This window comes from Acinetobacter sp. 231_lipA (assembly GCF_058243005.1).
The window spans coordinates 3,632,608-3,718,035 of record NZ_JBZAYU010000001.1 but is presented as its reverse complement, the minus strand read 5'-3'; the positions used below and the strand labels follow the sequence as shown (position 1 = coordinate 3,718,035).

83 protein-coding genes and 1 other RNA gene are annotated in these 85,428 nt (G+C 41.1%); 46 read left to right on the top strand and 38 right to left on the bottom strand.

What is annotated here, in order from left to right:
- The coding region (locus AC4CUX_RS18325) for a hypothetical protein (RefSeq protein ID WP_490792610.1) at nucleotides 1-354 on the top strand (354 nt) is incomplete at its 5' end.
- A gap of 441 nt (nucleotides 355-795) precedes the next feature.
- On the opposite strand, the gene AC4CUX_RS18320 is transcribed toward AC4CUX_RS18325, so the two are convergent.
- From AC4CUX_RS18320 to AC4CUX_RS18310, 3 genes are all read right to left on the bottom strand, one after another.
- A complete protein-coding gene (locus AC4CUX_RS18320) occupies nucleotides 796-1,281 on the bottom strand; it encodes an Lrp/AsnC family transcriptional regulator (protein WP_004696532.1) in 486 nt (161 codons plus the stop codon).
- Nucleotides 1,282-1,497: 216 nt separating this feature from the next.
- Nucleotides 1,498-2,862, bottom strand: coding sequence for an amino acid permease (locus tag AC4CUX_RS18315; RefSeq protein WP_078388760.1), 1,365 nt, complete (start codon nucleotides 2,860-2,862; stop codon nucleotides 1,498-1,500).
- Between the two features lie 216 nt (nucleotides 2,863-3,078).
- Nucleotides 3,079-3,936 carry an alpha/beta hydrolase family protein gene (locus AC4CUX_RS18310; RefSeq protein ID WP_078388761.1) on the bottom strand — a complete coding sequence of 286 codons (858 nt, stop codon included), beginning with the start codon at nucleotides 3,934-3,936 and terminating at the stop codon, nucleotides 3,079-3,081.
- Between the two features lie 122 nt (nucleotides 3,937-4,058).
- On the opposite strand from AC4CUX_RS18310, the gene AC4CUX_RS18305 reads away from it, so the two are divergent.
- Nucleotides 4,059-4,517 carry a hypothetical protein gene (locus tag AC4CUX_RS18305; protein WP_078388762.1) on the top strand — a complete coding sequence of 153 codons (459 nt, stop codon included), beginning with the start codon at nucleotides 4,059-4,061 and terminating at the stop codon, nucleotides 4,515-4,517.
- 68 nt (nucleotides 4,518-4,585) lie between these two features.
- Here AC4CUX_RS18305 and AC4CUX_RS18300 read toward each other — a convergent pair whose 3' ends face one another.
- Together AC4CUX_RS18300 and brnQ are read right to left on the bottom strand one after the other, a co-directional pair.
- On the bottom strand, nucleotides 4,586-4,822 hold the full coding sequence (locus tag AC4CUX_RS18300) for a hypothetical protein (RefSeq protein ID WP_004696541.1): 237 nt from the start codon (nucleotides 4,820-4,822) through the stop codon (nucleotides 4,586-4,588).
- 492 nt (nucleotides 4,823-5,314) lie between these two features.
- Nucleotides 5,315-6,601, bottom strand: coding sequence for a branched-chain amino acid transport system II carrier protein (gene brnQ / locus AC4CUX_RS18295; protein ID WP_004981952.1), 1,287 nt, complete (start codon nucleotides 6,599-6,601; stop codon nucleotides 5,315-5,317).
- A gap of 350 nt (nucleotides 6,602-6,951) precedes the next feature.
- Here brnQ and map point away from each other — a divergent pair, with 350 nt between their 5' ends.
- Nucleotides 6,952-7,746, top strand: a complete 795-nt coding sequence (map, locus tag AC4CUX_RS18290; RefSeq protein ID WP_005400725.1) for a type I methionyl aminopeptidase — start codon at nucleotides 6,952-6,954, stop codon at nucleotides 7,744-7,746.
- Between the two features lie 302 nt (nucleotides 7,747-8,048).
- Here map and AC4CUX_RS18285 read toward each other — a convergent pair whose 3' ends face one another.
- A complete protein-coding gene (locus AC4CUX_RS18285; protein WP_078388763.1) occupies nucleotides 8,049-8,957 on the bottom strand; it encodes a LysR family transcriptional regulator in 909 nt (302 codons plus the stop codon).
- A gap of 102 nt (nucleotides 8,958-9,059) precedes the next feature.
- Nucleotides 9,060-9,500, bottom strand: a complete 441-nt coding sequence (locus tag AC4CUX_RS18280) for a phosphohydrolase (protein ID WP_078388764.1) — start codon at nucleotides 9,498-9,500, stop codon at nucleotides 9,060-9,062.
- A gap of 62 nt (nucleotides 9,501-9,562) precedes the next feature.
- Here AC4CUX_RS18280 and AC4CUX_RS18275 point away from each other — a divergent pair, with 62 nt between their 5' ends.
- Nucleotides 9,563-9,889, top strand: a complete 327-nt coding sequence (locus AC4CUX_RS18275) for a hypothetical protein (protein ID WP_004696551.1) — start codon at nucleotides 9,563-9,565, stop codon at nucleotides 9,887-9,889.
- 41 nt (nucleotides 9,890-9,930) lie between these two features.
- Here the strand turns inward: AC4CUX_RS18275 and glnG are convergent, their stop codons facing one another.
- Nucleotides 9,931-11,412 carry a nitrogen regulation protein NR(I) gene (gene glnG, locus AC4CUX_RS18270; protein ID WP_004696552.1) on the bottom strand — a complete coding sequence of 494 codons (1,482 nt, stop codon included), beginning with the start codon at nucleotides 11,410-11,412 and terminating at the stop codon, nucleotides 9,931-9,933.
- Nucleotides 11,399-12,508, bottom strand: coding sequence for a nitrogen regulation protein NR(II) (gene glnL / locus AC4CUX_RS18265; RefSeq protein WP_004696555.1), 1,110 nt, complete (start codon nucleotides 12,506-12,508; stop codon nucleotides 11,399-11,401). Before glnL ends, glnG begins: the two co-directional genes overlap by 14 nt.
- A 351-nt stretch (nucleotides 12,509-12,859) precedes the next feature.
- On the opposite strand from glnL, the gene rimO reads away from it, so the two are divergent.
- From rimO to lpxA, 12 genes are all read left to right on the top strand, one after another.
- Nucleotides 12,860-14,203, top strand: coding sequence for a 30S ribosomal protein S12 methylthiotransferase RimO (gene rimO, locus AC4CUX_RS18260; protein WP_004696556.1), 1,344 nt, complete (start codon nucleotides 12,860-12,862; stop codon nucleotides 14,201-14,203).
- 43 nt (nucleotides 14,204-14,246) lie between these two features.
- Nucleotides 14,247-14,975: a UMP kinase gene (pyrH, locus tag AC4CUX_RS18255; protein WP_010326991.1), complete on the top strand. Its 729-nt coding sequence runs from the start codon at nucleotides 14,247-14,249 to the stop codon at nucleotides 14,973-14,975.
- Between the two features lie 79 nt (nucleotides 14,976-15,054).
- Entirely contained in the window at nucleotides 15,055-15,609 is a 555-nt protein-coding gene (gene frr / locus AC4CUX_RS18250) for a ribosome recycling factor (protein WP_010326990.1), read from the top strand.
- 8 nt (nucleotides 15,610-15,617) lie between these two features.
- Nucleotides 15,618-16,370, top strand: a complete 753-nt coding sequence (gene uppS, locus AC4CUX_RS18245) for a polyprenyl diphosphate synthase (protein ID WP_205667926.1) — start codon at nucleotides 15,618-15,620, stop codon at nucleotides 16,368-16,370.
- A gap of 3 nt (nucleotides 16,371-16,373) precedes the next feature.
- Entirely contained in the window at nucleotides 16,374-17,198 is an 825-nt protein-coding gene (locus AC4CUX_RS18240) for a phosphatidate cytidylyltransferase (protein ID WP_205667927.1), read from the top strand.
- Entirely contained in the window at nucleotides 17,199-18,395 is a 1,197-nt protein-coding gene (gene ispC / locus AC4CUX_RS18235) for a 1-deoxy-D-xylulose-5-phosphate reductoisomerase (protein WP_490792609.1), read from the top strand.
- Nucleotides 18,396-18,397: 2 nt separating this feature from the next.
- Entirely contained in the window at nucleotides 18,398-19,753 is a 1,356-nt protein-coding gene (gene rseP, locus AC4CUX_RS18230) for an RIP metalloprotease RseP (protein WP_490792608.1), read from the top strand.
- 45 nt (nucleotides 19,754-19,798) lie between these two features.
- Nucleotides 19,799-22,288 carry an outer membrane protein assembly factor BamA gene (gene bamA, locus AC4CUX_RS18225; RefSeq protein WP_490792607.1) on the top strand — a complete coding sequence of 830 codons (2,490 nt, stop codon included), beginning with the start codon at nucleotides 19,799-19,801 and terminating at the stop codon, nucleotides 22,286-22,288.
- 33 nt (nucleotides 22,289-22,321) lie between these two features.
- The gene (locus AC4CUX_RS18220) at nucleotides 22,322-22,816 is read left to right on the top strand and encodes an OmpH/Skp family outer membrane protein (RefSeq protein ID WP_490792606.1); all 495 of its coding nucleotides are present in this window, start codon (nucleotides 22,322-22,324) and stop codon (nucleotides 22,814-22,816) included.
- A gap of 3 nt (nucleotides 22,817-22,819) precedes the next feature.
- On the top strand, nucleotides 22,820-23,887 hold the full coding sequence (lpxD, locus tag AC4CUX_RS18215) for a UDP-3-O-(3-hydroxymyristoyl)glucosamine N-acyltransferase (protein WP_490792605.1): 1,068 nt from the start codon (nucleotides 22,820-22,822) through the stop codon (nucleotides 23,885-23,887).
- A gap of 7 nt (nucleotides 23,888-23,894) precedes the next feature.
- Nucleotides 23,895-24,380 carry a 3-hydroxyacyl-ACP dehydratase FabZ gene (fabZ, locus tag AC4CUX_RS18210; RefSeq protein WP_010326983.1) on the top strand — a complete coding sequence of 162 codons (486 nt, stop codon included), beginning with the start codon at nucleotides 23,895-23,897 and terminating at the stop codon, nucleotides 24,378-24,380.
- Nucleotides 24,377-25,165: an acyl-ACP--UDP-N-acetylglucosamine O-acyltransferase gene (lpxA, locus tag AC4CUX_RS18205; protein ID WP_010326982.1), complete on the top strand. Its 789-nt coding sequence runs from the start codon at nucleotides 24,377-24,379 to the stop codon at nucleotides 25,163-25,165. Before fabZ ends, lpxA begins: the two co-directional genes overlap by 4 nt.
- A 59-nt stretch (nucleotides 25,166-25,224) precedes the next feature.
- Here lpxA and AC4CUX_RS18200 read toward each other — a convergent pair whose 3' ends face one another.
- On the bottom strand, nucleotides 25,225-26,070 hold the full coding sequence (locus AC4CUX_RS18200) for a YbgF trimerization domain-containing protein (RefSeq protein ID WP_490792604.1): 846 nt from the start codon (nucleotides 26,068-26,070) through the stop codon (nucleotides 25,225-25,227).
- A 274-nt stretch (nucleotides 26,071-26,344) separates the two neighbouring features.
- On the opposite strand from AC4CUX_RS18200, the gene ffs reads away from it, so the two are divergent.
- Together ffs and AC4CUX_RS18190 are read left to right on the top strand one after the other, a co-directional pair.
- Nucleotides 26,345-26,441: signal recognition particle sRNA small type (ffs, locus tag AC4CUX_RS18195), an RNA gene on the top strand.
- A gap of 292 nt (nucleotides 26,442-26,733) precedes the next feature.
- Nucleotides 26,734-27,666 carry an IS5-like element ISAba12 family transposase gene (locus AC4CUX_RS18190; protein ID WP_490792603.1) on the top strand — a complete coding sequence of 311 codons (933 nt, stop codon included), beginning with the start codon at nucleotides 26,734-26,736 and terminating at the stop codon, nucleotides 27,664-27,666.
- Between the two features lie 371 nt (nucleotides 27,667-28,037).
- Here AC4CUX_RS18190 and AC4CUX_RS18185 read toward each other — a convergent pair whose 3' ends face one another.
- The 4 genes from AC4CUX_RS18185 to AC4CUX_RS18170 all read right to left on the bottom strand — a co-directional run bounded on the left by AC4CUX_RS18185 (nucleotide 28,038) and on the right by AC4CUX_RS18170 (nucleotide 31,018).
- Entirely contained in the window at nucleotides 28,038-28,643 is a 606-nt protein-coding gene (locus AC4CUX_RS18185) for a regulatory protein RecX (protein ID WP_490792602.1), read from the bottom strand.
- A gap of 106 nt (nucleotides 28,644-28,749) precedes the next feature.
- Nucleotides 28,750-29,793 carry a recombinase RecA gene (gene recA, locus AC4CUX_RS18180; protein WP_005401034.1) on the bottom strand — a complete coding sequence of 348 codons (1,044 nt, stop codon included), beginning with the start codon at nucleotides 29,791-29,793 and terminating at the stop codon, nucleotides 28,750-28,752.
- Between the two features lie 114 nt (nucleotides 29,794-29,907).
- Nucleotides 29,908-30,351 (bottom strand): RNA-binding S4 domain-containing protein, encoded by a 444-nt coding sequence (locus AC4CUX_RS18175; RefSeq protein ID WP_004696588.1) that lies wholly within the window; start codon nucleotides 30,349-30,351, stop codon nucleotides 29,908-29,910.
- Nucleotides 30,344-31,018, bottom strand: coding sequence for an HAD-IA family hydrolase (locus AC4CUX_RS18170; RefSeq protein WP_004981908.1), 675 nt, complete (start codon nucleotides 31,016-31,018; stop codon nucleotides 30,344-30,346). The genes AC4CUX_RS18175 and AC4CUX_RS18170 overlap by 8 nt, the downstream gene beginning before the upstream one ends.
- 669 nt (nucleotides 31,019-31,687) lie before the next feature.
- On the opposite strand from AC4CUX_RS18170, the gene AC4CUX_RS18165 reads away from it, so the two are divergent.
- The 4 genes from AC4CUX_RS18165 (at nucleotide 31,688) to AC4CUX_RS18150 (ending at nucleotide 34,642) form a co-directional block, all read left to right on the top strand.
- The gene (locus AC4CUX_RS18165; protein WP_004696593.1) at nucleotides 31,688-31,933 is read left to right on the top strand and encodes a hypothetical protein; all 246 of its coding nucleotides are present in this window, start codon (nucleotides 31,688-31,690) and stop codon (nucleotides 31,931-31,933) included.
- A gap of 318 nt (nucleotides 31,934-32,251) precedes the next feature.
- Entirely contained in the window at nucleotides 32,252-32,503 is a 252-nt protein-coding gene (locus AC4CUX_RS18160) for a hypothetical protein (protein ID WP_005401037.1), read from the top strand.
- 498 nt (nucleotides 32,504-33,001) lie between these two features.
- On the top strand, nucleotides 33,002-33,856 hold the full coding sequence (locus tag AC4CUX_RS18155; protein WP_490792601.1) for a 3'(2'),5'-bisphosphate nucleotidase CysQ family protein: 855 nt from the start codon (nucleotides 33,002-33,004) through the stop codon (nucleotides 33,854-33,856).
- Nucleotides 33,857-33,910: 54 nt separating this feature from the next.
- Nucleotides 33,911-34,642, top strand: coding sequence for a histidine phosphatase family protein (locus AC4CUX_RS18150; protein WP_078388778.1), 732 nt, complete (start codon nucleotides 33,911-33,913; stop codon nucleotides 34,640-34,642).
- Nucleotides 34,643-34,782: 140 nt separating this feature from the next.
- Here AC4CUX_RS18150 and AC4CUX_RS18145 read toward each other — a convergent pair whose 3' ends face one another.
- A complete protein-coding gene (locus AC4CUX_RS18145; RefSeq protein WP_010326978.1) occupies nucleotides 34,783-35,223 on the bottom strand; it encodes a hypothetical protein in 441 nt (146 codons plus the stop codon).
- A gap of 143 nt (nucleotides 35,224-35,366) precedes the next feature.
- Between AC4CUX_RS18145 and AC4CUX_RS18140 the strand changes: the two genes are divergently transcribed.
- Both AC4CUX_RS18140 and AC4CUX_RS18135 read left to right on the top strand, forming a co-directional pair.
- Nucleotides 35,367-36,299 (top strand): IS5-like element ISAha1 family transposase, encoded by a 933-nt coding sequence (locus tag AC4CUX_RS18140; protein ID WP_490792600.1) that lies wholly within the window; start codon nucleotides 35,367-35,369, stop codon nucleotides 36,297-36,299.
- Between the two features lie 313 nt (nucleotides 36,300-36,612).
- Complete coding sequence (locus AC4CUX_RS18135; RefSeq protein WP_201953753.1) at nucleotides 36,613-37,947, top strand: IS4 family transposase; 1,335 nt, start codon at nucleotides 36,613-36,615, stop codon at nucleotides 37,945-37,947.
- A gap of 199 nt (nucleotides 37,948-38,146) precedes the next feature.
- On the opposite strand, the gene rpsT is transcribed toward AC4CUX_RS18135, so the two are convergent.
- Nucleotides 38,147-38,413: a 30S ribosomal protein S20 gene (gene rpsT, locus AC4CUX_RS18130; protein ID WP_004696602.1), complete on the bottom strand. Its 267-nt coding sequence runs from the start codon at nucleotides 38,411-38,413 to the stop codon at nucleotides 38,147-38,149.
- Between the two features lie 213 nt (nucleotides 38,414-38,626).
- Between rpsT and AC4CUX_RS18125 the strand changes: the two genes are divergently transcribed.
- The 4 genes from AC4CUX_RS18125 (at nucleotide 38,627) to AC4CUX_RS18110 (ending at nucleotide 41,846) form a co-directional block, all read left to right on the top strand.
- Nucleotides 38,627-39,292, top strand: a complete 666-nt coding sequence (locus tag AC4CUX_RS18125; protein WP_490792599.1) for a Rossmann-fold NAD(P)-binding domain-containing protein — start codon at nucleotides 38,627-38,629, stop codon at nucleotides 39,290-39,292.
- A gap of 8 nt (nucleotides 39,293-39,300) precedes the next feature.
- Complete coding sequence (gene rraA, locus AC4CUX_RS18120; protein ID WP_125281733.1) at nucleotides 39,301-39,813, top strand: ribonuclease E activity regulator RraA; 513 nt, start codon at nucleotides 39,301-39,303, stop codon at nucleotides 39,811-39,813.
- A 49-nt stretch (nucleotides 39,814-39,862) separates the two neighbouring features.
- Nucleotides 39,863-40,642: a glutathione S-transferase N-terminal domain-containing protein gene (locus AC4CUX_RS18115; RefSeq protein ID WP_287166143.1), complete on the top strand. Its 780-nt coding sequence runs from the start codon at nucleotides 39,863-39,865 to the stop codon at nucleotides 40,640-40,642.
- A gap of 113 nt (nucleotides 40,643-40,755) precedes the next feature.
- A protein-coding gene (locus AC4CUX_RS18110) for an IS4-like element ISAba1 family transposase (RefSeq protein WP_155118754.1) occupies nucleotides 40,756-41,846 on the top strand; the annotation gives its coding sequence in 2 pieces (ribosomal slippage) (nucleotides 40,756-41,296 and nucleotides 41,296-41,846; 1,092 coding nt in all).
- Between the two features lie 141 nt (nucleotides 41,847-41,987).
- On the opposite strand, the gene AC4CUX_RS18105 is transcribed toward AC4CUX_RS18110, so the two are convergent.
- Together AC4CUX_RS18105 and AC4CUX_RS18100 are read right to left on the bottom strand one after the other, a co-directional pair.
- Nucleotides 41,988-42,899 (bottom strand): alpha/beta fold hydrolase, encoded by a 912-nt coding sequence (locus AC4CUX_RS18105; RefSeq protein WP_490792598.1) that lies wholly within the window; start codon nucleotides 42,897-42,899, stop codon nucleotides 41,988-41,990.
- A gap of 22 nt (nucleotides 42,900-42,921) precedes the next feature.
- On the bottom strand, nucleotides 42,922-43,461 hold the full coding sequence (locus AC4CUX_RS18100) for a PadR family transcriptional regulator (protein WP_039890479.1): 540 nt from the start codon (nucleotides 43,459-43,461) through the stop codon (nucleotides 42,922-42,924).
- A gap of 169 nt (nucleotides 43,462-43,630) precedes the next feature.
- On the opposite strand from AC4CUX_RS18100, the gene AC4CUX_RS18095 reads away from it, so the two are divergent.
- The 3 genes from AC4CUX_RS18095 to AC4CUX_RS18085 all read left to right on the top strand — a co-directional run bounded on the left by AC4CUX_RS18095 (nucleotide 43,631) and on the right by AC4CUX_RS18085 (nucleotide 47,462).
- On the top strand, nucleotides 43,631-45,655 hold the full coding sequence (locus tag AC4CUX_RS18095) for an NADPH-dependent 2,4-dienoyl-CoA reductase (protein WP_490792597.1): 2,025 nt from the start codon (nucleotides 43,631-43,633) through the stop codon (nucleotides 45,653-45,655).
- Nucleotides 45,656-45,846: 191 nt separating this feature from the next.
- Nucleotides 45,847-46,260 (top strand): nuclear transport factor 2 family protein, encoded by a 414-nt coding sequence (locus tag AC4CUX_RS18090; RefSeq protein WP_004981883.1) that lies wholly within the window; start codon nucleotides 45,847-45,849, stop codon nucleotides 46,258-46,260.
- A gap of 80 nt (nucleotides 46,261-46,340) precedes the next feature.
- On the top strand, nucleotides 46,341-47,462 hold the full coding sequence (locus tag AC4CUX_RS18085) for a YheT family hydrolase (protein ID WP_490792596.1): 1,122 nt from the start codon (nucleotides 46,341-46,343) through the stop codon (nucleotides 47,460-47,462).
- A gap of 32 nt (nucleotides 47,463-47,494) precedes the next feature.
- Here the strand turns inward: AC4CUX_RS18085 and AC4CUX_RS18080 are convergent, their stop codons facing one another.
- Complete coding sequence (locus AC4CUX_RS18080) at nucleotides 47,495-48,664, bottom strand: MFS transporter (protein WP_490792595.1); 1,170 nt, start codon at nucleotides 48,662-48,664, stop codon at nucleotides 47,495-47,497.
- A gap of 8 nt (nucleotides 48,665-48,672) precedes the next feature.
- The gene (dkgB, locus tag AC4CUX_RS18075; protein ID WP_490792594.1) at nucleotides 48,673-49,479 is read right to left on the bottom strand and encodes a 2,5-didehydrogluconate reductase DkgB; all 807 of its coding nucleotides are present in this window, start codon (nucleotides 49,477-49,479) and stop codon (nucleotides 48,673-48,675) included.
- A gap of 110 nt (nucleotides 49,480-49,589) precedes the next feature.
- Here dkgB and AC4CUX_RS18070 point away from each other — a divergent pair, with 110 nt between their 5' ends.
- Nucleotides 49,590-50,480, top strand: coding sequence for a LysR substrate-binding domain-containing protein (locus AC4CUX_RS18070; RefSeq protein WP_490792593.1), 891 nt, complete (start codon nucleotides 49,590-49,592; stop codon nucleotides 50,478-50,480).
- 60 nt (nucleotides 50,481-50,540) lie between these two features.
- On the opposite strand, the gene AC4CUX_RS18065 is transcribed toward AC4CUX_RS18070, so the two are convergent.
- Entirely contained in the window at nucleotides 50,541-50,942 is a 402-nt protein-coding gene (locus AC4CUX_RS18065) for a hypothetical protein (RefSeq protein WP_004696625.1), read from the bottom strand.
- A 226-nt stretch (nucleotides 50,943-51,168) separates the two neighbouring features.
- Here AC4CUX_RS18065 and pyrG point away from each other — a divergent pair, with 226 nt between their 5' ends.
- The 6 genes from pyrG (at nucleotide 51,169) to rodA (ending at nucleotide 57,386) form a co-directional block, all read left to right on the top strand.
- Nucleotides 51,169-52,809: a CTP synthase gene (gene pyrG, locus AC4CUX_RS18060; RefSeq protein WP_490792592.1), complete on the top strand. Its 1,641-nt coding sequence runs from the start codon at nucleotides 51,169-51,171 to the stop codon at nucleotides 52,807-52,809.
- A gap of 31 nt (nucleotides 52,810-52,840) precedes the next feature.
- A complete protein-coding gene (gene kdsA / locus AC4CUX_RS18055) occupies nucleotides 52,841-53,698 on the top strand; it encodes a 3-deoxy-8-phosphooctulonate synthase (protein WP_005401052.1) in 858 nt (285 codons plus the stop codon).
- A 60-nt stretch (nucleotides 53,699-53,758) separates the two neighbouring features.
- On the top strand, nucleotides 53,759-55,048 hold the full coding sequence (gene eno, locus AC4CUX_RS18050) for a phosphopyruvate hydratase (RefSeq protein WP_490792591.1): 1,290 nt from the start codon (nucleotides 53,759-53,761) through the stop codon (nucleotides 55,046-55,048).
- Nucleotides 55,049-55,055: 7 nt separating this feature from the next.
- A complete protein-coding gene (locus AC4CUX_RS18045; protein WP_010326966.1) occupies nucleotides 55,056-55,457 on the top strand; it encodes a septum formation initiator family protein in 402 nt (133 codons plus the stop codon).
- The gene (ispD, locus tag AC4CUX_RS18040; RefSeq protein ID WP_490792590.1) at nucleotides 55,426-56,136 is read left to right on the top strand and encodes a 2-C-methyl-D-erythritol 4-phosphate cytidylyltransferase; all 711 of its coding nucleotides are present in this window, start codon (nucleotides 55,426-55,428) and stop codon (nucleotides 56,134-56,136) included. Before AC4CUX_RS18045 ends, ispD begins: the two co-directional genes overlap by 32 nt.
- Nucleotides 56,137-56,249: 113 nt before the next feature.
- Nucleotides 56,250-57,386 (top strand): rod shape-determining protein RodA, encoded by a 1,137-nt coding sequence (gene rodA, locus AC4CUX_RS18035; protein ID WP_004696637.1) that lies wholly within the window; start codon nucleotides 56,250-56,252, stop codon nucleotides 57,384-57,386.
- 81 nt (nucleotides 57,387-57,467) lie between these two features.
- Here rodA and AC4CUX_RS18030 read toward each other — a convergent pair whose 3' ends face one another.
- From AC4CUX_RS18030 to betI, 6 genes are all read right to left on the bottom strand, one after another.
- Nucleotides 57,468-57,953 (bottom strand): hypothetical protein, encoded by a 486-nt coding sequence (locus AC4CUX_RS18030; protein WP_490792589.1) that lies wholly within the window; start codon nucleotides 57,951-57,953, stop codon nucleotides 57,468-57,470.
- Nucleotides 57,954-58,009: 56 nt separating this feature from the next.
- The gene (locus tag AC4CUX_RS18025) at nucleotides 58,010-59,284 is read right to left on the bottom strand and encodes an MFS transporter (RefSeq protein ID WP_490792588.1); all 1,275 of its coding nucleotides are present in this window, start codon (nucleotides 59,282-59,284) and stop codon (nucleotides 58,010-58,012) included.
- Nucleotides 59,285-59,357: 73 nt separating this feature from the next.
- On the bottom strand, nucleotides 59,358-60,992 hold the full coding sequence (mqo, locus tag AC4CUX_RS18020) for a malate dehydrogenase (quinone) (protein ID WP_236770011.1): 1,635 nt from the start codon (nucleotides 60,990-60,992) through the stop codon (nucleotides 59,358-59,360).
- Between the two features lie 496 nt (nucleotides 60,993-61,488).
- Nucleotides 61,489-63,153, bottom strand: a complete 1,665-nt coding sequence (gene betA, locus AC4CUX_RS18015) for a choline dehydrogenase (protein WP_348959670.1) — start codon at nucleotides 63,151-63,153, stop codon at nucleotides 61,489-61,491.
- 120 nt (nucleotides 63,154-63,273) lie between these two features.
- Nucleotides 63,274-64,746, bottom strand: a complete 1,473-nt coding sequence (gene betB, locus AC4CUX_RS18010; RefSeq protein WP_348959669.1) for a betaine-aldehyde dehydrogenase — start codon at nucleotides 64,744-64,746, stop codon at nucleotides 63,274-63,276.
- Nucleotides 64,739-65,365: a transcriptional regulator BetI gene (gene betI, locus AC4CUX_RS18005; RefSeq protein WP_151836128.1), complete on the bottom strand. Its 627-nt coding sequence runs from the start codon at nucleotides 65,363-65,365 to the stop codon at nucleotides 64,739-64,741. Before betI ends, betB begins: the two co-directional genes overlap by 8 nt.
- A gap of 547 nt (nucleotides 65,366-65,912) precedes the next feature.
- On the opposite strand from betI, the gene AC4CUX_RS18000 reads away from it, so the two are divergent.
- Both AC4CUX_RS18000 and AC4CUX_RS17995 read left to right on the top strand, forming a co-directional pair.
- Nucleotides 65,913-67,973, top strand: coding sequence for a choline transporter (locus AC4CUX_RS18000; protein WP_067767122.1), 2,061 nt, complete (start codon nucleotides 65,913-65,915; stop codon nucleotides 67,971-67,973).
- 12 nt (nucleotides 67,974-67,985) lie between these two features.
- The gene (locus AC4CUX_RS17995; protein WP_004981851.1) at nucleotides 67,986-68,600 is read left to right on the top strand and encodes a MarC family protein; all 615 of its coding nucleotides are present in this window, start codon (nucleotides 67,986-67,988) and stop codon (nucleotides 68,598-68,600) included.
- 54 nt (nucleotides 68,601-68,654) lie between these two features.
- On the opposite strand, the gene AC4CUX_RS17990 is transcribed toward AC4CUX_RS17995, so the two are convergent.
- From AC4CUX_RS17990 to AC4CUX_RS17955, 8 genes are all read right to left on the bottom strand, one after another.
- Nucleotides 68,655-68,957 (bottom strand): cyd operon YbgE family protein, encoded by a 303-nt coding sequence (locus AC4CUX_RS17990; RefSeq protein ID WP_004696655.1) that lies wholly within the window; start codon nucleotides 68,955-68,957, stop codon nucleotides 68,655-68,657.
- Nucleotides 68,958-68,960: 3 nt separating this feature from the next.
- Nucleotides 68,961-69,062 carry a cytochrome bd-I oxidase subunit CydX gene (cydX, locus tag AC4CUX_RS17985; protein WP_002120988.1) on the bottom strand — a complete coding sequence of 34 codons (102 nt, stop codon included), beginning with the start codon at nucleotides 69,060-69,062 and terminating at the stop codon, nucleotides 68,961-68,963.
- 24 nt (nucleotides 69,063-69,086) lie between these two features.
- A complete protein-coding gene (cydB, locus tag AC4CUX_RS17980; RefSeq protein ID WP_004981849.1) occupies nucleotides 69,087-70,232 on the bottom strand; it encodes a cytochrome d ubiquinol oxidase subunit II in 1,146 nt (381 codons plus the stop codon).
- Nucleotides 70,229-71,809, bottom strand: a complete 1,581-nt coding sequence (locus AC4CUX_RS17975; RefSeq protein WP_004696658.1) for a cytochrome ubiquinol oxidase subunit I — start codon at nucleotides 71,807-71,809, stop codon at nucleotides 70,229-70,231. Before AC4CUX_RS17975 ends, cydB begins: the two co-directional genes overlap by 4 nt.
- Nucleotides 71,809-72,000: a cytochrome oxidase putative small subunit CydP gene (cydP, locus tag AC4CUX_RS17970; protein ID WP_004696660.1), complete on the bottom strand. Its 192-nt coding sequence runs from the start codon at nucleotides 71,998-72,000 to the stop codon at nucleotides 71,809-71,811. Before cydP ends, AC4CUX_RS17975 begins: the two co-directional genes overlap by 1 nt.
- 703 nt (nucleotides 72,001-72,703) lie before the next feature.
- Nucleotides 72,704-73,321 carry an OB-fold-containig protein gene (locus AC4CUX_RS17965; protein WP_010326962.1) on the bottom strand — a complete coding sequence of 206 codons (618 nt, stop codon included), beginning with the start codon at nucleotides 73,319-73,321 and terminating at the stop codon, nucleotides 72,704-72,706.
- 18 nt (nucleotides 73,322-73,339) lie between these two features.
- Complete coding sequence (locus tag AC4CUX_RS17960; protein ID WP_005401066.1) at nucleotides 73,340-73,651, bottom strand: Rieske (2Fe-2S) protein; 312 nt, start codon at nucleotides 73,649-73,651, stop codon at nucleotides 73,340-73,342.
- 14 nt (nucleotides 73,652-73,665) lie between these two features.
- Nucleotides 73,666-74,670, bottom strand: a complete 1,005-nt coding sequence (locus tag AC4CUX_RS17955) for an adenosine kinase (RefSeq protein WP_005401067.1) — start codon at nucleotides 74,668-74,670, stop codon at nucleotides 73,666-73,668.
- A 139-nt stretch (nucleotides 74,671-74,809) separates the two neighbouring features.
- Here AC4CUX_RS17955 and AC4CUX_RS17950 point away from each other — a divergent pair, with 139 nt between their 5' ends.
- The 3 genes from AC4CUX_RS17950 to AC4CUX_RS17940 all read left to right on the top strand — a co-directional run bounded on the left by AC4CUX_RS17950 (nucleotide 74,810) and on the right by AC4CUX_RS17940 (nucleotide 79,514).
- Nucleotides 74,810-75,259, top strand: coding sequence for a GNAT family N-acetyltransferase (locus AC4CUX_RS17950; protein ID WP_004696669.1), 450 nt, complete (start codon nucleotides 74,810-74,812; stop codon nucleotides 75,257-75,259).
- A 158-nt stretch (nucleotides 75,260-75,417) separates the two neighbouring features.
- Nucleotides 75,418-78,357, top strand: a complete 2,940-nt coding sequence (locus AC4CUX_RS17945; RefSeq protein WP_005401068.1) for an insulinase family protein — start codon at nucleotides 75,418-75,420, stop codon at nucleotides 78,355-78,357.
- 17 nt (nucleotides 78,358-78,374) lie between these two features.
- Entirely contained in the window at nucleotides 78,375-79,514 is a 1,140-nt protein-coding gene (locus AC4CUX_RS17940; protein ID WP_005401069.1) for a phospholipase A, read from the top strand.
- 62 nt (nucleotides 79,515-79,576) lie between these two features.
- On the opposite strand, the gene AC4CUX_RS17935 is transcribed toward AC4CUX_RS17940, so the two are convergent.
- Both AC4CUX_RS17935 and AC4CUX_RS17930 read right to left on the bottom strand, forming a co-directional pair.
- Nucleotides 79,577-80,926, bottom strand: coding sequence for a TrkH family potassium uptake protein (locus AC4CUX_RS17935; protein WP_005401070.1), 1,350 nt, complete (start codon nucleotides 80,924-80,926; stop codon nucleotides 79,577-79,579).
- Nucleotides 80,923-81,576 carry a potassium channel family protein gene (locus AC4CUX_RS17930; RefSeq protein ID WP_004981828.1) on the bottom strand — a complete coding sequence of 218 codons (654 nt, stop codon included), beginning with the start codon at nucleotides 81,574-81,576 and terminating at the stop codon, nucleotides 80,923-80,925. Before AC4CUX_RS17930 ends, AC4CUX_RS17935 begins: the two co-directional genes overlap by 4 nt.
- A 150-nt stretch (nucleotides 81,577-81,726) precedes the next feature.
- Here AC4CUX_RS17930 and AC4CUX_RS17925 point away from each other — a divergent pair, with 150 nt between their 5' ends.
- A complete protein-coding gene (locus tag AC4CUX_RS17925; RefSeq protein ID WP_005401071.1) occupies nucleotides 81,727-82,221 on the top strand; it encodes a hypothetical protein in 495 nt (164 codons plus the stop codon).
- A 40-nt stretch (nucleotides 82,222-82,261) separates the two neighbouring features.
- Here AC4CUX_RS17925 and ilvA read toward each other — a convergent pair whose 3' ends face one another.
- Nucleotides 82,262-83,800, bottom strand: coding sequence for a threonine ammonia-lyase, biosynthetic (gene ilvA / locus AC4CUX_RS17920; RefSeq protein WP_005401072.1), 1,539 nt, complete (start codon nucleotides 83,798-83,800; stop codon nucleotides 82,262-82,264).
- Nucleotides 83,801-83,907: 107 nt separating this feature from the next.
- Between ilvA and rpiA the strand changes: the two genes are divergently transcribed.
- Nucleotides 83,908-84,579 carry a ribose-5-phosphate isomerase RpiA gene (rpiA, locus tag AC4CUX_RS17915; protein ID WP_004696685.1) on the top strand — a complete coding sequence of 224 codons (672 nt, stop codon included), beginning with the start codon at nucleotides 83,908-83,910 and terminating at the stop codon, nucleotides 84,577-84,579.
- Nucleotides 84,580-84,706: 127 nt separating this feature from the next.
- Nucleotides 84,707-85,390, top strand: coding sequence for a M48 family metallopeptidase (locus tag AC4CUX_RS17910; RefSeq protein WP_005401073.1), 684 nt, complete (start codon nucleotides 84,707-84,709; stop codon nucleotides 85,388-85,390).
- The last annotated feature ends 38 nt before the right edge of the window (nucleotides 85,391-85,428 follow it).

Below are 85,428 nucleotides of genomic sequence, written 5' to 3'. Positions count from 1 at the left end.
GTTGCAATTTTTTGGAAGGAAGTATGGCCAAAAAATAAAGAGCGTATGTCTTTGAGTATTGCGAGGTCAGTAGCAGAGATATTAATTTTATATGGTGATGATTTTTCTAGCTCTTTTGAAACTCTAAAATATTGGTTAAGACCTATAAGCTATCCTTATCGTATTTTAGATGAGTTGGTAAAGAGTAAGATATGTGAAAAATATCCTTTGGAAACATTGGATTTTATTCATTTGATCATAAGCAAAGAAGACATCCATAGCCTAGATAAGTTGAAAGAATGTTTGAAACTTATTGCTCAGTCTAATCCAGAGTTAGTTAATAACCATGAATATATAGAATTAATGGACTTATAGGAATCCAAAAGTCCAATGAACTAAAGTTGATTGGACTTTATATTTCTCCAATTTATGTATAGATCTTTTAGCTAGATTCAATAAGAACACATCAAAACTTGGCGATGTATGACTAGGTTTATCTGGCTTATTCAGTTTGATGTGGATTGAAAAGCTCTATATTACGATGCTATAGCCTATATGAGGCAATATGGTTTAATATCTTTATAGGGTTTTACGAAGTATATAGTTTGGCAAAATTGAGATTTTTTGCACTTAAAAAATTATATTGAAATTAATATTTTACGCCTAATTTACGCCAATTAATTGTAAGTTGTTGTTTTTAGATATTAAAAAGCCCCATGGTTAGGGGCTAGTCGTATGCACATCTAAGGCACATACTGTAAGAGGCTCATCTCATACTGCGTGTATTAAACCACATTTACACAATATTTGCAGCAATCACTCAATCATAATGAGGTCGGATTTATTTTCGAGTTTCAAAGGGCGTAAGGCAAAAATGGAGCGTGTATGTCGTACGCCTTTCATTGAGTATAAATTTTTACGCAAAAAGCGTTCATAGTGTTCCGCATTTTTCACTGCGACTTTGAGTAAGTAGTCGTAATCGCCAGTTACTAAATGCGCTTCAACCACTTCAGGCATGTAAGCCAGTGCTTCACTAAATTGCTCTAAGATTTCATCATCATGGCGTTCAAGCGTAATTTCAATAAAAAACAGCTCATTAATACCAATGGCTTTTGAATTAATCTTTGCTGTATAGCCTTCAATGATGTTGAGATTTTCTAGGCGTTTTACACGTGTCCAGCAAGGAGAAGAGGACAGCCCAACTTTCTCAGCCAACTGGGTAACGGTCAGACGGCCATCTTGGCGAAGTTCAGACAAAATACGGCGGTCAATTTTATCTAAAACGTAGTGAGCGTCATTCATAACGTGTTCCTGCGTATAATTTTCTTTATAAACTATTTTATGTGAAAATATTTCTCAATAAATACTCAAAATAAGCAAATAAAAGAGAAATACTCTGCATCGGTCATGACTACAATCAAGTGATTCAATCAAAGTCATTTGAGAAATTGGCTTTGATTTGCAACCAGCGCCCTTAAATGGAAGGGTGCCTTTTATTGGCGCTGTTTGCTGACTTATTTATTGTATTTTTTGCGTTTTTGATCTTTGTTTAAACCAGTAAGTTAGAGTTAAGCAGCCAATCCAAAGTGGAATCAGCATTACTGCAATTCGCATATCAGGTGTGAGCCACATCACCACTAAAATACCAAGCATAAATACAATACAGATATAGTTGCTGATAGGGTAAATCAAAGTTGGAAACAAGGTTGATTTTTGCAATGCCAGCATACGTTGCTTGAATTTTAAATGGGTCAACGCCAACATCATCCAGTTAATCACAATGGCTGAAACCACAAGGCTCATTAGCAGTTTAAAGGCTTTTTCTGGGAAGATATAATTCAATACGACACACAGTAAGGTCACCAATGCAGAGCATAAAATGGCTGCATAAGGGATGCCACGGTGGTTAATTTTCTTTAAAAACTGTGGGGCATTGCCTTGTTCTGCCAGACCTAGCAGCATACGACTCGTGCCATAGCTGGTACCGTTATACACCGATATGGCTGCGGTTAAGACCACAAAATTCAGCACAGTTGCAACGCCTTGACTACCTAAGGAGTCAAAAATCAAAACAAAAGGGCTACCGCCTTCTGCGATTTGATTCCATGGAAACAACGAGAGCAGAACGATGATCGTAAGCACGTAAAACAGCAATACACGATAGACAATTTGATTGACTGCTTTAGGAATAGTCGTGGTCGGATTTTTGGTTTCCGCAGCTGCAATACCAACGAGTTCAATCCCGCCAAAGGAAAACATAATGATGGCCATCGCCATGATTAGGCCAGAAATACCATTGGGAAAGAAACCGCCTAGAGCCCATAGGTTAGAAATAAAGGCATGTGCACCACCGTGACCACTTGCCAGTAACCAAGCGCCATATCCAATCATGCCAATGATCGCGAGAATTTTAATCATGGAGAATAAAAATTCTGTTTCACCAAAGACTTTGACATGCAGCAGGTTGATGGCATTGATCAGTACAAAGAAACCAAGTGCTGAAATCCATGTGGGAATTTCAGGCCACCAATACTGGACATAGAGGCCTATGGCACTGAGTTCCGCCATGCAGACCAAGACATTGAGCACCCAATAGTTCCAACCCGACATAAAGCCAGCAAAAGGGCTCCAAAACTTATAGGCAAAATAACTAAAAGAGCCACTTACTGGTTCTTCAACCACCATTTCACCCAACTGGCGCATCATGAAAAATGCAATTAAGCCCGCCAGTGCGTAGCCTAAAATAACTGAAGGACCAGCCAGTTTAATGGTTTGCGAAATGCCTAAAAATAGACCTGTACCAATAGAGCCGCCTAAAGCAATCAGCTGAATATGGCGGTTGCTCAGCCCATGCTTAAGCTGGGGTTGCTGTTGTGCAGACATGATTCATCCATCTCTAGCACATGCGATAGACATCACATGAACTATGACTTAATAAAAATTCGTGGTGGAAATATAATATTTATTTATCGATTAATGAAATTAAATTTATCAATAGCGTTGGTTTTTATTTGAAAGCTGCAATTTTGCGGTGAAAATAAAGCCAGTCAAGCAAGTGCTGCTTGAACTGGCGACAGGCTTGGCTTGATATGTACCGCTTTAAGATGAAAGCTGTGCTGCAATTTCAGGCCATATGTTTTGATGGGAACGCTTAAACATCGCCATATGACCAATGGCTTTGTGGCCATAAGCCTGTGGTTTGAGTTCAATTTGATCTGTTTGTGCATTTGGGTAAAGGCTGAGTAAGCCTTTGACATTCACTTGCGTGGCAATTTCATCATCCGATGCCCAAATGGCTGTGATTGGACAGCGAATATCACGGTGGAAGTCATCTTGTACTGTTTTGCCTAAGGCATTAATTACATAACCTGGTTTGCTGCAAAACTGTGCCCAATCACGTGCCACATCTTTGGGTAGGTTTTCGCCCATGCCAATGGCATTGGTCGGTCCGTAACCTAAGGTATAACGTGCAATAGGAAAGATCAGTTTAAACATCACAGGAGCCAGCAATTTGGTACGACCTTTCAAATCTTTTACGTGGCCTGTTGATCCTGCAACAGCAACGACTTTTGCGACTTTTTCATAGTTTGGATTAATACCTAAAAGTTGCCCACCTGCACTATGACCGAGCAAGATCACTTGTGTCGCTTGGGTCTTATTCAATAACACCTCCATCGCCGCTGGGATATCCAATTGCCCCCATTGCACGATGCTGGCTTTCGACTTTTTAAGTGGTTCATGCAGAGACTCACCAATGCCGCGAAAATCAAAAACCAAAACGGCATAGCCTTGTTCTGCAAGCCATGATGCAAAATGGTGGTAAAACTGTTGAGTAATACCTGTGGCAGGGCAGATTAAAACAGGTAGGGCTTGTTGTGTACCTTGGGCTGCATAAAAGCGTCCACTGAGTGAATAATGGTCAGAGCAGGTAATAGCTAAAGTTTCGTAATTTTGCATAATCGGTTAAGCATAGAATTTTTTTCTACTCTACCTAAGTTCCAAAAAGAAACTTGTCTAATCTATGACTTTGAAGTCAAGTAGATCTGTATAGAATAGAGTGAAAATAAAAAGGAAAACACATGCAGTTTGTTGAAGTAGATATGTCGGTAAAATTTGCACTTTTGTTTAGTGGGATTTTTCTGTTTGTAGGGATGCTGACAGGGGTATGGAAATATGCACAAATACGCCATTCACCGCAGTTTCGCGCACACTATTATGTTGATATCGCGCACCGCAGTAGTTTGTTATATGCACCTGCAAGTTTAATTATTGCGGTAATGGCCGCAATTTCAGTCTGGCCCGAGCCTTTGAACATGCTGTTTGTGGGAATTAATTTATTCTTTTTTAGCTTTTCGATACTGAGCTATATTGTGCATGGGCTATTGCAAGACACCAATAACCAATTCCGTAGTCCACATGTTTTAGGCAAATGGACTTTACCCAAATCAATCATGCTGATGGCAATGATGGCATTGGTTGTGGGGGAAATTGTGGCGACGTTGGGCTTGTTGTGGGGAATGTTTTTCGGTTTATTTTAAGTTGTTCTTATATTTTTTAAAATTTTTATACTTTTACAAAGGTGGATGACTAATCATCCACCTGTTTGCTAGTCAATTGACTGTGTGGCCTTTCGGAATTTTTGATCGACGACTGCCCATAAATAAAAGGCAAATGATACGACGATAGCGTAAGCAAAATATTCAGCTTTAAGGTTACCTTGAATTAAGCCATGCATGATCATAATGACCATTAGGGCAATGGTGGTACTTAAATACGTCACCATATTCTTGTTTGCCTTCAGAGCGTTAATGAAGACTTGCTTGTTGAAATGTAATGATAACATCTCCATCCCTCCTTGAGTTTTTGACTAAAAACCAATGTGTTTAGTCGGATTAGTTCTTAATGTTGTACTGCTAAAACTTGCGTTGATCAAGAGCAAAAACAACTATTTTCAGAGAAATTATGCTATACCAATCAGAAAATATGTATGTAGCATTTTTTTAGTGAATAAATAGTATTTCGTTACGGTATAAGATGACAAATAAATGATGCATGTAAGCTTATACATAGATTGTATAAAGCAATATTGATGCCATGAATGGCTTGCTAGGACAGGCTTTAAAGAATTTTATATTTTCTAATATTAAATTTATAAGAGATATGAAGGTCTTGATATACGACTTTAGCGGTGTATATGAAATGTGTCAGTATGTACAAAAACTGATGTAGAAAGAAATGAAACAATATGTGTCCATTTGGATAAAATGTGACAAATATTGATCATGCTTAAAATCAGGTTTGGGTAAAACCAGACTTTAACAACATCAGCTTTTGCTTATTTTTTCACTTTGTCGATTACAACAGCAATTACAAAAACTACCAATGATGGGATAAGCCATGCAAGGTTTTGTTCTGCAAGAGGTAAGTGAGTCAGCGCATAAGGTAGTTCAAAATTCGCAACTTTTAAACCGTCTAGAAGACCAAAGACCAAAGACACTGCTGTAACAGGTGCAATCACTCGGCGAGGATGATTAAAGAATTTCCAGCCAAAGCTCAGCATAATCACCACAATTGCAGGTGGATAAATTGCACTTAAAACAGGCACAGAAAAGGCGATGAGTTTGGTTAAACCTAAGTTTGAAATAATGAAAGAGAAACCAATCAGAATGAAGACCCAAACTTTATAGCCAATTTTAGTGATTGAACTGAAATATTCAGCACACGCACAGGTCAGGCCAATCGCAGTGACCATACACGCAATAAAAATCATGGCAGAAAGGAAGATAGAACCTAAGTCACCAAATGCATGTTGAACATATGCATGCAGGATCACTGCACCATTGCTCGCATTTGCTGCGACTTCATGGCTTCCAAGGCCAAGTTTAAATAAGCTGAGGTAAACTACAGTTAAACCAATACCAGAAATGATACTCGCAATAACTGCATAACGCGTAATCAGTTTAGGGTTGCTGACACCACGTGAACGAATGGCTTGAATAATCACAATACCAAAAACCAAAGCACCTAAAGTGTCCATGGTTAAGTAACCATTTACAAAACCTTCAGAAACAGGGCTGTCAACATAATTATTGATGGCTGGCGGAACGAAACCCGTTGGAATCATCATCGCCGCAATGCCAAGGATGGCTAAAGATAAAATCTTCAGTGGCGAGAGTACATAGCCAACCGTGTCTAAAATCTTGTTTGGATACAGTGAAATGAGGGTGACTACACTAAAGTAGATTGCACTGTAGATCAGCAAGCTGCTGCTTGATGTTCCAAGATAAGATGAAAAACCAATTTCATAAGAAACGGTTGCAGTACGTGGTGTCGCAAAGAGTGGTCCGACAGTTAGGTAACACGTAATGGTTAAAATGAGACTGGCTATTTTACCCAAAGGTGAACTTAAAATTTGAATCGAACCTTCGACACGTGACAGCGCAATAATGGTGATTACAGGTAAGCCCACAGCAGTGATTAAGAAACCAAAAGCTGCTAGCCATACATGCTCACCCGCTTGCTGAGCCACAATCGGTGGAAAGATAATGTTGCCCGCACCAATGAAGAGTGCGAAAGTCATAAAACCCAAAGCAACAATATCCCGAGTACGCAGACTTGTCATAAAAGGGAGATCGAGTTGAACAAAGGGGACGATTTTAGTGCATAAGTGTTTTTTTGGCTAATTTATTTCATGGGTAGTATTAAATTTTTTTATAAGATGAAAAGTGAATATATCAACTTGTAAAAAATAGGTTGATATATGTGATTGATTATCCATTTTAAAATAGAAAAATTATAAATATTAAAAGCTTGAGGCGCTATTTTTCCTAAATTAAAAGTTGTAGTGCAAATGCTTTAAAATTACACAAATTTTTTAAAGGCTGGTTGTTGGAGGCTACCCTAAGATTTAAGTTTGAACAAAAATATTGAGAAAAGGTCTATACTTGCGACTTCATAATTGAGGATATTTCAATGCGTGGCTTAAATGTGAGCATAAAAACTGAACAAGATGTAGAAAAACTTCGTATATCTGGTCGTTTGGCTGCCGAAGTTTTAGCGATGATTGGTGAGCATGTAAAGCCGGGTGTCACGACTGAATATCTGGATGATATTTGTCATGACTTCATTGTAAATACCTTAAAAGTGACGCCTGCCAATATTGGTTATCATGGCTATACCAAAACCACCTGTATTTCTCCAAATGAAGTGGTCTGTCACGGTATTCCATCGCCGAATGTTGTACTCAAAGATGGCGATATTATTAATATTGATGTGGCGATTATTAAAGATGGCTACTTTGGTGATACCAGTCGTATGTACTATGTGGGTACAGTGAAACCGGAAGCCAAAAAGCTAGTCGATACGACTTATGAGGCGATGGTTGCAGGTATTCATGCTGTGAAGCAAGGTGCAACGCTTGGTGATATTGGTTATGCCATTCAAACTGTTGCGCACCGTGAAGGTTATAGTGTGGTACGCGAGTATTGTGGTCATGGTATCGGCAAGGTTTATCACGAACAGCCAAGCGTATTGCACTATGGTCAACCAGGTAAGGGGATGCAGCTTAAAGCGGGCATGGTGTTTACGATTGAGCCGATGATTAATATGGGCAAAGCGCATGTCAAAGAGCTCAAGGACGGTTGGACAGTCGTGACTGCTGATAAGTCTTTAACTGCGCAGTGGGAGCATATGGTACTCGTGACTGAAACCGGTTTTGAGTTACTATCACCTTGGCCTGAAGGTACGGGCAGTTATCCAGAAATTTAAGTTGATGTTTTGTCGTTGATTAAATTTTAGACTTTGGTCTAGCTTTGTGACTTAAAAGCTAAATTAAGTATTAAAAGCAATCACTGATATTTCTGAATCCCTTTATTTATCGCATTTTTGCTATTTTTTGATTAAAACTTATACATGCAAGCTATTGGTCTATACTTCATTTTGTCACTAAAATTGTTTCCAAGATACTCGCTGTAGTTTCTTATTTTGAAAGTTTATGAGCTTATCCACCTCGGTTAAGCTCTTTTTTTTGCCTCATGGATTGGCTCAATGTGATTGAGCATGTGTAGGGTTTAAAGTGATTTATTTGAGCTAAGGTGTTCAATTAAATAGTCAATAAACACACGGACAGCAGGTAGTAAACCACGGCGTGAAGGATACACCGCATGAAAAATACCGTGTGGTGCTTTCCAGTCGGGCAGGACACGAACCAGCTCACCACTTTTCACCATATCTTGTACGATGCTGTCTGGAAGTAGGGCAATGCCGCAGTTTTTACGGACCAGTTGAGCCAACATACTCAAATCAGAGCCCATCACCACAGGGTTGACGCGTATTTTCTTTTGTTGCTGTGCATCATTATCCACGATGATATGTTGATCTAAATGCTCATCAACCATACTTAGTATATGATGTTGGCTTAAATCTTCAGGTTGTTTCAGTTCGCCAAATTCATTTAAGTAAGCTTGGCTGGCAAATAAATGCTGCTCGATATTTTCAAATTTACGAATTACCAAACTTGGATCATCGTCTAGATTGGAGCGGACGCGAAGGGCAATATCAAAACCTTCGTTGATAATATCCACACGGCGATTGGTTACCATCATTTGCACTTTAATTTCGGGATAGGTTTTTAAGAAACTTGGTAAAATGCGTGCAATTTGGTTTTGTGCAATCGATACTGGCAGGCTGAGTTTAATGACGCCACGCGGTTGTAAACTGAGATGATCGACCAAATCGTGTGCGGCTTGTGCAGCATTCATCATCACTTGCGCATGACGGTAAATATTCATACCAATATCGGTCACTGCGAAATGGCGAGAGCTGCGTTGAATTAGGCGTACACCCAAGCGCTCTTCGAGGTTATACACGCGTCGACTGAGCTTGGATTTAGGAATATCTGTTGCGCGTTCGGCTGCGCTAAAACCACCATGTTCAACCACTTGAGCAAAACAATAAAAATCATCTAAATCGCTTAACATTCACGATGTCCATTTGTGCAACGATAGGCTTAATTAAAAAGTGATCGTTGCAGTTTGTCAATTTTGAAATTGTAGAGATTTAATTGAAAATACTCAGCTATTTTAAGGGTTTCGCTGAGTTTTCGCTTGTTTGAGTATTTCAAGCACCACTTTATATTCTTCAAGTCGTGCAAAGTCGTGTGCTGTTGGATTGTTTATGCGCGTAAGGTTCATATTATCGAGTACATCAACATATTTCACTTGGGTTGCAAGAGGGTTTAATACAGTGCGCTTAGCCGCTTCCAAACGTGATTCACCTGTTTGTTTGGTCAGTGCTTGTATGGATTGAATGATCTCGGCACTAAAGCCAAGCGCTTTTAAGTCTTCAGCAGTCGTTGCGGTGTCTTCCAAAATGTCATGCAACACCGCAATGATTTGTAGGGTGGGATTGGAAAATTGCAACATGAGGCGAAGTGGATGCAAGATGTAAGGTTGTCCGCCCTTATCGAGTTGCCCCGCATGTTGGGTTGCAGCCAGTGCAATGGCTTTTTCTAAAGTCGACATGATTATTCTAGGTACTTTATCCTATGCTAAACTTCGCAGCATCTTTGTTTAAAAACTAAATTATGACTTATCAATTGATCCCACTAGACTGTGAAGCGACAGATCCCGTAGCGTGTCCACACTGCCAACAACAGGTAATTGATTGGTCTCAGGAACAATACGTTCAGCCTTGTGAGCATACCTTATTTATTGCGATGGACATTGGTTTTGAATATATCACAGATGAATTTGAAGCGACCATGCAGCGCAGTGTTGATGATCTCCATGCACATGATGATCAAGTGATTATGTTTGAAGAGTTAACTCAAGCCAGTTACCCAAAATTTATCATGTTAAAAGCACCACTTGGTGTTGAAGGCTATTCACGCTATTTAGGCTTTACGGCTTAATAAATAAAAGCGCCATTGCGGCGCTTTTATTTGAATCTGTCTTAGTTTTCTAAAGCTTCTTCTTCACTTTCATCATCTGCGGTATCCATACCTAGCTCTTTAAGTTTACGCGTAAGGGTGTTACGCCCCCAACCGAGTAACTCAGCCGCATGCCGTTTACGGCCACGGGTTTGTTGCAGCGCAGCAATGATCAATGTACGTTCGAACATTGGGGTTGCGATATCGAGGATTTTCATCTCGCCATTTTTCAGCTTTTGCACAGCCCATTGACCCAACAACTCATCCCAATGGTGGACTGCAATCCGATCTAAGTTTTGCGCGGCTTGCGCATCTTCACCTGAGCGGGTAATTGGAATTTGCTTCAGCTCTGATGGTAAGTCTTCAGGATAAACTTCACGTCCTGTAATCATGACCGTTAACCAGCGGCAAGTGTTCTCGAGCTGACGTACGTTTCCTTGCCAAGGCAGCTGTTGCATATATTCTTGCGTTTCAGGACGAAGGATTTTAGGGCTTACACCTAATTCTTTGCCTGCACGTGCCAAGAAGTGTTGCGCCAACATCGGGATGTCTTCGCTACGATGCGCCAGTTTTGGAATGTGAATGCGAATCACGTTCAGACGGTGATATAAGTCTTCACGGAAGCGACCATCATGTACCAATTTTTCTAAGTCTTGGTGCGTTGCCGCGACAATACGTACATCTACTTTTACTGGGATATGCCCACCAACACGGTAAAACTCGCCATCAGCCAAGACACGCAGTAAACGCGTTTGTGTTTCAAAAGGCATATCGCCAATTTCATCTAAAAACAGCGTTCCACCATTGGCCTGTTCAAAGCGACCTTGGCGCTGGGTATTGGCGCCAGTAAATGCACCTTTCTCATGACCAAAAAGCTCTGTTTCAATTAGGTCTTTGGGAATCGCGGCCATGTTGAGTGCAATAAAAGGTTTGCTGCTCCGTGGTGAGTGGCGGTGTAGCGCATGCGCAACTAACTCTTTACCTGTACCAGATTCACCATTAATTAACACTGTAATGTGTGATTGAGACAAACGACCAATCGCGCGGAAAACTTCCTGCATAGCAGGAGACTCGCCAATGATTTCGGTCGATTGAATCGGTGGTACCGTTTTTGCCGATTCTTGCTGCTGCATTTTGGTGATGTGCAAAATCGCACGATTCACTAAAGCTAAGGCTTCATCAATATCAAAAGGCTTGGGTAAATACTCAAATGCGCCTGTTTGATAACTTGAAACAGCAGACTCTAGGTCAGAGTGAGCCGTCATAATAATGACAGGTAGATCAGGATAGTTGGCTTTAACTTTCGCTAAAAAAGTTAAGCCATCTATGCCGGGCATACGAATATCGGTCAAGATCACATCGGGTGCATCTAAACTGAGTTGGTCTAAAGCAGATTGAGCTTCTTCAAAACTTGTGACGTCAAAACCTTCTTCTTTGAACGTTTTTTCCAGCACCCAGCGCATGGCGCGATCGTCATCAATTACCCATATTTTATTTCGCGACATGGTTTAACTCCCAAGGTATATATAAGCTAAAAGTTGTTTTTCCGGGAACAGATTGGCATTCAATCATTCCGTTATGTTGATGCATAATATTTTGCGCAATACTTAAACCCAGTCCTGTGCCTTTAGCACGACCCGTGACCAGTGGGTAAAACACGGATTCTAAAATTTCTTCTGGAACGCCCGGACCATTGTCTTCGATATCAATCCGTACCACAGAGCGTTGCAGTACACCATTGATGGTCACTAAACGTTGAATACGGGTGCGTAACATTAGTTCAGGTTGGTGGTCGACAAAGAACTCTTTATTTTCAGTCATGGCTTGCACTGCATTGACGCTAATGTTCAGCATAACTTGTATCAGTTGATCACGATCGGCCATCACTTCAGGTAATGACAAATCATAATCACGGGTGATCTTAATTTTCTTTTTGGTTTGGTTGGTAATGAGTGAGCGAACACGCTCTAAAGGCTCATGTACATTGACCAACTCATAACTTGGGAGCTGACGTGAACCAAGCATGGTGTCTGCTAAATTACGTAAGCGATCGACTTCACTAATAATAATGTCGGTGAACTCGCTATATTGAGGATCATTGAGGCTACGTGCTAAAAGTTGTGTAGCACCGCGAATTCCGCCTAGCGGATTTTTAATTTCATGTGCAACACCGCGAATCAGTTGGCGTGCAACCTGATGTTGTTGTAAGAAGTTTTCTTCCTTGGAAATTTTGAGCATCCGATCAATCGGATTGATCTCAATTAAAAGCAAAGGATGATAGGGCTTATTTGAATTCAACTGTGACACGGTATAGTCAACATGAATATCTTTAAAGTTGACCTTAATGATGGCTTCACGGCGGGTGTAGTGTTGTCCCGAGTTTAAAGTATTGAGAAGAGCTTCTTCTGTATTGAACTCATCATTGGGTGCATGGAGTAAATTAAGCGCAGGTTGACCAGAGGCACGTAAAAGACTGATATCAAATAATGCTTCGCAAGAGGAATTTAAGTAAAAAATATTTAATTTACTGTCGACCAATAAAATCGCAGTGGTCAAATTGTCCACTAAAAGGCGATAGTCGATAGAAATAGGGTGATCCATTAGCGAATGTATCCTGTATTAAAATAGCGCAATGGCATCTTGATAAAGCATTAACCGTTCCAAATAGCGGACTGAATTGATGCAAATAAAGCAAAATGCACGCCAACTTTGATTTTGTATAGTGAAATGAGCACACTTTTTTTGCGGAATGCGCTGTAAATGAACGATTAGCTAAAGATATAGCGGATTCTAAAAATCAAGTAAACCGAAAGTGAATTAAAATGGTGCGTTATGTTAATTCTACTACAGTGTTGGTTTTATTTTGGTGCATTAAACAAAGAGTGTGGAATCGATCTGTTTTTATAAACAGAAAAGACATACAATACGCGCATTCTAGTGGAGCGCAGATTCATGAAATCCCCCAAAGTCGGTTTTGTTTCTTTAGGTTGTCCTAAGGCATTGGTTGATTCCGAACGAATTTTAACTCAGTTGAAGACTGAAGGTTATGATGTAGCATCAGATTATGATGGTGCGGATTTAGTTGTTGTAAATACCTGTGGTTTTATTGAATCTGCAGTGCAAGAGTCTTTAGATGCCATTGGCGAAGCCATGAGTGCGAACGGTCGTGTAATCGTTACGGGCTGCCTAGGTAAAGACGAAGACAAAATTCGCCAAATGCACCCAAATGTCTTAAAAGTGACAGGGGCGGCTGCATATCAAGAAGTGATGGAAGCTGTGCACCAATACGTGCCTGAGCCACCAAAACACAACCCATTTATTGACCTTGTTCCAGAACAAGGGATTCGTTTAACGCCGAAGCATTATGCGTACTTAAAAATCTCAGAAGGATGCAACCATCGTTGTACCTTCTGCATTATTCCAAGTATGCGTGGTGACTTAGTGTCTCGCCCAGTCGGTTCTGTTTTAGAAGAAGCGGCTGCGCTTAAACGTGCCGGTGTAAAAGAAGTACTCGTTATCTCCCAAGATACTTCTGCTTACGGCCTCGATACCAAATACAAATTAGACTTTTGGAATGGTCAACCTGTTAAGACGAAGTTCTATGACATGTGTGAGGCCTTAGGTCAACTCGGTATTTGGGTGCGTTTGCACTATGTATATCCATATCCACATGTGGATGCAGTGATTGACTTGATGGCACAAGGCAAAATTTTGCCTTATTTGGATATTCCATTCCAACATGCAAGTCCAAAAGTTTTAAAACTAATGAAACGGCCAGCGCATAGTGAAAATACACTTGAGCGTTTAAAGCTATGGCGTGAAAAATGTCCTGACTTGGTGATTCGCTCAACCTTCGTTGTGGGTTTCCCTGGCGAAACTGAAGAAGATTTTGAAATCTTGCTTGAGTGGTTGAAAGAAGCACAACTTGATCGCGTAGGCTGCTTTACGTATTCGCCTGTTGAAGGTGCGACAGCAAACGACTTGCCAGATCACGTGCCTGAAGAGATTAAGCAACAACGTTATGAGCGCTTTATGGAAGTGCAACAGGCGATTTCTGCTGCAAAACTTCAAAAGCGTGTTGGTCAGAAAATGACGGTGCTGGTCGATGAACTGGATGAAGAATTCCCAGTTGCGATTGCACGTTCATACGCAGATGCTCCTGAAATTGATGGCAATGTCTTTGTGGAAGATATTGATAAAAGCCAGATTAAATCAGGCGATTTGCTAGAAGTCGAAATTACCGATGCAGATGAATATGATCTGTATGCACAATTGATTTCGATTAAATCGAATTAAGACACAAATAAAATTTAAAAATTTAGATATTGGAGTTATTGCGATGTTGGATTCTAAAAAACCACGTTTTCAACGCATCTTACTGAAACTTTCTGGCGAAGCATTGGCTGGAAATAAAGATATGGGTATTGATGCTCAAGTACTTGATCAAATGTCTTTGGCCATTGCGCACTTAGTGGGTTTGGGTGTGCAAGTCGGGATTGTTGTGGGTGGTGGTAACTTATATCGCGGTAGTCAATTGCAAAAAGATGGTTTGGTTGGTCGCGTAACGGGTGACCAAATGGGTATGCTTGCAACCGTAATGAATGGTCTAGCATTACGTGATGCTTTGGTACGTCGTAATATTAAAACCCGTTTGATGTCAGCATTGCCAATTGGTGCTGTGGTTGAATCATACTCAAGCCGTGATGCAATTCGCCACCTGACTCAAGGTGAAGTTTGTGTGTTTGTCGCAGGTACAGGTAACCCATTCTTTACCACAGATACAGCAGCATGCTTACGTGGTATCGAGATTGAAGCAGACCTTATTTTGAAAGCAACGAAAGTTGACGGTGTCTACAACAAAGACCCAAGCAAATATGATGATGCTGTTAAATATGACACCTTAACTTTTGACCAAGTGTTAGATGAGAAATTGGGTGTGATGGATTTAACAGCGATTTGCTTGTGTCGTGACCATAATGTGCCGCTTCAAGTCTTTGACATGAATAAAGCAGGTTCATTGCTTTCAGTGGTTATGGGCGAAAAAGAGGGTACTCACGTAACGAACTAATGTACGTGACCTCGAAAGCTCTTTATACTACACGCTATTTTAGAATTTATATCTTTTCGAATTAAGTAAGGAAGATCACATGATTAACGATCTTAAAAAAGACGCAGAAGACCGTATGAACAAGTCACTTGACTCGTTAGAACACGGTTTTGCCAAGGTTCGTACAGGACGTGCGCATCCATCTATCTTAAACGGGGTGATGGTTCCTTACTATGGCTCAGATGTGCCATTAAACCAAGTGGCAAACGTGGGTGTTGAAGACTCGCGTACATTGTTGGTTCAGCCATTTGAGCGTACGATGGTTGCGGCAATTGATAAAGCGATTCGTGAGTCAGATTTGGGCTTAAACCCGATTACGGCTGATGCGATTCGTGTTCCAATGGCTGCATTGACGGAAGAAACACGTCGTGACATGCAAAAAGTTGCGCGTAACGAAGCTGAAAATGCAAAAGTTGCAGTACGTAATATTCGCCGTGATGTACTGGGTGACATCAAAGCATTGTTGAAAGAAAAAGAAATTTCTGAAGATGATGAACGTCGTGCATCTGATGATATTCAAAAAATCACAGATAAGTTTGTTGCTGAAATCGACAAACGTCTTGCGAATAAAGAAGCTGAGTTGTTGAAGGTCTAATTTGTATAATGACCGATTCAGAAGATAAGCTTACTCTTCCAAAACATGTTGCTATCATCATGGATGGCAACAATCGTTTTGCCAAAAAAAATGCAATGCAAAAGGGCGATGGTCACCGTGAAGGAAAAAATGTCCTTGACCCGATTGTTGAGCATTGTCGAAAAAGAAATATTCAAGCATTAACCGTTTTTGCTTTTTCGAGTGAAAATTGGAAGCGCCCTCAAGCTGAAGTTGATTTGCTCATGAAATTGTTGGAAGACACGATTCATGAACAGTTGCCTCGTATGCATCAATATCAAATGTCCTTACGTTTTATTGGTGATCGTTCTAAATTATCTCCGCAATTGCGTGACTTAATGTTGCATGCCGAACAAGACACTGTTAATTTCGACAAGATGACTTTGACCATCGCAATTAGTTACGGTGGGATGTGGGATATGGCGCATGCGGCTAAGCAGATTGCACTTGCTGTTCAATCTCAAGCGTTAGATCCTGAGCAAATTGATGAACATGTTTTTGGCCAATACGTTAGTTTGAGTGATTTACCCGCTGTGGATCTATTGATTCGTACAGGCGGGGATTTTCGTTTATCGAACTTTATGTTGTGGCAAGCAGCTTATGCAGAGCTTTACTTCACTCCGACTCTTTGGCCAGAGTTCAGTGTAGAAGAGTTTGATGACGCCTTGGCTGTATTTGGTGGGCGTGAACGTCGTTTCGGGAAAACGACGGAACAAATTCTACAAGATAAAATTGAGAACTAATAAATGTTAGAGCGGATTATAACCGCATTGGTTTTGGTGGCCGTTGTACTGAGTTGTATGTTTGCAACCCAGTCACACTATCCAATGTTTGTGCTGATGATTATTGCGGCAGGGGTTGCAGGCTATGAGTGGTTTAAACTCATGCCCCGTACAACAAAAAATGTTAATAAACCTCTAGCATGGGGTTTTGGTTTATTAAGTGCTGGCCTTGCTACACTTGCCTTATACTTTAACGATATTGCACTTCTACTTTGGGTTGCCTCTATCCTATGTTGGTTGCTCAGTCTGTATTGGGTTAAATCTTATCCAAATTATGATGCTTGGTATAATTCAACCCTTAAGGTGGTTGGGATTGTTCTGATATCTTCAGCTGTGACCGCTATTTTTGCACTCTGGAAGATGTCTCCATGGTGGCTGATGTACCTGTTTTTATTGGTTTGGGGTGCTGACAGCGGGGCATATTTTGTTGGGCGTAAACTGGGTAAGCGTAAACTTGCACCTGAAGTGAGTCCAAATAAATCGTTGGAAGGTCTCTATGGTGGTGTGATTACGGCCATGATCATCGTGGTCGCTGTTGAAATCCTCTATTTAGATTTAACGTACGCGCAGCATTTATTATTTCTTATCTTATCTGTAGTCACTGTATTTAGCTCGGTGCTCGGTGATTTATTTGAATCTATGATTAAACGTCGTGCTGGAATTAAAGACTCAGGTCGTATTTTGCCGGGGCATGGTGGGGTGCTGGATCGCATTGACTCGCTACTGGCTGCTGCACCTATCTTTGCTGCGGGTGTATATGTGTTAAAACTTATTGGCGTAGATTTGTAAATGTCTCAATCTGTTTGTATTTTGGGTGTGACGGGCTCGATTGGGCAGAGCACCTTAAAAATATTGCAACAACATGCTAAGCGCTACTCTGTGTTTGCTGTTACGGCACATAGTCGGATGCAAGAGCTTGTTGATATTTGTCAGCAGTTTCAACCTGAAATTGCAGTTGTACCTCAAGCTAAAGTGGATGAACTGCGCCAGCTCCTAGTCGCAGCCAATTTACAAAACATTGAAATTTTGGCGGATGAGGCAGGCCTCATCGCGGTTGCTGAACATCCGGAAGTGGATGTGGTGATGGCGGCTATTGTTGGCGCGGCAGGTTTAATGCCGACGCTAGCAGCGGTAAAAGCAGGAAAGCGTGTCCTTTTGGCAAATAAAGAAGCGTTGGTGATGTCGGGTGACATCATGATGCAGGCTGCTCATGACCATCAGGCTCTTTTGCTTCCTGTAGATTCTGAGCATAATGCAATCTTCCAATGCTTGCCGCAGACCTATTTACAAGCTGAGCGTCACGGAAAGCCGAAACTTGGAGTCTCTGGTATTCTTCTGACTGCATCCGGCGGGCCATTTCTAAAACATAGTTTAGATGAATTACACAATGTAACGCCTGCACAGGCGTGCAAACACCCGAATTGGTCCATGGGGCAGAAAATTTCGGTTGATTCGGCGACCCTCATGAATAAAGGGCTGGAGCTAATTGAAGCTTGTCATCTTTTTTCAATTGAAGAACATTTTGTTACAGTAGTTGTGCATCCGCAGAGTATTATTCATTCCATGGTGCAATATGTGGATGGTTCAACATTGGCGCAAATGGGAAATCCTGATATGTGTACGCCAATTGCACATGCTTTGGCATGGCCTGAGCGTATTCAAACCCATGTTCCAGCTTTAGATTTATTTAAAAATCATCAGTTGGATTTTCAAGCACCTGATACACATCGATTCCCAGCATTAAGCTTGGCACGTCAAGCGATGAAAACTGGGGGTACAGCCCCTGCGATTTTAAATGCAGCCAATGAAATTGCGGTCGCTGCATTTTTAAATCAACAGGTGGGGTTTATGGATATTCCTGCTATTGTTGAACACACTTTGAATACCATCCCACATCAAGCAGCAACACAACTTGATGTTATTTTAGAAGCCGATCAAAACGCACGTCATGTTGCTCAGCAATATGTGGTGAATATAGGAATTTAAGCATGAGCGCCTTGTTTATGATTGTTGCGGCAATTTTGCTTTTAGGCCCACTTATTGCAATACATGAGTTTGGGCACTATTTTGTTGCGCGTAAATTGGGCGTTAAAGTTTTAGTTTATTCCATTGGTTTTGGACCAACGGTTTTAAAGTGGACCTCTAAAAAGTCAGGTATACAATATCAGCTTTCGGCATTGCCCTTGGGTGGTTATGTTAAAATGCTGGATGAGCGTGAAGGTGATGTTGCTGAAGAGGATGCGCCCAAAGCATTTAATCGTCAGTCACCTTGGAAGCGTATCGCAATTGTTGCAGCTGGCCCATTGATTAACTTGGTATTTGCCATTTTTCTGTTTTGGATTTTGTTTTTACCTGCACAAGAGCAGTTGAATACACGTGTGGGTAAAGTGCTACCTAATACACCTGCAGCACAAGTTCAAATGCAAGTGGGCGATAAAATTACCGCTGTTGATGGCTTAACGACACCCACTTGGGAAAAATTGAATTTTGCCTTGGTTGATCGTGTAGGTGAAACGGGATCAATCCAAATTCAGGCCGAACGTGCGGGACAAGTTAAGACATTTAGTTTGCCTATTCAAAACTTCTTGAAAGATCAAACACAGTCTCCGCTTGATGTTCTGGGTTTTACGCCTTATCGACCTAAAATTCCTGCGGTCGTGACTAAGTTGAGCGAAGATGGTGCAGCCATTCGTCAGGGTATGCAACAAGGTGACAAAATTGTCGCGATTGATGGCATTAAGATGAATGATTGGTTTGATGTGGTTCAAGTGGTTCAAGCTTCACCTGAGAAATTGTTAAAAATTGATGTGCTTCGCCAAAATCAATTGATACAACTTGAAGTGATGCCACAAGGTAAACGCGACAATATGGGCAAGGTTTCTGGTGTCTTAGGTGTACAAAGTGACCCTGGGAAAATCAGTATTCCTACAGAATATAAACAAACGATACAATATAATCCTGCCGAAGCCTTCATGATGGCGGTAGATAAAACCGGTCAACTGTCGAGTATGATTTTGAACTCGATTGTAAAAATGGTGCGCGGTTTGATTGGTCTAGACAACCTATCAGGACCGATCACGATTGCCAAAGTCGCAGGACAAAGTGCGGAAATGGGTTGGCAAACTTTTATCTCATTTATGGCATTGATGAGTGTAAGTTTAGGGATATTAAATTTATTGCCTATTCCTATGCTTGATGGTGGACATTTGGTCTATTATTTTATAGAACTAATACGTGGTAAACCTGTTTCTGAACAAATACAATTGGTTGGTTTAAAAATTGGTATGGTATTGCTCGGAAGTATGATGCTTTTGGCACTATTCAATGATTTTATGCGTTTGTAAAAAAGCGTAGATACGGAATTAAATTTTACATCGGAAAAAACTGGCATGCAGCACACACATTTATTTATGCCTTTGGCGCTCATCAGTGCTATGGCAACAGTACAACAAGTATATGCAGCAGAAGATTATATAGTACGTGATATTAAGGTTGATGGACTTGTTCGTTTAACGCCAGCAAATGTCTATGGAATGATTCCGTTGAATAGTGGGGATCGTGTGAGCGATGCAGCACTTGCCAATGCCATTCGTAGTTTATATGCAACAGGTTTGTTTGATGACATTAAAACAGAAAAGCAGGGTGATACGCTGGTTTTCAAAGTTGTCGAACGTCCACTAATTTCTAAAGTTGAATTTAAAGGTAATAAACTCATTCCTAAAGAGGCCTTGGAAGAAGGCTTGAAGAAGATGGGGATTACCGAAGGTGAAGTGCTGAAAAAATCAGCGCTACAGACGGTTGAGTCTGAGCTTGAACAACAGTACATGCAGCAAGGTCGTTATGATGCTGATGTAAAAGTTGTGACAACAGCGAAGCCGAACAACCGTGTAGATCTTACTATTGAGTTTGTTGAAGGTAAGGCTGCAAAAGTTGTAGATATCAATATTATTGGTAATACCGTATTTAAAGAAAGCGAAATTGAACAAGCGTTTGCGGTAAAAGAAAGTGGTTGGACGTCCATTATTTCACGTAATGACCGTTATGCACGTGAAAAGATGGCTGCAAGCTTAGAGTCTTTACGTGCACTTTATTTAAACAAAGGCTATATCAACTTTAATATCAATCACTCAAGCTTAAATTTAAGTGAAGATAAAAAGAATATTTTTGTTGAAGTTTCAGTGGATGAGGGCGAACAGTTTAAATTTGGCGAAACCAAATTTTTGGGAGATGCTTTATACACCCCAGCAGAACTGAAAGCTTTACAAATATATAAAGATAGCGATATCTATTCACAAGAAAAAGTGAATGCGGTTAAACAGTTGCTTCTACGTAAATACGGTAATGCAGGTTATTACTATGCAGAAGTGAACGTCGTACCTCAGATCGATAAAGAAACTCATCTGGTGGATTTAAATTATTATGTGAATCCAGGTCAGCAAGTAACTGTGCGTCGTATTAACTTTACCGGCAACACGAAAACTGCGGATGAAGTATTACGTCGTGAAATGCGCCAAATGGAAGGTGCACTCGCAAGTAATGAGAAAATTGATTTATCGAAAGTTCGTTTAGAGCGTACAGGCTTCTTTAAGACTGTAGATATCAAGCCTGCACGTGTTCCGAACACAGCTGATCAGGTTGATTTAAACATTAATGTTGAAGAGCAGCATTCAGGTACCAGTACTTTAGCAGTTGGTTTCTCGCAAAGCGGCGGTATAACCTTCCAAGCGGGTCTAAGTCAAACTAATTTCATGGGTACAGGTAATTCGGTTGCCATTGATTTATCCCGCTCAGAAACACAAGATTACTACAACCTAAGTGTGACGGATCCATACTTTACGATTGATGGTGTACGTCGTGGTTATAACATGTACTACCGCAAAACCAAGTTGGATGAAGACTATAACGTCAACAACTATGTGACGGATAGTTTTGGTGGTGGTATCAATTTCGGTTATCCAATTGATGAAAACCAAAGCATCAGTGCAGGTTTAAACATTGACCAAACTGAAGTGACTACAGGTCCGTATGTATCGACCTATGTACGTGATTATTTATTGGCAAATGGTGGAAAGACAACGGGTAGTAAAGAGTCATATTGTCCAGATGCGAATTGGGATGAGGCAACTAGTGAATGTTCTGCAACAGAATCATTTGATAATGAGTTTAAGGGTGATTTCTTAACGTATAACTTAAACTTGGGTTGGTCATATAACACTTTAAACCGTCCAGTGTTCCCTACATCAGGTATGTCACACCGTGTAAATGGTGAAATTGCCTTGCCAGGCAGTGATGTTGAATATCAAAAACTGACTTATGATGCGCAAGCTTATTTCCCATTAGGCAAAGACTTCGTACTTCGCGGTTATGGTAAGTTAGGCTATGGTAATGACTTACCATTTTATAAAAACTTCTATGCAGGTGGTTTTGGTTCAGTCCGTGGTTATGACAACAGCACATTAGGTCCAAAGTATCCAGGTGTAACGTACAGTGAATCTGATGATGTTGATTATGACCCTGAAGAAGTCGGTGGTAATGCGTTGATTCAATTTGGTACAGAATTGGCTTTGCCTTTACCATTTAAAGGGGATTGGACACGTCAAGTCCGTCCAGTGCTGTTTGCTGAAGGTGCACAAGTTTTTGATACTCAATGTAATGTATCGAGTTCAACCATTTATGTGAATGGTGCTGATGTAGACTCTAAGCAATATTGTAAAGACAACTTCGGTTTCGATGTTGATAACATGCGTTATAGCGTGGGTGTAGGCTTTACTTGGATTACCATGATTGGTCCATTGTCTCTCAGTTATGCATATCCATTGAATGATAAAGATGGCGATGAAACAAAGAACATTCAATTTGAAATCGGTCGTACCTTCTAAGGTCGACCGTTTCTCTACATGAAAGATATAAATATGAAAAAAATTCTTACAGCTTTAACACTTACAGCATTAACTTCTACAGTGGTGAATGCTGCTGGCTATGGTGTAGTGGATCTTGAGCGTGTTGTTGAAAATAGTAGCTATTTAAAACAGCAAAATTCGAGTTTTCAACAGAAAATTCAACCGCAAAGTACGAAGCTTGATCAACTTAGTAAAGAGCTTCAAGACTTACAACAGCGTTTACAAACAGTTGATAAGCTGAGCGCTGCGGATAAGCAAAAAATGGTGACTCAGTATCAAACCAAAATGAATGAGTTCAATACTTTACAACAAACCATGCAAAGCAGTGTGCAAAGTTCTATTCAGCAAGTACGTAGTGTATTTGATGGTCGCGTGAAGCAAGTTGCTGAACAATTGCGTAAAGAAAATCAATTAGATGTTGTTTTGAATAAAAACTCAGCACTTGCCTATGACACTAAGTATGATTTAACTGATAAAATGATTCAAAAGGTTAACGCAATTAAGTAATCAATGAATCCTCAACAGTATCGCTTAGAAGATCTTGCTCGTTTAGTCCAAGGTGAGTGTGCAGGTCAAGCTGATTTAATCCTTAAGGGATTAGCAAGTCTAGATTCAGCAGAATCTAGACATCTTGCATTTGTAAATAGTGAAAAGTACTTAGAGCAAGCACAGCAGTCTAAAGCTGGAGCATTCATTGTTACAGCTGATCTGAAGGATCACTTAGTTGAACATCAAAACTTTATTGTTGTTGCCAATCCTTATTTAGCCTTTGCCATTTTAACCCATGCTTTTGAGGTTAAACACACTGAACAGGGCATCGAAAGCACTGCGCAGATACATCCTTCTGCAATCATCTCGGATACTGCTTATATTGGACATTATGTGGTCATTGGTGCAAATTGCGTTGTTGGCGATGACACGATTATTCATTCACATGTCAGCATACATGATGGGGTTGAAATTGGCCGCAGCGGTTTAATTGAATCGCATGTAAATTTGATGTCATGCAAAATAGGCGATCGTGTCCGTATTCATGCCAATACTGTGATTGGTAGTGAGGGTTTTGGTTTTGCCCCTTATCAAGGGAAATGGCATCGAATTGCTCAATTGGGTTCGGTCATCATTGGAAATGATGTACGGATTGGTTCAAATTGTAGTATTGATCGCGGTGCATTGGATGACACAATTTTGGAAGATGGCGTCATTATTGATAACCTTGTGCAAATCGCCCATAACGTTAAAATTGGTGCCAATTCAGCTTTTGCTGCCAACACTGCAATAGCGGGTAGCACAACCATTGGCAAAAATTGCATTGTGGGTGGTGGGTCTGCAATTGCAGGGCACCTAAATATTGTTGATAATGTCACTTTAACTGGAATGTCAATGGTCACAAATAATATTTCTGTGGCTGGAAAGTATTCTTCAGGAATTGGACTGTTTGAAAATCAAAAGTGGAAACGCACCGTTGTTCGTTTAAGACAATTAGCAGATGTGCCATTGACCCAATTGGTAAAAAAACTTGATCATATGCAGGCTCAAATCGAGTCCCTTGAATCAACAATTAAATTGCGTAAATAGAAATATGATGACTGAGTCGAATTCTACTAGTTTCACGAAACCTGAATTGCCAATGACGATTCAAACTATTCGTGAGTACTTACCACACCGCTATCCTTTTTTATTGGTCGATCGTGTTGTTGATGTGACTGAAAATGGAATTGTGGCGTATAAAAATGTGTCTATTAATGAAGAGTTCCTTCAAGGCCATTTCCCTAATTATCCAATTATGCCTGGTGTTTTGATTGTCGAAGCATTAGCGCAAGTTTCAGGTATTCTTGGTTTCATCATGAACAATGAGAAACCAAGTGAAGGTTCTTTGTTCTTGTTCGCAGGTGCAGAGAAAGTTCGCTTTAAAAAGCAAGTCGTTGCAGGCGACCAATTGGTGTTAAAATCAGAATTGGTCATGCAGAAACGTGGTATTTATAAATATAATTGTATTGCCACCGTTGACGGTGTAGTAGCAGCATCTGCGGAAATTATGGTTTCGCATCAGAAAATAGAGCAATCATGAGCAATAACGAATTTATTCACCCAACAGCAATCATCGATGCATCTGCCGTGATTGCAGCAGATGCAAAGATTGGACCGTATTGTATTATTGGTCCAAATGTCACTATTGGTGCGGGTACGCAGTTACATTCGCATGTAGTGGTCGGTGGTTATACGCGTATTGGAGAACACAATGAAATTTTCCAATTCGCAAGCGTGGGTGAGGTCTGCCAAGATCTAAAATATGCAGGTGAAGAAACCTGGTTAGAAATTGGTGACCATAATAAAATTCGTGAACATTGTAGTTTACACCGTGGTACGGTGCAGGATCACGGTATAACCAAGATTGGTAGCCATAATCTTTTAATGGTGAATACACATATTGCGCACGACTGCGTGGTCGGTGATCATAATATTTTTGCAAACAATGTCGGCGTGGCTGGTCATGTTCATGTTGGTGACTATGTGATTGTCGGCGGTAACTCGGGTATACACCAATTCTGTAAGATTGACTCTTATAGCATGATTGGTGGTGCATCGTTGATTGTAAAAGATGTCCCTGCTTATGTGATGGTTTCTGGTAATCCTGCACATGCTTTTGCAATGAATGTTGAAGGCATGCGTCGTAAAGGTTGGTCTAAAAATGTGATTCAAGGTTTACGTACTGCATTTAAACTGATCTATAAAGAAGGTTTAACGACAGAGCAGGCTTTAGAACGTATCCGTGCAGAAATTTTGCCTGAAGTTGCTGAGGTACAGCTGCTTATTGACTCGTTAGAACAGTCAGAGCGTGGCATTGTGCGTTAAGCTTATTCCAAAGATAAAAAAAGACACTTCGCGTGTCTTTTTTTATATCTATAGAAAAATTATTTTTTAAAGAAAGAGGCCTCTTCAGACTTAGGATATTGCTTGAGGAGTTTGGCTTTGTATTGGTTAGCCTGAACCGTATTTTTATCCACTTCTTTGGCAATATTATAGAGCTGATAGACGGCTCGAGGCGCGCGCGAAGAGTTTGGATATTGGTTTGCCACAATCCCGTAGTTCTTTTTTGCTTCTGCATAGTTGGTGGGTTCAATCGCTAAATTAAATTCAGCTAACCAGAAATATGCATTGCTGATGTAAACACTGTTGGGGTTGTTTTTAATAAAATTTTGCATGGGTGCAATCGCTTTCTTCGCACCACCTTGCTTATAGGCATCCAATGCGACAGTATACGCGGCTTTTTCTAGCTCAGATGGCTCTGATGTGTTTTGCGTACTGACCACTACAGGTGCTTTGTTTACTGCGGCCGCGGTTGTGCTATTGCTGGCGTTGGTGATTGTGGTATTACTGGGAGGAGTATCCTGTTGGTTATCCTCCGTTGTAGTACTCGCTTCAGGGTCTACTTTTTGTTGAAGTAACTCTAAGCGTTGATCTAGGTCAGCGTAACGGTTTTCCAACTCATGTTTGAGTTGAGCGATTTCGTTGTCTTGTTCTTCAAGTTTGCCGCGTAAGCTACGCAAATCATTTTCTAATTGTTGGTTCTTTTGCATGATTTGCCAATTAATATTGGTTGCTGTTGCACTCGCACCTGTGTCTACTGCGACGCTGGTTGGATTGACACTATTGTTCGTTGCTTGGCTTAAGCCGCGAGATTCAATTGGAATATTGGCGAAAACAGGCGTTGTGCAAAGTAGGGTGAGGGCACATAGGCTATGCTTCTTTAGCATCATAAAATATCCGTGTTATAAGGCTTTGATGGGGGATACATCAAACAAAATTCATTTACCCCATTAAAAACGGCAACGTGATGAATTGCAATAAGCTTTTACATTGTTGTCGTATATTTAGGTAAATGAATGTAGCCTAGTCGTTACCAATAATTGAGTGATTTTTCTTGAGTTTGTTTTATAAATAGTCAATTGAATGAAATGCTTATTGAAAAATCGTTTATAGGCTTGCAACTTAGGGAAAAATCTCTATACTCTGTTCTTGCAATGGTAGCCCTGCCGGTTACTTCGCAATTGTATTCTACGAACCCCGCCAGGACCGGAAGGTAGCAACGGTAGTAGAAATATGATGTGCCGAAGGTTTGCTGGTAGGGTTGCCACCATATTCATAAATTAAAATATAATAATCAATATGCAGCATACAAATACATTGTATGTAGACCAAATTTAAAATACCAAGCATTTAAATAGTATCTTTTCAATCGGTATTATTGCGTTTGTAATATTTCCTATTTCCTATTTCCTATTTCCTATTTCCTATTTCCTATTTCCTATTTCCTATTTCCTATTTCCTATTTCCTATTTCCTATTTCCTATTTCCTATTTCCTATTGGCTTTGTTGCACAAACCTATCTGTAAAGGGTTTTTCAGCGATATAATTTTCAAATGAAGAAGCCTACACACAAAATCTACCGCACAACCAATTGGCCCGCATATAACCGAGCACTCATGAGTCGCGGAAATATTGCCATTTGGTTTGATCCTGCTACGCAATGGTATGCGCCATCAAAAGGCAAACAAGGGCGAAATCAAACCTACTCCGACGCAGCCATCCAATGCTGCTTAATGATTAAATCCTTATTCCGTCTGTCTTTACGTATGGTCACTGGCTTTGTGCAAAGTCTGATTAAACTTTGCGGATTAAATTGGATAGCTCCAGATTACACCACGCTTTGTAGAAGACAAAAGCATATTGATATTGTAATCAGCTACCAAAAAAGTAGCGATGGGCTGCATCTACTCATGGACTCTACAGGCATGAAGTTTCTAGGTGAGGGCGAATGGAAACGCAAGAAACATGGACCTGAATATCGTCGCCAATGGCGTAAACTTCATATTGGTATAGATGCTAAAACCCTACAAATACGAGCAGTTCAGCTTACAACCAATAATGTCAGTGATTCACAGGTGCTTGGTGATTTACTTAATCAGATTCCACAAGATGAGCAGATTAACTCTGTTTATACCGATGGAGCTTATGACACCAAGCAATGCCGTCAGGTCATTGCAGATCGGCAAGGGCATGCGGTGATTCCACCTAGAAAAAATGCGAAACCATGGAAAGATACAAAGAGTAGCTCGCTAGAGCGAAATGAATTACTTCGAACAATTAAAAGTTTAGGCAGGACACTATGGAAAAAATGGTCAGGCTATCATCGGCGAAGTTTGGTTGAAACTAAGATGCATTGCATCAAATTATTAGGAGATAAACTCAGTGCAAGGAGTTTTGATAGCCAAGTGAATGAGATCCATGCACGTGTAGCAGTCCTTAACAGATTTACGGAATTAGGTCGACCACTTACCCAAGTTACGCCTTAAATTTGGCTCAATTAGGGGCGCTTTGCATTTCAAATCTTTGTGCAACAAAGCCTTTCCTATTTCCTATTTTCTTTAACTTTTATTTTAAAAATTCATTTACTCTATTCCTCACCTCTTTTTGCTCTCTACCATGTGTATTTTTTCTTTTGGGCGTGATGTATTTCAAGCATTAGAAATTATTACATTATTTTTTATCTTACACGTCTTGTATATATTTAAGCTTTTCTGAATCTGGTTTGATTTATATTTATTTAAGAGTGCTATGATTTTATAATTCATTAACGATTACATGTAGTTAATGTTGGGTGTGAATATAAGATCAATATTTATAAAGGTGATTTGGGTATAGTTTGGTCAAGAGCGAATGGTGATTAGTCATCAACCCTGCGATTAATCGCTTTCATAATCGCATCCATTTCAAAGCCACGATACATTAAAAAACGGATTTGCTTGGCTTTTAGTTTTGGATCTGTTGCGACCTCAGTTCCATACTTTCTAACTTTGAGTTGATAGGCTTGTTCGACCCAATCTGTTTCTTTTAGTTCTTCTAAAATTAAACCAGTGTCAATCTTTTTAGTTTTAAGCGCCATTTTAATGCGATTAGGGCCTTTGCCTTTGCGCTTTTGGCTCGATAAAGTGATCTCAGCTACGCGTTGATCACTTTGGTAGTTTTGTGCTGAAAGCTCTTCAACCAGTGTAATCACTTCTTCTCGGTGCATCGCCCATGTAGCCAGTTTTTCAATCAATTCTGCTTTTGAATATTCCTTACGTGTTAATACAGCAAAGGCATAAGAACGTAGACGAGAACCTGTTAAACCTGTGGGTTTGGGTTGATTCTCTTCATCAAAATCTAAAGCAGCAGCAGTTTCTTGTGTTACCTGCGTGTGGCCGTATTGAGTAGCGGGGGATTCTTCCTCACCAAATTGTTGTTTGAGAGCATCATAGTCAAGGAGTTTGGGAAATTTTGAATTAGGCATAATCGGCTATGAAATAGATCTGAATAAACAAAACGCCCCGTAGGGCGTTTCTTCGTGTAAGCCTAAATGTCGTGTAATAACATTTAATCTTTTTCGATACTTTTAATTAAGCATCTAAAAAGTCTGGCTCTTCTTCATTCTCTTCTACAGGCGCAGCGTTTGCAGTCGTCAGTAGTTTTTCTCGAATGATTTTCTCAATGGTTTCAGCCAACTGAGGGTTTTCTTCAAGGTGACGGATCACATTATTTTTACCTTGACCAATTTTATCACCTTGGTATGAATACCAAGCACCTGCTTTTTGTACGATTTCTTGTTGAACAGCTAAGTCTACGAGTTCGCCCAAGTGGTTGACGCCTTTACCATATAAAATTTGGAAGAGCGCTTCGCGGAATGGAGGTGCCATTTTGTTTTTGACAACTTTCACTTTGGTTTCAGAACCAACGATTTCATCGCCTTCTTTGACCTGACCTACGCGACGAATGTCTAAACGCACAGATGCATAGAATTTCAACGCATTACCACCAGTCGTGGTTTCAGGGCTACCAAACATTACACCAATTTTCATACGAATTTGGTTAATGAAAATTACCATACAGTTTGAACGTTTTGCATTACCTGTAATTTTACGTAATGCTTGGCTCATTAAACGTGCTTGGAGGCCCATGTGTGAGTCGCCCATTTCACCTTCAATTTCTGCACGTGGTGTCAATGCTGCAACAGAGTCGACAACGATGAGGTCAATGGCACCAGAGCGAACCAGCATGTCTGCAATTTCAAGTGCTTGCTCACCATGGTCAGGCTGAGAAACCAGTAGATTGTCAATATCTACGCCAAGTTTACGCGCATACTGTGGGTCTAAAGCGTGTTCTGCATCAATAAATGCACATGTACCACCTGCTTTTTGACATTCGGCAATCGCTTGTAAAGTCATGGTTGTTTTACCTGAAGATTCAGGACCATAAATCTCAACGATACGACCTTTTGGTAAGCCGCCAATGCCTAGAGCAATATCAAGTGTCAAAGAACCCGTTGATACCGCTTCAACAGCTTGTACGGTGTTATCGCCAAGACGCATTACTGTGTTTTTACCAAACTGCTTTTCAATTTGGCTTAGCGCAGCATTGAGCGCCTTGCTTTTATTATCATCCATCTTACAACCTCAAAACGATGTCACGGATATTTACTGAATATGCTCAGTATAGTGACAGATTTAGTCTGTATCTTCTATAAAAGTCAGATCGTGTGCGACACAATATGACGCATGTCATTCATCATCATTATAAGACCAATATTGGTCAAATTGTTGATCATTTTCTTGTCTAAACTTACTGATATCGCGTCGGTCTTTTTTACTTGGACGATGATCAGGTCGAGCTAGATTATGCAACTTTCTTTGGCTTGCAATCAATTCCCGTCGTGTAATACTGACTTCAGTTTCTTCATATAATTTTTGTGCAACAGGAGCGGGGCCACGCACGTCAGAGAGTTCTTTGATCACTACGGTTTTCTTGTCAATACCTTGTTGTATGGTGAGTTCCATTCCAACCCGAACTTCTCTCGACACTTTGACACGTTCGCCATTGTGGTGAACTTTGCCCCCCTCAATTGCATTTTTGGCAATGGAGCGCGTTTTAAAAAAACGTGCTGCCCATAACCATTTGTCAATGCGCATGCCGACAGCATCTTCCGCTAAAGTGGATTTACGCATATTTGGCCGTGACCTCAGCTTGCTCTAAATAAGGAATTAAATCGGTGAGCTGATTTAAGATCGGATAAGGGCTGGATGTCTTGCTTTGACCTAGTGATGAGGGTTGAGCAATGGTAAATAGGTTTTGAATACCATAACTTTCAGCACCTTTTAATACTTTTTCAGTGTCATCGATAAAGTAACACTGTGTGGCTGCAAAAGGATGGCGTTCATGGAGATGTTGCCAAAACTCAGTAAACTCTTTGGCATGACCGAGGGTTTCGCTGCTAATAATGACATCGAAATATGAGGCCAGTTTCGTGTGTTCGAGTTTGAACTTGAGTCCCTCACAGTCCGCATTAGTGGCAAGCCAGCAAGGGTAGCCGTTACTTTTTAAATAGTCGAGAAGTTCAAGACAGCCTTCACGTAGGCTAACTTTATGCTTAAATTCCTGCTGCAAAGCGAGCGTATCTACGCCAACTTTAGCTGTCCAAAAGCGCGTAGAATACCAATTGAGTGTATGATTATGGGTTTGATAAAACTGAAACAGGGCCTGAGTACTTTGTTCTAAAGAGCACTGGTGTTGTTCAGCATAACGGATAGGAAGCTGATGATTCCAAATAAAATCATCATAGGCAAGATCCAGTAATGTACCGTCCATATCAAAAATGATAATTGGCTTTTCCACTCAAAAAATCTCCAATATTTCAAAGTTCAGCAATGGCTATAGAAAACAGTTAGCAACTGATTTAGCAGTTTTGCTTTATGCAAATATGACGTAATTATAGCGTATAGATGCATAAGATGACGGATTTGCATAGCCCATTGTCAAAAATTGAAGAATATGGGATCTCAATTTTTTAAGTAAGAGCATATAAGATGTGTTAATCGCACATTGATCCACAACAATATTGAACTTCAGCATAAGAAATGATTCACCTTATGGAGAAGGAAGAGTTTTTGTAAACATCCGATGAGAACACTTAGAGCTGTCATTATTATCGAAAGCCTCCACTGTTGCTGCTGACCTAAATCAGCCATGGATTACAACGGACAGCATCATTGGTTTTGTCAGCTTTTCAGTACTGCTTAACTATTCGGCTCACATGTCTATCTAATCTATTTCATCAAATGTTCATTTTATATCGATACCATTAAAACCACCTAAGGGTAGTTTTTATGTTTGAAGCTAAATTTAAACCACTTCAGCTGACGGAGAAAGACTCGTTGTATCCAGCCCAGCGCAATAAAAGTCAGTTTTCTGACAAAAATAAAAAATAAAGTGGTTTTGCTGGTTATTTAAACAAGAATCGGTTAAAAAAGATGTGGCGAATGAGAATAAAATAGAGAGGAATAGATGAGTGAATTAAATTTAGATTTTTTAGATGAAACCTTAGATAAATATGAAGCAAAAGGTAAGAAAAAGGCCATTAAAAAAATCCGTATTGGTTATATGCTTTATGCAAAATTTATGTCGAATAAAAAATTTGCAGAAAATGTAATGAGTTCATCTTTAGATCCAAATAAGCGGACTTATCGTAATACCAAGATTAAAATTACGCATGATGAATATGAGCTAACTTTTTTACGTAATGATGATTAAATATTCAATTGTGTAAAAAAACTAAGGTTTCATTTCTTTGAAATATTTGAGCTGTAGAGTGTATGGCATAAAGAAATGAAAATATAATGATTAGATGATGTTTGTGCAGTTAAACCTGTTTATTTGGAGAGAGGTAAACAGGTTTTTTATTATAATAACTTTCTGGTCTGAGTGATTGCAGACTAAAAGCCCGATTTGTTTTTATACTGATCGGGCTTTTATTTTTCTATTGAAATGAAAATAGTGAGAAAGATGATTTCTGACATCTTTTGATCATATTATTCATGGATAATCTTTTTTATTTTGAGTTGCTTCGATATGTCAATTGTTACTGCAAATGAACTAGACGATATTCTAAAAGAATTAATTTCCAAAAATAAAAAGCCTGAAAAGATTTTGATTGGTTATAAAGCATATAGCGAGCTTATGAATGACCGAAAGTTTTTGCATGAAGTCGCTAGTTCGGCTATGGATCCGAATAAAAGAAAGTATCAAAAGATTAAGATCAAAGTGACGCAGGATGAGTATCAATTAGAAGTGAAGTGTTCAGATAAAAATGAGTCGCTGTAAAGTAATTTAAAAAAACTGCAGGGATACCGCATTTTTTTAATTGATGTATTTGAAATACAGGTTTATACTATACTCGAAATTAAAGCGCTGTAGCTTTTCTTGTTTTATATCCCACGCTCCCATGCGTGGGATTTTTTTGCGCGATGATTTTTCCTAAAGTAATCACTTGGATGTATAAAGCTGAAAAGAAATTAAGAGTAAGTACAAATTAGAAACGGTCAGCTTGTGACTTTCTCTGGTCTCAATATTTAAGGTGTGGGTAAAGGTAAAGTCAGGTTGATTGGACTACTCAACCCAAAGTCAAAAGAAGAATTGGAATTGAGTGATATTTCCTGAGTGTCTTAGGCGTATAATATTTTTAAGGCAGTGTTGAAAAAAGTGTTCACGTGTTCTCACTTTGAGGTGACAGCATACCGTTGAATACAAGGCGATGAGAATGCTGCTATCCCAATAGATGAACTTCTCGATCTATAACTTAATGAATAAAAAGGCGGTCTCATGTTTAAGCCCACAACTGCACCTCAAGATGCACTGATATTGCAACTTGTACCGATTGTGACTCAAGCGTGCGAGATTTTGCGAGAGGAGTATCAAGCTTATGTTGCAGGTGGTGATTTTACAGTTGAACGAAAATCCGATCATTCACCTGTCACGCAAGCTGACTATCGTGTCAATCAATTTATTACCGATGCTTTAAACAAAGCCTTTCCTCATTTGCCTGTTCTTTCTGAAGAAGGGCAGCATGTGCATAGACAGCAGTGGCAGTCTTTTTGGATGCTTGATCCCTTAGATGGTACGAAAGAATTTTTGCATCAACGTCCAGAATTCACTATCAATCTCAGTCTTATCGAGGGTGCGCATACAACTTTTGCGGTGTTGGCTATTCCTTGTGAACAGCAAGTTTACTTCTGTCCACTACACGGTCAGCCGTTAAAATACAATATGGAAAAAGACGTATGGTCTGAATATGTTCTAGTTGAAAACAACAGTGCTGTTCAAGTCGGCTTAAGTCAAAGTAGTCAGAGTAAACCGCAGTACCAAGTGTATTTAGAGCAGTTAGAAAAACTTACACCTATTCAAGAGTATCGTGCAGGGAGTGCATATAAGTTCTGCATGGTGTTGGAAGACCGGGTCGATATTTACCCGCGCTTTCACCCAACGAGTGAGTGGGATACCAGTGCTGGACAGTGTTTATTGGAGCGGATCGGTGGAGGTTTGGTTGATTTTCAGGGACGACCATTTGTATATAATCAAAGATTGAGTTTATTGAATGGCGGTTTTATTGCATATCGAAATAACGATATGAAAAAACTGGCATTACAAGCACTTGAACTAATGCCTTCGTCGGCTTGAGCTAAAAACTGAGCGTGCTATAGTGTTTTTTGAATTATTGAGTTGCTAGTGATTATGGCCTTAGAGTTACTCCCGCCTAGTATGTTGAAGGCAATCGATTTATTGCCAGATGCAAAAACGCCAGTGACGTTGTTTACACGTCATTCCATTCGTGAAGTTGTTACGGGTCAGGGGCTTGCAGGCTATGATTTACAGTTGACGCATCAAGGGCGCGATTTGGCACAGGCATGGGGTTCCTATCTGATCGATAATACGGATCGAGTGATACAACACTGTATTTCTAGCCCAATTCAACGTTGTATTGATACCGCTGCACTAATGATTCAAGGGGCAGATGGGCAAACCCTTGAGCCGAATACCCACCGTATTGAAATTATCGAACAAGGTTTATTGGTTGAGCCAGGCAGTTTTGTTTTGGATATTAAGCAAGCCGGCCCTTATTTTCAGCGTCAAGGTGCTCTAGGATTTATTAATAGCTTTGTGAATAATGCCTTACCCGGTATGAAGCATCCGATTCATGGCGTCGTAGATGTATTGGAGCTTATATATAACACGCATCCGAACAACCCTTATGGTTTGAGCCTTGCGGTCAGTCATGACACGATTTTAGCTGCGATTTTGGCGGTTATTTCAGGGCGCACGATTGTGACCAAAGAAGACTGGCCGAAAATGATGGAAGGTCTTTTTGTGTGGTTTGAGGGGGATGTGTTTTTGGAATCCAAATTGAAATGGATTTGGCGCGGAGAAATGAATGAACTGAATATTCATGAATTTCAAAATCTGTAAGTGCTTTGTTTAAAAACAAAAATTAATTCAACTATAAATCTCGTTGATTCATTTAAGCGGTCGTTTGAATGAGAAAAAGAATATACGAGATTTATAGATCGATCATTCGTCAACCTTATTAAATGCTATATCGCATCAGTTTAAATTTTTGCTTTGAGTCGATTGGGAAAATCGAGCAAGTCGATACTTAGGCCTTCATCATTTAAAGGCCATAATGAGGTATTCACCGCTACGCTGTGCTGATGAATACGATTGTATTTATCTGCAGCAATGAGCGTGGCAATCTCATGATTCGAAAGGGTATAAGCATTGACAACATCGGCTGGATATTGAGTGCGGTCATAAAACTCAGCTTCCGTTTCTCCTTGATGCAGTGCAAAAATACGTTCAATTGCAGGTAAATAGACGCCATAGCCTAACCACGCGTCAACGCCCTGAGAAGCCTGAATTTCTGCGGTTCCGCGCATATTTGAGATGACTTTGGCGAGTATGTCTTTTTCACCTTTGGTATGAAAATACTCAATATATTGTTGTTCTGTCGGTTGAAATTTTTCAAGTGTTGGAAGAAATTTATTAATCATGCTATTCCCCAGTAGAACATTCTATGTGGTTTCATTATAAGAAAACAGAATACCATAATTTATTTATGGGATTTTAGTCATTTTGGATTGGCTTTGTTGCACAAACCTATCTCTAAAGGCTTATTCCACAATATAATTCTCAAATGAATAAGCCCACACCTAAAATCTATCGTACAACCAATTGGTCTTCTTATAACAGTGCATTAATAAATCGAGGAAATCTCTCAATTTGGTTTGATCCCAAGACGCAATGGTACGCTCAACCCAAAGGTAAACATGGTCGAAATCAAACTTATTCAGATACAGCCATCCAATGCTGTTTAATGATCAAATCCTTATTTCGACTCTCTTTACGTATGGTCACTGGCTTTGTGAAAAGCCTCATTAAGCTTTGTGGTTTAGATTGGACAGCGCCAGATTATTCCACCATTTGCAGAAGACAAAAGCATATTGATATTGCAATTAACTATCAAAAAAGCAGTAATGGTCTCCAGCTACTCGTCGATTCTACTGGCTTAAAGTTTCTAGGCGAAGGTGAATGGAAGCGTAAGAAACACCAACCTGAATATCGTCGCCAATGGCGTAAACTTCATATTGGTATAGATGCTGAAACCCTTGAAATACGCGCTATTCAACTCACTACAAATAATGTGAGTGATTCACAAGTGCTTGGTGATTTACTCGATCAGATTCCACAAGATGAGCAGATTGACTCTGTCTATACTGATGGGGCTTATGACACCAAGCAATGCCGTCAAGTAATTGCAGACCGACAAGCACATGCGGTGATTCCGCCAAGAAAAAATGCCAAACCTTGGAAAGATACAAAGACCAGCTCGCTAGAGCGAAATGAATTACTTCGAACAGTTAAACGTTTAGGAAGAACAATATGGAAAAATTGGTCAGGCTATCATCGCAGAAGTCTGATAGAAACCAAGATGCATTGCATCAAATTATTAGGCGATAAACTCCGTGCGAGAAACTTTCAAAGCCAAGTCAATGAGATTCATGCACGTGTGGCCGTATTAAATAAATTTACAGATTTAGGCCGACCTCACACCCAAGTTGCCACTTAAATTTAGATAACTTGGAAGAAGTTTAGCTTTTGAATGTTTGTGCAACAAAGCCCTCTGGAAATAATAATCAACGATGGACAATGCTGAACCAAAATACAAGCTTGATTTTGGCTGGGGCAACCTCAAAAAACATGGGTATTTTAGTGAAAAACCTGAAAATTCAATCTTTGAATTAAACCACTGCTCATCTGCCAAATGGTTAACATGAAATGAAAAGAGCTCCCTAAAGGGGGGCAATGCTGTTCACTTAAGCAATTGAAGCGTGGCGGAGTTTGTTAGAGAATCCGATGTCGGGTTTGGCATTGGATTTTTTATGGTGTTTCAGCAGGATCTTCTCGACCTCAACAGTCTGTTTAACTTCTCGGATCTGAATACATTTACTCATAATATCCCCATTGAGTGGGTTGAATCTGCACTTAAATTGAGCAGTTCGGCTACTATCCGCAGGCGACGCTTGCCCGCAGATCAGGTTCTCTGGCTGGTTCTCGGAATGGCGATTTTTCGTGATGAGCCTGTCCATGAAGTGGCAAGAAGACTAAATATTTGCGCTCAAGGACTGGCCTCTCTTGACCTGTTGGCACGCAGCGGGGTAACTGAAGCACGTAAGCGTTTGGGTGCAGATCCTGTGGAGTGGCTGTTTCGCCAGACAGGTCAGCACTGGGGACATGAGCGTTACCCAGATGATCAATGGCAGGGGCTTCAGGTCTTTGCTGTCGACGGTGCACTCTTGCGAACCCAAGATACAAATGATCTTCGTGAGCATTTTGGCTCAGGGAATACTTCCACGCAGCGCCAGACGCCATTTCCGATGCTACGGCTCGTCGCACTGATGAATGTGCGCTCGCATATATTAGTCGATGCGCAGATCAGTCCCTATCGCCGGGGGGAGATTCCTCTGGCGTCGAAGTTTCTCAGCCAGATTCCCGATCATTCGATCACCTTGTTTGACAAGGGTTTTTGGAGTGCGGACTTATTGCTTTCACTCTCGATGCAGGGTCAAGGTCGTCACTGGTTGATTCCGGAACGCAAAAATCTGAAAAGTGAGGTGATCGAGACGTATGCAGAAGATGACGTGCGGGTACGGATGAAAGTATCACCCCAAGCAAGAAAGAACAACCCGATGCTCCCCGAATACTGGGAAGTCAGGCAAGTCAGTTATGCTGTGGATAAGGGACGAATAAAGACGGTTCTGACCTCGCTGCCGGCCGATCAGTATCCTGCAAAGGATATCGCTAGACTCTATCAAGAACGCTGGGAAATCGAATTAGGTTTTCGGGATATCAAAAGCTCGATGCAGCATAATGCCATCACGCTTCGCAGCAAGACAGTAGAGCTGGTTTATCAAGAGCTGTGGGGTCTATTGCTGACCTACAATATTATCCGGCGAGAAGCGGCATTTGCAGCGGTAGCCTTTGGGCGTTCACCTTCGGATATCCGTTTCAAGCCTGTATGCCAGTACATAGCCGTTCAGCTGATCGTGATGGCGAATGCCAACCCATTATCAAGAACTGGCAGGCGGCTATCGGAGCTGAGATCAGGGATAGGTAGCCTGTTTCTGGAAAGGCGTTCGAGGGCAACAACACCCCGAACGGTTAAGATGTCAAAAACCCGTTATCCAGTAGATCGAAATGCTGCTCCTCTTAAGTGAACAGCATTGCCCTAAAGGGGGGGGCTTTTTTTGTAAGTAGATGTTCTTGTGGATGCTAGAGAGGGCTGATGGATTCTATTTGGGTTTTAAGCTGTATTGTTAAGTAACTGATGTGCTGGAAAAGTTGTGCGAAACAGTGAAAGTTCAAAAAATAGATACAAAAAAAGCCCTTTAAAAAGGGCTTTTTTTAATGCATAAATTAGTTAGCTAAAGCTTTAACTTGTGCATTTAAACGGCTCTTATGACGAGCAGCTTTGTTTTTATGGATGATGCCTTTATCAGCCATACGGTCGATTACTGGTACAGCAGTTTTGTATGCTTCAGAAGCAACTGCGTAATCACCAGCAGCGATAGCAGCTACTGTACGTTTGATGTAAGTACGAACCATAGAACGTAAGCTTGCGTTGTGTTTGCGTGCTTTAACGTTTTGACGAGCACGTTTTTTAGCTTGAGCAGAGTTTGCCACTCGTGCACTCCTTGAAATAGATTGGTCTGGGCGGGCTGAAATTCAAACTGAAAACCACATCAGAAGAACAATCACCAGCCCGTAAACAAGTGGCATATTTTGATTAATATACGCAGTGAAGTCAAGTCTTGACATGCTTTGACTATATTTAAGATACATAAAAATTTTAAAGAAAAGGTAAGATTAGCCATCTGCATGGGAGTTTGTATAAAAATGACACAAAATATAGAACAAGCCATTGTGATTGGAGCAACGGGTTTGGTGGGCTTAAACCTGATTCAACAATTACAACAACTGCAAAGTTGTAGCAAAATATTGGCTGTGGTCAGAAAGCATAATGTGCAGCTCGATCAGTATGACAAAGTTCAGCAACTGGAGCTGGATGATTTTTTATTACTCAACCATGAAGATGTTCAGGGCTATAGTCATGCTTTTAGTTGTTTGGGGACGACTTTAAAGAAAGCTGGCTCAAAAGAGCAGTTTTATGCCATCGACTATGTGGTGAATGCACATTTTGCTGAATTGTTTGTTTTGATCAAAACCCATTATGTGTTGATCAGTGCCTTGGGGGCGCAAGCCAATTCAAAAATTTTCTATAATCGCGTCAAAGGTGAGCTTGAAGAGACTATTCGAGGACTCGATTTATATAAGGTTAGTATTCTGCAGCCATCCTTACTGATCGGACAGCGTAATGAAGGTCGCATGTTGGAAGATATTTTCCAAAAGGCTTATACCAAACTATCGCATTTTATACCAAAGCATTTTAAATATAAGCCAGTGACAGCAGAACAAGTGGCTCATACTATGGTCGAGGCTGCCCAAACGCAGACCGAGAAATTTGAAACATATGATAATTTACGCATACAAAAGACAAAATGAGGGGAAGTGTGGTGACGACAGCATTTGTGACATGCGATTTATTGGATGATCATCCTGAACTTGATTTACAAGTGGTCAGCCCATCGATGGATGGTAAGTTCTTTAGGAGCTATGGTGCACGTAAAACCTTTGGTGGTCAGGTGGTGACGGTTAAATGCTTTGAAGATAACTCTCGGGTGAAAGAGCTGTTAGCAACAGATGGTACGGGTAAAGTATTGGTTGTGGATGGTGGCGCTTCGATGCGCTGTGCCTTGATGGGAGACTTAATTGCAGAGTCAGCAGTCAAAAATCACTGGAATGGTGTGGTGATTTATGGCTGTGTCCGTGATGTAGATGCCATTGCTGAACTGGATTTAGGGGTGCATGCTTTAGCCGCCATTCCACAAAAAAGTAATCGTAAGGGTGTAGGAGAAGTTGATATCAGCCTGCATTTTGGTGGTGTCACCATTCAATCAGGTCATTATCTCTATGCGGATAATAACGGTATTGTCATTGCAAAAGAAAAACTGGTCGATGAATAAGCACCAACCAGACTCATAACAACATAAACAAAAGATATGGACGTGTAATATGGTGAAGCATCAAATTAAAGTGATTCAGGCTCTTTTTTCGGGGCTTGCACAAGGTGGGCGTGGTGTAACTGGAACGCCGCATCCTAAACAACCTGAACAACCTTTGAAGCTCTATGAGTTTGAAGGCTCGCCATATTGTCGTCGTGTGCGTGAAGTACTGACTTTGTTGAACTTGGATTATGAAGTGTATCCATGTCCTAAGGGTGGAACTAAATATCGTCCTTTGGTGAAACAGTTGGGTGGGAAAACCCAATTTCCTTTTTTACTCGATGAAAATACAGACACTAAGCTATACGAGTCTGAAGATATTATTCACTACTTGTTTGAACAGTATGGCCGCAGTGGTAAAACACCGAAAAAGTATGCACATTATCCTAAAACACCTTATGTTGCTTATGTCGGGACATTGGTAAATGGTGCGAGTGGAGTGTGGGTCAATAAGAGTATTAAAGATCGCGTAGCGCCAGAACAGCTGTTACAACTTTGGGGATTTGAAGCCAGTCCTTATACTCGGATTGTCCGTGGTTTACTTACCGAGTTGGAGCTGCCTTTTAAGTTTCATAATGTGCCTAAAGAACGTTGGCAAGATCAAGGCCCAGCAGTACTGCGTTTAAAGCCGGGCAAATATGTACCTTTGGCAGGTGGAAAGCGTGAGCAAGTCATGCAGGTGATGGGGCGTGATATTCAAGTGCCATATTTGGTTGATCCAAACACTGAAACGGCTTTGTTTGAATCGGCAGATATTGTTGCTTATCTCAAGCAGACCTATGCAGCATAAGAAAAAGGCATCTCTTAGAGATGCCTTTTTTAATTCCTAAGCCTCTGTACACGACAAAAATAGATAACTCATTGAAATAATGTCATAATAATTGTTTTCTAACGACGAATACTATGACACATCTCAATGAGTTATATCTTATCTTAAACAAATCTCTAAAATGGAACAAGTCACATTTAAAGTGCTTTGCGCTCATCATGCTTGTGATTATTTTAAAGCAAACATGTAATCTTTCTTCTGCATCTAAAGCCTTGCCCATCAAGTGCTTACCACAATCATTTTATCGACGTATGCAGCGCTTCTTTGCAGGTCAGTATTTTGATTATCGTCAAATTTCTCAGTTGATTTTCAATATGTTTTCATTCGACCAAGTGCAACTGACTTTAGATAGAACCAATTGGAAATGGGGAAAACGAAATATTAATATCCTGATGCTCGCAATCGTTTATCGTGGAATAGCGATACCTATCCTTTGGACATTGCTTAATAAACGTGGAAATTCAGATACGAAAGAGCGCATTGCTTTGATTCAACGCTTTATAGCCATTTTTGGTAAAGACCGTATTGTGAATGTGTTCGCAGACAGAGAGTTTATCGGTGAGCAGTGGTTTACATGGTTAATTGAACAAGACATCAACTTCTGCATTCGTGTTAAAAAAACTTCATTGTCACCAATCATTTAGGAAAGAATCATAAAATTAGTGATTTATTTCGCCATCTTAAAGTTGGTCAAATTGAATGTCGTAAACGACGGATTTTGGTTGGTCGGGTGAAACTATATATAAGTGCACTACAGTTAGAAAATGGAGAGCTTTTACTCGTCGTTTCTCCTCAGTTTAATGCCAATGCTATTCAGGATTATGCATTACGCTGGGAAATTGAAACCTTATTCAGTTGTCTCAAAGGACGCGGGTTTAATCTTGAAAATACGCGCTTGACAGACCCTAGACGAGTGAAAAAATTGATTGCGGTGTTAGCTATAAGCTTCTGTTGGTGTTACTTAACGGGTGAATGGCAACATGATCAAAAAAAAGTGATAAAAATAAAGAAGCATGGACGACTCTCAATGAGTTTATTTCGCTATGGTTTAGACTATGTTCAAATGGCGATTCAGCGTTTAATTGGTTTTGGGAAAAAAGAAGAGTTTAAGGAAATTTTGGCAATTTTAAGAAGGCAGAACCCTGATAGGATAAGGGTTCTGTGAAATTTGTCGTGTACAGAGTTCCTAAGCATTGATTTTTTATCGGGTTGATCTGTTTTTTGTCATTACAATGGAATGATTGAGTGTATTTATCTTCAGTTGTTATAAAAATATTCATTATTTGGTTGATAGTGCGACACACATTTAAACGTCTGTAGTCTTGAGGAAATGTGTAATTTCTTGGGAAAATTTGAGCGGTTCACTCAATAAAGGCGTATGCCCAGATTTTTTAAAGATCACCATTCTTGCATGAGGCACACTTGAGGCAATCAGCTTTTGTCCTTGAGCAGGATAAAATTTTGAGTCTTCACCAATAAAAAATGTAGCCGGTCGGTCAATCTGACTGAGCGCACTGCGATAGTCTTCTTGATGATCAAGATAATTTTGAATATACCAAGCCATATAGTCTAAACGCTGGATTGGGAGCATGAATTTTTGCAAGTGTGGCTGTTGAAATGCTTTTTGAAATAAGGCCGCAGTTCGAGATGGTGTGGCTTGTAGTTGAATAAAAGCCAACCATTGCTTAACCAGTTCTGTGCGCGTAGACGCTGTTAAGTCTGAAACCAAACGATACTGCGCATTTTGAGCCAATAGGTCTGCAATGTTTTGTAGGATGACTTTGAAGTCAGCATGCTTTTCAGCAAATAAACCATGTGGCCAGTCTGCATCTACGCTAATCTTGGGAGTTTGGTCAATGTGTAAATAGCTACTGATATGGTCTTGAAAGCGACCATATTGTATACCATGCATGGCTGTCGTGGCGCCCATAGAGTAGGCAATCACATGGAATGCTGTATCAGCATATTGATTTAGAAAGCAGTTTAAATCTTGCCAGTGGCTGGAAATTGCATCCAGTGTGGGAATTTTGCACTGTGCTGAACCACCAAAACCCCGCCAGTCAGGAATGTAAAAGCGGTACTTTTTACGGTGTTGATATAAAAAAGGCAGCCATTGCCAACTTTGCATCCCTAAGCCAGATAAAACCAGTACAGGTGTGCCTTGTCCAAATTCTCGAACATAGAGTTTTTCGCCATCTGGCATTAAATAATGTGGCATGGTCCATCCTTTGCGTGGCTTATTATTTTTCGAAGTTTTTAAGCGCTGGAATCATGGTCTCTAGCCACTCAATCCAACCACATTCTAAATTAATTCCAAGTTGTAAAATCATTTTATGAATGTATAGGGTACGATCATTTTCTTCAGCATGACCAAAGTCTTTGGCAAAAATACTTTGGTAGATCTGCAATTTTTCTTTGTGTAGGATGAGATGTCGTTCCAGTTCAGGCAAAACTGTATTGCCACCAAGCTGAGCCTCAACACGCAGTCTCACCATCAGTTCTTCACGGAGCTGGGCAGGTGGGCTTTGCTTTACTAACCAGTCCGCAAGTTCTGTACGTCCAAGCTGTTCTGCTTGATAGGTTTTTTTACGCGAGGTAGCACCATCATCTTCTACTGTTGAAATCCAGCCTTTGCTCTGCATAGCGCTGAGTTCTCTATATATCTGTTGATGTGTTGCATTCCAAAAGAAGCCCATTGAACGGTCAAAACGACGCGCTAACTCAATACCTGTGCTTGGTTTTTCAATCAAACTGGTCAATAAAACATGAGCTAATGACATTTCGGTAATATTTCGCAAATAAAATGGACGTAGAGTCATTATGCAACATGTTGCATAAAAAACAAATCTCGATTATAAAGATAAACATTATGCAACTTGTTGCATTAAATAATTTGATCTAACCTTGTATTTAAAATACCAGCCAGCGAAAGCACGCCAAGGAGTACACATGTCTAATTATCCGCATTTACTTGCGCCTTTAGATTTAGGCTTTACCACATTAAAAAACCGCGTATTAATGGGATCTATGCACGTTGGACTTGAAGAAGTTGAAGGTGGTTATGATCGCATGGCGGCATTTTATGCAGAGCGTGCCGCTGGCGGTGTAGGGCTAATCGTAACAGGTGGTATTTCACCGAATGATCATGGTGTGACTTTTCACGGTGGTTCTAAGTTAGATACTTTAGAAGAAGCGGAAAAGCATAAAGTCATCACACAAGCCGTACATGATGCGGGCGGTAAAATCGCATTACAGATTTTACATACAGGTCGTTATTCTTATCAGGCTGAAAACGTTGCACCTTCTGCAATTCAAGCACCGATTAACCCTGTAAAACCCCATGCTCTTACTTCTGCTGAAGTGAATCAGACTATTGCTGATTTTGCCAATTGTGCAAAATTGTCGCAAATCGCTGGCTATGATGGCGTTGAAATCATGGGTTCAGAAGGCTACTTAATCAATGAATTCATCGCAGCACGTACCAACCATCGTGATGATGAATGGGGTGGAAGTTATGAAAACCGTATTCGTTTCCCGATTGAAATCGTAAAACGCACTCGTGCAGAAGTGGGGGAAAACTTTATTATTATTTATCGTCTTTCAATGCTGGATTTGGTTGAAGGTGGTTCGACTTTAGAAGAAGTGATTCAGCTTGCCAAAGAAATTGAAAAGGCAGGTGCAACCATTATCAACACAGGTATTGGTTGGCATGAAGCACGTATTCCAACGATTGCAACCAAAGTGCCACGCGCGGCATTTACGTGGGTGACCAAGAAGCTAAAAGGTTCGGTTCAAATTCCTTTGGTGACGTCTAACCGTATTAATACCCCTGAAATGGCTGAACATGTTTTGGCTCAGGGTGATGCAGATATGGTGTCGATGGCACGCCCAATGCTTGCAGACGCGGAGTTTGTACTCAAAGCAGAACAAGGCCGTAGTGATGAAATCAATACTTGTATTGGTTGTAACCAAGCCTGTTTAGATCAAATTTTCTCCATGCAAATTGCGACGTGTTTAGTCAACCCGCGTGCATGCTATGAAACTGAACTGATTTTTAAAGAAAGTGCGGCTAAGAAAAATATTGCGGTGATTGGTGCTGGGCCTGCAGGTTTGAGTTTTGCGACTTATGCCGCTGACCGTGGACATCAAGTGACTGTTTTTGATACAGCAAGTCAGATTGGTGGTCAGTTTAATATTGCGAAGACTATTCCTGGTAAAGAAGAGTTTTACGAAACACTGCGTTATTTCAAACGTAAAATTGAATTACAACCGAATATCAAATTGGTGCTGAATCATACCGCAACTTATGAAGAACTGAGTGCTGAAAGCTATGATGACATTGTGGTTGCAACAGGCGTTACTCCACGTGAGCTGACTATTGAAGGGATTGATCACCCGAAAGTGTTGAGTTATATCGAAGTTCTACGTGAGCGTAAGCCTGTAGGTAAAAAAGTCGCGATTATTGGTGCGGGTGGTATTGGTTTCGATACAGCAGAATACTTAAGCCATGAAGGTGAAAGCGGTAGTTTAAACCCACAAAAATTCTATGATGAGTGGGGAATCGACACCAGCTATGCACATGTCGGTGGCTTAAAACAGCCAGTCTTGGAGCAATCGGATCGTGAAATTTACCTTCTACAGCGTAAAGCGAAGGCAGTCGGTGCAAGCTTAGGTAAAACCACGGGTTGGATTCACCGTACAGGGCTAAAACATCGCGATGTAAAAATGATTGCAGGTGCAAGCTACGACAAAATTGATGATCAAGGTCTCCACATTACAGTGAATGATCAGCCAACCGTTTTAGAGGTAGATCACGTGATTATCTGTGCAGGACAAGAGTCTTATACTGCAATGTATGATCAGTTAAAAGCCGATGGTAAAAATGTGCATTTGATTGGTGGTGCGAAAGAAGCAGGTGAGTTAGATGCGAAGCGTGCGATTCGTCAAGGTGCGGAATTGGCTGCGACCATTTAATCGATAACAATCATTTATCCGCTTAAAATTTGTAATAAAGCTCCCTCTCCTATACGGAGAGGGTTTGGGAGAGACATTTTCCAAAATCTTATCTTTTCCCTCGTGTTGCCTTTTCTATGAAACGTATGTGGTGTAAGAGAAGGTGCCTTTATTGCAGATTTGAGTAGATTCACTTTCATAAGGACATAAGAATGAGTTTAGCAACAACAAAACAAGCATTGGTACGCTGGCATGATATGGTCACGACTCGTGATATGAGCATCTTAAATGAGCTTTTAGCAGAAGATGTCGTGTTCCGTTCACCGGTGGCGTTTAATCCTTATCCGGGTAAGCAAGTGGTTTTTTTTATTTTAAGTAATGTGATTCAGGTCTTTGAAAACTTTACTTACCACCGTGAATTTTTTACAGAAGATGGTTTAAGTGTCGTCCTTGAGTTTTCTGCCAATGTCGGCGAAAAAAAGCTCAAAGGGATTGACATGATTCGTTTTAATGAGCAAGGTCAAATTGTAGATTTTGAAGTGATGATCCGTCCTAAATCTGGGCTAGAGGCTTTAGCTGTACAAATGGGACAGCGAATGGCAGCTTTTGCACCTCAAGCTGGATGATAAACGTGTGACTTGTTATTTATAGTTAGGCATGAAAATTGATGCATCACCAAGAAAGATAGGAAAAAGAAGTTACTGATATGAATGCTGTGTTCAGTTTGCTAAACCAATTAAGCCAAACGGCGTGGGATCGAGTGACTGGTGCGGAAAAACCGAAGCTCTATGTTAACCCGCAAGGGCAAATTCAAGAGACTGTTGGGGCGCTTACACAGCTTCAGGAAAAGTACAGACCAACACCGTGGTTATCCAACACGCATGCCCATCTTTTATATTTTGATGTGATTCAAAAGCGTCGGATTCAATTGGAATACGATCATTTTGATCAATTAGAGATGCAAGACGGTGGGGTCACTGGCATTATGTGGTTCGGTTATGACTTGCCTGAAGTGACGCCAACGGTTGTGGTTATGCATACGATTACGGGCTCTCCTGAAAGTATGCGTGAGGTGGTGCGTGACTTAAATCGCTATACGGGTTGGCGCATTGCACTGTGCTTACGCCGTGGACATGCAGACCTTCCAATGCCTGTACCCAAAATGAATCTTTTCGGTTCAACCGATGATTTACGTGAGCAAATTGCCTTTATTCAAAGCACATTTCCAAGTTCAACGTTGTATGCGGTTGGCTCTTCTGCGGGAACCGGGCTTTTGGTGCGTTATTTGGGCGAAGAAGGGAGTCAAACCCCTTTTAATGCGGCCTTTGCCCTGTGTCCGGGTTATAACACGGAGTTGGGTTTTGTAAATGTGCATCCCTTTTACAGTAAGGTCATGACCAAGAAACTGTTTAAGAAATTTATTTTTCCTTATCAGCAAACTTGGCAAGAAACGGCGTCTGTCTCGCAAGTTTTAATGACTAAAACCTTGGCTGAGTTTGAGTCGAGTTATTATGAAATGGCGGGTTATGTGGACTATGACAGTTATAAACAAGCCACAAACCCAATCTATGTATTTGAAAATGTCACCATTCCATTGCTGATTTTAAATGCAGAGGATGATCCCGTCTGTCATATTAAAAATTTTGAACCGTATAAAGACATGATCCGTCAAATGCCGAATATTGCGGTAGTGACCACCAAAAAAGGCAGCCATTGTGGCTTCTATGAAGGGGTACTCAATACCGAGTCTTGGGCAACCAAGCTGATTGCGGACTTTTTGAAACTGGAACATCAAAAAACACTAAAAAAAAGACCTACAGCAGTGTAGGTCTTTTTTGATTGGTTCAGCAGTGTAAAGGCTTAAACGGCTTCACAGGCTTTCTTGCTAAGACCGAACTTCATTTGTAGTAAGACCAAGATCAAGGCCATAAAGCTGAGTGCGGCACCTGCATATGAAACTGCTGCATAGCTGAGTTGCATACTCAGTACCGTTGCACCTGCAAAGGCACCTAAGGCATTGCCTAAGTTAAACGCGCCAATGTTAACCGAAGAGGCGAACCCAGGCGCATCTGCTGCGACTGACATGACGCGCATTTGTAGTGGCGGTACTACCGCAAATGCTGCCGCACCCCAAATCACCAAGCCAATCGCTGCACCAATAGTTGTTTGCGCTAATACTGGGAAAACAAGCATCATCACCATTAAAAGTACAAGGAAGCCTATCAGGGTTTTCTCTAGGGATAGATCGGCAAACTTTCCACCCAAATGATTACCAATGGAGAAACCGATCCCGATTAAAACCAACATCAAGGTGATGGTTTGCGGTGATGCCTGCATAAATACATGTAGGCTCGGAGCAATGTAGGTATATAACGCAAACATTGCGCCCGCGCTCATGACCGTGGTTAATAAAGCAAGGACGACAGGCGCACGTGTTAAAACACGTAATTCTTCTGCTACATTCGGTTTAACCACATCGTGATCTTGCGGTAGCGCTTTCCATAGTGCCAACATGGTCATAATGCCTAAGATTGAAATCGCAGCAAAGGCGATGCGCCAACTGGTATTTTGACTGAGCCACGTTGCAAGTGGCACACCGCCAATATTGGCAATGGTGAGGCCCATAAACATCATGGCGACTGCACTGGCTTGTTTGTCTTTAGGCACAACACTGGCTGCCACCACCGAACCTAAGCCAAAGAATGCACCATGGTTTAAACTGGTAATTAAACGTGCACCCATTAAGCTCATATAATCAGGTACAACGGTTGCCAACACATTCCCAATCGTGAAAATAGCCATCAATAGGATTAAAGCTGTTTTCTTAGGAAAGCGTGCCAGCCATAAGGTCATGAGCGGAGCTCCAATCATGACGCCTACTGCATAGGCACTAATCAGCAGTCCGGCTTGTGGAATTGAAACGGACAAATCGTTGGCAATTTCAGGCAAAAAGCCCATGGGGGAAAACTCGGTGGTTCCAATGGCAAAAGCACCCACCGCAAGCGCCAAAAGTGGAAAATTAATTTTCATAGCGATGCTCAATCCCAAATCGGTGCTAATCCCTCAGGATTAACTTCACGTTGATTTCGGTCTAATTGCGTAATTGCCATCATTTCTTCAGTCGACAGTTGAATCTCTTGCGCCTTTAAGTTGGATATCAAGTGTTCACGTTTGGTTGAAGAAGGTATGACTGCAAAACCACGTTGTAATGCCCAGGCCAAGCTAATTTGTGCCGTCGATACCTGATGCTGCTGCGCGATGTGCATTAAAACAGGATCATTCAAAACCTTACCGTAAGCTAGTGTCATATATGAAGTGACATCAATGTTTTGAGCTTGGAGGAAATCAACCAGTTGATGGTTTTGTAGGTAGGGACTGAGTTCGATTTGGTTGGTCGCGATGTTTTCTAGCCCAATACTCTCAATCGCCTGTTGCGTCAACTCAATATTGAAGTTAGAAATACCAATGTGTTCAGTCAAACCTTGTTGTTTTGCCTCCAATAGGTTCTGCATGAGTTCTGTAATGCTCACACCTGTACTTGGGGCAGGCCAGTGGATCAAGGTTAAATTTACTGCATCGGTTTTTAGTTTATGCAAACTTTCTTTTAAGCTTGGAATCAATTTTTCTACTGAATAATTTTCCGTCCAGATCTTTGTGGTGAGAAAAAGATCTTGACGATTGATACCACTGAGTTCAATGGCTTGACCAACTTCAGCTTCATTACCATAGATTTGAGCAGTATCGACTGCACGATAACCGACTTCTAGCGCAGTTTTCACAGACTCAATGACAGTGTCACCTGTTAAACGGAAAGTACCTAGGCCGAATTGAGGAACGATATTCATTTTTTACTCGATAACTTGTTTCATGGAATGAGGCTATTTTGTAGAAAAAAGACTTGCTTAAAAACTGGGTAATTTGCAAAATATTATTGACTATTAATCAATAATTACACATGAAATCAACCATAGAAGAATTAACGGCTTTTGTGAGCATTGTTGATAGTGGTTCTATCGTCAAAGCTGCGCAGCAGTTGGATCAAACCACATCGGGTGTCAGCCGTGCCTTGCAACGTTTAGAGTCAAAGTTGAATGTGACTTTGCTGGAACGAACGACACGGAAGCTCAAGCTGACCTATGAAGGGCAGCAGTTTTTGGTAAAGGCGCGTAAAATTTTACTCGACCTGACCGAAGCTGAAGAAAGTCTGCAAAATAATGATGCTGAGGCGTCTGGTTTAATTCGGATTGATTCAGCAACGCCTTTTGTGCTGCATGTGATAGTGCCGTTGATTGAAGAGTTTATACAGCACTATCCAAAAATTGATATAGAAATTACCAATCACGATCAGGTTATAGACTTACTTGAACATAAAACTGATGTCGCGATTCGGTTTGGTGAGTTGGCGGATTCAAGCTTACATGCCAAGCTGCTTTGTAAAAGCCGGTTATATATTGTGGCAAGTCCTGTTTATGCGCAAAAACATGGTCTACCTAAAAATGCAGCAGAATTAAGCTCACATACTTTGCTTGGTTTTAGTCAGCCTGCACATTTAAATACGTGGCCTATTCAGTTAGAGGATGGGCCTTTAACTATTCAGGCCAAAATTAAATGCTCAAATGGTGAAACGGTTCGTCAGTTGGCATTGCAAGGGGCAGGGATTGCCTGTTTGTCACGCTTTATGGTCGAGCAAGATATTCAAGATGGGCGGTTTATTGCTCTGTTGGAAGATCAAATTCAGATCAAAGAGCAGAAAATACATGCGGTCTACTATCAACAAAACTATGTGCCAAAGCGTATTCGCTTGTTTATCGACTTTCTTGCAGAAAAATTAAAAGTCTACTTATAAACCAGCAATAAAAAAACCCGAGATCAATCGGGTTTTTTTTAATCATCTAAATAGTGATGATTAGTTTTCTAAAGCTGGTGTTGCTGCTGCAATTGCTGCTGCAACGGCATCGTCTTCAGTTTGTGTATTTGGGTTTGTATTACTTGGACGTGCTTGCGTTGGTTTTTCTTCAGCTTTTGGTGCTTCTGCTTTAGGTGCAGGCTGAGCTGCTGGAGCAGGTGCTGGCGTTTCACGACGGATTTCGGTAGTTGTATTCGGCGTTTCTTCGCGAATCACTTCAACTTGCGCTGGAATCTCCGGCTCAGACGCTGCTAAAGGTTGCAGTTCAACAGTTTGTTGTTGCTCTGTAGTGACGACTTCAACTTGTTCTTGTTCATCTTCTTTAGGCGCTTCTTTCTTTACACATGCTGTTAATAGTAAGCCTGCTGCAATGGCGCCACAAATTAAAAGTTTTTTATTCATAATTACATAAAATCGAGTGTTTGAAGGATGGTGCCATTATAACAGCAAAATGCAAGATGAAAATCCTATGAACTTAGCTTAATTTTATCTGCCAAATGCTGATAGAATATCCAATTGTTTATTGTTCTATGAATTGATGCGGATTGACTTTGCTTTATTGGTACAAGGTAAAGTAAAATTGCGCAACATTGCAGGCCGAATTAGGCTCGATTGTACGAGAAACCCAATGACCCATTTTATTTTCGTGACTGGTGGTGTAGTTTCATCACTAGGTAAAGGTATTTCAGCTGCTTCAGTTGCTGCGCTTTTAGAAGCCCGTGGATTAAAAGTAACCATGGTAAAAATGGATCCATACATTAATGTCGATCCAGGGACTATGAGCCCGTTCCAACATGGTGAAGTTTTTGTCACAGAGGATGGTGCAGAAACCGATTTAGACTTGGGTTATTACGAACGTTTCTTGCGTCGTGCGAAAATGACCAAGTTAAATAACTTTACTTCTGGTCGCGTATACCAAGACGTTTTAAATAAAGAACGCCGTGGTGACTACCTTGGTGGAACTGTTCAAGTTATTCCACATATTACAGACAACATCAAAGAACGTGTACTTCGCGCAGGCGAAGGTTATGATGTTGCGATTGTTGAAATTGGCGGCACAGTAGGTGACATCGAATCTCTCCCATTCATGGAATCTGTACGTCAACTTATGGTTGAACTAGGTCATAAGCGCACAATGCTTATGCACTTGACTTTGCTTCCATATATCAAATCTGCGGCAGAGTTGAAAACTAAACCAACTCAGCACTCGGTAAAAGAATTGTTATCTATTGGTATTCAGCCTGACATTTTAATTTGTCGTACTGAATATGATGTTGATGCAGACACGACCCGTAAAATTGCCTTGTTCACAAACGTTGAAGCACGTGCAGTTGTGGTGTGTAAAGATGCGCGCAGCATTTACCAAATTCCGCGTACATTCTATGAACAAAATGTTGACGACTTAATCTGTGAACGTTTTGGTTTCAATGACTTGCCTGAAGCTGATTTAACAGATTGGGACAATGTTGTAGAAGCACTACTAAACCCTGAATACACTGTACGTGTTGCAATGGTTGGTAAGTATGTTGAACTTCCAGATGCGTATAAGTCTGTAAATGAAGCACTTTTACATGCGGGCATTCAGAATCGCGTTAAAGTTCAAATTGACTATGTCAATGCTGAAGAACTTGAAAACCAAGATGTCAATGAAGTATTGAAAGATATGGATGCAATCTTGGTACCGGGCGGTTTTGGTGAACGTGGTACTGAAGGGAAAATGCAAGCGATTAAATTCGCACGTGAAAACGGTGTTCCATTCTTGGGTATTTGTTTAGGTATGCAGTTGGCTGTGATCGAATATGCACGTAATGTCGTGGGTATTAGTGACGCGAGTTCGACTGAATTCAACCGTTCGACGAAGTCTCCATTGATTGGTCTAATCACTGAATGGTTAGATGAACGTGGTGAAGTGCAACAGCGTAATGTTGACTCTGATCTTGGTGGTACGATGCGTTTGGGTGCTCAAAAATCAGAATTGGTTGAAGGCACTAAAACACGTGAAGTGTATGGTTCAGCAGATATTATTGAACGTCACCGTCACCGTTATGAGATGAATAACCGTTTTATTCCAGCGCTTGAAGAAGCTGGTATGAAAATTTCGGGCTATTCACCTGTACAGCACTTAGTAGAAACAGTTGAAATTCCTCAACATCCTTGGTTTATTGCTGTACAATTCCACCCGGAATTTACAAGTTCACCACGTGATGGACACCCATTATTTGCTAGTTTTATTGATGCTGCGAAAGCACAGTACAAAAAAGCGAAGTAATTTGGGTTAAGCAATAAACTAGGAAGTTTAAATGTCACAATTAAAACCACAAGAAATTGTACGTTTAGGCGATATACAAATGGCAAACCACTTGCCATTTGTACTATTCGGCGGCATGAACGTACTTGAGTCTAAAGATTTGGCTTTTGAAATTGCAGAGACTTATGTCGATATCTGCAAGCGTTTGGAGATTCCTTACGTATTTAAAGCCAGTTTTGATAAGGCCAACCGTTCAAGCTTGAACTCGTTTCGAGGGCCGGGCCTAGAAAAAGGGATTGAGTGGTTAGCTGACATTAAAAAACATTTTAATGTACCCATTATTACTGATGTACATGAACCTTACCAAGCTGCACCTGTAGCGGAAGTTGCGGATATTATTCAACTTCCTGCTTTCCTAAGTCGTCAGACTGATTTGGTTGAAGCGATGGCAAAAACCGATGCCATCATTAACATCAAAAAAGCACAATTCCTTGCACCGCATGAAATGCGCCATATTTTGCATAAGTGTTTAGAGGCTGGGAATGACAAGCTCATTATTTGTGAACGTGGTTCGGCATTTGGTTACAACAATTTGGTTGTAGACATGTTGGGCTTTGACATCATGAAAGAAATGAATGTCCCTGTGTTCTTTGATGTGACCCATGCGCTTCAAACTCCGGGTGGTCGTGCGGATTCTGCGGGCGGTCGTCGTGCGCAAATCACGACACTTGCTCGCGCGGGAATGGCAACAGGTTTAGCAGGTCTATTCTTAGAAGCGCATCCAGACCCAGAAAAAGCCAAGTGTGATGGGCCATGCGCACTGCGTATGTCTCAGCTTGAGCCTTTCTTGGCACAGCTAAAAGAATTGGACACCTTGGTTAAAGGTTTCAAAAAGCTAGATACACACTAAATTATAAACTCATTGATGCCATCTAAAGCATCTCGTTATTAATCAACTGAGGAATTGTTCATGAGCCAAATCGTTGACATTCGTGCACGTGAAATTTTGGACTCTCGTGGTAACCCAACCATCGAAGCAGACGTAATCTTAGCATCTGGCGTAGTTGGCCGTGCATGTGCACCATCTGGTGCTTCAACTGGTTCTCGTGAAGCTTTAGAACTTCGTGATGGCGACAAAGCACGCTATTTGGGTAAAGGTGTTAAAACTGCGGTTAACAACGTAAACACGATTATCCGTGATGCTTTAGTGGGCAAGTCAGTATTTGAACAAAAAGACATCGATAACACGATGATCGAACTTGATGGTACTGAAAACAAAGAAAAATTGGGTGCGAATGCAACTTTAGCGGTATCACTAGCTGCTGCACGTGCTGCTGCCGATGAAAAGAAAATTCCTCTATTTCAATACATCGCAGACTTACGCGGTCAAACCATTTTGACTATGCCTGTACCAATGATGAACATCATCAATGGTGGTTCGCATGCAGACAACAATGTAGATATTCAAGAGTTCATGATTGAGCCTGTGGGCTTCAATTCATTCTCTGAAGCATTACGTGCAGGTGCTGAAATCTTCCATTCTCTAAAATCAGTTTTAAACAAAAAGGGTTTAAATACTGCTGTAGGTGATGAAGGTGGTTTTGCACCGAACTTGCGTTCAAACGAAGAAGCAATCACAGTTATTCTTGAAGCGATTGGTCAAACTGGCTACAAAGCGGGTTCTGATATTATGCTTGCGCTTGACTGTGCATCTTCAGAATTTTACAAAAATGGTCAATACATCCTTGCAGGTGAAGGCAATAAAGCATTCACAAGCAACCAGTTCTCTGATTATTTAGCAGGCCTTGTCAACCAATATCCAATTATCTCAATTGAAGATGGTTTGGATGAGTCGGATTGGGAAGGTTGGTCTTACTTGACATCTATCCTTGGCGACAAAATCCAGTTGGTGGGTGATGACTTGTTCGTTACAAACCCGAAAATCCTTCAACGTGGTATTAATGAGAAAGTAGGTAACTCTATCTTAATCAAGTACAACCAAATTGGTACGTTGACTGAAACTCTAGATGCAATCTATCTTGCGAAAGAAAATGGTTACTCTACAGTGATTTCACACCGTTCTGGCGAAACTGAAGATTCAACGATTGCGGATCTTGCGGTAGGTACTGCTGCTGGTCAAATCAAGACAGGTTCACTTTGCCGTTCTGACCGTGTAGCGAAATACAACCAATTGCTTCGTATTGAAGAATTGACAAATGCTGCTTACCGCGGTAAAGCTGAGTTTAAAGGTTTAAACTAAGCGACTGATGTCAATGTTCAATGTATTCGACTCGTTGATGAGTAAAGTACTACTAGGCCTTGCGATCATTTTGATCGCAGGGTTTCAGTATTTATACTGGTTTGGTGAGGGTGGTTATCAAGACCATTTACAACTCACACAAAAAATCCAACAACAAACTGAAATTAATAACGACTTAAAAGAACGTAATCGTGTCTTGGCGGCAGAAGTGTATGATTTGAAAAATGGTATTGAAGCCATTGAAGAGCATGCGCGCTTGGACTTAGGTTTAATCAAACCTCGAGAAACGTTTATTCAAATGAGTACCATCAGTACTCAATATAAGCCTGTTTATATTGATCCTAACGCCCAAATTGATTTGCGAACCAATGAAGACGATGAGCCTGAAACCCCTCCAGCTACCCCATAAATTGTGGGCTATTATTCCTGCTGCTGGCTCGGGTAGTCGCTTTTCTAAAACTGAACTAAAACAATATCAAATGATTGGACAAAAGACCGTACTTGAACATACGGTTTTACGTCTTAATCAATTGCCCTTGCAGGGCTATGTTTTGGCGATTGGTTCAGATGATGATGTCGCTCAAAGTTTGCCTTTTACCAACATGGAAAAAGCACATTTTTGTGAAGGTGGTGCTGAGCGTGTAGACTCAGTGCTTAATGCGCTCAATTATCTTTCCACAATCGCTGATGCGGATGACTGGGTCTTTGTGCATGATGCTGCACGTCCATGTGTAACGCGGGATTGTTTATTAAAACTGATTGGTACTGCTATTCAGTCCAATACAGGGGCAATTTTAGCTATCCCTGTTAGAGATACTTTAAAGCGTGTGATCTCAGCGCAAGATATTCAAGAAACCGTTGACCGTTCACAGCTTTGGCAGGCGCAAACTCCGCAGATTGCTAAACTGGGGGTACTGAAGAAAGCAATTGAGCATGCACTAGAGGTACAAGCCTTAATTACTGATGAAGCCAGTGCTTTAGAGTTTGTTGGTGAAAAGGTTCAAGTCGTACAAGGGCGCTCCGATAATATTAAAATTACCTATCCAGATGACCTTGAGCTTGCGCGCCTGATTTTGGCGGCACAATAAAAATTATTTAGATTTATTGAGCTAAAACTACAGAAATATGGGTTTGAATGATGTTATCTAAAACACTTTGAACTTATAATTTGCCCTGTCTTTAGCTCATTCAATTTACGCAAATGATACCATCACAGCAGTATCGTTTTTTACGTCAGTCTTTACGTGACGGTAGAAGCATTAAACATGACTCATCTCGCTGGGCTAAATTACATTTAGATCCATGGCTTTTATGCTTTCTGATTTTAAATGCCGTGTTGGGATTGTTGGTCATTTATAGTGCTTCAGCGCAAGATATGGGTATGGTGTTTCGCCAAGCCACAAGCTTTGCTGTGGGCTTCATTGTGATGATTATCTGTGCGCAAATCCCACCCAAAGTCTATCAGGCTATTAGTCCTTATTTTTTCATCTTTGCTGTGATTTTAATGGTATTGGTCTTGGTGGTGGGCGAAACCCGCATGGGAGCTAGACGTTGGATTAGTCTACCCGGTATTGGTAGTATGCAGCCTTCTGAGTTTATGAAGTTTGCCATGCCTTTGATGATGGCATGGTACTTTGCAGGTCGTGCATTCCCGCCTAAGTTTATGCATATTGTGATTTCGTTGGGCATTATGATGCTGCCGTTTTTATTGGCAGCTTTACAGCCCGACTTAAACCTAGGTCTCTTGATTCCTGGTGTGTGCGTCATTTTCCTCAGCGGTATTTCTTGGCGGCTTATTGCTTTGGCCTGTGGTGCGTTAGCTGTTGTCGCTCCCTTACTTTGGATGTTCTTTTTGCAAGAGTACCAAAAAAAGCGAGTGCTCACTTTATTTGACCCAGAGTCAGATGCATTGGGTGCCGGTTGGAATATTATCCAATCCAAAATTGCCATTGGTTCAGGTGGCTTAATGGGGAAGGGTTTCACAGAAGGCACACAGTCACATTTAGGGTATTTACCTGAGCACCATACCGACTTCATTATGTCAACGTATGCGGAAGAGTTTGGCTTTATTGGGGTATTCTTACTGTTTAGTTTGTTTGCGGCCATTATCATTCGTTGTTTGATTATTGGTATGAACAGCTTCCATAATTTTGGGCGTTTATATGCGGGTGCTGTGGGTTTAACGTTCTTTTTCTTTGTATTGTTAAACTCGGGGATGGTGAGCGGGATTTTACCTGTAACAGGTGATCCATTGCCACTGATGAGTTATGGTGGAACCGCGGTGATTACCATGCTGGCCAGCATGGGAATTGTGATGTCAATTCATACTCATCGCTAAAGTTTAAAAGAATCAAGCCAGCGGTATTGCTGGCTTTTTTGTGTTTAAAATAAGAGGAAAACTCTAACGTTTTTTTGATCTTTATAAAGCACCATATTGTTGCCATGTTTCGCCTGTATGCAGGCTGTCATAATAGTTTTGCAGAGTGTTCAAGTCATGGTATTGCGTATAGGCCAGTACTAAAAGCCCAAAAATTAAAGCTCCCTTCAATAGATTTAAACGAGAATGTTGCTGTGAAAAATAGCCTAAGCTAAGTAAGGTGAGTATGACTGAGGGAAGAATGGCAATACTTTCAGGCTGAGAAAGAAACATCCAATGATTGAGATAAACCAGACTTAAAATGAGTCCAATCAATCCCATGTAGCTATAGATCTTTTTATTTGCAGATGTTTTAAAAACATTAATGGTTTGAAATATTAAAATCAGACTACTGAAAAGGTACGCGCTTTTTCCACCAATAATCACATTATAGATTGCATTGAATAGGCAATAAGCCAACAACACGGATAGTACGAAAGCATAGAGTTTGACATAGAGTGTGTGTGAAAAGGGGAGAATTTGTTTCATAATTTGCTCTATTGAAAACTCACATCGTATTAAAAGAGGATTTGAAGCTTAACATGCTATTCGCTTCTTGCGGCGGTGGCATGTTTTTGTTGTGTTGTAGATGGTTTGAATAAATGTCGCGTACGAGTAGAACTTAGACCACAGATCATTAAACACAGCGTCCCGCCAATAAGTGCTGCTGGCACTACCGAAAAATAGCGCGTCATCAGGCTTGTGTGTAGGGCGCCGAGTTGATTGCCTGAAGTCACTAAGATGCCATTTAAAGCGGCTACACGTCCTAATAGTGCTTTTGGGGGGAGTTGCTGTAATAAAGTTTGTCGAATGATCATGCTGATACTATCAAAGGCACCGATCAAAACAAGGAAGAAGACTGAGAGCCAAGCATAGGAGGATAATGCAAAGGCTAAAGTGCATAAAGCAATTGCAAAACTACTATAGAGCATGTTTCTCCATGCATTTTGCATCGGAGAATAACAGGTCAACATCAACATCATGATACAGGCGCCAATGGCTGGTGCTGCTCTGAGTATACCTAAGCCTTCAACGCCTAGATGAAGGATATCGTGTGCAAAAATAGGCAGTAAGATAATGACACTACAAAAAAGCATGGCGCTGAGATCCAGCAACATACTCCAAAACATCAGTGGATGTTTAAAAATAAACAAATAGGCTTCTTTCAAACTTTTGCTTAAATGTTGTTTATGCGTGCTAGGGAAGTCACGAGCGCTTAATCCGAATAAGCAGATGCTACCCACGCAACACAAGAAAAAAACAATCAAGAGGGTTTTTTCAAGCCCAAGTTGGCCGAGTAAAAGCCCTGCGCATAAGGGTGCTAAAATACCGCCCATTTGCCAAATGAGCGCGGTCCATGTGGCTGCATTGCTATAGGCTGACTCGGGGGTTAGAAAAGGGCGTAATGAATTAAAAGATGGGCTGTAAATGCCTCTAAGTATGCCTAAGCAAAAGATGAGGCTATAAATGCCGCATAAAAGTGTATTTTGTTGAATGTGCTGTTGTTGGTACTGAGAAAAAAGAACAATAAATAATAATGGAATTAAAGTGCTACAGCTAAAACTCCACTGCACAATTTTTTGTCGGTTATAGCGGTCAGCCCAGTCGCCACTAATCAGGGAGAGGCAAATAAAGGGAAGTAACTCAATTAATGCAATCATGCCAAGGCTGAGTGGGTTCTGAGTGAGTTGGTAGACGCTATAGGCAATGACGACTTCTTGAATCATGATGGCTAGAATTAAGCACAACTGATTGACACTCAGAAGTGAAAAATCACGTGAACGAAAAGCCAAAAAAGCGTCGGAATGGAAAAGCGACATAAACAGAATAGTTTCAAATATGAATTAAAAAAAGGATGGTGCAAAGTCCATCCTTTTTAGGGTTTAAAGCAGATTACTGTGCTTTTGCTACCGCAATAGTTTCGTCATTTGCAGCCTTAGCCATAGGTGTATATTTCAAACCTAGTGTTGTGCTGGTGTACTGGCGAACTTGGTCAAGAAGAACAGGATTAGTGCTGAGTTCTTGTTGATACGATTTTACAATTTCATGTAATTTCGGATTCCATTTACCTTCTACGTGTTGTGGGAATGCTTTCTCAAGCAAGCTCAACATAATATAAGGAGAAGTTGAAGCACCTGGTGAAGCACCTAATAGGGCAGTCACAGCACCGTCTTGTGACGCAAAAATCTCGGTACCAAATTGCAAGCTTGCAGGTTTACCTGGTTCTTTCTTAATGATTTGAACACGTTGACCACCTTGATTCATGCGCCAGTCTTCTGGTTTTGCATCAGGGTAATATTTTTTCAACTCATTAAAACGGTCAGCATCGGTCATCATGACTTGGCTAACTAAGTATTTCACCAAATCAAGATTTTCCATACCCACAGCAGTCATTGGTAAAACGTTGTTCTTCGTGGTTGATTTCAATAAATCAAGCTGAGAACCTTGTTTTAAGAACTTATTTGAATAAGTCGCAAATGGACCAAACAACACATATTTTTTACCGTCGATATAACGTGTATCAATATGTGGAACAGACATTGGGGGTGCGCCTAATTCAGCACGACCATAAACTTTTGCAGTATGACCTTCAGTGACTTTCGGGTTGTCGGTCATTAAGAACACGCCACCTACAGGGAAGCCAGCATATTGCTTCGCTTCTGGTAAGCCTGTCATTTGTAAAAGTTTAACCGCTGCACCGCCTGCACCAATGAAGACAAAGCGCGTTTTCACGTGATCTGTTTTACCTGTAGTGAGGTTTTTAAATGCAACGGTCCACGTTTTATCATCGTTTTGGCTAATGCCAGTCACTTCAGTCGATGTTTGTAGTTTGAAGTTAGATTGTTTTTTAAGGTGATCGACCAATTGAGTGGTGATCGAACCATAGTTCACATCCGAACCGACATCCATGCGTGTTGCGGCTACTTTTTGTGCAGCATCACGGCCATTCATTACCAATGGCGCCCATTGTTTAATTTCAGCAGGATTCTCAGAGAATTTCATGCCATAGAACATTGGGTTTTTAACCATTGCAGCGTAACGTTTTTCGAGGAAATTCACGTTATCGCCCCAAACGAAGGCAATGTGCGGTACAGGATTGATAAAGCTATTTGGTTGACCCAAAACGCCTTCTTTCACCTGATAAGACCAGAACTGTTTTGCAACTTCAAATTGTTCCGCAACGTTCACAGCTTTAGAAATGTCCATTTTTCCATCTTTTTCAGAGGTATAGTTCATTTCCATAAAGCCAGAGTGGCCTGTACCAGCATTGTTGAAGCCGTTTGAGCTTTCTTGTGCAACATTGTCTAGGCGTTCATACATGCGAATTTGCCAGTTTGGCTCAAGCTCGCTTAGATATGTGCCTAAAGTTGCACTCATGATCCCACCGCCGACTAAGACTGCGTCAACAACAGGCTCATTGCTGGTGGTTTGGATTTTTTTAGACGTGATGGGTCTAAATAAGAAAATTACGACTGCAATAATAAGCAGTACGATCAATACCAAAAGGTATTTTAAAAATTTGTTCATGCGATTATGACCTTGGGGAGCAGGTTTTGGATCGCTTTATAGCGAATAGAATAAAAATAAGAAGAATGATAGAGCTGCTTATAAATGATCAGCTTGGTATAGTTGAAGTAATACTTAAAAGCTGAAAAGCGCACAAAAAATATAACTTTTGAGCCTATCACACAGTTCTGATTTATGAATATTTTAGACTAAATATGTATTGACTTAGTAATTTTTATTGTAAATGGGTTGGGTTGAACTATAAATATGAGTGATGTGTAAGATTAATCATTGTTTTTATTGGTGTTTATTTTTGTTAGGATTTGATAATTAAGATAATGATGTTGAATATATATACAGGCATTCAATATTTTAAAAGCTAAAATGAATAAATTGGATGCTAATAGAAATAGCACTGTCTGTACAAAACTCAGCATTGTTGTTTAAGAAAAAATGAATAATCACCTGACCTTATTATTTTAAAGATAATTAAAGTCAGGCGCTGAGCTATTAAAAATTATTCAGTTTCAGCTTGATAAAAAGGTGCATGAGAGCGAGGTAGGGCTGGGCGGCCACGGATTTGATCCGCGATTTTTTCAGCCATCATAATAGTGGTTGCATTTAAGTTACCTGTGATAATCAGCGGCATAATCGATGCATCCACCACACGTAAATTTTGCAGGCCATGCACACGACCTTGTCCATCAACTACCGCCATATCATCTTCACCCATTTTACAACTACAGGATGGATGATAAGCCGTTTCGGCGTGATTGCGTACAAATTCGTCTAATTCAGCATCGCTACTCACATCTTTTCCGGGACTGATTTCTTCGCCACGGTAAGGATCAAGCGCAGGTTGTTGCATGATTTCACGAGTAATACGGATGGCATCACGAAATTCCTGCCAGTCTTGTTCTGTCGACATGTAGTTAAATAAAATACTTGGATGATCGAAAGGGTTTTTAGATGTCACCTGTACTCGACCGCGTGAAGGTGAGCGCATCGAACCGACATGGGCTTGGAAGCCATGCTCTTTGACGGCATTGCTGCCATTATAGTTAATCGCAACAGGCAAGAAGTGGTATTGAATATTTGGCCAAGCAAACTCTTTAGATGATCGAATAAAGCCACCTGCTTCAAACTGGTTGCTTGCTCCAATCCCTGTTCCGTTAAACAACCACTCTGCACCAATCACAGGTTGATTTTGCCATTTTAAAGCAGGGTAGAGAGAAACAGGTTGCTTGCACTTATATTGTAAGTACATTTCTAAATGGTCTTGTAGGTTTTCACCGACACCCGGTAAGTCATGCACGACTGGAATGTCGAGAGATTGAAGTAAAGTGCTTGAACCCACACCTGAACGTTGCAAAATTTGCGGTGATGCAATTGCCCCTGCACAAAGTAGAACTTCCTTATTGGCATAGACCTGAAGCAAGTTGTTTTGATTAGCACCTTGAATATATTCAACACCAATGGCTTGTTTGCCACTAAACAAAATTTGATTGGTCATGGCGTGGGTAATAATGCTTAGATTCGCGCGACCTTTGGCCATATCCAAATAGCCACGTGCGGTGCTTGAACGTCGACCCTTAGGGGTTACGGTTCGATCCATTGGGCCGAAACCTTCTTGTTGATAACCATTTAAGTCATCAGTGCGTGGATAGCCTGCTTGCACACCAGCTTCAACCATGGCGTGGAATAAAACATTGTTGTTTGCTTTAGGCGTGGCGACAGAAACAGGGCCAGCATCGCCATGATAGTCATTGCCACCGAGATCACGGGTTTCTGCTTTTTTGTAGTAAGGCAGACAGTCCGCATAGCTCCAGTCTTCAAGGCCTTTCAAGCTAGCCCATTGTTCGAAGTCCATGGCATTTCCACGGATATAACACATGCCATTAATTAGGGATGAGCCGCCTAAGCCTTTGCCGCGACCACATTCCATGCGGCGGTTATTCATATGAGGTTCTGGGTCGGTTAAATACGCCCAGTTATAACGACGCCCTTGCAAGGGATAGGCTAAGGCAGCAGGCATCTGGGTACGGAAGTCGAGACGATAATCAGGTCCGCCTGCTTCGAGTAACAGTACCGAAACATCTGGGTCTTCGGTTAATCGAGCAGCCAGTACATTACCTGCTGAGCCTGCGCCAATAATAATATAATCGTAGTGTTGAGAATGCATAATGATCCTTTTTCTATGGCAGGGCCACGTTGCATGAGAACGTGGCCACATGTTGAGTTGAGGATGAAAAAAAGAATAAATAAAAAGGAAGTAAGGATTTAGATGGCTAAAATTCAGACTTTAAAAAATACTTTGGTATGCGCCCAGTTCAACTTGAACTGATTTGATGCGGGTATAGTGTTCAAGTGTGGTGATACCATTTTCACGTCCGACCCCTGACTGTTTATAACCACCTACAGGCATTTCAGCAGGGGATTCGCCCCATGTATTGATCCAGCAAATCCCTGCCTCAAGTTGATGAATAATGCGATGCGCTTGGGAAATATCTTGTGTGACCACACCTGCGGCTAAACCATAACTGGTGTTGTTGGCACGTTGAATGGCTTCTTCAATATTGTCATAGCTTAAAATGCTCATCACCGGACCAAAGATTTCATCTTGCACAATGTGCATGTTGTCATGACAGTCGGTGAACACGGTCGGTAATACATATGCACCGTGAGCAAGTGCTGCTTCGGTGGCACGTTGTCCACCAATCAATAAGGTCGCACCTTGTTGTTTGCCCGACTCAATATAAGACAAGACTTTTTCCATATGGGGAAAGCTGACTAAAGGTCCAAAGTTGGTTTCAGCCTGCATAGGGTCACCTATGCGGATACGTTTTACACGCTCAATCACTGCTTGTTCAAATGCAGCCTTGAGGGTTTGTGGTACAAACACACGGGTGCCATTGGTACATACTTGACCTGAGCTAAAGAAGTTCGCCATTACTGCGATATCTGCTGCGCGGTCAAGGTTGGCATCGGCACAAATAATCAGAGGTGATTTGCCACCGAGCTCCATGGTGACTTCTTTGAGACTAGAAGCCGCAGCACTGGCCATGACCTTTTTACCCGTTGCCACACCACCTGTGAACGAAATTTTTTGGATATCTGGGTGTTCAGTCAACCATTGACCCACTTCAGCACCAAAACCTTGTACCACGTTGAAAACACCAGCAGGTACGCCTGCTTCAGTGTAGATCTCTGCCAACTTTAAGGCGGTAAGAGGGGTCACTTCGCTGGGTTTAAAAATCATGGCATTCCCCGCAGCGAGGGCAGGAGCTGATTTCCAAAGTGCAATTTGGATGGGATAATTCCAAGCGCCAATGCCTGCCACCACACCTAAAGGTTCACGGCGCGTGTAGAAAAAACTACTTTCACGTAGTGGCACTTGTTCACCTTGAATGGCAGTTGCAAGTCCTGCGTAGTACTCTAAAACGTCTGCACCAGTGACAATATCGACGGTAGAGGTTTCACTGAACGCTTTACCTGTATCCAGTGTTTCTAGGCGTGCTAATTCGTCATTACGAGCGCGTAAAATATCGACTGCACGACGTAAAATACGGGCACGTTCGACCGCTGTTTTGGCAGCCCATTCACGCTGTCCTTGTACAGCACTGTGTACGGCTGAATCGACATCAGCTTTAGAGGCTTGCTGAATAGTGGCAATGACCTGACCTGTAGCAGGATTGATACTGTCAAAGGTTTGACCACTGGTAGCACTGAAATATTGTCCGTGAATATAAAGCGAGTGAAGCTGTACATTATTCATTTTGTTGTTCCTGCCGTATCTGTTGAATTAAGCGAAGTTGCATATCGACATAGTCGTATGCAATAGAACGTGCCAAATCACGATCAAATGCTTGATGACCACTTAAACTTCCACGTAACCATAAGCCATCAATCAGTGCTGCTAGCCCTTTAGCGGCTTGGCTTGCTTGGGCCTTTGGCATGAGCTGCAAGAAATGAAACTTCAAATTTGAATAAAGACGTTGGTCATTAATTCGTTGCAGTCGACCTAAGTCGGGTAGGTGCATACTGGCAGACCAAAAATCCAGCCAAACCCGCATAGCAGTGTTGTTGACCTGACTGATGTCAAAGTTTGCATCAATAATGGCTTTGAGCAAATGTTCTGGACTGGGCTGCGCCACCTTTGCTTTATAGCTCGCCGTGGTTTCAGCTAAGACATTGAGCATTTGACGCATGCAACTGTGAATAAGGCCTTGTTTATCACCAAAATAATGACTCACAATGCCCGTAGAAAGCTGTGCTTTTTTCGCAATTTGAGCAATGGTGGTGTTGGATAAGCCCACTTCATAAATGACTGCATAGGCAGCATTAATGATTTCTTCACGGCGCTCATGCTCAGGTTTTACTCTACGTTTATTCATGACAATCCAGAACAATTTGCCTTAAATTTAAAGGCGTTAGATTCAATAACTTACATGGAAAGCATCATAGCATTTTTTTTATGATACTTTTTATTGATTGAACGTTCAATCAATAAAAAGTACACTTATGGTTAAATTCAAAGCAAAATACTGCTAAATTGCTTTGAGTATTCAACATAACTTTTTATTTATCAAAAGGATGTGCCATAAGGGTTTAATTGCAGAACATCATTCAGAAAAGTGAGCTGATGAGCTATGGGCTTACGGTTTTATACTTTTTTCGAGTTGAGAAAGCTCTTATAGTCATGTTGAAGGGAGATATGTGTAGGATTCCTATCGAGATATCGATGAACAAGGGTGGCTCACATTTTAAAACTGTGTAGCAAATGCACCTCATAAATGATTTAGACCTTCAGGTTTAAAGAAGATAGCATTTTTATTCCTGATAAAAATACTGTCGTTTTCGTTAGTCGATTTTTAAGCTCTCGACCACGAGAAGTTTAAAAATTGGCTTTTGTCTTTTTTTATTTACTTTCTTGAGGATTGTATGGCGACAGATAATCCAAGAGCAGTTGATGATCAAACATTAGCGCCTAAAGACCGTTTAAATGGTGTGGTCTTTTATATTTCAGCTCTCATTATTTTAATTTTTTCTATTACCACCATTTTGTTTAATGACTTTGCTAATCGGACCTTAAATACAGTCTTGGCGTGGGTGAGTTCAACTTTTAGTTGGTATTACTTACTCGCAGCGACCTTGTATATGGTCTTTGTCATTTTTATTGCCTGTTCTCGCTATGGCAACATCAAATTAGGCCCCAAACATTCCAAGCCTGAATTTAGCCTTTTAAGTTGGTCTGCAATGTTATTCTCAGCTGGGATCGGCATCGATTTGATGTTTTTCTCGGTAGCGGAACCTTTATCCCACTATATGCATCCACCCGTGGGTGAGGGGCAGACCCTAGAGGCTGCACGTCAAGGCATGGTGTGGACGCTGTTTCACTATGGATTAACGGGATGGTGTATGTATGCCTTGATTGGCATGGCATTGGGATATTTTAGTTATCGCTATAACTTACCACTGACTATTCGCTCTGCTTTATATCCGATCTTTGGCAATAAGATTCATGGGCCGATCGGTCATAGTGTTGATACCGCTGCGGTCATTGGGACTATTTTTGGTATTGCGACAACCTGCGGGATTGGGGTAGTACAGCTGAACTATGGCTTACATGTGTTGTTCGATTTACCTGAAAACCTCTGGATGCAAACCGCATTAATTGTGGTTGCGGTGGCAATGACCATTATTTCAGTGACTTCAGGGGTGAATAAGGGACTGCGAGTTCTCTCCGAGATCAATATTTATGTTTCTGTCGGGTTGATGCTATTTATTTTGTTTTTAGGCAATACCGAATTTTTACTGAATGCTTTTGTGCAAAATATTGGGGATTACATTAACCGTTTTCCAAGTATGACTTTGGAAAGTTTTGCTTTTCAACAACCAAAAGAATGGATGAACAGTTGGACATTGTTCTTTTGGGCATGGTGGGTGGCTTGGTCACCATTTGTAGGTTTGTTTTTAGCACGGATTTCACGTGGTCGAACCATCCGTGAGTTTGTTAGCGGAACGCTCATTATTCCTTTATTTTTCACACTCACGTGGTTATCAATATTTGGAAATAGTGCACTACATAGTGTGATTTTTGATGGTAATTTAGCCCTTGCACAGAGTGTGATTGCCAACCCAGCACATGGTTTTTATGACTTGCTAGCACAGTATCCATGGTTTCCGTTTATTGCAGGTGTAGCCACAATTACGGGCTTATTGTTTTATGTGACCTCAGCGGACTCTGGTGCACTGGTATTGGGTAATTTCACCACTCAATTTACCAATGTCGATCATGATGCACCGCGATGGTTGAGTGTATTCTGGGCCATAGCGATTGGTTTATTGACCCTTGCAATGTTGATGGCTAACGGGATTACGGCACTACAAAATGCCACGATTATTATGGGGTTGCCGTTTAGTTTTGTGATGTTCTTGGTGATGGCAGGTTTGTATAAATCACTGCGGTTAGAAGACTATCGACAAGCCAGTAGCAGTTTAAATGCTGCACCCGTGGTGGGCAATGTCGACATCCTCAACTGGAAAAAGCGTTTGTCCCGAGTCATGCACCATCCAGGAACAACTGATACTCGGCGTATGCTCGATGATATTTGCCGACCTGCGGTGATGGCCGTTGCAGAGGAAATGCAAAAACGAGGTATCGACATCAGTGTTCAAGAGAGTGCATTAGAAGAAGACCCAAATCTGTATCATTTAGATTTGATGATTCATTTGGAAGAAGAACAAAACTTTGTCTATCAAATTTGGCCAGTACGTTATATCGCGCCGACCTTTAGTGAACGTGGCAAACTGGGTAAACGCTTCTATTATCGTCTTGAAACTTATTTGTATGAAGGTTCTCAAGGCAACGACCTTGTTGGTTATACCAAAGAGCAAGTGATTAATGATGTGCTGGATCGTTATGAACGTCACATGACCTTCTTACATATCAATCGAATCAGTCCGGGGAATCGTCCCTTATTTCCAGACCCTCAAGGATAATTAGGAGGAACCATGTTGACCTCATATTTACATGCTTTTGCTTTGTTTTTCTCATTGCTGAATCCGTTTTTAATGAGTATTTACATGATTGGCATGATTCGGAACTCCGAAGCTAAAGTGTTTAATAAGGCCTTGATTCAGGGCTGTCTCATTGCCTTTATAGTATTTATGCTGTTTGCATGGGGCGGAGAAGCGATTTTTAGTAAATATTTAAATGTACGCTTTGAAGCCTTTCAAATATTTGGTGGTCTGATCTTCTTGGTGATTGGTTATCGTTACGTGTTTCAGGGGGCAGATACCATTGGTGAAATGCGTGGTGCGCCTGAGCATTTGGCAGGAACCATTGCGATGCCTTTTATGATTGGTCCAGGAACCATCAGTGCTGCTGTGGTTACAGGTATGGCACTGCCAATCAGTGGCGCGGCCATGATTATTTTCCTGACTTTGGCGTTGACCTGTGGCTTGATGATTTTAATGAAATTTGCGCATGACCATTTGCGTTACAAGCATGCCAAATATATTGACCGTTATGTTGATATTGTCGGGCGACTGTCGGCCTTACTGATTGGAACCATTGCGGTAGATATGATTATTAATGGCATTATTGGCGTCATGGCTGAAATGTAGAATCCACAAATAGCGGACCATAAAAAAGCCCTCAGTCAATGAGGGCTTTTTTATTTAACTGAAGAACCAAGTGTAATACCCCCAGATCATCAGTGGCCACGATAGAAACGGGCTAAACAGCCATTTCCAAATCCAGTGGCGTGGCACAAACCCGACGCCGTGGATAAAGCCACCTGAGATACCAATCATGATATACATCAGCGCACTGTGGCTATAGTGACCATTGTCATCCAACATAGCAGCAGGATGCACTAACAACACCGCTGCAAGTGGAAAGGCCAATAGGCAGGAAATTAGCATCGCAAATTTGTTCGGCTTTTTATCTACAGTTTGGTTTTCCATAGCAACGTCTGTCATGGTTTATTCCTCATCAAGGTCTTGATGATGTTCGATATACAAAGCACTGAGTACACCTGCAAAGCAAGCCATCAAAATGCCGAGAATCCATGCAAAATACCACATAATTTGATCTCCTTAGACACAGCCTTAGTAAAGGCTGTGTGAATTCTCTTTAATGTGTGTGTTGGTAATAACACCCCACATTTTGTAGTAACACCAAGTGGTATAGCACAAAATGAGTGGGACAAAGATACATGCCGCAACTGTCATCACAGTTAACGTCGTTTTACTTGAAACAGCATCCCACATGGTCAAGCTTGCAACAGGTTGAATGCTTGATGGCATTAAGAATGGGAACAGCGCAAAACCAGCAGTTAAAATTGCACCCACGACCGCTAAACTTGAACCTAAGAAGCTAAAGCCCGCTTTGTTTTTGCCTGCTGCAAGCACCACAATCAAACCACCCAAGATACCTGCGATAGGCGCAATCATGGTAATTGGGTAAGTCGAGTAGTTGTTCATCCAGCCATGGTTGGCATTGGTCAAGACTTCTTTTGCCAATGGGTTAGCAACACCGTTGGTGTCAAATGGAGTGACTAAGGTATAACCTTCGATTCCACCAAAGTACAACCAAGCACCAGCACCTAAGAAACAGATGAGATAAACAATGCCCATAAGTTTCGTTGCTTGTGCTGAGCGTCTGCGTAAGTCACCATCGGTACGAAGCATGAGCCATGCACCGCCGTGTGCACACAGCATTGATAAACTAACTAGGCCGCAGACTAAAGCAAATGGGTTGAGTAGAGCAAAGAAGCTCCCTGTATAAGTTGAACGGACAGTGTCATCTAAACTAAATGGCACGCCTAAGAACATGTTGCCAAATGCCACACCGAAGACCAGTGCAGGTACAGCACCACCGACTGCTAAACCCCAGTCCCATGACGTACGCCATTTGGTATTTTGTAGTTTAGAGCGGTAGTCAAAACCTACAGGTCGTAAGAATAGGGCAAACAGTACTAAAAGTAGCGCCCAATACATGCCTGAGAATGCTGTTGCATAAACCATTGGCCATGCGGCAAACAATGCGCCGCCAGCAGTAATGAACCAAACTTGGTTACCGTCCCAGTGCGGAGCAATAGTGTTGATGGCCGCACGGCGTTCTTCATCTGTTTTGCCCACAAATGGCATGATCGCCATAGAGCCCATATCGAAACCATCGGTGAGGGCAAAGCCAATCAGCAAGACGCCGACTAAAACCCACCAAATGATTTTGAGTAATTCATATTCGATCATGCTTGAGTCTCCTCATTACGAGCTGCTTCAAGTTTTTCAAAATGGTATTTACCAGTGTGAAGCGAACTTGGACCAAGACGTGAGAATTTGATCATTAAATACATTTCAATAATCAAAAGAACGGTATAGAACGCAGCTAAGGCAGCGATAGAACCCCACACATCACCTGTGCTTAAGCTCGATGCTGACAAGTGTGTAGGTAAAACTTCACCAATGGTCCACGGCTGACGACCTACTTCTGCAACATACCAACCTGTTTGTGCAGCAATCCATGGCAGAGGCAGAGCGAAAAGCGCAAACTTCAGTAACCATGGTTTGTTTTCTGCATTGCGTTTTGCCACAGCAAAGGTTGCTAAAGCAAATAACAACAGCATAAGGAAACCAGATACAACCATGGCACGGAATGCCCAGAATAAGCTTGGTACGTGCGGAATCGTGTCTTTTGCAGCAGATTTGATTTGATCTTCAGATGCATCAACTACATTTGGTGTGTATTTTTTCAGCAGTAAGCCATAGCCCAAGTCTTTTTGAGTTTCAGCAAAGGCAGCTTTTAGCTCTGGAGAAGTATCACCCGCGCGTAGTTTTTCCAGTTGTGAGTAAGCCACCATACCGTTACGAATACGATCTTCGTGTTGTACGATCAAATCTTTAATGCCTGTCACTTCTTTGTCTAAAGAACGTGTTGCAATAAGACCCATCACATATGGAATTTTCACTGCATAATCTGTGGTCATGGTTTCTTTATTTGGAATACCAAACAAAGTAAAGGGTGCCGGTGCAGGGTGAGTATCCCATTCTGCTTCAATGGCCGCGAGTTTAGTTTTCTGAACATCACCCAGTTCATAACCTGACTCATCGCCCAGTAAAATCACTGAAAGTGTTGAAGCTAAACCAAAAATTGCGGCAATGGCAAATGAACGGCGCGCAAACGGAATATCGCGTTTTTTCAGTAAGTAGTAGCTTGAAATAGCAAGGACGAAAATAGCGCCTGTCACATAACCCGCAGACACGGTATGTACAAATTTTACCTGCGCAACTGGGTTAAAAATGAGAGCACCAAAATCTACCAGTTCCATGCGCATGGTTTCATAGTTAAATACAGAACCGACAGGGTTTTGCATCCAACCATTTGCAACCAAAATCCATAAGGCAGACATATTAGAACCAAGTGCAACCAGCCATGTCACACATAAGTGCTGTACTTTGGATAAGCGATCCCATCCAAAGAAGAACAGACCGATGAATGTCGATTCTAAGAAGAATGCCATTAATCCTTCAATGGCTAATGGAGCACCGAAAATATCCCCCACATAGTGTGAGTAATATGCCCAGTTAGTCCCGAACTGGAACTCCATGGTTAAGCCAGTAGTGACCCCTAAAGCGAAGTTAATACCGAAGAGTTTCCCCCAAAACTTGGTCATGTCTTTATAAATTTCTTTACCTGAAATCACATAGGTGGTTTCCATAATGGCAAGAATAAAGGCAAGCCCCAGTGTAAGTGGAACAAAAATAAAGTGATACATCGCGGTCATAGCGAACTGGAACCGCGAAAGATCGACCACGCTTTCAGATATCATCAACGTGTCTCCTTGATTGGGGATGGATTGCCTGCAATACGCTCAGCAACTTGATTGTCAAAATTTTTAGGAATAGTCGGGGCGTCAAACCAGATGTTCTTAATGACCATTAAAATAATCACCTTAATGATTAAAATGGCCACAATCTCTCTGGTGACTTTTTGATTGAGATTTTTGGGGACTAAGCTCATTTCACAAAGCCTATTTTTTAACTTGCTTTATATTATTAAACAAAAACATACAAAAGATAAATAGTCTTTAAACTTAAATAAAAAATATATTATTAAGTCTTTTAAATACATATACTTAAAATAATGATGTGATGAAAAATAAACTAATATTTTTGTATTTTAAAGTTGACCAAATTACTTATGTTTATATTTAAATACCTGACTAAAATACTTGTATATATTTATTTTAAATCCGACTAAAATGCTTATATTTAACGTTTATCGTTATTTTATTGATAATTCGTCTTAAGATAATAAAAGTGATAGGGCTTTTAAATGATGGATTTTAACGGATATGAATCATGGATGATTTGATCTGTTGCATACATCACAAGGAAATTAGGAGTTGAAAATCGAATTAATATTTAAAAAGTCTTTTATTGTGTCATATAAGCTTGAAGGCAGAGACGGGGAGTAAAATTCTCATCCTGATCTTATTTTGCGCAAATATTTTTAAATTGTAGGAAGCTGGATTGTGAATGAAAGATTACTTTAAAAAGATTGAGCAAGAAGATGAGGCAAGGGTTCGATTTAAACAACGCGTTGTGAGGCGTTTGTTGGAGGCTGACGCTGTATCAAGATCTTGGCAGGGTTAGGCATGGTAAAGGATAAACTTGCTCATAAAGACGTACAGCCTTGAAATGGGATTAGATGGGGTGCTTGTTTAGCGCGTACTTTCGCCGCTAAAAAGTTGATTGGATTTTGAGATTTTCTTTGCTATGTAATGCGACTTTTTTAAACGAATGAGAATAATTTGTGACTGAAATTCAAGTTCACCAAACTCAGGTTCAACTTGCACATAGTGTAGCTGACCATATTCATCGCGAACGCGAGCTTGAGCCGAAAAACCAGGGCGTGCATTCCCGCTGGAGATGGTCGCCAGACGACCCAGTAAGTTGGTTTGTTTTTTATCTGGTCTGGGTTTAATAACTTGATCCAAACAGTGGATCATAAAAACGGTAAAGAAAATTGCAATAATCAGTGCGGGCAAAATCAGATAATAAGCCGAAGTAAACGCTTGTTCTTTGGCATAGATGCAGAACTGAAGGAAATAACCTGCAACACTAAAATTAAGTAAGAGAAAAACCACAATCAGCACTTTAGAAAACTTAACGTCCAGCAGTGGAGATTCAGTCAGTTTTTGTGGTGAGAGCCTTTTGAGAAAATGACTTGGGCGGGATTTAAAAAAGTAGCCTAAGGTTTCCACCATGCTGAGTATGACTAAAGTCAATAAGCTGAAATGAAAGAGCATCAAATCAGGGTGATGTAGCAACTCATACATGGTGAACGTCCAATTTCATTATTCTTCTGTGAGATTAATCCCACCGTCAGAATGCACGGTAATCGCTACTTTTTCAAGTGCTTCGCCTTGGCATGGGCCAGAAATGCATTCACCTGTTTCCACCATAAACAGCGCACCATGGGTCGAACATTCAATAAATTCTTGGTCGCGGTCTAAAAACTGGTTTTCCAAAAATTCAAGTTCAACTTGCAAATGTGGGCAAATGTTTTGGTAAGCAAAGAAGGCGCCGTCACGTTGGGTGATAAAAATCGTATCCCCTTTAGGTGTTTCAAAAGAACGCGCTTCGCGTTCTGGGATGTCTTCCGTCATGCAAATTTTTTGCATCATGCACATTCCTTTTGCAGTTGTTGGAACAATTCAGCGTAATCTGTCACAGCCAAACGAGGGCCAAACTGTGACACCACTTCACTTGAAATCAAAATTGCAAGTTGCGCAGCTGTATGTAAGCCTAAGCCCGCATTCACTGCATAAAGGAAGGCACCAGCAAAGGCATCACCGGCACCATTGGCATCAATAGCGTGTACTTTACGACCCGCGACATTAAATGTTTCCTGTGCATTTGAAATAAGTGCACCTTCAGCGGAAAGAGTAATCACCACATGCTGGCTCAGTGTTTTAAGTTTTGCTAAAGCCGCCTCAACAGTTTCAGTTTCAGTGTACATCATGGCTTCTTGCTGGTTACAGAACAATAAGTCCACACCATCCGCAATCATTTCATCTAGACCATGACGCGCGTATTGCACCATCGCAGGGTCAGATAGGGTTAATGCAATTTTAACACCATGGGCTTTGGCAATTTCACGAGCCTGCTTAACAGCTAAACGTGCGCTATCGCTGGTTGAAAGATAACCTTCGATATAGAGCCATTTCGCTGTTTTTAAGGGTTCAAAGTCAATCTGTTGTTCAGTTAACTCGGCCGTGATCCCCAAATAGGTATGCATAGTGCGTTCTGAGTCTTCACTGACTAAAACCATACACGTGCCTGTTACGCCTTCACTGATTGATTTATCAGTGTTTTTAATGCCTGCTTCGTGCAAACCGTTGAGGTAAGTTTGTCCTAGTTCATCATTGCCCACGCGGCATGCATAAAATGCTGAACCACCCAAGGCACTAAAAGCAACGGTAGTGTTGGCTGCTGAACCACCTGAAGCCTGACCTTTATAGTTTTGTGTTTCTTTTAATTTTTTATAAAGATCTGCTTGTGTTTCACCATCAGTTAACTGCATAGTGCCTTTTTGCAAATGTTGTTGAATAAGGAAGTCGTCAGAGACTTTAAATTCTTGGTCGATTAGTGCATTACCAATTGCAAAAAGATCAACAGTTGCCATGTCTTTTTTCGTCACGTATTGAAAATAAAGCGACATTTTACACCAATGCTCAAGATTGCTGTAGTTTGTTGAGGAAAATTCATTTTATTTACGTGGCAAATGTAGTGAAATGGCTTTGCTCATATTCAAGGAAGTTTAGATGGAAATTTTAATTCAAGCGGCAGAACAATTACCTCCTCAAATACAAGCTTTGGCACAACTCGCAGCAAAAGAAGGATATGAACCGTTGACCCGCTTGATCGAAGAATATCAAAGCGGAAAAAATCGTTTTGATCAAAAGGGTGAAGTGTTGTTATTGGCCTACGATCAAGACCAATTGATTGCCTGTGGAGGTTTAAATCAGCAATGGGGTGAAAATGAAATCGAGGCGCGTATTGGGCGCGTACGCCGTTTTTATGTACATCCTAAATACCGTAAGAGTGGTGTGGGTCGTCAGTTGTTGGCGCATTTAGAAAAATGTGCACGTCCAAACTTTTCTGCGCTGTGTTTAAATACCGCGGATTTGTCCGCAGCCAGTTTCTATCAGAAGCAAAACTATGTTTTTGTGGAAAATCACCCGAACTATAATTATTTTAAATATCTCATCTAGTTTTACTTTTGAGAACGCTTCCCTCAAAAAGACTGAAATTTGGAAAGCAATGAGATGCTTTTCAAATTTCCAGCAAATTACTCGGGTTTTCAGCGTGAAATCTTTTGACAACTAAAGCTATAATGCAGGCAGTGTATTAATTATTGTTAGGAGATCACATGACTGTAGATGTCACTGAAACCATTTCTCAAACTGTACATCCTGCGTTTCAGTTGGTACGTCAACACCATGTTGAAGCTTTAGACATTTTAGTGTCTGAATATAAACATAAAGTCACTGGGGCAGTGCATTATCACTTGGCCACCAATCATGATGAAAATGTATTCTTGGTTGCCTTTCGCACCCAACCTATGGATTCAAAAGGCGAAGCACATATTTTAGAGCACACAGCACTGTGCGGTTCGGAAAAATTTCCTGTTCGCGATCCGTTCTTTTTAATGATTCGTCGTTCATTGAATACTTTTATGAACGCCTTTACTGCGGCGGACTGGACAGCGTATCCATTTGCGACTCAGAATAAAAAAGATTTCCAAAATTTACTTGAAGTATATTTAGATGCGGCTTTTGCAGCCAATTTGAATCCGCTGGATTTTGCCCAAGAAGGAATCCGCATTGAGCTTGAAAACGGTGAGCCTGTTTATAAAGGTGTAGTTTTCAACGAAATGAAAGGGGCTATGAGTTCGCCTTCAGACCAGTTGTATCATCAGTTAGCGCATCACTTATTTCCTGAAACCACTTACCACTACAACTCAGGTGGCGACCCTAAAGATATTCCAGACTTGACTTACCCTGAGTTGGTGGATTTCTATAAGTCGCATTATCACCCAAGTAACGCAGTTTTCATGACCTTTGGTAATGAACCTGCTTACAATCTACAAGAGCAGTTTGAAACTTTAGCCTTGGCGAAGTTTTCAAAAGGTGAAACGCTATTCTCTAAAGAAGAGCACCGTTTGACTGCACCGCTAGAAGTGACTGAAACCTATGCGGTAGATGCAGAAGATTTAAAAGACAAAACTTATCACATCATTTCGTGGTTATTGCCTAAAGCCAGCGAGATCAAACTACGCTTAGGTATGCGCCTTGTAGAAGGTGTACTGTTAGAAGACTCGGCTTCTCCATTACGTCATTATTTAGAAACGTGTGGTTATGCACAGTCTACTGGCCCGATTATGGGGGTAGATGATTCAAACTACGAAATGACCTTCTACTGTGGCGTACAAGGTTCTAATCCAGAACATACAGCTGAGTTTAAAGCAGGTGTGTTTAAGGTTTTAGAAGACGTCGCTTCAAAACCTGTCGATCAAAACATGGTGGATGCAATTTTACATCAAATTGAATTACATCAACGCGAAATCAATGGTGATGGCATGCCTTACGGTCTAAGCCTGATTTTAAATGGTTTGGGCAGTGCGATTCACCACAGCGACCCAGTCACTGTATGGGATGTGGACTCAGCCATTGCTGCGGTAAAAGAAGAACTGAAAGATCCAATGTGGTTGTCAAATTTAATCAAAACCTATTTGATTGATAACCCGCACCGTGTACAAATGACTTTGGTGCCTGATGCCAATAAATCTGCAGTGGAAGCGGCGGCAGAAAAAGTACGTTTAGCCGAAATTGGTGCGCAGCTAACAGAAGCTGAAAAAGCAGAAATTGAAGCACAAACTGAAGCACTCAAAGTCCGTCAAGATACCCCTGATGACCTTAATCTTTTGCCAAAAGTGGGCTTGGAAGATGTGCCAGCTGAACTGCAAATTGTACAAGGGCAGTTGCGCGAGATTATCTCAAATCGTATCGATTATCCGTTGAATCTTTATCATGCGGGTACCAACGGTATTTACTACAACCAAGTGCTGATCCAGATTCCGCAAGATGTAGTGCAATCGCCATACTTTAACTTGCTGTCCATTTTGATGGGTGAAGTTGGTGCAGGTCAATATGACTATCTAGAACTACAACAACTACAAACTGCGGTGAGTGGTGGTTTAGGTATGGGCGCCTCTTTACGATCTCAAGTAAATGATAAAAATCAAATCAGTGCATGGTTAACGCTGACCACAAAATCGTTGGTGAGTAATTTTGACAGTATTGCATTGTTGAAACTGGCTTTTGAACAACTCCGTTTTGACGAAAAAGATCGTATTATCGAATTGTTGCAACAACGCAAAACCCGTTGGGCATCACGTCTTTCAGGTTCAGGCCACAGTTATGCGATGCAAATTGCAGGACGTAACCACAGTGCGTTGGCAAAACGTGATTATCACAACACGGGCTTAGGTGCATTAAACTGGTTAGGCGATCTAGTCAGCCGTATTGAAAATGATGCAGCAGCTTATAATGATTTGATCAATGAATTAAAAGCGATTCATTTAAAACTTTTACAAGCACCAAAACAGTTCTTACTGGTTTGTGAAGAACATCAGTCAGACCGTTTGGTTGAAGAAGTTCAAAATGTGTGGGACAAGTTAGCCATTCCTGAGCAAACTGTGAGTTTGAAAACGGCTGAGCAGATCGATACCGATGCAGATGAGGCGTGGTTAATTCAAGCCAATGTTCAATTCTGCTCATCAGCTTATCAAGCTGTTGAGGTGTCACATCCAGATGCTGCACCGCTGATGGTACTGGCAGCGTACTTGCGTAATGGTTTCTTACACAGTGCAATTCGTGAAAAAGGTGGGGCTTATGGTGGTGGCGCAAGCTATGACGGCAACGCATGTTCATTCCGCTTCTATAGCTACCGTGACCCGCGTTTGGCTGAAACCTTCAATGACTTTGAAGCCAGTGTGCAATGGTTGCTCAATACTGAGCAAAAGCCACATCAGCTTGAAGAAGCAATTTTAGGTTTGATTGCGGGTATGGACAAACCAGGTTCACCAGCGGGTGAAGCGATTACGGCATGTTATGCACTTTTACATGCACGTACACCAGCCTTCCGTAAGCAGTTACGTAGCAGTCTTTTGGCTGTGAGTTTAGAGGACTTGCAACGTGTGGCGGTACAATACTTGCTTGAACAAAAACCAACGAAAGCCGTGGTTGCACCTATGGCGAAGCGTGATACTTTAATTGAGTTAGGTTTTAGTATTCAACAAGTTCAGTAAAACAATAAGAGGGTCGTATGGCGTTCAACTCATTTGAGCGTTCAACTTTAGTACTGGGCATGACTTTGCTTAGTACTTTGGGTGTCGCTAAAACACATGCACAAATTTCCGAAGTACCTGCAGCTCCTGCAACAGCCGAGGCATGTGTTGCATTGGCATCGAATGCAGACCGTTTGGCTTGTTATGATGCATTATTCAAAATTCCTGAAGCAGTAAAGCCACGCATTGTTTCTGAGCAACGTGCAGCCATGGAAATTGCGCCAGAACCTGAAAATATCACAGGGAAGATTGCACAAGGTGTGAGCTCTGTTTTCGCTTCTGAAGGTCCTAAAATATCCCCAAATTTATCTTTAATGGATAGCCGTTGGGAGCTTTCACCCGAAAGTAAATTAGGGACTTGGAATATTCGTGCTTATCAACCAGTGTATTTAATGCCTGGTTTTTGGACGACAGATAAAAATGAATATCCACAAAGTCCAAATCCGACCAATACGGTAGATGAAGATCAGAACCTAAAGTCAATGGAAGCGAAATTCCAACTGTCTTTAAAAACCAAAGCAGTCGAGAACTTATTTGGAGACAATGGCGATGTTTGGTTAGGTTATACCCAGTCTTCTCGTTGGCAGGTGTATAACGGTGAAGAATCACGTCCGTTCCGTGAAACCAACTATGAGCCTGAAGCCAGTTTGGTTTTCCGTACCAATTATGAACTGTTGGGTTTAAATGGTCGCTTACTGGGATTAACTTTCAACCACCAGTCTAATGGTCGTTCCGATCCGCTGTCGCGTAGTTGGAACCGTGTCATGTTGAATGTGGGTTTTGAAAGAGACAACTTTGCGCTCATGCTGCGCCCTTGGTACCGTCTAGATGAAGATGCAGGTGATGATAATAACCCTGATATTAAGGATTATGTCGGACGGGGTGATTTAACAGCATTCTACCGTTGGAATGAACATGATTTTTCACTCATGCTACGCCATAGTTTAAAAGGTGGCGATGACTCGCGCGGTGCTGCACAGTTTGACTGGGCTTTTCCTATTTCAGGGAAATTGCGTGGCCATTTCCAGTTGTTTGATGGTTATGGCGAAAGCTTAATTGATTATAACCACCGAGCGACTTATGTGGGCTTGGGTGTGTCCTTAATGAATTGGTACTAATTTAGAGACATAAAAATACCACGTTTGATACGTGGTTTTTTTATGTTTAAGTGTTAGGTGTTTTAACCAATTTGAATATCGGCAGTTGGATGTTTTAAACGGCTCTTTTTTGGCGTCGCAATCAGGTAGGCTAGTGTTAAAGGACCTAAACGACCTGCAAACATCAAGAGCATCAGAATAAATAAACTTGCAGGTTGAAGTTCACCCGTGATGCCGCGTGACAAACCGACAGTACAAGCGGCTGAAATGGCTTCAAATAACAAATCCATAAACTGATGATTAGGCTCGATTAAGGATAAAGTAAAGATGCCTAAGAAAATAAGTGCTGTGGTAATAGAGACAACAGCCATCGCCTTAAAAGAGGTTTTTTGAGAAATAGAGTGATTGAACACGCGAATTTCATCTTCACGTCTAAGGAAGCTAATCACGCTGAGTAAAACAATAATAAAAGTACCTACTTTAATCCCGCCCGCGGTACTCATCGAGCCGCCCCCAATGAACATCAGTAACATGGTCACGAGGGTCGAAGCATCTTTCATTTGTGCTAAATCAAGACTGTTAAAGCCCGATGAACGAGGCACGGTGGCATGGAACCATGCATTTAAAGCTTGGTCACCTAAGCTCATTGGCGCTAAAGTGAGGGGATTGTTCGATTCAATCGCCCATAAGAGAACAAAAGCAATCAGGTTCAAACCTGCAATGGTGGATAAAATCAGTTTGCTATTGGTACTTAAGCCTTTCCAACGTTTGCTGCGTTTAATGTCCATTAACACCACAAAACCTGTCCCACCAATGATGTATAGCATACTGATGGTAAAGGTAATGAGATACTGACCCGAGAAGCTCATTAGACTGTTGGGAAACAGTGAAAAGCCACCATTGTTAAATGCGGATACACTGTAAAAAGCCGCATAAAACAGAGCTTGATTGAAGTTGTAATCTTCTAACCATGCAATGGTCAAAATAACCGTGCCGATCGCTTCAAAAAATAAGGAATACAGCAGTACCCCTTTAATGGTGAAGGATACTTTGGATAAGCTGGTTTGGCCAATGGTCTCTTGCGCCATGATTTGTTGCTTTAAACCGAGTTTGGTCGACAGACTCAGTGCGGCTAAAATTGCAAAAGTCATAAAGCCTAAGCCACCAATTTGAATCAGTAGCATGATGATGATTTTACCTGTTACGGTAAAAGTTTCACCGACATTCACCACAGACAGTCCCGTAATGGTGACTGCTGAGCTGGCGGTGAACAAAGAGTGAATCCAACTGAGTTCACCGTGGTGTGAAATGGGTAGCTTTAATAACAGGGTCCCAATAATAATAAAACTCAAAAACCCTAAAGCCAGCAGGCTGGGCGGGCTTAAATTAATGGTGCTATTTTTTGGGGTTTGCCATTCTTTGACTTTTTTCATGATTTGAACCGTGCTGAAAGACGACGTAATGTTTCAACTAAACCTTCAACAACTAGAATATCACCCACTTGTAAAATTAAATTGGGGTCAATGCTGTACAAAACGTTTTTTCCGCGTTTATGGAGTAATGTTTTCACATCAGGTGCTTGATCCATCAGTTGGTGGAAGCGAGTCCCTTGTAGTTTTTCATCAATTTCAATTTTGACAATATAGTGATTATCTTCAAGCGCCATATAGCGACTGACCATGGGGTAGCATAAAGACTGCGCAATCCGCACGCCCATGTCCTCTTCAGGGTGAATAATTTTACTAATCCCTAAATGGCTTAAAATCATATGGTGCGACTTTGATTTGGCTTTGACCCAAATTTTTTCAACCCCAATATTTTTGAGGTGCAGTACACATAAAATACTGGCTTCAATATTTTCACCAATTGCGACCACCACGGCATCGCAGTTTTTAATATTTAATTCATCGAGGACATGTTCATCTGTTGCGTCGGCGATGACAGCATGGGTCACCTGCTCAGAAATATTTTCAACATATTTTTTTTCACTATCGATACCAATGACATCATGTCCCAGTTCAATGAGTTGAGTTGCAACTGTGGCTCCAAAGCTTCCTAAACCAATCACTGCAAATTGTGCCATGTCATCTTTCCTTTAAATTTTTTTATACGTCGATTGTTAACGAATGTTGTGCCAAATTTCACAAGATGTCATCTTTATACAGACACGCTATTTTCGATCAACCGCGCTTTGCCTTATACCAATATATCACTCATCCAAAGGAGTATATAAATGCGGAAGACACTGTATGAATCCCTCAGGATCGCATTTCCAGAATTGAATGATACCGCAATTCCAGAAGAACAAGATGAGTTCGAGCACTTTGTACGTTGGTTGAATACCTATTATTCAAACATTCAAAAAATAGAACTCGATGATTTTCGACAAAATGGTATTGATGAATGCCATCGACTCCAGCAGTTAGGTATTGACTTAGACGAGCTGAAAAACCAAATTAATGATGATATGGCGTCTTTTTATCAAATGTATGACAGTGAGGAAGAAGAAACCTCAGACATGCATGGTTATGATTTTGAATTTAGTTTTGATGTTATTTTTAATCACATTAAAATTTTTATTGAGCCTTATGAACTCAGTTTACTGGTTATCGAGCGGGAGAACCCCTATTGGCTGTTGGTACCGCATAATGATGAGCTGATAGATAGAATTATTGTTACGTATAACCACACGTTTGGTGATGAAGAGCCGATACAGCTCATAGAATAAAACCGCCTCGAAGGGCGGTTTTATGTATGTATTGAATCTTTTATTTTAAGAAACGTTGATAACCTAGGTTATTGGTAATTTCTTCATATGGATACGAAATACTTTCTAAGGTTTCAATCAAACCATCTGGGTTTTGTTTCGCATCACTTGCTTCTAAACCAACAAGGACACGACCTTCCGCCGCACCATGGTTACGGTAGTGGAATAGGGTAATGTTATGCGTAGGGCCAAGGCGTTCGAGGAACATTAATAGCGCACCTGGACGTTCAGGGAACTCAACACGGAACAAACGCTCGTTTTCAAGGTCTGCATGCCCACCAATTAGGTAGCGAATATGCAGTTTTGCCACTTCATCATCAGATAAGTCATCGACATCGAACTGAGTTTTGAGTGCTTCAAAAATATCGTGACGCTCTTTTTCACCGCCTTTTAAGCTAATGCCGACAAAGACTTGCGCTGCACTGGCATCGCTCGCACGGTAGTTAAACTCGGTGATATTACGACCTTGTAGTGCTCGGCAGAAATTCAGGAATGAACCTTTTTTCTCTGGAATGGTCACAGCAAAAATAGCTTCTTTACGTTCACCTAATTCAGTACGTTCTGCAATATAACGTAAACGGTCAAAGTTCATGTTGGCACCACATACAATTGAGACGATGTTTTGCCCAATCAGCTCGTGTTTTTCAATATATTTTTTAATCCCTGCCAAGGCCATTGCACCTGATGGTTCAACGATGCTACGACACTCATCATAGGTGTCTTTAATGGCGGCACAAATTTCATCGGTATTGACTAAAACCACTTCACGCTCAACGATCGGACCTGAGTTATCCGACTTTTGTAGTTGAATCACTTCAAATGGTTTTTCACCAATTTGTGCGACAGCCGTACCGTCGGCAAATAAGCCGACTTGAGGCAGTACAACTCGTTCACCAGCTTCAAATGCGGCTTTTAAACAAGCAGATTCGTCATATTCAACAGGAATGACTTTGACATGTGGTGCAACATCGCCTAAGTAGGCTGCTACACCAGCAATTAAACCACCGCCACCAACAGCGACGAAGACATAGTCGACATCGCGCCATTGGCGCAAAATTTCATTGCCAATCGTGCCTTGACCTGCCATGACCAGTTCATCGTCATAGGGTGGAATAAAACTCATACCGTCTTCTGCAGCACGTTGAATTGCGTATTTGTTTGCAACATCAAAAGAGTCACCGTGGAGAACCACTTCACCGCCTAAGCGTTTGACTGCCTGAACTTTAATATCTGGGGTGGTTTTTGGCATCACAATAATGGCACGAATCCCGAGTTTTTTACCTGACAGTGCTACGCCTTGGGCATGGTTGCCAGCAGATGCGGTAATCACACCACGTTCAAGCTGAGCTCTAGGAAGTTGGCTAATGCGGTTATAGGCACCGCGCAGCTTAAATGAAAAGACAGGTTGTAAGTCTTCACGTTTAAAACGAATGTTGTTATTGAGTTTCTCACTAATTCGAGGTGCCGCTTCGAGTGGAGTTTCGATTGCAACATCGTAGACTGTTGCTTGTAATATTTGTCGAACCAAACGAGACAGCATGTTAATTTCCCATTTAACAGTTTAAAATAGAGGGTCATTGTAACAAACCCCTGTACATTTGGGCTGTAAAATCAGCAACAAATGTCAAAAAATAGTTGAGCCAAATTATGAGTCTGTATGCTACCCAAGATGAAAAAAAGCAAGCTGCTGCAAAAGCTGCCTTAAAGCACTTACCTAAAGGTGGCATTTTAGGGGTGGGTACAGGCAGCACCGTCAATTTCTTAATTGAGCTTTTGCCCGAGCTTCAGCTTGAGGCGGCTGTGGCAAGTTCAGAAGCAACGGCTGAGCGCTTAAAGAAATTAGGCATTGAAGTGGTTGATATGAACTCTGTAGGCGGTTTAGATGCCTATGTAGATGGTGCAGACGAAATTGACCGTCATATGCATATGATCAAAGGTGGTGGTGCCGCACTGACTCGCGAGAAAATCGTGGCTTCAATTGCGAGAAAATTTGTTTGTATCGTTGATGACTCTAAGTGGGTTGATCAATTGGGGCGTGACTTCCCACTTCCGATTGAAGTGATTCCAATGGCTCGTTCAGCTGTGGCACGTAAAATTGTAGCGCTCGGTGGTGATCCTGCTTACCGTGAAGGCGTGGTGACGGATAATGGTAACGTGATTTTAGACGTTTATAACTTAAATATCTTGAATGCGCTTGAGCTTGAAAAAACCATTAACGACATTCCAGGTGTGGTGTGTAATGGTATTTTTGCAATCAATAAAGCAGATGTGGCAGTTGTTGCAACAGACAGCGGTATTGAAGAACGTACCGCTGTTTAATTTTAAATCTTCCCTAAGCTCTTCTTTGAAAAAGAGGGGCTAAAAGCAAAAACATTTTTATCTTATGTTTTTCTCCCTCCTTTCAAAAGGAGGGTCGGGAGGATGATTCAATAAAAGAATAATATTAATGACCTTAGCAGACCTACCTGAAATTCAAATTACCCATCATGCACGTGCGACCCGGTTACGACTTCGTGTTGAACCAACTCAAATTCGTTTAACCGTGCCTAAGTTTTGTAGCAAACGGCAAATTCAGGATTTTTTAAATCAATCTGAACAGTGGATGGTTGAAACTTGGCAGAAGCAACAAGCCAGTCTGGTACAGATAGATCGAACCCTTCCCGCAGAGTTGCAGTTATTTAATCGCCAAAATACTTTAACGGTGAGCTATAAAACACAAAAAAATGCGTATATTTTGGATGAGCACAATCACCAGCTTTGGATCAGTGACCGTCAGCCTGAAAGTTATTTAAAATCTTTTGTAATTGCATATGCCAAACAGCACTTGCCTGTTTATTTGCAACAGATTAGTCATGAAACTGGTTTAAAATTTGCACAATGTTCAATTCGTCAACCCAAAACCCGCTGGGGGAGTTGTAGTGCCAAACACGACATCATGCTTAACAGTGCTTTAGTGTTGTTTCCTGAAGCCATTACCCGTTATGTCTGTGTGCATGAACTCGCACATACGCAACATTTTGATCATAGTGCACGTTTTTGGGCTGAAGTTGCTAAATATGATGCCGCCTTTCAACAGCATCGAAAAACCTTAAAAACAACCGCATTGCCGTATTGGTGGGCAAGCGCTTAAAGTTAATTTTACGTGTAGAATTTAAAAATATTTTCTTC

Excerpts from the sequence above, each read along its gene's own strand:
- AC4CUX_RS18165 (WP_004696593.1), top strand. The coding sequence starts at position 31,688 with ATGAGTGAATTAAATTTAGATTTTTTAGATGAAACCTTAGATAAATAT.
- betA (WP_348959670.1), bottom strand. The coding sequence starts at position 63,153 with ATGCATTCTCAACACTACGATTATATTATTATTGGCGCAGGCTCAGCA.
- betB (WP_348959669.1), bottom strand. The coding sequence starts at position 64,746 with ATGAATAATGTACAGCTTCACTCGCTTTATATTCACGGACAATATTTC.
- bamA (WP_490792607.1), top strand. The coding sequence starts at position 19,799 with ATGCAGCACACACATTTATTTATGCCTTTGGCGCTCATCAGTGCTATG.
- AC4CUX_RS18175 (WP_004696588.1), bottom strand. The coding sequence starts at position 30,351 with ATGCGTAAATCCACTTTAGCGGAAGATGCTGTCGGCATGCGCATTGAC.
- eno (WP_490792591.1), top strand. The coding sequence starts at position 53,759 with ATGAGCCAAATCGTTGACATTCGTGCACGTGAAATTTTGGACTCTCGT.
- betI (WP_151836128.1), bottom strand. The coding sequence starts at position 65,365 with ATGAATAAACGTAGAGTAAAACCTGAGCATGAGCGCCGTGAAGAAATC.
- ispD (WP_490792590.1), top strand. The coding sequence starts at position 55,426 with ATGAGCCTGAAACCCCTCCAGCTACCCCATAAATTGTGGGCTATTATT.
- AC4CUX_RS17925 (WP_005401071.1), top strand. The coding sequence starts at position 81,727 with ATGCGGAAGACACTGTATGAATCCCTCAGGATCGCATTTCCAGAATTG.
- rodA (WP_004696637.1), top strand. The coding sequence starts at position 56,250 with ATGATACCATCACAGCAGTATCGTTTTTTACGTCAGTCTTTACGTGAC.
- AC4CUX_RS17930 (WP_004981828.1), bottom strand. The coding sequence starts at position 81,576 with ATGGCACAATTTGCAGTGATTGGTTTAGGAAGCTTTGGAGCCACAGTT.
- AC4CUX_RS18220 (WP_490792606.1), top strand. The coding sequence starts at position 22,322 with ATGAAAAAAATTCTTACAGCTTTAACACTTACAGCATTAACTTCTACA.
- AC4CUX_RS17940 (WP_005401069.1), top strand. The coding sequence starts at position 78,375 with ATGGCGTTCAACTCATTTGAGCGTTCAACTTTAGTACTGGGCATGACT.
- cydP (WP_004696660.1), bottom strand. The coding sequence starts at position 72,000 with ATGAGCTTAGTCCCCAAAAATCTCAATCAAAAAGTCACCAGAGAGATT.
- glnG (WP_004696552.1), bottom strand. The coding sequence starts at position 11,412 with ATGTCGCGAAATAAAATATGGGTAATTGATGACGATCGCGCCATGCGC.
- AC4CUX_RS17965 (WP_010326962.1), bottom strand. The coding sequence starts at position 73,321 with ATGTATGAGTTGCTACATCACCCTGATTTGATGCTCTTTCATTTCAGC.
- rimO (WP_004696556.1), top strand. The coding sequence starts at position 12,860 with ATGAAATCCCCCAAAGTCGGTTTTGTTTCTTTAGGTTGTCCTAAGGCA.
- AC4CUX_RS18185 (WP_490792602.1), bottom strand. The coding sequence starts at position 28,643 with ATGCCTAATTCAAAATTTCCCAAACTCCTTGACTATGATGCTCTCAAA.
- AC4CUX_RS17910 (WP_005401073.1), top strand. The coding sequence starts at position 84,707 with ATGACCTTAGCAGACCTACCTGAAATTCAAATTACCCATCATGCACGT.
- cydB (WP_004981849.1), bottom strand. The coding sequence starts at position 70,232 with ATGATCGAATATGAATTACTCAAAATCATTTGGTGGGTTTTAGTCGGC.
- AC4CUX_RS18190 (WP_490792603.1), top strand. The coding sequence starts at position 26,734 with ATGAAGAAGCCTACACACAAAATCTACCGCACAACCAATTGGCCCGCA.
- AC4CUX_RS18200 (WP_490792604.1), bottom strand. The coding sequence starts at position 26,070 with ATGATGCTAAAGAAGCATAGCCTATGTGCCCTCACCCTACTTTGCACA.
- AC4CUX_RS17950 (WP_004696669.1), top strand. The coding sequence starts at position 74,810 with ATGGAAATTTTAATTCAAGCGGCAGAACAATTACCTCCTCAAATACAA.
- pyrG (WP_490792592.1), top strand. The coding sequence starts at position 51,169 with ATGACCCATTTTATTTTCGTGACTGGTGGTGTAGTTTCATCACTAGGT.
- ilvA (WP_005401072.1), bottom strand. The coding sequence starts at position 83,800 with ATGCTGTCTCGTTTGGTTCGACAAATATTACAAGCAACAGTCTACGAT.
- AC4CUX_RS18310 (WP_078388761.1), bottom strand. The coding sequence starts at position 3,936 with ATGCAAAATTACGAAACTTTAGCTATTACCTGCTCTGACCATTATTCA.
- AC4CUX_RS18070 (WP_490792593.1), top strand. The coding sequence starts at position 49,590 with ATGAAATCAACCATAGAAGAATTAACGGCTTTTGTGAGCATTGTTGAT.
- map (WP_005400725.1), top strand. The coding sequence starts at position 6,952 with ATGCGTGGCTTAAATGTGAGCATAAAAACTGAACAAGATGTAGAAAAA.
- AC4CUX_RS17990 (WP_004696655.1), bottom strand. The coding sequence starts at position 68,957 with ATGACAGACGTTGCTATGGAAAACCAAACTGTAGATAAAAAGCCGAAC.
- AC4CUX_RS18275 (WP_004696551.1), top strand. The coding sequence starts at position 9,563 with ATGACTTATCAATTGATCCCACTAGACTGTGAAGCGACAGATCCCGTA.
- pyrH (WP_010326991.1), top strand. The coding sequence starts at position 14,247 with ATGTTGGATTCTAAAAAACCACGTTTTCAACGCATCTTACTGAAACTT.
- glnL (WP_004696555.1), bottom strand. The coding sequence starts at position 12,508 with ATGGATCACCCTATTTCTATCGACTATCGCCTTTTAGTGGACAATTTG.
- AC4CUX_RS18145 (WP_010326978.1), bottom strand. The coding sequence starts at position 35,223 with ATGATTAATAAATTTCTTCCAACACTTGAAAAATTTCAACCGACAGAA.
- cydX (WP_002120988.1), bottom strand. The coding sequence starts at position 69,062 with ATGTGGTATTTTGCATGGATTCTCGGCATTTTGATGGCTTGCTTTGCA.
- AC4CUX_RS18285 (WP_078388763.1), bottom strand. The coding sequence starts at position 8,957 with ATGTTAAGCGATTTAGATGATTTTTATTGTTTTGCTCAAGTGGTTGAA.
- AC4CUX_RS18065 (WP_004696625.1), bottom strand. The coding sequence starts at position 50,942 with ATGAATAAAAAACTTTTAATTTGTGGCGCCATTGCAGCAGGCTTACTA.
- AC4CUX_RS17955 (WP_005401067.1), bottom strand. The coding sequence starts at position 74,670 with ATGGCAACTGTTGATCTTTTTGCAATTGGTAATGCACTAATCGACCAA.
- AC4CUX_RS18115 (WP_287166143.1), top strand. The coding sequence starts at position 39,863 with ATGGTGAAGCATCAAATTAAAGTGATTCAGGCTCTTTTTTCGGGGCTT.
- fabZ (WP_010326983.1), top strand. The coding sequence starts at position 23,895 with ATGACTGAGTCGAATTCTACTAGTTTCACGAAACCTGAATTGCCAATG.
- recA (WP_005401034.1), bottom strand. The coding sequence starts at position 29,793 with ATGGATGATAATAAAAGCAAGGCGCTCAATGCTGCGCTAAGCCAAATT.
- AC4CUX_RS17935 (WP_005401070.1), bottom strand. The coding sequence starts at position 80,926 with ATGAAAAAAGTCAAAGAATGGCAAACCCCAAAAAATAGCACCATTAAT.
- AC4CUX_RS18315 (WP_078388760.1), bottom strand. The coding sequence starts at position 2,862 with ATGTCTGCACAACAGCAACCCCAGCTTAAGCATGGGCTGAGCAACCGC.
- AC4CUX_RS18090 (WP_004981883.1), top strand. The coding sequence starts at position 45,847 with ATGAGTTTAGCAACAACAAAACAAGCATTGGTACGCTGGCATGATATG.
- AC4CUX_RS18000 (WP_067767122.1), top strand. The coding sequence starts at position 65,913 with ATGGCGACAGATAATCCAAGAGCAGTTGATGATCAAACATTAGCGCCT.
- AC4CUX_RS18150 (WP_078388778.1), top strand. The coding sequence starts at position 33,911 with ATGGCCTTAGAGTTACTCCCGCCTAGTATGTTGAAGGCAATCGATTTA.
- AC4CUX_RS18135 (WP_201953753.1), top strand. The coding sequence starts at position 36,613 with ATGGTGTTTCAGCAGGATCTTCTCGACCTCAACAGTCTGTTTAACTTC.
- AC4CUX_RS18095 (WP_490792597.1), top strand. The coding sequence starts at position 43,631 with ATGTCTAATTATCCGCATTTACTTGCGCCTTTAGATTTAGGCTTTACC.
- lpxD (WP_490792605.1), top strand. The coding sequence starts at position 22,820 with ATGAATCCTCAACAGTATCGCTTAGAAGATCTTGCTCGTTTAGTCCAA.
- AC4CUX_RS17995 (WP_004981851.1), top strand. The coding sequence starts at position 67,986 with ATGTTGACCTCATATTTACATGCTTTTGCTTTGTTTTTCTCATTGCTG.
- AC4CUX_RS18105 (WP_490792598.1), bottom strand. The coding sequence starts at position 42,899 with ATGCCACATTATTTAATGCCAGATGGCGAAAAACTCTATGTTCGAGAA.
- AC4CUX_RS17960 (WP_005401066.1), bottom strand. The coding sequence starts at position 73,651 with ATGACGGAAGACATCCCAGAACGCGAAGCGCGTTCTTTTGAAACACCT.
- AC4CUX_RS18240 (WP_205667927.1), top strand. The coding sequence starts at position 16,374 with ATGTTAGAGCGGATTATAACCGCATTGGTTTTGGTGGCCGTTGTACTG.
- AC4CUX_RS18160 (WP_005401037.1), top strand. The coding sequence starts at position 32,252 with ATGTCAATTGTTACTGCAAATGAACTAGACGATATTCTAAAAGAATTA.
- AC4CUX_RS18045 (WP_010326966.1), top strand. The coding sequence starts at position 55,056 with ATGTCAATGTTCAATGTATTCGACTCGTTGATGAGTAAAGTACTACTA.
- AC4CUX_RS18320 (WP_004696532.1), bottom strand. The coding sequence starts at position 1,281 with ATGAATGACGCTCACTACGTTTTAGATAAAATTGACCGCCGTATTTTG.
- AC4CUX_RS18085 (WP_490792596.1), top strand. The coding sequence starts at position 46,341 with ATGAATGCTGTGTTCAGTTTGCTAAACCAATTAAGCCAAACGGCGTGG.
- brnQ (WP_004981952.1), bottom strand. The coding sequence starts at position 6,601 with ATGACAAGTCTGCGTACTCGGGATATTGTTGCTTTGGGTTTTATGACT.
- AC4CUX_RS18155 (WP_490792601.1), top strand. The coding sequence starts at position 33,002 with ATGTTTAAGCCCACAACTGCACCTCAAGATGCACTGATATTGCAACTT.
- dkgB (WP_490792594.1), bottom strand. The coding sequence starts at position 49,479 with ATGAATATCGTTCCTCAATTCGGCCTAGGTACTTTCCGTTTAACAGGT.
- AC4CUX_RS18280 (WP_078388764.1), bottom strand. The coding sequence starts at position 9,500 with ATGTCGACTTTAGAAAAAGCCATTGCACTGGCTGCAACCCAACATGCG.
- frr (WP_010326990.1), top strand. The coding sequence starts at position 15,055 with ATGATTAACGATCTTAAAAAAGACGCAGAAGACCGTATGAACAAGTCA.
- AC4CUX_RS18100 (WP_039890479.1), bottom strand. The coding sequence starts at position 43,461 with ATGTCATTAGCTCATGTTTTATTGACCAGTTTGATTGAAAAACCAAGC.
- AC4CUX_RS18125 (WP_490792599.1), top strand. The coding sequence starts at position 38,627 with ATGACACAAAATATAGAACAAGCCATTGTGATTGGAGCAACGGGTTTG.
- AC4CUX_RS18300 (WP_004696541.1), bottom strand. The coding sequence starts at position 4,822 with ATGTTATCATTACATTTCAACAAGCAAGTCTTCATTAACGCTCTGAAG.
- uppS (WP_205667926.1), top strand. The coding sequence starts at position 15,618 with ATGACCGATTCAGAAGATAAGCTTACTCTTCCAAAACATGTTGCTATC.
- AC4CUX_RS17975 (WP_004696658.1), bottom strand. The coding sequence starts at position 71,809 with ATGATATCTGAAAGCGTGGTCGATCTTTCGCGGTTCCAGTTCGCTATG.
- lpxA (WP_010326982.1), top strand. The coding sequence starts at position 24,377 with ATGAGCAATAACGAATTTATTCACCCAACAGCAATCATCGATGCATCT.
- AC4CUX_RS17945 (WP_005401068.1), top strand. The coding sequence starts at position 75,418 with ATGACTGTAGATGTCACTGAAACCATTTCTCAAACTGTACATCCTGCG.
- AC4CUX_RS18140 (WP_490792600.1), top strand. The coding sequence starts at position 35,367 with ATGAATAAGCCCACACCTAAAATCTATCGTACAACCAATTGGTCTTCT.
- AC4CUX_RS18080 (WP_490792595.1), bottom strand. The coding sequence starts at position 48,664 with ATGAAAATTAATTTTCCACTTTTGGCGCTTGCGGTGGGTGCTTTTGCC.
- ispC (WP_490792609.1), top strand. The coding sequence starts at position 17,199 with ATGTCTCAATCTGTTTGTATTTTGGGTGTGACGGGCTCGATTGGGCAG.
- kdsA (WP_005401052.1), top strand. The coding sequence starts at position 52,841 with ATGTCACAATTAAAACCACAAGAAATTGTACGTTTAGGCGATATACAA.
- AC4CUX_RS18030 (WP_490792589.1), bottom strand. The coding sequence starts at position 57,953 with ATGAAACAAATTCTCCCCTTTTCACACACACTCTATGTCAAACTCTAT.
- rpiA (WP_004696685.1), top strand. The coding sequence starts at position 83,908 with ATGAGTCTGTATGCTACCCAAGATGAAAAAAAGCAAGCTGCTGCAAAA.
- AC4CUX_RS18305 (WP_078388762.1), top strand. The coding sequence starts at position 4,059 with ATGCAGTTTGTTGAAGTAGATATGTCGGTAAAATTTGCACTTTTGTTT.
- rseP (WP_490792608.1), top strand. The coding sequence starts at position 18,398 with ATGAGCGCCTTGTTTATGATTGTTGCGGCAATTTTGCTTTTAGGCCCA.
- AC4CUX_RS18025 (WP_490792588.1), bottom strand. The coding sequence starts at position 59,284 with ATGTCGCTTTTCCATTCCGACGCTTTTTTGGCTTTTCGTTCACGTGAT.
- mqo (WP_236770011.1), bottom strand. The coding sequence starts at position 60,992 with ATGAACAAATTTTTAAAATACCTTTTGGTATTGATCGTACTGCTTATT.